This window comes from Magnetospirillum molischianum DSM 120 (assembly GCF_000294655.1).
Taxonomy (GTDB): Bacteria; Pseudomonadota; Alphaproteobacteria; order Rhodospirillales; family Magnetospirillaceae; genus Phaeospirillum; species Phaeospirillum molischianum.
On the sequence record NZ_CAHP01000053.1, the window covers coordinates 1 to 101,234 of the forward strand.

A 101,234-nucleotide genomic window follows, 5' to 3' on the forward strand; every position below is an offset into this window, starting at 1 on the left:
CTGTGGCGCGACGAGGGATCAGTATTGCGTTGGCGTGCCGGACGTNTGGGCTCAGCGAGACGTGCTATCGCTATAGCCCGAGGCTCTCCGACGAGAACGAGCAGATCGCCGACCTTTTGATCGGGCTGACCCAGGCCAGAAAGACCTGGGGGTTCGGCCTCTGCTTCCTGTATCTGCGCAATATCCAGGGGCATGACTGGAACCACAAACGGGTCTATCGGATTTATCGCGCGTTGGAACTGAACCTGCGCATCAAGCCCCGGAAGCGGCTCAAACGCGACAAGCCCGACGAACTGGTGGTACCAGACGCCCCCAACCAGGTCTGGTCGATGGATTTCATGGCGGATCGTCTGGAGGATGGCAGGGCTTTCCGGCTTCTCAACGTGCTGGATGATTTCAATCGGGAGGGGCTCGGCATTGAAGTCGATTTTTCGCTGCCCGCAGAACGGGTTGTCCGGATGCTGAACCAAATTATCGAATGGCGCGGCAAGCCAGCGACAATTCGGGTCGACAACGGTCCCGAATATATCAGCGGCACGCTGATGAAATGGGCCGAGACGCGCGGCATCGGCCTCCAACACATCCAGCCCGGCAAGCCGCAGCAGAACGCCTATGTCGAGCGTTACAACCGGACGGTCCGGCATGAATGGCTGGGCCAGTTCCTCTTCGAAACCATCGCGGAGGTGCAGGATCAAGCGACAGAATGGCTCTGGACCTACAACAACGACCGCCCCAATATGGGCATCGGCGGCATCACACCCGCCCAGAAACTGAAATTGGCCGCCTGAGTTCTATGTCCAACCCCCGCTAAAAATGGGGGGATTACCAATATAATATGGCGGTTAGGAAAAAAATCGATAAAGAATTTAAGGACGATTCCGATAGGCTAAAGCTTATTTTTAATAAAGACTATACATAGTAATCAATTGCTATGAATATTTATGATTTATTCAATTAGAAATGGCGGATATACTTGATTATTATGAAGCATCTCTCAATGAACGGCGTCTATTTAATACCATTAATATCCCATCTTTTCGTTTCTCCTGAGAAAATTAGAAGGGGTTATGCATTATAGGAGGCTATCCCCCATCCCCCCTATATCCCCCTCTGTTCGTTGCCCTCACAATTCCGTGGCGGTTAGCTCAGCGGGAGAGCTGTGGCGATGCCGAAAGGCAGAGAGCACTACGTTCACACCGTTCACATTGACGGGGAGAATTAGTGTGAATAGGATGATTTTTTGTTGGTGAAAGCAGGCCCTAAAAAGGCGAAAACCCCAAGGTTTCCCTCAGGGTTTTCATGGTGGGCGGTACTGGGATTGAACCAGTGACCCCTACGATGTCAACGTAGTGCTCTCCCGCTGAGCTAACCGCCCGATCCGAAGAATTCCACTCTGATGAGCTTCGCTCTTCATTTTAACTTCTTACCTTACCCTTCGCTTGTTTGCAAGCTTTTTTATTTTGCTTAAGCTTCAGGGTTACTTTTACTTCTTTCTTCATCCCGTCGCCGGGGCCGCTTTCTTACGCTACCTTCCTTCCCGACGCAACAGAAATTTTACTGTACGAAAAGGAAGTTTGCGATCCCGTTGGAAACGGCCCCCAACCGTGGCCGGGGGAGGATCTTTTAGCGTCGTTCCTATCGCTTTGCAAGCGCTTCTGTAGCCTATCTTCGTCACGCGAACCGATGGAAAGCAAACAGGAGGTATGACAGGCGGCCCGTGACCTGATAAACAAGATGGACGAGGCCATGGATACCATCACGATCCCTTTCGTCGCCAGCGACGACGATGTTCTTAGGGTTCTGGCGCCAGAGCGCCAGACCGTGCCGTTGATCTTCTCCTCCCCGCATTCCGGGCGAGGCTATCCCGACGCATTCATAGCTGAGTCCCGGCTTGATCCGCGTGCGTTGCGTCGATCCGAGGATAGCTTCATTGATGAACTGTATGAAGGCGTTGTCGCGCACGGCGCACCTCTGTTGTGCGCTCTGTTTCCTCGGGCCTATTGCGACGTCAACCGCGAATCATGCGAGCTTGACCCCGCGATGTTCACCGGGGCATTGCCCCTTAACGCCAACACCCGTAGCCCCCGCGTCCTGGCTGGGCTTGGGACGATTCCGCGTGTGGTCGCCAGTGGGTCGGAGATTTACGCGCGAAAAATTCCGGTAGCCGAGGCCGAACGCAGAATCGCCGAATGTTATCACCCGTATCACCGCCGTCTTAAGCATTTAGTGGACACAACGAGGACGGCATTCGGTTGGTCCTTGCTAATCGATTGCCACTCGATGCCATCAATAGGAGGGCCGATGGATCGGGATTCCGGCCTGTCGCGAGTCGACGTCGTGCTGGGAGATTGCTACGGCGATTCTTGCGCCGCGCGTTTCACTCATGCTGCCGAGGAGGCATTTCAGGCTCTGGGGTATCGGGTCGTCCGCAATACTCCTTATGCGGGGGGCTATGTTACCCGTGCTTACGGTCGGCCCCGCCAAGCCAGCCACGCTCTTCAGATTGAACTGAACCGAGCGCTGTATATGAACGAGGCCGAGCATCAGCACGGTCCTGAATTCGAACAGGTCCGCGCTGATATCGACCGTGTGGTCGAGGCGCTGGCCACTCTTGCTGCCGAAGGAACGCCGTCATGAGCCCGCCCTCTTCTCCGTTGCCGGTGACGATTCGCGATGCCACCGAAGAAGATATGGCGTCCATTCAGTCAATCTACTCTTTTTACGTTACCAGGACCGCCGCTTCGTTTGAAGAGGTTGTTCCCGATGTAGAAGAAATGAAAAATCGCCGACGGTTCGTGTTGTCGCGTGGTTTGCCTTATCTGGTCGCCGAGGAACATGGAGAGGTGTTGGGCTATACGTATGCTGGTCCATTCCGTCCGCGCTCGGCCTATCGTTTTACCGTCGAAGATTCGATCTATGTTGCTCCGTTCGTAGTGCGGCGTGGGATCGGTGGAACCCTGTTGTCGGCCCTGATCGATCGCTGCACCGCGCTGGGATATCGCCAGATGATTGCAGTGATCGGCGATTCCGCCAATCAAGGGTCAATCGCGGTTCATCGGTCGCGTGGATTTGGGCAAGAGGGAGTGCTGCGCGGCGTCGGGCTGAAATTCGGCCGCTGGGTCGATGCGGTGATCATGCATCGTGTTCTGGACGGTGACGACCGGCCTTTGCCGGACGGCAGCATCGCGCCACCGCTTCCTTCGTCGTGCTTCCACGATGACGGGATACTATAGCCGTCTCGCGGAAAAAGAGGGGAAGGGTTAAGCGGTTGCTGCTGCGGGCATCGTGAAGGTGAAGGTTGACCCGGTTCCATATTCGGATTCGACCACGATGGTCCCCCCCATCCGTTCGACACTTTTCTTGCAGATTGCGAGTCCAATGCCGGTTCCGCCGCCGAAATCCTCGCGGCCATGGAGACGCTGGAACATCCTGAAGATCCGTTCGAATTGATTTTCGGGGATGCCGATGCCGTTGTCGCTGACAGAAACGGCAACCAGATCGCCTTCGGTTCGGCACGAGATTGAAATCTCTGGCGTGCGGTCGGCCGGGCAATATTTGATCGCGTTGGCGATGAGGTTTTGCAGAACCCGAAGGCAATCGTCCTCGTCGGTTTCAGCGATCAAATCGGAGCCAGACGTAGCTATGGTGGTTTTTCTTTCCTCTATTGCCACCTTGAGGTTCGAGAGCGCCTTGTCAATAGCTCGACTGATTTCGAACCGTTTTGAACGTCGCGACACTCGGCCAATCCGCGAGTAATCCAGCAGATCCAGAATGAGATTGTCCATCCGGCGTGCCCCGTCAACGGCGAACGCCATGTAATCCTTGGTTTCCTGGTCGATTTCTGTCCCGATCCGACGCTGGATCATTCCAAGATAAGATGTGACCATTCGCAGAGGTTCGCGCAGGTCGTGGCTGGCGACATAAGCGAATTGTTCTAGTTCGGCATTGATCGCCAATAGTCGGCGTTCGGTTTCCTTGCGGTCGCTGATATCGCTGAACACCGCGACATGGTTGCAAAGGCTGCCATCGCTATCGACAACGTGGCTGATCGTCAGCCAAACCGGAAACGCCTTGCCGCCTTTACGTCGATTCCAGACCTCGCCGCGCCAGACACCGGATGAACTCAGTTCGTTCCACATGTCACGGTAGAACGCCGAATCGTGGCGGCTAGAGACAAACACGCGCGGCGTGCGGCCGATCACATCCTCGGCTGTATAGCCGGTTGTTTCGGTGAAGGCGCGATTGACCGAGACGATGCGCTCTTGCGCATCGGTGATAACAATACCTTCGCCGCTATTCTCGAACACGCTGGCAGCCAAACGCAGGTTTTCCTCGATCTTTTTGCGTTCGGTAATGTTCAGGTGGCTAACGACTGCGCCGCCGATCCCGCCCTCGACCGGGGCGACGTTCATCAGAAACCAGCGGAATTCACGAGGAGAGTGACAGGGATATTCCCAACTGAAAGACCGCGTTTCACCGCGTAGAACCGCTTCCACTCCCCGTGCGACTTCGCCGCCTTCGGTGCCGGAGGGGCAGGCCTTAAGGTAATTATTTCCAACTCCGGTCAGGTCGGGGCGCCCGCCATTCTCGGCGGCAAAGCGTGCCCAGGCAGCGTTGATGAGTTGGATCGTCCCGTTGGAATCGATAACAGCCACCTGATGCGGCAGAGAGTTGATATAGACCTGAAGTCGCTTCTCGGCGGCAGTAAGTCGGGTGACATCGACAAAAGTCAGCACGGCTCCGGCCAGAGCGGAGCGTCCGGTGCGATAGGGGCGAATCCGGACCATCATCATCAATCCGCCGGAACACGGAGCTTCGTGTTCGACCGCAGGCCCTCCCGCCAGGACGGAACGGAGATCGTCGTCGAAGGTGGGATAGTCGAGATTCAGCCTCAGATCGAAGATTCGCTTGCCGATATCGGCTTCGCTCATCGCAATCGACAGGGTGGCGATCGGGGTGAACCGACGGATGCGTCCGGTCAGGTCAAGGAAGATGGTGCCGATGTCGGTTGCTGCGATCAGGTTATCGAGATCGTCGTTGAGGCGGGTCAATTCCTCGACCTTTGCTGTCAATTCTTCATTGACAGCGTGAAGTTCTTCATTGACCGCGTGCAACTCTTCGTTGAGAGATTGCAGTCCTTCGTTGGTAATCGACAGGTCTTCACTCGGGGTGGGCATTGCTGTCTTCCCCCTCCTTGATCCCGGAACAGAAAAAATCCCGTCCTTCTTCCGTACATTACTCGTTCGCACGGAAGGTTCAAGAGGGGTGGCGCAACGCAGGTTCTATTGAATTCTCGTGAGAATTCAAGTCGCCATCAAAAGAAGAGGGGTTGGGATGGCCCAACCCCTCGGACGTGTGTGTGTTCTAACGCAGGCTTTCGCAGAAGCGCTTGATCCGCTCGCATGCCTTGGTCAAAGCTTCGGTCGAAGTGGCGTAGGAAATGCGGAAATGCGGCTCAAGACCAAAAGCCGACCCCGGAACCACAGCGACGCCTTCGCTCTCCAGCAATTCGGAGACGAACTCGCCGTCATTGCCGATCACCTTACCCGACGGAGCGGTCTTGCCGATCGCCCCGGCACAGGACGGGTAGACGTAAAACGCACCTTCCGGGGTACGGCAGGTGATGCCGGGACATTCGTTGAGCAGCTTGACCACCAGATCGCGCCGCGCTTTGAAGATCTCGGCGTTCTTCGGGATGAAGTCCTGAGGGCCGTTCAGGGCTTCTACCGCAGCCGCCTGACTGATCGAAGCGGTGTGACTGACCGACTGGGACTGGATCATGTTGATCGCCTTGATCAGCGGCAGCGGGCCAGCAGCATAGCCGACGCGCCAGCCGGTCATGGCATAAGCCTTCGAGACACCGTTCATCGTCAGGATGCGGTCTTTAAGCTTCGGTTCGACCTGGGCCGGAGTCGTGAATTTGAACCCGTCATAGATCAGGTGTTCATACATGTCGTCCGACATGATCCAGACATGGGGGTGTCTCAGCAGAACATCGGTCAACGCCTTCAGCTCCGCCTGGGAATAGGCGGCACCGGTCGGATTGGAAGGCGAATTCAGGACGAGCCACTTGGTCTTCGGCGTGATCGCCTTTTCCAGGTCGGCAGGCTGAAGCTTGAAGCCGTGCGCTTCCGCACAAGAGACAAACACCGGGACACCGCCGAACATCAGCGTGATGTCGGGATAGCTGACCCAATAAGGGGCAGGGATGATCACTTCATCACCGGGATTGATGGTGGCCATGAAGGCGTTGAAAATCACACCCTTGCCGCCGACGCCTACGGTGATCTGGTCCGGGCTGTAGTCGAGCCCGTTCTCGCGCTTGAACTTCGCGGCGATCGCCTGGCGCAGGTCGAGAGTCCCTGCCGGAGGAGTATATTTGGTTTTTCCGGCAGCCATTGCGGCGGCTGCGGCAGCCTTGATGTGCTCAGGAGTGTCGAAATCGGGTTCGCCCGCTCCCAGGCCGATGACGTCACGGCCGGTGGCCTTCAACTCGGCGGCCTTCTGGGTGACCGCAATGGTCGGAGACGGCTTGATGGCGGACAGCCGGTCAGCGATGAACGACATGGACATAGCCTCGGATATTTGGGGGAAACGCGGGGTGCGAAAGTACGCTCCTAATCGATGGCAGGCAAGCGCAAGCATGCCTGTTGATCGCGTGGCGCAAAGTACATTCGGTCGAACTCCCCCCTCACTCCGCGATGGGCGAAATGAGGGGGGACGTAACGGTCTTAGAAAGCGAGAGCCTTGGCCTGAACCACCTGCGGCAGGGCGCGGACCTTTTCGAGAAGGCTGGCGTCCATCGGCTGATCGACCTGGGTGAGCAGAATCGCATCGCCACCCGGTGCGGCGCGGCCGAGATGGAACGTGGCGATATTGACCCCGTTCTGACCGAGCAGCGACCCCAGAGCGCCGATGAAACCCGGCTTGTCCTGGTTGGTGACATAGAGCATGTAGGGGCCGAGTTCCGCCTCGATCGAGATCCCTTTGATCTCGACAAGCCGGGGCTTGTCGCCGCCGAACAGGGTTCCGGCGACCGAACGCTCGCGCTGATCGGTGGTGACAGTGACGCGGATCAAGGTGTGATAGTCGCCGACGCTATCGGTCTTGACCGTCGATACCTTGATATTGCGATCCTTGGCCACGACGGGAGCGTTGACCATGTTGACCGTCTCGTTCATCGGCTTCAGCAGGCCTTCAAGAACGATCGCAGTCAGCGGCTTGGTGTTAAGGGTGGCGACGTGGCCGATATATTCGATCTTGACGTCGCGGATACCGGTCTCGGTCAACTGCCCGGCGAAGCTGCCCAACTGGTTGGCCAGCGTCATGTAGGGACGCAGCTTCGGAGCGTCTTCCGCCGAGACCGAGGGGATGTTGAGGGCGTTGGTAACCGCGCCGGTCAGCAGATAATCGGCCATCTGTTCGGCGACCTGGAGGGCGACGTTCTCCTGCGCTTCCGAGGTCGAAGCCCCGAGATGCGGAGTGCAGACCACCTTATCGTTGCTGAACAGCAGGTTTTCCTTGGCCGGTTCGACCTTGAAAACGTCAAGGGCAGCACCGGCGACCTGACCAGCCTCAATTGCCGCCTTCAGGTCTTCCTCGACGATCAGGCCGCCACGGGCACAGTTGATGATCCGAACGCCCTTTTTCATCTTCGCGATCGCTTTGGCGTCGATGATGTTGCGGGTGGCTTCGGTCAGGGGCGTGTGCAGGGTGATGAAGTCGGCGCGCGGGAACAGTTCGTCCAGCTCGACCTTTTCGACGTTCAGTTCCTTGGCCCGCTCGGTTGACAGGAACGGATCATAGGCGATCACGCGCATCCGCAGCCCCTGGGCGCGGTCGGCGACGATTGCGCCGATATTACCGCAACCGACGATGCCCAGCACCTTGCCGGTCAGCTCGACGCCCATGAACTTCGACTTTTCCCACTTACCCGCATGGGTGCTGGCGTTCGCCTGGGGAATTTCGCGGGCCAGCGAGAACATCATCGCGATGGCATGTTCGGCGGTGGTGATCGAGTTGCCGAACGGGGTGTTCATTACCACGATGCCGCGCGCGGTGGCGGCGGGAACATCAACATTATCGACGCCGATACCGGCCCGACCCACGACCTTCAAGTTGGTGGCGGCGGCGAGGATCTCGGCAGTGACCTTGGTATTGGAGCGAATGGCGAGGCCGTCATACTGGCCGATCACAGCCTTCAACTCGTCGGGCGACAGGCTGGTGTTGACGTCTACCTCAATGCCGCGATCCTTGAAAATCTGAATGGCGGCAGGGCTCAGCTTGTCGCTGATCAGAACTTTGGGCATGGATGTTCCCCCGATGGAAGGCGGACGCCGCTCCTATTGAAGCGGCGTCCGTGACTGTCTTTGATCTCTTAGGCGACCTTGGGTTCGAACTCGGCCTTGACCTGGGCGAAAGCCCAATCGAGCCAGGGCAGCAACGCCTTGATGTCGGCAGTCTCGACCGTCGCGCCCCCCCAGACGCGCAGACCGGACGGAGCGTCGCGATAGGCGCCGATATCGTAGGCGACCCCTTCCTTATCCAGGATGGAGACGATCTTCTTGGCCGCTGCCGCCTGATCTTCGGCCGAAAGTTTGGCGAAGAACGGAGCCTTGATCGAGATACAGATCGAGGTGCAGGACCGGACCGTGGGATCGGTAGCCAAATTGGCGGCCCAATCCGAGGTGTCGAGCCACGCCTGCAATGCCGCCAGATTGGCTTCGGAGCGGGTGATCAGAGCCTTGAGACCGCCGATCGATTCAGCCCATTTCAGGGCGTCGATCTGGTCTTCGACCGCGATCATCGAGGGCGTGTTGATGGTTTCGCCCTTGAAGATGCCTTCGTTCAGCTTGCCGCCCGAAGTCATGCGGAAGATCTTGGGCAACGGCCACGCCGGCTTATAGGTCACCAGACGTTCGACGGCGCGCGGCGACAGCACCAGCATGCCGTGTGCGCCTTCGCCACCCAGCACCTTCTGCCACGACCAAGTAACGACGTCGAGCTTGTCCCAGGGCATGTCCATTGCGAACACCGCGCTGGTGGCGTCACAGATGGTCAGGCCGGCACGGTCTGACTTGATCCAGTCGCCGTTGGGAACCCGAGCGCCAGCGGTGGTGCCGTTCCAGGTGAACACCACATCACGGTCGAAATCGACCTGAGACAGGTCGGGCAGTTCGCCATAACCAGCCCGCATCACGCGGGTATCGGCCAGCTTGAGCTGCTTGGTGATGTCGGTGATCCAGCCTTCGCCGAAGCTTTCCCAGGCCAGGGCGTCAACGCCACGGGCACCCAGCATGGACCACAGCACCATCTCGACCGCGCCGGTATCCGAAGCGGGCACGATGCCGATGCGGTAATCGGCAGGAATGCCGAGAACGTCGCGGGTGCGATTAATCACCTCTTCAAGCCGCGCCTTGCCGATTTTGGCTCGGTGGGAGCGGCCGAATGGGGTGCCCGCCAATGCCTCGACCGTCCAACCGGGACGCTTGGCACAGGGGCCGGACGAAAAATTAGGATTGTTCGGCCGGACGTCCGGCCGCGGAAAAACGGTCATAGGATGTAACCCTCCCTCGCAGAAGGGACGCGGCCCGGTGGGGGGCCGTGGCCCGCGCGAAGTTTATGTGGGTCTGGGGAAGGCCGTCAATGTCACATTTTTGTCCCATCCCAAGAGGGACGATTCACGTTCCAACCGATCCGGGTGTCAGATCAGGAACAGGCTATCCAGCGCCCGGAACAGGTCGTCGCCGAAACTGGCGCCTTTGAACAGAACGGGGACACGCTTTGGTAGATGCTTTAGCGAATCGTCGTCGGGGTCCAGACTGGTGATCACTGCCAACGGAATGTTGCGGGTCGAGGGCATTGCCGACAGCCCTACCGCGAGGTCGATCCCTTCCAGCGCAGGCATCATCGCCGAAATGATCACCAGATCGGGCTTGGTTTGCACAACGACCGGAAAAGCCTGGAGCGAATCCGGGACAATCGAGACCCGATAGCCGCATTGCTGTAATTCGCGCTCAACATATCGGGTCTGGGTGCCGTGCGGCATCACCAGCAGAACCTCGACCGCACGGATTTCGATATCGGCGAGGTTGAATCCCAGCTTGGGGGGGAGAGCCCGGACCAGGGTGGCTGGATCGCCCTGGTCGGCTCCGGTCCGGCCTTCCGCCAGTTTCAGCATCAGGTCGAAATAGCCTTCTAGATCGCTCCACAGCCGGGGCGGGGTTACCGCAGGAGCGTTGGCCAGATATTCCTCTAGCCGATGGGCTACGGCAGACAGGCGGTGCATCGCGAAATTGGCGGCTTGGCCGCGAAAGGTGACTGCGGCGCGACGGCATTCATTAATGACCGCAGCCAGATCGGCCCGACCGTGGCGGGCTGCATCAAGGGCGACATCAAGTTCGTGCAGGGTTTCTGCCACTTCATCGACGAACTCGCGCCGAAGTTGCTCGACAATTTCCGTCGTTCCGCCAACCGTTTCCGCCATGCCCTTGCGCGCCTCGTTTCCGATGAGATCGAGATCGGTCGGCAGTGTAGTCGCCGTCGGTGACCGTGACCATTGCTTTCGTGCGTCGTCTGCCTTGGGGGTGGGGCAGACCGTTTTTGCCGATGTTGCGCGACGCTCACGCTTCAGCGAAACTGCGCCTAGATTTGGACCATGTGAAGTCCATTCCTGATGGGATGGCTTTTAAAGGTGGATCGGCAATTGCCTTTGGACCAGCCCATCGCGCGCATCGTCCATACGGAGATTCTGAACTGCGCGCCCGAAACGTCTGTGCACGATGCGGCTAGGCGAATGTCGGTGGCCCGATGCAGTTCGATTCTGGTCGTCGAGGCCGGTAGGCCCGTCGGGATATGGACGGAACGGGATTCTCTTTCGGTCGATTTGTCCGACCCGACAGCGCTCACCCGACCGATTTCGGCGGTGATGAGTGCGCCGATCAAGACCATTCATCAGCATGCCACAGTCGGCGATGCTGGAATTCTGTTCCGGCTCGAAGGTGTCCGCCATCTGGTGGTGATCGACGATTCTGGCCGTGCCATCGGAATCGTCAGTCAGACCGATGTCATCATGCGCCATGGTGTCGAACATTTCCTGCTGCTGCGCAGTGTCGGTTCGGCGCTGCGGCGGCCGATGCTGGTGTTGCCCGCGCAGTTGAGCCCGGCCGATGCCGCAGCCCGCCTGAACGAAGCGCATATCGATTATGCGATCGTCGAGGGCGGTGTGGCTGGGCTGGGGATCATCACCGAGCGTGATATCGTTCGCCTGATTGGCGGAACGGTAGAGTTTCCGGCGAGTATCGATGCACTTGCCAGCCGCCCCCTTGTCACTATCAATCGTGACGATACTCTTCTGGCTGCCCGGACCTTGCTGGAAGCGCGCGGCATTCGCCACGTCGGCGTCACGTCGGCGGATGGGCAATTGACGGGTGTTCTATCGTTTTCCGACATTCTGACGATTCTGCAATACGAATACGTTCATCGGCTGCATGAGGCGCTGATCGAGCGTGACGAGTCGTTGTCGCGTGCCCGCCACGACCTGGGTATCGCCCGCAAGGTGATCGACGCCTCGCAGGACGGGGTGATGATCGTCAACGCCTCGTTTCTGGTCGAGTTCGTCAATCCTGCCTTCACCCATCTGACTGGCTATGCTCCCGAAGAGATCATTGGCCACAACCCCAGGATGCTGAGGTCGGGGCGGCAGGACGAGGCATTTTATCGAGATCTTTACGATTCTCTGGCCCGTTTCGATCACTGGCAAGGCGAGATCTGGAACCGGCGCAAGAATGGCGAGGTTTTTCCCGAGTGGCTAACGATTAACGTCATCCGCGACGAAGACGGTGATGTTTCGCAATATGCCGCGATCTTCAGCGATATCAGCGAACGCAAGCGTACCGAAGAGCGGATCAAAAATCTGGCTTACTTCGATGTTCTGACCGGCTTGCCCAACCGCAGGTTGTTCACCGACCGGCTTCAACTTGCTCAGGCCAATGCCAGTCGTCACGGCCATTTTCTGGCCGTGATGTTTCTTGATCTCGATCTGTTCAAACGGATCAACGATTCTCTGGGGCACGGGGTCGGCGATCAGGTTCTGATCGAGACGGCGGGTCGCCTTAGTCGCTGCCTGCGCGAGGGAGACTCGGTGGCGCGGTTGGGAGGTGACGAATTCACCATCCTGTTGCCGCAGATCGAACAGATCGAGATTGCGGCCCGTCTCGCCGATCGGTTGCTGGCTCAGGTCAAGCATCCGATCGTCATTGACGATCATGAATTGTACATTACCGCCTCGATCGGCATTGCCGTATTTCCCGATAACGGACCTGGGGTCGAGGCTCTGATCAAGAACGCCGACACGGCGATGTATCGGGCCAAGGATCTCGGTCGTAACTGCTTCCAGCTTTATTCTCCGGCGATGAACGCCCGGTCGTTTGAGCGGCTTAGTATGGAAGCGGCGTTGCGTCACGCGCTGGTTCGTAACGAGTTTCGACTGGCCTATCAGGTCAAGGTCGATCTGATCAGCGGTCGGATGTCTGGGGTCGAGGCGCTGATTCGCTGGCACCATCGTGAGATGGGGCCGATCCCGCCCGCCGACTTCATCCCCTTGGCCGAGAATATGGGGGTGATTTCCGACATCGGCGAATGGGTGCTGCGCGAAGCCTGCCGTCAATGCCGTCACTGGCTTGACCTCGGTTTGCCGCCGGTGCGGATCGCCGTCAATGTTTCCGCTCTGCAATTCCACGAGACCGATATTCCCGATGTGGTCGGGCGCGCGCTGCGCGATACCGGACTCCCGCCGCAGTTCCTTGAGCTGGAATTGACGGAATCTGTCCTGATGCAACGTGTCGATGAGGTTGCCGTTGTATTGCGCGATCTCCGGACCATGGGGGTGCGGATTTCGATCGACGATTTCGGGACCGGCTATTCAAGCCTCAGCTATCTGAAGAAGATGCCGATCGACGCGCTGAAGATTGATCGCTCGTTCGTTAACGATATTTTTGGCGAGAACGGCAGCGTGGCCGAAGAGGGGGCTTCGATCGTTTCAACCATCATCAATCTCGCCCATAATCTGCGGTTAAAGGCGATCGCGGAAGGGGTCGAGACCGTCGCCCAGGCCGATTTCCTGCGCGCTCGTGGCTGTGATGAGGTTCAGGGCTTTCTCATCAGCCGTCCGGTCTCCGGCGAGGATCTGATCAGTCTGTTCGACCGCAATCTTCTTCCCGCCGGAGCCGAGATGTGACGTTTCAGGCCGATTTGCGTTCGGTGGGAAGTAACGATGCCGCCAAAGCCGCCACCAGCGCCGCCGCCGCCAGGATCCAAAACACCAGATCGAAGCTTCCAGTGCTGCCTCTGATTAGCGACACCATGGGAACTCCCAGTCCCGACACGCCGAACCCCAAGACGAATTTCAGGCCGAGTGTGGTGCCGCGCCATCCCGGTGGGCTATAGCGTGACAGCAAAAGGTTTTCGGCCGGGATCGCTCCCATATTAAAGACGACCGCCAGGGTTGCAACCACCAGCAGCCCCAGCCCAGAGGCATAGGCCAGCCCGATCAGCATCGGAATCTGAAGCAGCGCCGCTGCGACATAGATCCGCCGGGGCGACAGGCGATCGGCAAGATGACCGGCCAGAATCTGGGTCAGCCCGGCCAACAGATAGACCACGGTCACGCCGCCTGCCGCTGCCAGAATTCCCGTTTCTCCTAACCGCTCTTCGAACAGTTTGGGCAGGATGGGCTGGGTTGCCTGATAGATTAGTCCGGCGCACAGCATCGTCACCGACAGGACCAATCCCGCCCGCACCGTATCGCCGCGATTGGCTGGCGGTTCTGGTTTGCGGTCGATCTTGGCCTCGACCACCAGCCCGCGGGCCAGAAAGACCAAAAAGATGACCCCTGTCGCGGTGACGACCAGTCCGGGGATGATAAAGGCTGCGCGCCAGCCCCACAGCGCGATTAGAAAACCGGCGGCGAGACCGGCCAGGGCAGGACCGACACCGCCGAACACGCCGTTGATACCAATCGCTTTGCCCTTATCGATTGCGTTGCTTAACAGCCACGAGATGCCGACCGGGTGATAGATCGAACCGAACAGCCCGACAAAGCCCAGGGCTACCGCCAGACTGAACGGTCCCGGAGCCAGTCCTGCCGCTATGGCCGAGCTGCCCAAGCCGAGAAAGAACACCGCCATCATCCCCACGGTACTCCAGCGGTCGCCGAGCCATCCGGCCAGCGGAGCCAACACGCCATAGAGTAGTTTCCCCGCGATGATGAGGGTCAGAACCTCTTCATACGACATCCCGAATTCACCCGGCAGCACGAGGGCGACGATGAAGAAAATCGGTTCGAAGATATGGGAATAGGCATGGCCGGCACATGAAAAGGACAAGGACGCCTGCGCCGAGGCGGGCGAAACCATGGGGGGTGGCGCTGACGCCATGATTGGAAAACCTCCGGTGTGAAGTGGGGCACTGTGCACGCCCACCCCCTCCGGCGCAACTTGACTAACGATCTGATCATTCTTGATGCGCGTTCCTATGAGGTTAACGGGCGCAACCTCCTGTTGTTACTGGTCGGCATGGTAAGTCAATGTATTGGATTGATGGTGATAAACAGGCGGTTGATCTTGCATCCCTGCCGAGTTTGACCCAAAGTATCGCCCAGTCCTCCCTGCCATTGCCTTGCGGCCATTCTCCGATGTCCATGTCGAGTGTCGTCATTATCAGCCTTGCTGCGGCCGTGATCTTGGTTATCGGTGGTAGTCTGGTTATGTATATGGCCAGCTTGGTCAAGACGGCCTACGAGCTGAAGGTGCAGATCGGAGCCGATATCGACTCTCGTCTGAGCAAAATAAGCGAGGATCTCGATAAGAAAAGTCGCTGGATCAAGCGCGATCTGATTGAGGAAATCGAGAAAATCAAGGTTGCGCTGGAAACTGAAAATACCCGCAAATTCGAGGCTCTGGCTGTCCCTTTGACTAATTCGGTTGAAGGTTTTGACGCTCAGGCCCGGCGCGATCGGATCGAGTGGACAGCCGCGATCGAACGCAACCGTATCCTCATCGCTCAACTCGACAGCCAGATCGAAGACGTGCGCAACGACCTTAAGACGGCACTATCGGCACCGCCTCAGCCCATGAGCTTGGATCTGTCAACGGAATCCGCCGATATCGCATCTCCTCCTCTTACTTCCGCGCCTGTCCCACCGGTGCCTCCCGATCCGCAAACGATGAGCCAGTTTCTTCCCGATCTTGGACGGAAGAGATAGGGGCCCGTCTGTTCCCGGATTGCCGCGGCGTCTCAAAGAGGTGAAAAACATTTCCATGGCTCATCAGCATCTCGGTGAATTCGGCGATTTCTCCCTGTTTGTGCTGGTGACCAGCCCACCATGGTACGAGAATTGCTACTTTGTGACGCACCGGCCCAGTGGTGCCCTGGCTATCGTCGATCCCGGCGGTGATGCCCCCCGGTTGATCGAAGCGGTGGCGGAGATCGGTCTTACACCAACCGTGATTCTGCTGACCCACGGTCACCCGGATCATATCGGGGCTGCGTCTGAGTTGGAGGCCGAGTTCAACATCTCGACCCGCGCTCATGCCGAGGATATCCCGGTGATTGCCGCAGCCAGCGATCTTAACCGGGCCTTCACCGGCCAGCCCCAGGTTGGCCCCGGTCGGCTGGAGACCTTTACTGGCGAGCCGATCGAACGACTGGGAGGGGCGGAGGTTCGAGTGATCCATACCCCAGGCCACAGTCCGGGCGGGGTCTGTTACGATTTCGGGCCGTTTGTTTTAACTGGCGACACCTTGTTTCGGGGCGGAGTCGGACGAACTGACCTGCCCGGTGGCAGCGAGCGCCTGTTGTGGGACTCGATCGACCGCCTGCTGGGGATGGTCGCCGACGATGCGACGCTGTTCAGTGGCCACGGTCCGGCTTGGACAGTCGCCGAGGCGCGGCGGTGGTGGGCGATGGCCGGATGAGGGGCGGGGAGGGGGTTCCCCGCCTCCTTCTGATCGCTTAGAGTCCGCCCATACACAGATATTTGGTTTCGAGAAACTCCTCGATTCCGTATTTTGATCCTTCGCGGCCCAGGCCAGATTCCTTCATTCCACCGAACGGGGCGACTTCGGTCGAGATGCTGCCGTCATTGATCCCGACGATGCCGTATTCCAAAGCCCGCGAGACTCGCCAGACCCGTCCGATATCGCGGGAGTAGAAATAGGCAGCGAGGCCAAATTCGGTGTCGTTGGCCATTCTGACCGCTTCTTCCTCGGTCGAGAAGCGGAATAGGGGCGCAACCGGGCCGAAGATTTCTTCCCGCGCCGGCAGCATATCCTGGGTCACACCGGTAAGAATCGTCGGTTCGAAGAATGTGCCGCCCAGGCTGTGGCGATGACCACCCAGCGCCACCCGTGCTCCCTTGGCAACCGAATCCGCGATATGGCGTTCGACCTTGGTGATTGCCTCTTCGTTGATCAACGGCCCCTGCTGGCTGGTGGTGGTAAGGCCGGGGCCAACAGTCAGCTTTGCTGCCGCTTCGGTCAGCTTCGTGGCGAAGGCATCGTAAATGCCGTCTTGGATCAGCAGTCGGTTGGCGCAGACGCAGGTCTGTCCGGCATTGCGGAATTTAGACGCCATCGCCCCGGCTACCGCTTGATCGAGGTCGGCATCGTCAAAGACGATGAACGGCGCATTGCCGCCCAGTTCCAGGCTGAGTTTTTTTACAGTTCCGGCGCAGTTCCGCATCAGAAGTTTGCCGATCTCGGTCGAACCGGTGAAGCTCAGGGCTCTGACCACCGGACTGGAGGTCATTTCATTTCCGACCGCTGCGGGATCTCCAGCGGTGACGACGTTGAAGACGCCCGCCGGAAAACCCGCCCGCTCAGCCAGCACAGCCAATGCCAATGCCGATAGGGGCGTATCCTCGGCGGGTTTGATTACGATGGTGCAGCCTGCCGCCAATGCAGGGGCACATTTGCGCGTAATCATCGCACTGGGGAAATTCCACGGCGTGATCGCCGCCGCGACGCCCACCGCTTCCTTGGTGACGATGATCCGTTTGCCGTGGGCATGTTCGGGGATCACGTCGCCGTAAATCCGTTTTGCCTCTTCGGCAAACCATTCGACGAAGGTGGCTCCATAGCCGACTTCCCCGCGTGCCTCGGCCAGTGGCTTGCCCTGTTCGGCAGTCAGCAACAGCGCCAGATCGTCCTGAGCCGCCATCATAAGCTCATACCAGCGTCGCAGGACTTGCGACCGCTCCTTGGCGGTTCTGTCGCGCCAAGCGGGCAGGGCGCGCTCGGCGGCGGCAATGGCGTGGCGGGTTTCTGTCGCTCCCATCGCCGGGACGGTGGCAAGGTGGCTGCCATCGGCGGGGTTGGTGACGGCGAAGGTCGCGCCAGATTCGGCATCGCACCAAGTTCCGTCAATATAGCCCTGGGTCCGCAGCAGGGCCGGATCGGCAAGAGAAAGCATGGCTTTATCCAGGATCGTTTGGGGGAAACGTCAGGGTATACCTGTCGGACCTACCCTGCTATGAATTGCTCTCTTTGCCGCCCCGATTCTCTATCGAGATCGAGAAGACGGAAGGTTGTGTTTTCAAGTTCGGCCAGAGCTGTGATCTTATCCTGCACGTCGTTGAGGACGGTGCTCTCCAGACCCGGAGTGTCGAGCGCCCCCATTGCCACCAGAGTGGTGCGTACTTCGCTGTAGGCCGCCTCCAATCGCCGCGCCAGCCCCAGTCGATAAATTCCAGACGACAACGTGTCGGTCGCCTGACGATCGATGTAGGCCAGTCGCGCCGCGATCTTCTTAAGATGAAGTCGAACCCAGCGTCCTCGCACTTCGGTCAGCAGAGCGTCGAAATGATTCCTGAATTTCGAGTCCGAGGAATGATTGATCTCGGCGATGGCCAATGAAATCAGATTGCTGAGGCGCGAGGTGGCATCCTCCAACTCCTCAGTCAACAGATCGGTCACGGCGGGCGGTAAGTCGGGTACGGTAAGGTGGTGGCGAAACTGTTCCATATCCTCCGCCACGGCACGGGCGGAGAGAAGGATGTGGATCGCTCTGCTTTCGACCTGTTCCGACGACCGCATTCAACTCGCCCCTTTTGTCCCCGGAGGGGACTATCATAAGCCAGCCCTATCCCTGGGTACAGCCGAACTGAACGTCAATGCTAAGGTTGACTGTGGGAGGGGTGTCTCGCAGAGTCAAAAAACGAGGCTTTGGAACGGTGCGACGATGGCTGACGATTCCGGTAACAATGCGAGTCGAGAACGCGAGGCTGAAGCCCTGTCATTGCTCGACCGATTGTTCGATCGCTACGAGTCCGAGGACGCGGCGGCGCAAGATACTGCTCTCACCGCCGCGCAATCGCTGTGTCATGCCGTTTGGGGCGGTTATACCGCTGGCTTCGAGGCGTTGGCTCACAAGATCGAGACCGATTCGCCCGGCACAGTTGAATCCGCTCTGCGATCATTGCGTTTGCGCGAGGAAGCGACCGATCCCGGCTGTTTGATTCGTGCCGCACGGCACCGTCGCGAGAAGCTAGAAAAGCGTGAGGCGGATCGAGCGGCGGTCATCGCCCGCTATGGCGACGAGGCCACGGCGCGGACTGCGACCTCTTCCGAAGCAAGGCTGATCGCGGCGGGGCGGTCTCTGGCCGATCCTGGTGACGAAGACGATCCCCAGGCACCTCTGTCCGGCTGGAATTTGCCATGGCACGAACCACCTGAATCGTTGCGCACCCTGGTCGCTACGGCGCTTCCTCCTCCATCAAATATTGTCGCGGCCCGCGACGAATGCCTTCAGTGGGAACAGAGGAAACGTGATCTCGATCTGATTGGGACCGGTCCGGGACCGGCCGGCCTCCCGACCGCCTGCGCCGCCCGGCATTGGTTGGTCGAGCGGATGTGGCGCTGTGATCTTTCGGCGACAGGCCCGGCCGATCTGATCGCCCGCCTTGAATATTGGGTCGAACGTGGAGGCGACGACGGCAGCGGCTATCGGACTTTGCTCGACGATCTGACCAGTCTGGCGGGGGCGATGCTACGGAGCTCCGAAGGCGGAAGCCATGCCCGTATCCTGCGTCTCAAGGCAGAGAATCCCGATTGGTCGCTGGCCCGAATAGGCCAGGAACTCGGAATCAGCCGACAAGCCGTCCACAAGCATCTGAAGCGCGGTTAAAACCGCCCAGATTCTGGTGTCGTGACGTAATCGAGCAGGCGGCCCAGAAACGATTCGCAGTGGGCAAGTTGCTCCAGGCTGACAAACTCGTCGGCTTTGTGGGCCTGCTCGATATTGCCGGGACCGCAGACGACTGCCGGAATGCCGCTTTTCTGGAACAGACCCGCCTCGGTTGTATAGGCGAGGAAAGCGGTATCGATACCACCCGCCAGCGACAGCGCCAATCGCACCGCCGGGTCGGCTGGGTCCATATCGAGGCCAGCTGTTGTGTTGTTCTCGTTGAGGATGATCCCGGCATGGTCCGACACGGCCAGCATCTCGGGAATCAGTTCCTGTGCCCAACTCCGGATTTCCGCCATTAGCAGTTCTGGATCATGGCGGGGGAGGTTGCGAATCTCGAATTCGAAACAGCATTCTCCGGGAACGATATTAAGAGCTGTGCCCCCCTTGATCACCCCAGTGTGAACGGTGGTGTAAGGCGGGTGGTAGCCGACCTCGAACGGCCCCGTCTCGCGCAGACGGCGTTGCATCGCCCGAAGCCGTGCCACGATTTCGGCGGCAATCTCGACCGCATTGACGCCCTGGTGATTGAGGGCGGAATGGCATTCGTGGCCAAGAACCTGGCAGCGAACGCTCTTTTTGCCCTTGTGCCCGTTAACCAGGGTCATTTCGGTCGGTTCGCCGACGATGCAGAGGCGGGGTTGTACTTCCAGTTCTGCGAGATCGTCGAGCATGCGCCGAACGCCGATACAACCAATCTCTTCGTCGTAGGACAAGGCGAAATGAACCGGCATCGCCAGCGGTCGGGCGGCAAAATCGGGAGCAAAGGCGAGAGCTGCGGCCAGGAAGCCCTTCATATCGGCGGTGCCCCGGCCGTACAGGCGTCCGTCGCGGCGATCAAGCCGGAACGGATCGCTGCTCCAGTCCTGTCCATCGACCGGCACGACATCGCTGTGCCCTGACAGAACGATGCCGGGGCGGTCGTCTGGCCCCAGCGTGGCGAAAAGATTGGCTTTGGTCCTGCTGTCATTCCAGGTCAGTCGAGTCTTGGCTCCCACCCCGGACAGTAACTCCGCCGCCATGTTGATCAGGGCGAGATTGCTGTTGCGGCTGGTTGTGTCGAACGCGACAAGCTGTTCCAGCAGCTCAACGATATCGGAACGGGGAGCCGGGGGAAGGACGGTCAAGGCAGATCTTTCGCAGGTAGGACGGAATCACAGCTTCATCATAGAGCCGCCGCCGCTTCTCGCCTATAGTTCTGCCGATGGGTAAGGCTTATTCTGAAGGGGCAGGGAGCATCCATTCATCGGCAGACGCTTTCCACCGGGGGGAAATGGAATTGAGACACGAGAGTTCCTTTATCGCCGCTACAGGGGCATTCGCATTTGAAGATTTGCCCCGCTATCTTGGTGATTTCAAGCGATGAGTCCCCAACCCGATCCCGCAGCGAACAGGCCGGGCACGTCCACCTCTTCCTCTGGATTGGTCGCGCGCCTGCGCGCCAACTTCCTTGCCGGGTTGTTGGTGGCGGCACCGATTTCTCTCACTGTCTATATCGTCTGGGCGGTCATCAGCTTTATCGATACCCAGGTTTCGTCGCTGTTCCCCTCGTCATGGGGATCGATATCACATTATCTTCCCGGTTTCGGTGTACTTCTGGCGCTAATCGGTCTGACCGTGGTCGGTGCTCTGACCGCCAACATCGCTGGGAGGCTGGTGTTGGCCATTTCCGAGGCTCTGCTCGGACGGATGCCGGTGATACGCAGCATTTATTCGGCGATAAAGCAGGTGGTTCATACCGTTCTTGCGCAAAAAGCCGAGGCTTTCCGTGAAGTGGTCTTGCTCGAATACCCTCGTCCCGGTCTGTGGACGTTGGCCTTTATCACTGGAACGACCAGCGGCGAGGTCCGGGATTGCTTCGAGGAGGAGATGGTCAACGTCTTCGTTCCCACGACGCCCAATCCGACCTCTGGCTTTCTGTTGTTCGTGCCGCGCCGTTCGGTGCGGGTTCTTTCGATGAGTGTCGAAGATGCTCTCAAGATGGTCGTCTCAACCGGCATTTTGACCCCCGAAGACGATAAGACTGTCGGATAGAACCACACCTCACCACCGCCACCGCAATTGACGGCGGCGGTGGTGGCGCTTAGACAGGGACGGCCCGTCAACCCCCGAACCGGGATTGCCATGAACCGTATCCTTGCCCTTGTCATCGTCGCCATGCTGGCTGGCCTTCAGGTCGCCGGCTGGTGGTGGTTCAATCGTCCGGTTCCGGTCGAACTTTCGTTCGCCGAACCGTTCCCTTCGGTTTCGTTCGCGCCGTTCCGGCGTGGCCAAAGCCCCTTGACCCAGGATTATCCGCCGCCGGAGCAGGTTGCTGAAGACCTGCGCAGTCTTGCCGGAGTAACTCGGGGTGTCCGCACCTATACCAGCCTCGAAGGGATGGAGGTGGTGCCGAAATTGGCCGAGGAACTGGGGATGGAGGTGATCCATTCCGCTTGGTTGGGTGAGAAACCAAGCGTCAACCGCCGCGAGGTTGAAGCGCTGATCGCTGCTGCCAACACGTATCCCAATAGTATCAAGCGGGTGATCGTTGGCAACGAGGTTCTGCTGCGCCAAGATCTTCCAGTCGATGAGCTGATTTCTCACATACGCACTGTTAAGTCACGGGTGTCGCAGCCGGTTTCTTATGCAGACGTTTGGGCGTTCTGGCTGAAATACCCTCAGGTCGCGAAAGAAGTCGATTTCATCACTATCCACATCCTGCCCTATTGGGAAGATGAGCCGATTGGGGTTGAGGGGAGTGCCAAGCATATCGTCGATATCTATCGCCGAATGGCCGAAGCTTTTCCGGGCAAACCGATCCTGATTGGAGAGGCGGGATGGCCAACTCGTGGCCGTTCGCGTGGACCGGCGGTCGCCAACATGGAGAACGGTGCCCGTTTCATTCGCACTCTAGCCCAGGTGTCGAAAGAAAACGGCTTTGATTACAACGTCGTTGAGGCGTTTGATCAGCCGTGGAAAGCTCGGATGGAAGGCACTGTCGGCGCCAATTGGGGCGTGGTCGATTCCAACCGACGGGTCAAGTTTGCAATGTCCGGTCCGGTCGAGCCTAGCCCATTCTGGCCGCGTCATGCCGCCGGAGCTGCTGCGCTTGGGACTGTGATCGGGTTGGCATTTCTGCTGCGCGGCTCTTCCCGCTATCGTTTCGGTGCGGGTCTGGCTGTTGCGATTTTGGCCCAAGTTCTGGCTGGGCTGGTGGTGTGGCAGGGCGTCAATGCCCAGGCGATCGCTTTCGATCTGACCGACGAGGTGTGGGCCTGGGTTCGGACGGGTCTCCAGGCAGTCTTAGGCTTCCTGCTGGTTCGTGCCGCCGCGTTGAGCTTTGTCGAGGGAGCCGCTCCCGTCGCCGACCGTTGGGCCGAGCGTCTGGTGCCGTTCTATGCCATCGCGGCGATCATCGCCTCGACACTTTTGCTGATCCATGGCCGCTACCGCGACATCCCCAACCTAGAGTTCCTGGTGCCGTGCCTGGGAGTCACCGCCTATGGTCTGGCTCGGATGCTGGTGTTGCGCCTTGACTGGCGCAATGCGTTCGCTGTCGGACGTCTGTTCGGAGGGACCAGTGACGGCGGGTTCGGACCTGCACGGGCGATGACGATCGGGTTGGGGCTTGCTGCGTTGGCCTCTCTGCTGTCCGAGGCCGTGGCGCTGGCGCGGGGCGATGATTTCGTCGTTTCGCATCCGACCTTTGCCGATCAGATTCCCCTGTTGTTGCGGGGGATGTGGATTAACCAGGAGATGGTGACCTGGGCGGCGATGGTGCTGCTGATGGCTCTCCCGTACTTGGCGGATTGGCGTCTGAGCCGTAAGTAGAGCGTGAGGATCGATTTTTTCCTGTCGCCCTGGGTCGATATCGCGCCGGGGCGACAGGTTATTCACGGACGATTAATTAAAAAACAAGGGGTTGAAGCGATACTTCAACCCCTTGTTTTCAGTCTTTGGATCAACTGTGGTCGGCCAATCGCTGGAAGCCGTGCTCCAGATCGTCGATCAGGTCTTCCACTGCTTCCAAGCCAGCGTGGAAGCGCAAGGAGGGGCCGGTCGGCCGCCATTGCGTGGCGGTGCGGTGGATCGAATGGCCGCCGGTTGGGATCACCAAACTTTCGAATCCGCCCCAGGAAAAACCAAGTTTGAAATGATGGTAACCGTCGAGCATGGCATCGACAGCAGCCTTGCTTGCCGGTTTAAGAATCAGCCCGAACAGTCCGCAGGCTCCACGGAAATCACGCTTCCAGATCGCATGGCCGGGATCAGATTCCAGCGCCGGGTAAAGCACCCGTTCGACTTCCGGGCGCTTTTCCAGCCAGCGGGTCAGGGTTAAAGCCGAGGCTTCGTGCTGTGCCAGACGTACTGGTAGGGTGCGCAGACCTCGCAGGCCGAGATACATCTCCTCGGTGCCGGGGCTGTGGCCGAAAGCGGCGACCGAACTCTTGACCTTCAGCCATAGCGCTTCGCTGGCGGTGGTGATGGTGCCAAGCATCGCGTCGGCATGCCCGACGATGTATTTGGTCGCCGCTTGGATCGAAATGTCGGCTCCCTTCTCGAACGGTTGGAAATTCAGAACGCCCCAGGTGTTGTCGATCATCACGATCGCGCCGCCTTCATGGGCGGCGGTGGCGATAGCGGGGATGTCCTGGACTTCAAAGGTCAGTGAGCCGGGACTTTCGGTGAACACCACCCGTGTGTTCGGGCGCATCAATTGGGCAATATCGCTGCCGATCAGAGGATCGTAGTAGGTGGTTTCGATCCCCAATCCGGCCAGGATTTCGTCGCAGAACTTCCGGGTGGGGGCATAGGCGGAATCCGTCATCAGCAGATGGTCGCCGGATTTCAGAAAAGCCATGAGTGCCCCGGAGATCGCTGCCAACCCGGACGAGGTGGCAACGGTGCGGACTCCGCCTTCCAGTTCCGCCACGGCTTCTTCAAGCGCGAAGGTGGTGGGAGTGCCAAAGCGGCCGTAGCGGACGCCTTCGAAGAGCGACCGGCCACCGGATTCCATTGCCGCGACCGAGGGCAGCAGGATTGTCGAGGCGCGGAAGACCGGAACGTTGACAGCGCCGTGATAGCGTTCGGGATTACGCCCAGCGTGGAGGAGACGAGTTTCTTTTTTCATCAGGACCGGCATGTGGGGGTAGGGGGGCACACATCGTGCCCCGCCCCCGCCTGGGAGCCAAGCGGATTTCGCCACGTTTAACGTCCAGGGGTGCCTTTTATTCCGGTTGGAGAAGAGGGGGCGAGACCCTGGGCGGCCAAGCGATCGTAAGGCAGGGCGTATAAAAGTAAGTGTGCCAGCGCGGGCTGGTCGCGGATTTTGGCCTGACCCAGCCAGATCGAAATTCGCTCTAAGCCCCTTAATTTCATGACGAAAGTTAATTTAAGCATTTCTGGTGAAATATTGCCGAATAAAAAGCCCCCGGATTTCCGGGGGCTTTTCTTGACAGCGATGTCAGGGCTGCCTACTTGGCGATGATGACTTCCGACGATTTGATGATCGCCTGGACGTCGTCACCGATTTTGAGGGCAAGATCGTCAACGGCTTCGTTCGAAATCACCGAGGTCACAGTCTGACCGCTGACATCAACCTTTACTTTCGCGACGATCTGCCCCTTGACGATCTCAATGACTTTACCGTTGAGGGCATTGCGAGCGCTGAGCTTCATGAACGTTCTCCATAAATGAACCAAACGATAATTACGATGTCGGATGCTAGCAAAAAAAATATGAGAGTCAACCGTGACATTAATAATAAAGGAAAGCAACCTCCGTTAGGAAGTCTTTCTACATATCGAATTTACGATTAATCCCGTAACGTCTGTATTTTCGTCATAGTGTCGGCGGTAATAGCGATTAAATTATGCGCAGAACATGGGGTCTCTTATATCCTGGACTTGTAAAGTCCTTTGCGGACATGTGCGTCTGGATTGAGAATGAAAGAAATCGAAAATGCTGATTCCCTGAATGGTTTTGCCCTCTTGCCGGGCGATGCTATGGTCCGTTCAGAACGGCACCCGAACTGAAAAGGATGCGGACATGAAGAATGAATCGCTCTGGCTGCTCGCCCTCCTTGTCGTCATTTTGCTGTTTGCTTCGCTGGAAGTGCAGCAATCCAACTCTACCAACACCCCGCAAGCGCTTGGAACATCTAGCAAATAGTTATATTTTCTTCTCATCGTCTCGATGCGCGCAGCTGAAGTTCAATAGATAAGGAGCACCGATGTCCCTTTCGGCGATCCGTAATTTTCTGCGTCTTGAAGTTGCTGGTGGTTTCTTTTTGGTTGCATCCGCTACGGTAGCTCTGATTCTGGCCAATTCCCCGGCACAATCGGGATATCAAGCACTGCTGCACCTGCCACTCGGCGTTCAGTTTAGTGGAATCAATCTGTCAAAGAGCGCTCTGCATTGGATCAATGACGGGCTGATGGCGGTGTTCTTCCTGCTGGTCGGGCTGGAGATCAAGCGCGAGGCAATCCAGGGCGAACTGTCCAGTCTGCGCCGCGCGGCCCTCCCCATTCTCGCCGCGCTAGGGGGGATGGCGGTTCCGGCGTTGGTCTATCTTGGGTTCACGTGGGGTGATCCGGTGATGATGCGGGGGTGGGCGATCTCGTCAGCTACCGACATTGCCTTTGCCGTTGGCGTACTGGCTCTGGCCGGACGACGAGCGCCGCCCTCGCTGCGAATCTTTCTGCTCGCCCTCGCGATCATCGATGACCTGGGGGCGATCGTTATCATCGCCCTGTTCTATACCGACCAGATTTCTCTGATGTTTCTTGCCCTCGCTCTCGCCACTCTGATCGGATTGGTGGCGATGAACCAAGCCGGTGTAACCCGCCTTGCGCCTTATCTGGGGCTGGGACTTCTGTTGTGGTTCTTCGTGCTGGAATCCGGAATTCACGCCACACTGGCAGGTGTCGCGCTGGGGCTGACAATTCCGTTGCGCCAACCCGCCGCCTCGATCAAAGCGCCACCGCTGTTGCGACTCGAGCACGGACTGCATCCTTGGGTAACCTTCGCCATCCTACCGCTGTTTGCCTTCGCCAATGCAGGTGTGCCGCTGACCGATGCCGATGCGGCGGTCCTGTCCCATCCGGTAACGCTGGGGGTTGCGTTGGGCCTGTTCCTCGGCAAACAGGCCGGGATCATGCTGGCGATCGGTCTTGGACTTGCCCTGAAAATCGGCACTCTTCCGGCCGGGGCCAACTTGCGTCAGCTTTACGCGATGGCCATCCTGACCGGGATTGGTTTTACCATGAGCCTGTTCATCGGCACCCTGGCTTTCGAAGATGTTGCCTACGACGTTCCAGTCCGCCTTGGTGTGCTGGGCGGATCGCTGTTATCGGCTGCGGTGGGCTTCACACTGCTCATGGCGGGGAGCAAGCGGCGCGAATAATCCGGGGCTTGCCTCAAATGAGACAGATCGGTATCATTTCAATCACTCTGGAGATTGAGCGAGGATAGTATGAGTCAACCGATTCTGTTCCAGCCATTGACCCTGCGTGGGCTGACCCTGCCCAACCGCATTGGCGTTGCCCCGATGTGTCAGTACAGCGCCCATGACGGGCAAGCGCAGGACTGGCACTTTCAGCATTATGGCGCGCTGGCGGCTTCGGGACCGGGAATGGTGACGATCGAAGCCACAGGAATCGTCCCAGAGGGCAGGATTTCTGCGTACTGCCTGGGCCTGTACGACGATGCCAGCGAAGCGGCGCTGACCCGATTGGTGTCGTCGTTGAAAGCCCTTAGTAGCGGCGCGGTTGCGCTACAGCTTGCCCATGCCGGGCGCAAGGCTGCCGCAGCGCGGTCGTGGGAGGGGGGCGGCCCGGCCTCGGACGGTTGGCCAACCTTGTCCGCTTCGGATTTGCCTTTCGGTCCAGATTGGCCTGCGCCCAAGGCGGCAACGCCCGGCGATCTGGACGGGGTAAAGCAGGGCTTCGTCGAAGCGGCTCGGCGCGCGTTGCGTGCCGGATTTGATGCGATCGAGCTGCATTCGGCTCATGGCTATCTGCTGCACCAGTTTCTTTCTCCGCTGACCAACCGGCGCACAGATTGTTACGGTGGATCGCTCGATAACCGGATGCGCTTTCCGCTCGAAGTGGTGGCTGCGTTGCGTAAGGCCTGGCCTGCGGATAAGCCGCTTGGTATCCGCATCAGCGCTACCGACTGGGTTGAAGGTGGGTGGGATATCGATGAGGCGGTGATCTATGCCCAGGCATTCCGAGACGCTGGAGTCGATTACGTCTGCGTCTCGACTGGCGGGTTGGCCCCCCATGCCAAGGTTCCGGTCGGGCCGGGATACCAGCTTCCCTTCGCTCGTCGCATCCGGGCCGAGACCGACCTTGTCACCCGCGCCGTTGGACTGATTGCCACCGGTACCGATGCCGAGGCGGCATTGCAGGCTGGCGATGCCGACCTGATCGCAATCGGACGCGGCTTCCTCGATGACCCACGGTGGGCATGGCATGCCGCAGAGACTTTGGGAGTCGAGATCCCCACGCCACCACAATATGCGGCCGCTCGGCCTCGTGTGTGGCCGGGAGCGGCACTGACCCGTCCCGGGAAGACGCCAAAATAAAGAATGAAAGCGTGCGATCACTCGATCTTTTGAGTGAGATCTTTCGATAGAGGGGCGTCTGAGTGGGTGTGCGTCGTAAACAGCGCCATCCCCGTCACCAGAGAGCGCCATCGGTGACGGGGACCACCAGCGCATTGGCTGCGCGGTGCGGCTTATTTGCGCGGACAGACAAATGGCCTTGGGAGGAACTCCGAAAATTCGGACTTCAATTCGACCAAGTTGAATAAGTGCAAACGGGGGAGGGTGATGACCCGGAAAATATAAAATCCGTGTTGCCATCAAATGGTGGGCGGTGACGGGTTCGAACCGCCGACCCTCTCGGTGTAAACGAGATGCTCTTCCAACTGAGCTAACCGCCCAAAAGCCGGTCCTAAAGGACCGGTAAAAACAACAATAACGGGGGCTTTACTGGATCGCGTCCTTCAGACCCTTGCCAGCCTTAAACTTCGGCAACTTGGAAGCCGGAATAGAAATTTTCTCGCCGGTACGGGGGTTCCGCCCCTCCGACGCCGCACGGTCAGTCACCGCGAAAGTGCCGAAGCCAACCAGCCGGACTTCATCGCCTTCCTTCAAAGCGTTCGAGATCGCCTGAAAAACGGCATCGACGGCGGTGGCCGCTTCGGTCTTGGACAGGCCGGTCGATTCGGCCACGGCCGCCACCAGATCGTTCTTGTTCGACAAGATTGCCCCCATAAATTTACAGAAAAAACAGCCATTCCGGCCGCCCTACGGACAGGATCACGCAGTGTATTCAGGCTCTTTGAGAGCGTCAACCGGCAAAGCGGCATGACGCACTTCAAACGATTCGACCAGCCTCCCGCCGAACAGACTTGACGGGAGGCTGGTCATTCGTTCAATGGGTCAGGACACCCCCCACGGCGGCGGTATCGCCCTCTGCCGCGACTTTCGCAGGTGTCGCCCCTTCGGTCTCGTCCCACTCGATCGCCGCCGGCATCCGCACCAGAGCATGTTTCAGCACTTCGTCGGCGGTGGCGACGGGCAGAATAGTCAGACCCTTTTTGACATTGTCGGGAATCTCGGCGAGATCCTTCTCATTGTCCTTGGGGATCAAGACAGTCTTGATCCCGCCACGAAGTGCCGCCAGCAGCTTCTCCTTGAGGCCGCCGATAGGCAAAACACGACCGCGCAGGGTGATTTCGCCGGTCATCGCAACATCGCGGCGTACCGCAATACCAGTCAGGACCGAGACGATCGCAGTGCACATCGCGACACCAGCCGAAGGCCCATCCTTGGGGGTGGCGCCTTCGGGAACGTGGACGTGGATGTCGCGCTTCTCGAACGCGGTCGGCTTGATGCCCAGGCTGACCGAGCGCGAGCGGACGTAGGAGCGGGCGGCCTGCACCGATTCCTGCATTACGTCGCCCAATTTTCCGGTGTGAGCAAAGGTCCCCTTGCCCGGCATGCTGACGGCTTCGATCGTCAGCAATTCGCCGCCGACTTCGGTCCAAGCCAATCCGGTGACGACGCCGACCAGATCGGTGTCTTCGACCTCGCCAAAATGATAGCGGCGGATACCGGCATATTTTTCAAGATTACGGGGTGTGACGTTAACCTTGTCCTTGCCCTTCGAGACGATCTCTTTGACCGCCTTTCGGGCAAGATTAGCCAACTCACGCTCCATGTTGCGCACGCCAGCTTCACGCGTGTAATAGCGCACGATGTGGCGCAGCGATTCATCGCTGATCGACCATTCGCCCGGCCGCAGACCAGCGGCCTTAACAACCTTTCCAAGCAAATGCCTCTTAGCGATCTCAACCTTTTCGTCCTCGGTATAGCCCGAGAGGCGGATGATTTCCATTCGGTCGAGCAGAGGCTGCGGCATCCGCATCGTGTTGGCGGTAGTGACGAACATCACGTCGGAGAGGTCATAATCGACCTCAAGGTAATGGTCGTTGAAGCTGGCATTCTGCTCGGGGTCGAGAACTTCAAGCAGGGCAGAGGCGGGATCTCCGCGCCAATCCGCGCCCAGCTTGTCGATTTCGTCAAGCAGGAACAGCGGGTTGGACGACTTGGCCTTCTTCATCCCTTGAATGATTTTACCCGGCATCGAACCGATATAGGTGCGACGATGGCCACGAACCTCGGCTTCGTCACGCACACCGCCCAGGCTCATACGCACAAAATTGCGGCCGGTGGCATGGGCGATCGACTTGCCCAGCGAGGTTTTGCCGACGCCGGGCGGGCCAACGAGGCACAGGATCGGGCCTCTGACTTTATCGGTGCGGATCTGCACCGAGAGATATTCGAGAATACGTTCCTTGACCTTTTCAAGGCCGTAATGGTCGGCATTCAGAACCTTCTCGGCCAGCGCAACGTCTTTCTTGACCTTGCTGCGCTTCTTCCACGGAATCGTCAGCATCCAGTCGAGATAGTTACGGACGACGGTGGCCTCGGCCGACATCGGACTCATTGACTTCAGCTTTTTCAACTCGGCCAGCGCCTTTTCGCGCGCCTCGGTCGTCAGCTTCGTCTTAGCAATCCGCTCTTCGATTTCGGCGATTTCATCTTTGCCGTCTTCGGTCTCACCCAGCTCCTTCTGGATCGCCTTCATCTGCTCGTTCAGATAGTACTCGCGCTGAGTTTTCTCCATCTGGCGTTTGACGCGGTTACGGATCTTCTTTTCCACCTGAAGGACGCCGATTTCGCCCTCCATGTAGGAATAGACCCGCTCCAGACGCTCGGAGACAACTTCGATTTCAAGCAATTCCTGCTTGTCGGCGATTTTGAGGGCGAGATGCGAGGCGACAGTATCGGCCAGCTTTGCCGCGTCTTCGATCTGGTTGATCGAGACCAGAACCTCGGGGGGGATTTTCTTGTTGAGTTTGATGTACTGCTCGAACTGTGCGACCACCGAGCGCGACAGCGCTTCCAGTTCTTGCTGGTTTCCGGTTCTCTCAACGATCGATTCGGCATGAGCCTGGAAGAAGGATTCGTTTTCAGTGAACCCGGTGATCTGGGCGCGACGACCGCCTTCGACCAGAACTTTGACGGTTCCATCGGGCAATTTGAGCAATTGCAGAACCGTCGAAACGGTTCCAACAGCATAGATGTCGTCGGTGGTGGGATCGTCCTGGGCGGCGTTCTTTTGTGCCACCAGTAAGATCTGCTTGTCCTCGCGCATCACGTCTTCCAGTGCGCGGACCGATTTGTCGCGGCCGACGAACAGGGGGACGATCATGTGCGGAAAGACGACGATGTCCCGGAGCGGAAGAACCGGGAAGATGTCGTCATGGGGGGCTTCGACCATTCTGCCTCGTAAGGTCTGCGGCTCCGTACATCGGGGAGCCGACGGGGGCGATGTGACTACCTATGACAAAAGATTGTGATGAGAGCGACTCTCGTCAAGGGGTGGTGGACATCGGCGTCGCGATACTTACCGCGACGGGAAGGGACGATTTCGTCCCTTCCGCCACCGGATTGGCTCTTTTAAGCGGAGGTGCCGATATCCTCGCGCCGTTCGGAATAGATGTAGAGGGGGTGAGCGCGACCCTCGACGACTTCCTTGTTGACCACCACTTCATCGACAGCCTCAAGGCCGGGCAGATCGAACATGGTATCGAGCAGAATGCTTTCCATGATCGAGCGCAGCCCGCGCGCGCCAGTCTTGCGCTGAATTGCCTTTTCCGAGATCGAGCGCAACGCATCCTCGTTGAAGGACAGACGAACGTCCTCCATCTCGAACAGGCGCTGATATTGTTTGACCAAGGCGTTCTTCGGCTTGGACAGAATTTCGATCAGGGCGCTGACGTCGAGATCCTCGAGTGTTGCCAGAACCGGGAGACGGCCGACGAATTCGGGAATCAGACCGAATTTCAGCAAGTCCTCGGGTTCGACCTCGCGTAGGATTTCGCCCGTGCGGCGCTCATCCGGGCCGCGCACCTCGGCACCAAAGCCAATCGAAGTGCCCTTGCCCCGGCTACCAATGATCTTTTCCAACCCGGCGAAAGCACCGCCGCAGATGAACAAGATGTTGGTGGTATCGACCTGAAGGAATTCCTGCTGGGGATGCTTTCGTCCGCCCTGGGGCGGAACCGAAGCAACCGTTCCTTCCATGATCTTCAACAGCGCCTGCTGTACGCCTTCGCCCGAGACGTCGCGGGTAATCGACGGATTGTCGGACTTGCGGCTGATCTTATCAACCTCGTCGATATAGACGATGCCGCGCTGGGCGCGTTCGACATTATACTCGGCCGCCTGCAACAGCTTGAGGATGATGTTTTCAACATCCTCGCCGACGTAGCCGGCCTCTGTCAGGGTGGTGGCGTCGGCCATCGTGAATGGCACGTCGAGGATACGGGCCAAGGTCTGAGCCAACAACGTCTTGCCGCAACCGGTCGGGCCGATCAGCAGGATGTTGGACTTGGCAAGCTCGACCTCGTTGCTTTTGGCCCCGTGCTGCAATCGCTTGTAGTGATTATGGACGGCGACGGACAACACCTTTTTGGCGTGGTCCTGGCCGATGACATAGTCATCAAGGACGGCACGAATATCCTTCGGCGTCGGCACACCGTCGCTGGAGCGGACAAGATGGGTCTTGTGCTCTTCGCGGATGATGTCCATGCACAACTCGACGCATTCGTCGCAGATGAACACGGTGGGCCCGGCGATCAGCTTTCTCACTTCATGCTGGCTCTTGCCGCAGAAGGAGCAATAAAGAGTGCTTTTTGATTCGCCGCTGGTGGACTTGGTCATCGAAGCTCCATTGGGTCTACCCCCCGCATCCGCGTAACGTATGTTAGCCGCAGCCGACCCGACCAGACAATGACAATATCTGACTTTCCCCCAATAGGTGGGGAGGGCGGGCCGCCGCGGCCGCGAGAGGGGAGGGGTGGGATCAGGTGGAGGCGCCGTCTCCCTCGGGTAAAGAGCGCTTATTTACGACATCGTCGATCAAGCCAAACTCACGGGCTTCATCGGCAGTCATGAATTTGTCGCGCTCCATTACCCGCTCGATCACCTCCAAAGGCTGGCCAGTGTGGTCTACATAGATATTGTTGAGACGAGCGCGAAGCGCAAGGATCTCACGGGCCTGAATTTCAATATCGGTCGCCTGTCCCTGGGCGCCGCCAGAAGGCTGGTGGACCATGATCCGGGAATTGGGTAGAGAAAGGCGCTTGCCCTTTGCTCCCGCCGTCAGCAGCAGCGACCCCATTGATGCAGCCTGACCAATACAGACGGTAGATACCGCCGGGCGGATGTACTGCATGGTGTCGTAGATCGCCAAGCCAGAGGTAACGACCCCACCCGGCGAGTTGATGTAGAAAGCGATATCCTTGGTCGGATTTTCCGATTCCAGGAACAGGAATTGCGCGCAGATCAGGCAAGCGACTTCGTCATGAACCTGGCCGGTCAGGAAAACAATGCGTTCCTTCAGCAGGCGAGAATAGATGTCGTAGGAACGCTCGCCGCGATTGGTCTGTTCGACCACCATGGGCACCAGCGTATTCATGTAGAGGTCGATAGGGTCTCTCTCGCGCATGGTCCATCCTTCTGCGGTTCGCTCTCTGGCCGGAAACGGTCCAACCTGAGCGGTCTTGAGCGGAATGCGGTCGAGTCGACGGTGCCGACCCGACCGCAAGCCATATTATTCCGCCGACTTCTTGCGCGGTGCACGCTTTTTCGGCTTGGGGCTTTCTTCTTCATCGCCGGATTCGGACGAAGTGGCCTCGTCGGTCGCGGTTCCCTCGGCCTCGGCATGCTCGCGGCGCAAATCTTCCGCCGCGACTTCGCGATCGGTGACCGATGCCTTCTCAAGGATGAAGTCGACGACTTTTTCCTCGTAGACGGGCGCACGCAACGATTCAATCGCGTCCTTGTTCTTCTGGTAGTACTGAAGAACAAGGTGCTCCTGACCCGGATAGGCGCGGGCTTCGTTGAGGATGGCGCGGTTGATGTCGTCCTGGCTCACGGTGACGGCATTGACCCGGCCAACTTCGGCCAGCAGCAGGCCCAGACGAACGCGGCGTTCGGACAGGGTGCGATATTCGGCCTTCAGTTCGTCGTCGGACTTGCCTTCGTCGGCCGGATCGACCTGACCGGCCTTGCGGCCTTCCTCAAGCTGCTTCCAGATCGCCTCGAACTCCGATTCGACCATCGAGACGGGAACCGGGAAATCGTGGCTGGCGGCAAGGGCGTCGAGCAGGGCGCGCTTTACCTTCAGGCGTGAGGCGGTGGTGAGATCGCGGCCAACTTCGGCGCGGATCGCCTCCTTCAGGGCGTCGAGGCTTTCCATCCCGACGGCCTTGGCCAGTTCGTCATCGATCTCGGCGGGCTTGCTCGCCTGAACTTCGTGCACGGTGATGTCGAAGGTGGCGGGCTGTCCCGACAACGATTCGTTGCCGTAACCTTCGGGGAAAGTGACGTCGATGACCTTGGTGTCGCCGGCGGACAGGCCGATCAACTGGTCTTCGAAGCCGGGGATAAAGGTATTGGAGCCAAGCTTCAGCGAATAACGCTCGGCCGCGCCACCGGGGAAGGGTTCGCCGTTCAGCTTGCCGAGGAAGTCGATAACAACGACATCGCCAGCGGCGGCGGCGCGTTCGACGGCTTCGGTCGTGCCGTTGCGCTCGGCGACACCGGCCAGGACCGTGTCGATCTCGGCATCGGCGATGATCGCCTTGTCACGCACGAGGCTGATGGTGGCAAAGTCCACCAGGGTGATTTCCGGCATTACCTCGATGGCGAGGTCGAATTCAAGGTCGGTGCCCTCGGCGAACGAGGTGATCTCGACCTTGGGCTGGGCGGCCGGACGCAAGCCACTGCTCTCGACCGCCTTGCCGATGGCGTCGTTGACGGCAGCTTCCAGAATCTCGCCCAACACCGAAGAAGAATACTTCTTACGGACAATCGCCAGCGGAACCTTGCCCGGACGGAAACCGGGGAGGCTGATGGTGCCGGCCAACTGGGTCAGCTTGTCCTGCATCCGTTGATCGAGGTGGGAGGCGGGAACAACGACCTTGAAATCACGTCTTAGGCCGTCGGAATTGATCTCGGTTACCTGCATCAGTCTATCGCCAATCGAGTCGAGTGGGTTGCATCCGGTGGCCCCGGCGCGGATCACGGGTCGCGACTGCCCGTCCGGCGAGCGCCCGTCGCGGAGCTCTTCAGGGGCACGCTGGTGCGGGCGAAGGGACTTGAACCCCCATGGCTTGCGCCGCTGGAACCTAAATCCAGTGTGTCTACCAGTTCCACCACGCCCGCATACGTTTAAAACAACCACCGCGCACGCACGATTCTTCACACACGCGCGCAGGGTCACCCCGTCGGGAAACAGTGTCTATACCATGTTCGTTCGCATGGAAACAGGGAAAAGCCGGAGGGACTCTCCCGCAGTGTCGTCCGGTGTGGGTTCGGTGAATCGGACTTGACTTTCTGGGTGCGGGTGAACTACCCTATGTAGCGTAAAAGCCGTGTTGATCATCTACATATAGGATGACAGCACGGCTTTCGACTGTACCCGACCGTTGTGGGTCCGTGATCGCCGGGGTTATTCCTCCCCCCTTCCGCCCTGTTCTGCCTAAGGAATCCGCTTATGTCCGGGTCCACGTTTCCCGTTGTGTCGCCACGTTCTGTCGTCAAGCGCAACGGCCTTGATGTGCCGTTCGATCTCGAAAAGATCCGTTCCGCGATCGAACGCGCCGGCAAGGCGACCGCCGAGTTCGATCCGAGCGAAGCATATCTTCTGACCATCCAGGTGGCGAAGGTGGTCGAGCATCGTTTTGCCGATCAGTCACCGCATATCGAGCAGCTTCAGGATGTGGTCGAGCAGGTGCTGATCTCGGCCAATCATTTCGCGACGGCGCGCGCCTATATCGTTTACCGCGAGCAGCGGGCGCGTCTGCGCAAGGATAGGAAAACGGTCGTCGATGTCGAATCTTCGATCAATGAGTATCTCGATCGCGCCGACTGGAGAGTCAACGCCAACGCCAATCAAGGCTATTCGCTGGGTGGGCTGATTCTTAACGTCTCGGGCAAGGTGGTGGCCAATTACTGGTTGTCCCACGTCTATCCGCCCGAAATTGGCACCGCCCACCGCGAAGGCGATATCCATATCCACGATCTTGATATGCTGGCGGGCTATTGTGCTGGCTGGTCGCTGCGCACCTTGCTGACCGAGGGGCTTAATGGCGTTCCGGGCAAGGTCGAGGCCGGCCCACCCAAGCATATGTCAAGCGCGGTTGGCCAGATCGTCAACTTTCTCGGCACGCTTCAGAACGAATGGGCCGGTGCTCAGGCGTTCAGCTCTTTCGACACCTATATGGCCGCTTTTATCCGAGCCGATTCGCTGTCTTATGCCGATGTGCGCCAGTGCATCCAGGAATTGGTCTATAATCTTAATGTTCCCTCGCGTTGGGGGACTCAGACTCCGTTCACCAACCTGACTTTCGATTGGACCTGTCCCGAGGATCTGAAGGACCAGAGTCCAGTGATTGGTGACCAGGAGATGCCGTTTACCTATGGCGATCTCCAGGTTGAGATGGACATGATCAATCGCGCCTATATGGAGGTCATGACCAAGGGCGATGCTCTGGGTCGGGTGTTTACGTTCCCGATCCCGACTTACAACATCACCCCCGACTTTCCGTGGGAATCCGAGAATGCGGGCCGTCTGTTCGAGATGACCGCGAAATACGGATTGCCGTATTTCCAGAACTTCCTCAATTCCGAGCTGAAGCCGCACATGATCCGTTCGATGTGCTGCCGCCTCCAGCTCGATCTGACCGAACTTCTGAAGCGCGGCAACGGCCTGTTCGGCAGTGCCGAGCAGACCGGTTCAGTCGGCGTGGTGACGATCAATTGCGCCCGTCTGGGCTTTACCCATCGTGGCGACGAAGAGGGGCTGTTCGCCCGCCTCGATACGCTGTTGGACATTGCCCGCAACAGCCTGGAGATCAAGCGCAAGGTGATTCAGCGTCACATGGATGACGGCCTGTTCCCCTATACGCGGCGTTATCTCGGCACGCTTCGCAACCATTTCTCGACGATTGGCGTCAACGGTATCAACGAGTTGATCCGCAACTTTACCGCCGATCACGAGGATATTTCGACACCCTGGGGTCATGCCTTCGCGGTGCGTTTCCTCGATCACGTTCGCGCCCGGATCGTGGCGATCCAGGAAGAGACCGGCCACCTTTATAATCTGGAGGCGACTCCGGCCGAAGGCACCACTTACCGTTTCGCCCGTGAGGATCGGAAGCGCTATCCAGATATTCTCCAGGCCGGAACGCCGGATCAGCCCTATTACACCAATTCGAGCCAGCTTCCGGTCGGCTTCACCGACGATCCGTTCGAGGCGCTGGAGCGTCAGGATGAATTGCAGCGCAAATATACCGGCGGCACCGTCCTGCACCTTTATATGGGTGAACGGATTTCTTCGGCCGAGGCGTGCAAGAAGCTGGTTCGCCGTGCGCTGGAGAACTTCCGTCTCCCCTATGTCACCGTTACCCCGACGTTCTCGATCTGCCCCAAGCACGGCTATATCGCCGGCGAGCACAAATTCTGCCCGAAATGCGATGCAGAGCTGATCGCTCGCAAGCGTTCGTGCGCCTCTGTCTCCTGACCCGAAAGGAATTGTTCGTGAACCACATTCCGTCTACCACCACCCGCGATTCTAATTTGGAATTGCTCGACGACGAGCGCCAGCCCTGCGAAATCTGGACTCGGGTGATGGGCTATCACCGTCCGCTCGCCTCGTTCAACAAGGGGAAGAAAGGCGAGTTCGCCGACCGCCTCTATTTCTCTGAAGCGCAGTGCGCTCTTGACTGATCTCCGCCTCGGCGGGCTGGCCCGGCTGTCCACATGCGACTGGCCGGGCGAGCTGGTGGCGACCCTGTTCTGTCAGGGTTGCCCCTGGCGCTGTCCCTATTGCCACAATACGCACCTCTTATCCGCGACCGCTCCAGCGGCGCTGACCTGGAACGAGGCGGTTGCGTTTCTCGAAAGTCGGCGCGGTTTGCTTGACGGCGTTGTCTTCTCGGGGGGCGAGCCGACTCTCCAGACTGTGCTGCCCGACGCGATTGCTACCGTGCGGTCGATGGGCTTTAAGATCGGCCTGCATACTGCGGGACCGTTTCCCGACCGATTGGAGCGGGTCTTATCTTTGGTGGATTGGGTTGGCTTTGATGTGAAGGCGCCGTTCGAGGATTACGATTGCCTGACCGGAGTGACAGGCAGCGGTGATAAGGCGAGAGACAGTCTGATCCGCCTGCTGGCTGCTGGAACGCAGCGCGATATCCGCATCACTGCCGATCCCGCCTGGGCTGATGCCGGGGCGTTGGAGAGAATCGGTCATGATTTGGCAGCCCTGGGGGCCGAGCCGCCTCGGGTCCAGGCCTACCGTCCCAATACGTAAAACCAAGCTGCATTGAGTCAAAATCATAGCGGCTTGGTTAGGTGTCGTTGGCATTCATTTGGTCCAGATGAATGCGCTGACGAGACAGAGAATGGACAAGAATGCCCTTGGGGTTTGGTCATAACGGGTGGCGATCCGCCTGAAGTTCTTGATCTTCAGGAAGAATCGCTCGACGAGATTGCGCTCGCAATAGAGTGCGTAGTCGCAGGAAACCTGGGGCGATGTCTTCCTCGGAGGGATGACCGGGACGGCGTTCTGGGCGCGGATGGTGTCGCGGAATGCCCCAGAATCGTAGCCCTTGTCGCCGAGGACGTGTTCTGCCGGAACGTCGGTGATGAGTGCCTCGGCCTGGGTGTAGTCGCTCGTCTGTCCTGGCGTCAGGATGAAGCGTAGCGGATTGCCCAGGGCATCGACGATGGCGTGAATCTTGGTGGTCAGCCCGCCGCGCGAACGCCCGATCGCACGAGCTTCAGCCCCCCTTTTTTACCCGCCGCATGTTGGTGCGCCCGGACGATGGTCGAGTCGATCATGACGTATTCGAAGTCGGGATCGTCCGCCATCATGGCAAAAAGCCTATCCCACACGCCATCCTTGGACGCGGTGCTATGGCTGGCCCGAACGGGTTCGCCCTGGCGTGATCTGCCGGAGTTCTCTGGGCACATATCGAGATGACCGGCTAGCGGATGGCGGTCAACCTGACCCGCACCAACAAGACCTACAAACCCCGCTCGATGACATCGGAACGGCTCTGGCGACCGAGCGAAGTGTTGCGCACGGTTTCCGCTACCTGAAAACCAGGGCGGAGCAGCCGGTAGGGATCGGAGAAACCCTGTCTTCTGGCATGGAGAGGGAAACCCGTATCTGACCGTCTCGTCCCTAGTTCGGGACGGTCGGCACACGATTCGGCACACACTACGACGGTTCGGTCCCGGTTGCATTGGGGCCAAACGTCGAAATAGCAAATGAAAAGAAGTAATTGGCGGAGGGGGTGGGATTCGAACCCACGGTGAGGTTGCCCCCACACCGGTTTTCGAGACCGGCCCATTCGACCGCTCTGGCACCCCTCCGCAGGAGCTTGTTCCCCCGGTCGATGGGGAGGCGCGGAAAGTAGCGCAACTCCCGCACTCTGGCAAATGTTTTTTTCCTTCCCGGACGATTGGGAAAGGAAAATCAGATCCCACGCAAAGCGGCAATGTTTCCGGCGTAATCGGGAGTTTTGAATACCGCCGAACCGGCGACAAAGGCAGTTGCTCCAGCCTTGATCAGACGCGGTGCGATCTCGGCGGTGACGCCACCGTCAACTTCGAGTTCGATCGGTCGGTCACCGATCATCTTACGGATACGGGCGACCTTCTCTACTTGCGATTCGATAAAGCTCTGGCCGCCAAAGCCAGGATTGACGCTCATCACCAGGATCAGATCGAGGCGATCAAGCAGGTATTCCAGCACGTTTTCTGGAGTGGCCGGGTTGAGTGACAGTCCGGCCTTCTTACCAAGCGAACGAATCAGCTGGAGCGAGCGGTCGATATGCAGATCGGCTTCGGCATGGACGGTGATGTAATCGGCTCCGGCCTTGGCGTAATCCTCAATGAATGGCTGGGCCGGGTTGATCATAAGGTGGACGTCGAACGGTCTGGCGGTATGGGGGCGTAGGGCCTTGATCACCGCAGGGCCGATAGTCAGGTTGGGGACAAAGTGCCCATCCATCACGTCGATATGAATCCAGTCGCCGCCAGCGTTGTCGATAGCGCGGACTTCCTCGCCCAGGCGGGCAAAATCGGCGGAGAGGATGCTGGGAGCGATCTTGACGGTCATGAGGGGTACAGGTCCAAGCGGGAGGAGTAAANAACCGCCCCATCGCGGCTTTTTAGGCTGGATGGGGCGGAGATCGGCGGGGCGGGATCAGGCGATCTTGGGGGCCAGCTCACCCGAGGCATAGCGGGTGGTCATTTCCTCCAGCCCGATCACTTTGATCTTGCTGGCGTTGCCGGCGGATCCAAAGGCTTCGTAACGGGCTTTGCAGATCCCGCTCATGCTTTTGATCGTCTGTTTGAAATAATCGCGCGGATCGAACTTCTTCGGCTCGTCATTGAAGAACTTGCGGATCGCTCCGGTCGAGGCCATCCGCAGATCGGTGTCGATATTGACCTTGCGGACACCGTGCTTGATTGCTTCGACGATCTCTTCGACGGGAACGCCATAGGTCTCGCCCAGGTCGCCGCCATTGTCGTTAATGATTTTCAGCCAGTCCTGCGGTACCGAGCTGGAGCCGTGCATCACCAGATGAGTGTTGGGGATGCGGGCGTGGATTTCCTTGACCCGGCTGATCGCCAGAACGTCGCCCGTCGGCGGACGGGTGAACTTATAGGCACCGTGGCTGGTGCCGATCGCGATCGCCAACGCATCGACCTGGGTCTGCTTGACGAATTCGGCGGCTTCATTGGGATCGGTCAGCAATTGCGAGTGGTCGAGCTTACCGGTCGCGCCGACGCCGTCTTCCTCACCGGCGGTGCCGGTTTCGAGCGAACCAAGACATCCCAACTCACCTTCGACTGAAACGCCACAGGCATGAGCGATATCGACAACCTGACGGGTGACGCGGACGTTATAGTCCCAATCGGAAGGAGTCTTGCCGTCTTCCTTCAGGCTGCCATCCATCATCACCGACGAGAATCCAGATTGGATCGCTCGGACGTTGATCGACGGCGAGGTGCCGTGATCCTGATGCATGCAGACCGGAATCTGCGGATAGGCTTCGGTCGCGGCAAGGATCAGGTGGCGCAAGAATGCCTCGCCCGCGTACTTTCGGGCACCAGCCGATGCCTGGAGGATGACCGGGCTGTCGGTGGCTGCGGCCGCCTCCATGATCGCCTTGACCTGCTCCATGTTGTTGACGTTGAAGGCGGGGATGCCATAGCCGTGCTCGGCGGCGTGGTCGAGCAACTGGCGCAGCGAAACGAGCGACATAACAGTCTCCTTCCTAACGTTTTTGTGGTCGCGCTGGCGGGTTACAGACGGGCCTGCGCGGCCTCGGCGACCGCGTGAGCGGTGATGCCGAAATGGTTATAAAGTTTGTCGGCGGGGGCCGAGGCGCCAAAGCCGGTCATGCCGATCACCGCGCCGTTATCGCCGACCCAGCGCTCCCAGCCAAAGGTGCCGAGTGCTTCGACGGCGATGCGGACGGTTCCTTCCCCCAGTACTGCCGAACGATACTCCTTCGTCTGGCGCTCGAACAGTTCCCAACAGGGCAGCGAGACCACAGCCGTGCCGATCCCCCGGCTTTCCAGCAGATCCTTGGCTTCGAGCGCAAGCGACACTTCGGAGCCGGTGGCGATGAGTGTGACCTGACGGGAATCCAGATCGGATTCAGCCAGAATATAGCCGCCGCGGGCGGTCAGATTATCGTCGGAATGAATGGTGCGCAGAGTCGGCAAGTTCTGACGCGACAGAGCCAGAACGCTGGGGCCGGTTTCGTTGTCGAGCGCCGCTTCATAAGCTTCGATCGTCTCGACCGGATCGCACGGGCGGAACACCAGAACGTTGGGAGTGGCGCGCAGAGCCGTTACGGTCTCGATCGGCTGATGGGTGGGGCCGTCCTCGCCCAGCCCAATCGAATCGTGGGTCAGGACATAAATCACCCGGCGGTTCATCATCGCGCTCATCCGCAGCGCCGGCCACAGGTAATTAGCGAAAATCAGGAAGGTGCCGCCATAGGGGATGAAGCCGCCATGCAGCGACAGGCCGTTCATGATTGCCGCCATGCCGTGTTCACGCACACCGTAATGGATGTAGCGGCCGGAGAAATCGGTCGGGGTGATCGAGCGAGTGACCTTGGTGTGGGTCAGGTTGGAATGGGTGAGGTCGGCCGAGCCGCCGATCAGTTCGGGGATCACCGGGGTGAGGGCTTCCAGCGCTTCCTGGCTTGACTTGCGGGTGGCCCATTTCGGCTGTTCCGCCGTCACCTTGCGCTTGAAGTCCAGCACGGTCTGGTGCCAGTTCTCGGGCAGACGGCCCGCCACCGTGCGTTCGAACTCGGCACGTTCAGGGTATGCGGCCAGACGCGCTTCCCAGGCGGTACGCTCGGCTGCGCCACGGATACCGGCAGCCCGCCAGGAATCGAGGATGGGCGCGGGAATCTCGAACGGTGCGTGCGGCCAGCCCAGCTTGGCCCGTGCGCCAGCAATTTCTTCAGCTCCCAGCGGTGCACCGTGGACTTTCTCGGTGCCGCCCTTGGTGGGAGCGCCAAAACCGATCACGGTCCGGCAGGCAATCAGGCTGGGGCGGTTGGTGGCCTTGGCCGCCTCAATCGCGGCGGCGATCGCCTCGGGATCGTGACCATCGACGCGGGCGACATCCCAATTGGCGGCGGTGAAACGACCCAACTGGTCTTCCGAGGTTGATAGGGAGGTGTCGCCGTCGATGCAGATATGATTGTCGTCCCACAGCAGGATCAGCTTCGACAGCTGCCAGTGTCCGGCAAGCGAGATCGCCTCCTGGCTGATCCCTTCCATCAGACAGCCGTCGCCAGCGATGACATAGGTGTAGTGGTTGACGATGCCGTCGCCGTGACGCGCCGCCATCATCTTTTCCGCCAGCGCCATGCCAACGGCATTGGCCAGCCCCTGACCCAGCGGGCCGGTGGTGGTTTCGGCGATCGCGACATGGCCGAATTCGGGGTGGCCGGCCGTGCGGGCTCCGAACTGGCGGAAATTGCGGATCTGTTCGATGTCGAGATCTTCGTAGCCAGTCAGGTAGCCCAACGCGTACAGCAGCATCGAGCCGTGACCGGCGGAGAGGATGAAGCGGTCGCGGTCGGCCCAGCGGGGAGCCTTCGCATCGAACTTAAGGAAGCGAGTGAACAGCACGGTCGCCACGTCGGCCATGCCCATGGGCATGCCGGGATGGCCGGACTTAGCCGCCTCGACGGCATCCATGGACAGGAAGCGGATGGCGTTGGCCATGTCGGCTGGGGAAGTCATCGTGCGGTCCTTATCGGCAGGGGGGTGGGGGGCAAAAAAGTAGCGGGCAGGTCAGCTGCGTTTATGCCAACTGGTCAGCATCTGGCGATGTCCGGCCGGTCCGCCGATCATCAGGGTATGGGTCAGTTCTTGGTCGCCCCGGCGCTCTACGCCGTCGAGGAGCAATCCGGTGGTGATGCCGGTGGCGCAGAAAGCGACTTTATCCGAGCGCACCAGTTCCTCCAGCCGATACCAGCGCGTCAGGTCCATTTCGGTTGCTTCGACCGCTTGTTGCTCTGTGGCCAGTTGGGGATCGACCCGTGCCATGAAATCGCCGCCCATGGCGCGGATCGCGATCGCCGACAGCATGCCTTCGGGCACGCCGCCGGTGCCCATCAGGGCGTCGATGCCCGATCCTGGCGTCACGGCCATCAGCGCCCCGGCAACATCTCCCGCTGGATACAGCGCAACACGGGCTCCTGCCTCGTGAATAGCTTCGACCAGCGCCTTGTTGCGTGGCTTTTCAATCACATAAATGGTGAGGTCGAGGATAGGCTTGCCCAGAGCGCGTGACAACTGACGCAGTCGTTCGGAGATCGGAGCGGCGGGATCGACCCGGCCCCGCGCGGCGGGAGGAACCGCCAGCTTCTCGACATAGCGGACGGGATGAAGGTCGAGCAGGCTGCCATGTGGAGCCAGTCCGACCACCGCCATCGCGTTGGTCATGCCCTTGGCGAGATAGCTGGTGCCTTCCAGCGGATCGACCACCAGATCCCATTTCGGGGCTTGCTCGGAGTTACCGAAACGCTGCCCGTGATAGAGAGAGGAAATCTCATCGCGGGGGCCTTCGCCGATTTGCAGAATCGCGTCGAGAGGCAGTTGTTCCAGCCTGGCGGCCATCGCTCCGACCGCCGCATCGTCGGCTAAAGCCCGGTCGCCGCGGCCGATCCAGTCATAGGCGGCGCGGGCGGCCGATTCGGTGGCCCGACGTAGGTCGTAAGGGCTGATAGGGTGGCTATCGGCACGCGCATCGCGAGGGTCATGCATTCGCCGTCGTCCTCTCCGCCATCTCCCCAAAATTTGGGGTGATATTTTTTTCGCCGAGTGTGGGGGGACGGGTCAAGTGAAGGAACACCCGTTTGGAGCCACCGGAAAAAACTTGTGGACAGGGTGATCCCACCCTGACGAGTGGGTCCGTCCCCCGGCGGTCTTCTAGGTGAACGCCTTAAAAGCGATTAAGGTAAAGGTATCGGTGACACCGGGCAGGGTCTGGATATTTTCGACCACGAACTGCCCAAGATCGACGCCATCCTCAAGATAGCACTTCAACATCAGATCGTATTGACCCGAAATCGAATGGACTTCGGACACGGCCTCGATCTCGACGGCGTGGTCGGCAACTTGATAGGCCTGACCCGGCAGGCACTTCAGCATGACAAAAATGGTCTGCATCGGGGCTATCCTCCGGTTTGGCGGCAAGGAAATAAGGACGGCAGAAAAATCTGCCGGGCTTACTCCTCGACGTCAGCCTCCAAATCTCCCTCGTCCTCGGCTTCGTCCGCCAACTCACGGGCAGACAGCTTGGACGGCAACGGTACCGGGATCAGGATGAAATCCGGCGGATGATCGCCAAATCCAACCACGTCGTCGGCATGCAACATTTCGCCGATGCCAAGCTCGTCGATCCGGCCCCGGCGGCGACCGCGATCATCGCGACCACGACCGCGTTCTTCACGGAACCGCGAGCGGGATTCGGGGGCAGGGCGGATGTCACGAACCGACATCTCGTCACGCGGAGAAACAACGGCGGCGGGGCGGGCCTGCGGCGGCTCGATCGCGGCGGGGCGGGCTGGTTGCGGATCTCGGGGGGCAGCAGCCGCGACCGGAGCGGCCGCTGCACTTTCGCCGCGCGCGGGCCGACTGCGTTCACTGCGTCCGGTGGGCTTCACGGCACCACGTCCACCACGACCCTTGCGGGCAGTCATGTCCAACTCCAGGGCGGGCACCCCCTCGACGGAGATGCGGGGGATGGTATTCCCGATCAACTTTTCGATCGCGACGACGGCCTTACCGTCGTCGGGGATTGCGATGGTAAACGCGCGACCTGCCATTCCAGCGCGTCCCGTGCGTCCGATACGGTGGACGTAATCCTCGGCATGGATCGGAACATCGAAATTAAAGACGTGGCTGACCGCCGAGACGTCGATACCGCGTGCGGCGACATCGGAGCAGACCATCAGCCGGATCTCGCCCTTCTTGAAGCTTTCAAGCGTGTCGCCGCGGGCCGACTGCGCCATGTCGCCATGCAACTGACAGACATCGAAATCGTGCTTTTTCAGCGAACGATAAAGGATATCGACATCGCGCTTGCGATTACAAAAGATGAAGGCGTTTTTGACGTTCTCGGTCCGGATCAGATGGCGGAGCGTCTCGCGCTTGTCGATTTCCTCGACCACGGCAAGATGCTGCTCGACCGTTGCGGCGGTCGATGTGCCGGGAGAAACGGTAATTTCCTTGGGGTTCATCAGGAACGCGTCGGCCAACCGACGAATTTCCGGCCCCAGTGTTGCCGAGAAAAACAGGGTCTGACGGATTTTCGGCAGCAGACCGACGATCCGTTCGACATCGGGGATGAAGCCCATGTCGAGCATCCGGTCGGCTTCGTCGATCACGAGAACCTTGACGTCGTTGAGCAGGATGCGCCCGCGCTCGAACATATCAAGGAGGCGCCCCGGCGTGGCGATCAGCACATCGACGCCACGATCCAGCAAGGCGGACTGGTCGCTCATCGACTCGCCGCCGATGATCAGTGCTTTGGTCAGTCGGTGATATTTGCCGTAATTATCGAAGTTCTCCGCGGCCTGGGCTGCCAACTCGCGGGTGGGGGCCAGGATCAGCGAGCGCGGCATACGCGCTTTGGCGCGACCCGCCGCGAGAATCTCAATCATCGGCAACGTGAAGGAGGCCGTTTTGCCGGTGCCGGTCTGAGCACAGCCCAGCACATCCCTTCCCATCAAGACAACAGGGATCGCCTGCGCTTGAATGGGCGTTGGGCTGGTGTAGCCAACCTCAGCCAGCGCTTTGAGAAGCTCGGGGCCGAGGCCCAGATCCTCGAAAGTCATCGAGGGGTTTTCCGGGCCGTCCGAGCGGCCATGTTCGATAGGGGATGTCATACGCGGCGGAATAATAGGGATTCTTTCGGCCAAGTCAACGTCGTAACTGCGAAAAGCCGTCGATGCGACAAGGATTGCGCCAAACCGATCCGGTCGATACCCTTTGTGCCCCACGAAAACCGGAAAAATAGGGGGGCACCATGTTAATCGATGCGGGCAGTTCCTGCCTTCTGATCGTTGATGTTCAGGACTCGTTGGTTCCGGTGATGTTCGACCCGCGCAGGGTCTATCGCGGCTGCGCTTTGCTGATGCGGGCGGCAGCGCGGCTGGGGCTGCCGGTGGTGATTACCGAGCAATATCCCAAAGGCTTGGGGCGGACCGCAGGTGAGTTGTTGGCGTTGGCTCCCGAGAATGCGGTGATGGAGAAGCTGCATTTTTCCTGTGCCCACGATCCGGCGATCCGAGCGAGAATCGACGGGCTGGGGCGTCCCCGAATCGTCCTGGCCGGGATCGAATCGCATATCTGCGTGTTGCAGTCTGCGCTGGGGTTTAAGGCTGCCGGATACGATCCTGTGGTGGTGGTCGATGCCTGTGCTTCGCGGACCGAGGCCAATTATCAGGCGGCGATGGCTCGGATGGCCGACAATGGAATCGAGATTGCCACGGTTGAAATGGTGATCTTCGAGTGGCTCCACCGTGCCGGAACGCCGGAATTCAAGGAATTGTCCGCATTGGTGAAATGATGCGGCCCCCCCTCGATCTGACCCTTTTGCCGGATCGCTCCACCCTCGCATCTCAGCCTCCAAGGATGGAATCATAAATTCAGCCACGACGCCAGTTTCCGGAAGGGTCCAATGCCGTATTGGGCATATTTCAATATCAGGCGTCACCGTCCCCAGTGGGGGGTGAATCTGGCGGAGAAAGAAAGTTATCCTCTCTGGGGGCGCGGACGCCAAAGTCTGAGGCGTTCCCTGATAAGTTTACCGCCCGATAGAGCCGTTATTACCGTGGCGGGTATAACAAGGGGCCACAGGCTAATGGTATAGCGAGAGATGCCAACGCCAACCAAGGCAGTCAATAAGAGTGACAAGTGGACGGCCAGCGCTGCGATTAAAGATGTCGCGAGCAGGGGGGATGAGTATCTGCCCCGTAAAGCCATTCCCAGTGCGATTATTGCGGCAAGGCCGGTCATAATCCCGATCGATAGGATCGTTGGCCGGAGGACGAGGGACGCACGACTTTCAGGTGCGTCGATGTCGAGCGTCGGCACCAATTCGGCAAATGGCAATGGACGATGTTGGATAACAAAGGTTCTAAAATCAGGTGCCAGCCATGGATGCGTTTGAGGATACAGAGCCCACATTGCTCGATAGTTCAGCCATACCAGCTTTCCATATGAAAGCGGTGCTGCGGATAGGCGCTCGATGGCAACGGATAGAGCTATCGCATTTATTTTCTGTTCCGATAAGTCGATCTCGGCGCGCACTGGGGCGATGCATGCATATTCCAGGCAGGTTTCATAGTTCTGCGAGAGCGGGGACAGAATATCCTGGTTTGGTGCTTGTTTCAGCAGGGTTCTAATCGGCTCGAACGTGTTTTCGGCGGCATTCAAAAATTGCTGACGAACAGGGTCGGTCTCTGATTCCCGTCTTGGAACATCGATCATAATGGACTTGGCTAACAGGTGACGGCCCATGAGGGATGTTGCTTGGTCGCCCTGAACCCATGAGGTGTAGGCACGTTCTCCACCGACCACGACGAGCATCGGCATCACCGCAGCCAGCAAAATGACGAACACGGGTGTCGCGGCAAGTTGTTTCCGTGCCATCAGAACCATCACCACCAAAACGGGGCATAAGGCGTAACCAGACGGTCGTATTGTTGCCGCTAGCCCAGCAAGAATTCCGGTGACAAAGGCCAGTCGCCATCCTGGGGAACGGAAAAATGCCATAACGGCAATTAAAAAGACTAACAGGCAGGTCATGAACAGTGATTCTGTCATGATACGACTGTGATGGTTATTAACTTCTGGATTAATAAGTAAGCCCACCATTATAGCGAGTGCCGGAAGGGGGTGACGGCTGATGGTGAGGCAGTAGAGGCTTATGGCAATAGTCGCTATGGCATAAAACAATGGTTGTATTATAACCATTATATCCGAACCCATTGCACGCAATAGCAAAGGGTATGTCGCAGTCCGAATTGGACTGAAGGCAAGATAGCTTGCGCTATCAGGCTCAAGAATGGGGGCATCTGGAAGGAAAATAATTTGTAAAAGGGCATAAGATATACCGGCTATTATTATGGCGAAAGCCGAGGTTCGTATTTTTTCTATCGCCATTTTATTTTCCTTTCGAGCACATACCCCATACCCTTAATTGGGCGGCTTTTTGGCCGAGGGGGTGTGCTTTCCGTTTAGAAATAGCTGTGATTTTATTTATTGAATTTTCGTGTGGGCGGAGTGTAGGTATCGCACTTATCTTAAGCGAGCCACTTGGATATGGTGTCGCTTTCTCCGTCGGCGGGTATATCAGTGCATTCTTTTCCTCAATCGCTCCGAATTGCTGTTCTTGTTCCGTGCTATAACGAAGAGGCAGCCATTGGCACCGTTGTTCGCGCCTTTCGCGAGTCACTGCCGACGGCGAGCGTCTACGTTTATGACAATAATTCCGACGATCGAACCATTGAGTTTGCCAAGGCCGCCGGCGCGGTTGTTCGTACAGAACCGCTTCAGGGAAAAGGGCACGTTGTTCGGCGGATGTTTGCTGATATCGAAGCCGATGTCTATGTGCTTGTCGATGGCGATGATACCTACCACGCCGCCAGTGCGCCGATCCTTGTTCAGCGTCTGCTTACCGATCGTGTGGACATGGTCAATGGTGCTCGGGTCACGGACATCAAGGCCGCCTATCGGCCCGGTCATCGATTTGGGAATGTGCTGCTGACATCGATTGTCTCTTCGATATTCGGCAATCGTATCAAGGACATGCTTTCCGGCTACCGGGTCTTCTCCCGACGTTTTGTGAAGTCGTTCCCAGCACTCTCCAGCGGGTTCGAAATCGAGACGGAACTGACCGTCCATGCACTTGAGTTGGAGATGCCGGTGGTCGAGGTCGAAACGCCTTATAAGGATCGTCCGGTCGGATCGGTCAGTAAGCTTCGGACCTTTCGCGACGGCCTGAGGATTCTGGCCACCATTCTTGTGCTGGTTAAGGAAGAGCGCCCGCTGTCGTTTTTCTCAGTGGGGTTCGCCATATTCGGTCTGGTATCGGTGGTTTTGATTGAACCCGTGCTGGTGACGTATCTGCAAACCGGTCTGGTGCCGCGTTTTCCCACTGCCATCTTGTCGATGGGAGTCATGTTGATGGGGTTCCTAAGCCTGACCTGCGGTGTGATCCTGGATACTGTAACCCGTACCAGGAAAGAGATGAGGCGCTTCCAATACCTCCAAATTCCCTTTGACCGGTCACCGTCCGCTTCTGATTGCTGAGGTCTTGAGCCAAAGCGCGATCCGGGAAGGGGGCCACAAGCTCAATCTGGCGCGCCGACGATGTGGTTGAGCACTGTTAGCGTCCGATCGGCTAACTGCGTTACGGAATAAGTTTCTCCGATCCGGGTGACAGCCGTGGGGCAGGGGGATTTGGGGGCATTCAAGATGGCTTGGGCCAGGGCCTCAACATCGCCGGGCTGCACCGTTTGCCCCAACGGCTCCAAGATTTCTCTGGCGTCTCCGACATCGGTGGCGACACAAGGAAGCCCGCAAGCCATGGCCTCGGCGAGGACGTTGGGGAAGCCTTCGCCATAGAGAGATGGCATCACGAACAGATCGAAGGCGTTGTAAACTGCGGCAACTGCATCATGGGCTCCGACCCAGATCACCGGTAAAGACAAATCGTTCGCCAGAAGCCGAAGCTGCTCGGTCAATGCGGCATCACCCTTGCCAACACAGACAAAGCGCAGACTTGGATCAATCGCCCGAGCTTGGGCCGCCGCACGCAAGAACACCTCGTGCCCTTTCATCGGATCGATCCGCGCCACCATTCCCACCAGCCGCGATTCCGGGGGGATACCCCATCCCTGGCGTAGGCTTTGCCCCAAGGCGCGATCGGCGTGGAAGCGGTCCGTATCGATACCGTTTGGAATCACATGACAGCGCTCGGCGGGAATGCCGCGAGCGGTGACGGCCCGCCGCCCGGCCTGGGAATTGCTGATGACGGCATCGGCCAAAGGCGACAGGCGCGCCTCCAGGTGATAGGCGGCGGCGGATAGCCGGTCATAGCGCCCCAGATCCATGTCCGAGGCGCGGACACCGAACACCAGTTTGACTCCGGGCAGGAAGCGAGACGCCAGGGCGGCGAGGCTGTTGCTGACAGGTAGGTAGCCATGCAGTACCTGCGGACGAAACCGGCGCGCGACCCGGATCAACCGAAACAGGAAGGCCGGGATGTCCCAGCGCCCGCTTTTTTTCAGGTCGAAAACGGTCACTCCGGCTTGATCCAGCTCGCGGCGCAAGGGGCCATCGCCATAAAATACCGCCACCGCGACGGTATGGCCGCGTCGGGTGAGTTCGCCAGCCAATACCGCCAATTGGCGCTCGGCCCCGCCATGGTCCAGCGAGCGGATCAGAAAGAGAATTCTCATGCCGTTATCAAAATCTGCCGAGGTCAATGATACTTCGCCTTCCAGGCCTGGAGCATCAGGATGTCCCACAGAAGATATTGCCAGTTACGGGTGCCAGACAAATGTTCGGCCCACATTGCGCGGATCGGGGCAGCATCCACCAGCCCGTGATTGCGCAATGAGGCTTCTGACAGCAAGTCTTCGGCCCATTCCCGCAGCGGTCCCCGCAGCCAGGCGTCGATTGGAACGCCAAAGCCCATCTTGGGGCGCTCGACCAGTTCTTTCGGCACATGACGGTAGAGAACTTGCCGCAACAGCCATTTCCCCTGTCCGTTCCGTCGCTTCATATGCCGGGGCAGCCTGAAGGCGAAATCGACGACGCGGTGATCGATCAGCGGAACCCGCGCTTCCAGGGCGACCGCCATGCTGGCGCGATCGACCTTGGTCAGAATGTCGTCGGGGAGGTAGGTCACGAGGTCGAGGAACTGCAATCGCTCAACGAAATCGGGGACGATTGTCTTTGCCTCGTCGGTCCAAAGAATGCCTTTGGGTTCGTGGCCTCCCACCACCACAGAGTCCGGGTCGGTCCAGTGGCTGACCAGACGGCGATAAAACGCCTCGCCGTCGTTCAGCAGCAGCACGTCGGCTCCCTTGTGCAACTTGTCGCCCATCTGACCGCGCCGGAATCGAGCCGGAGCCATGGAAAACAGACTGTCCCAATGGCGTGGCGGCACGGCCTTGAGCGCAGCCGCCCCCAGGCGGCGCAGGGGACGGGGAATGGCCTTTAGTTTGCTCCAGACGCTGTCGGCAAACTCGTAACGGTTATATCCGGCGAATAACTCGTCGCCCCCATCGCCCGACAAGGCCACGGTGACGTGTTTACGGGTCATCTCCGAGACCAGGAAAGTCGGTATCTGAGACGAATCGGCGAATGGCTCATCGTACCACTCGGGTAGTCTCGGAATGATGTCGAGCGCATGCTGGGGATCGACGTAAAGCTCGGTATGCTCGGTGCCCAGGTGAGTGGCGACGGCCTTGGCGTGCTGTGCCTCGTCGTATCCTTTCTCGTTGAATCCGATCGAGAAGGTTCGGACGGGCTGGCTGCTTTGTGCCTGCATCAGGGCAACCACGGTGGAGCTATCGATGCCGCCGGAAAGAAAGGCGCCCAACCGGACATCGGCGATCATGCGGCGTCCCACGGCATCCTTCAGCAGCGCCTCCAACTGGTCGGTCGCCTCGGCGTCCGACAGATCGGAACGGTTGCGAACCGCCTCTCCCACCACCTGCCGGGCATCCCAGAAGCGGGTGATATCCGGTTCGGCTCCATCCCGCACGGTCAGGATGCAGCCCGGCGACAGCTTGTGGACACCCTGATAGATCGAGAGGGGGCTGGGGACGTAATTGTGCCGCAAGAAGGCGGACACGGCATCACGATTGATCTCGGCGGTCCAGCCGGGATGAGCGATCAGGGCTTTTAACTCCGACCCGAACAGAAAGAGTCCGCCAAACTTGGCCCAATAGAGCGGTTTGATTCCCAGACGGTCACGGACCAGCGTCAGACAGCGGGTCTGCCGATCCCACAATGCGATCGCAAACATGCCGATCAGCGCTTTGACGGTGTGCTCGACGCCCCAGGCTGCGCAGGCTTCCACGATCACCTCGGTATCCGAATGACCGCGAAAGACGATGCCGCGCCCCTCTAATTTCTGCCTCATCTCCTGGTGATTATAGACCTCGCCGTTATAGGCGATCACAAAGCGTCCGCACGCAGACACCATAGGCTGATGCCCCGCCGGAGACAGATCGAGGATCGAGAGGCGGCGGTGCGACAGGGCCAGTCCAGCCGCGTCGTCGGTCCAGACACCCCAATCGTCGGGGCCGCGATGGCGGATGGCGTCGCCCATGGCGCGGGCGGTTTCTCCCAAGCCGTTCCCGGCAGCGCGGGGGGTGACGTCGCGAAAGCCGGCAATGCCGCACATGGGATCAGTCCTTCCTGCTTGGGCGCGCGACCGCTTCGTCGATCAACTGCGACCACTGGGCCATGATGGAATCGATGGAATAGGCTTCGGCCGTCTTGGCGGCTTCCTTGCCCAGGCGGTCGCGAAGAGCGGCATCGCCCATCAAGCGATCCAGTTCCTCCGCCAAGCGGTCAATGTCGTCAACCGGCACCAGCACGCCATTGACTCCGTCATCGATCAGTTCCGCCGGGCCGGTCGGGCAGTCGGTGGCGATAACGGGCAATCCAGCGTTCATGGCCTCCAACAATACGTTGGGGAACCCCTCGGAGCGGGACGTCAGGGCGAACAGTCCTGCGCCGTGGATCCATTCCCCCGGCTGCTGTGAGATGCCCGGCAAGCTGACCCGATTCGTCATCCCCAGATCGGCGACGAGGGGTGCCAGAGTCTTGCGTTCTGGACCATCGCCCCAGATGCAAAGTCGCCAACCGACATGGTGGGGCGCGACGCGTGCAAAGGCACGGATCAGCAGGTCAAATCCTTTCAGTGCGACCAGACGGCCTGCGGCGACAATAGTCGGGCCGTCATAAGTCGAGACGTGCGGGATATGGCTTACCACTGGATTGGGAATTACCCTGCCAAGTCGCAGGATCAGTTCAGGGAAACACTCCAATCCGCGCCGGGTCGGCATGACCAAAGCATACGCAGTGGGATATAATAGGCGCCGCAAGGCATTCCATAGCCGGGATATCGGCTGGTCGATGGGGTGGCCGCGCTCCGAAACGATGACCGGAAACCCGGTGCCCAGCGTGGCGGCAAGGGTAACCACGTTGGTTTGGTCGATGAAGGCGATTACAGCTTGCGGACGTGCCTGCTTTAGCGCCCGGCGCAACGTTCGTATCCGTCGCAGATTGTTTGCTATGCCGGACAGAAGTCCCGTGGAATGCTTGAGCAGATCCAGCGGCCGCTCCGTTACCCTGGCGTCCAGCCGTTGGTAGGGGCGGGTGTCTGAGCTGTCAAAACGAAAAAGGATGACCTGTCTGCCCTCGGCTGCCCAGTGATTAGCCATCGTGGTCAAGACACGCTCGGCTCCCCCCATCCCCAAGGATGGAATAACCAGGGCGATATGTTGGCATGAACCGGAGTGAGGCATGAGACTCGTTGCTGGTTCCTCGTCCGGCGTGCCGGTACGAAAAAGTCGATTGGCCGCCACCAGGAGGCGTCGGGACGGAAGGGACTTTAACCGAGCGTCTTCCCCAGTTCTACCCGAAAGGAAAGCTTCGCCAGAGGTGACTGGGTGGATGAAATCGATAGGCGCTTAAAGCTTCGGTGGCATTCATCCGCGATGTGGCTGTCTTTCTCGGGTGGATAGGCGGTGCATCGGTTCCCCGGTCGTTCCCAAGGTCTGACCTATTGCCTCCCAACCCGTTTTGGCGTTCCTATTGACGACGGACGCGCAGCCCTTTAGGCAGTGGGATTGAGCGCCGTTAGGCTGGCCTGATCTCCATGGGGCCACATGTGTCGGTGGATATATATCTTGTCTGGCCGTGTTGTTCCGTAAGCGGAATCGTGACCGAGGCTGTTGCCGAAAATCAAGGCATGAAAAATGCAAACGATGAAGAATAAGAGCGGTACGGTAGTTTTTGAGAATGATTAAAAATCTATCAGATTTTTTGGATTATTTCGGCAAAGGCTACGGCCGGTCAATAATCCTCATTATGATTGGGTGCATTTTTATTGCTATCCTTGAAACATTTGGAATTCTGCTGATTTTCCCGCTGATGGCGCTTGTCATCAACCCCGTCCAAGCGGTTGAGGGCGGTGTCCTGGGACGGATTTATGGGATCGCCGGAAAGCCGGACACCCAGTTTTTCTTGTTCATGGTCAGCTGCGCCGTCGGATCGGTCTATATCTTCAAGGCTCTTTTTCAGGTCTGGTTCACGAAATGGGAGCATAGTCTCATTTCGCGATGGAAAGTGACGATCTGTTATCGCCTTTTTTGCAAAATGCTTGAGGCGGATTATAGCTATCACGTCGATAGAAGTTCATCGACGATTATATCTATAATATATCCTCTTGTTTCTAATGTTATGAATAACTTCATGTATCAGTTCATCTGCCTTGCAACGCAGATGATCGTCGGTATCTTCCTTTGCGTGTTCATGGTTGTCACCCATCCTGTGATGACACTTGTGATCGCAATCTGTTTCTCGATCCTCTTTCATGTGCAACGAGTCGCGATCAGGAAGAGAATTATTAAGGTCGGGGAAGAGGTAAACGCGTTTACGATTGAAAATCTATTTTCTATTCAACAGGGCCTTGGTGCATATAAGGAAACTAAAATCAACCTGAAGGAGCGCTTCTTTCAGAATATGTTCCTGAAAGCGAACAAAAATCTGATGCGTTCCGAAGGGAAGCTCCTTTTTTATCAAGGGCTTCCTATTTCGACGAACGAGATGATCGTGATGTTGATGGTCATCGTTGCGTTTAACATGATCGTCGTTGCCGGGAATTCCGCAGCCTCCATAACGCAAGATCTGGCTGTCGTCGTTATGACGCTGTTCCGCCTGATTCCGGTCGTCAATCGCAGCATCACCTCCGTCAATTTCATAAACAGCTCGACCATTCCGTTGAAGACGCTGATCGCCGAAGCCGACGCCATCGGCTATCGCGATCCGATCAAGTCAGATCTGACGGAACCTCAGGCGTTGCCGCTGACCTCTTCTCTCCGGATGAAGCATCTGAGCTATTCCTACGCTCAGTCCGGTGAACCGGCGCTTCGCGATATCGATTTCGAGGTGAAAAAAGGCGAGTTCGTCGGGGTTATCGGCCCCTCTGGCGCGGGCAAGACCACCCTGATTGCTATCCTGTTGGGCTTTATCAAGCCGGATAGCGGGGAGATGACGATCGATGGTGTCCGAGTTGACGAGGCGCGCATTCGGGCCTTCCGTCACACTGTCGGCTACGTGGATCAGCAGCCATTCATATTTGATGCCTCGATCATGCAGAATGTTGCTTTTGGCGTTGCTGTCGAGGATATCGACCGTGATCGGGTCGAAGACGCCCTTCGTCAGGCCGAATTGTGGGATGTGGTCAGTTCTCTCGAAAAGGGGATCGAATCCTCCGTGGGGGAGAATGGGAAGCGCTTCTCCGGCGGTCAAAGGCAGCGTCTCGCCATTGCCCGAGCTCTGTACAAGCAGCCCTCTATTCTGATTCTTGACGAGGCCACGTCAGCGCTCGATATCGACACCGAGCAACGTTTCTCGCAGACAATTCAGAAGCTAAAGGGGTCGCTGACCATCATTGCCATTGCCCATCGGCTTTCTACCCTGCGCGATTGCGATCGCTTGATCATGATGGAGGCTGGGCGAATCGTTGACGACGGTGCCTTCGATCAATTGCTTGAGCGCAATGCCACATTCCGCCGGTTGGTCAGTGTTTCACAGGCCCAGCAGAACAGCGATGCGACGACACCTTGACCGCATGCTCGTCGAAGTTTTGTTTCTCTGGTGATTTTGTCTTGTGATGTATGCCAGCCTGATCGCCTCAATGATTGAAACGATTGAGAAAAAGAGGTTGCGTTGGACAAATGGGTGTTTGGGTATAGGGCAACGTTTGTCCCGCATCGTGCAGGTCTAAAATAATGTGCGGGCTAGCGGGATTTTCTCAAGTCAGCACCCCCCCGAAGGGTGGTGTCGGGGCTTTAAAGGTGATGGGGAGGCTTATCGCCCATCGTGGCCCTGACGGATCGGGATACTGGATGTCCCCGTCCGGCACGGTTGGTTTTGTCCATCGGCGTTTGTCGATTATCGATCTGACTCAGGCGGCATCCCAACCGATGGTCGCCGGGCCGTTGAGCATCGCCTACAATGGCGAAGTCTATAATCACACCGAATTGCGCGCAGCCTTAGCGGGCGGCTGGAATTTCCGGTCTCGTTCCGACACGGAATGCATTCTGGCGGCTTATGACCGTTATGGTGACAGCTGCCTTGATCATTTGCGCGGTATGTTCGCCTTCGCGCTGTGGGATGAACGCCGCCAGCGTCTGTTCTGCGCTCGTGATCGCTTTGGCATCAAGCCGTTTTATTACGCCTTGGTTGATGGCGTTTTGTACTTTGCGTCCGAAGCCAAGGCTTTGCTGCCTTTTCTTCCCGAAATCGACACCGATGCCTCGGCCTTGGCCGAGTATATGACGTTCCAATACACCATCGGCGACCAAACCCTTTTCAGGGGCGTCAAGCAATTGTTGCCCGGCCATGCGCTGGCGGTCGAAAATGGCGAGCTTAAGATCTGGCGCTATTGGGATGTCTGCTACGAAGTCGATTACGATCATAGCCCACGGTATTTTCGTAACCGATTGGAAGAGCTTCTGGCCGATTCGGTTTCCATGCATCTGCGCGCTGACGTGCCGGTAGGAGCCTATATTTCCGGGGGTGTCGATTCCAGCCTGATGGCGATCTTGGCTGCGAAGCAATCGCCGGAGAACAGGCTGGGCTTCAACGGTCGTTTCACCGATTTCCCAGGCTATGACGAAAGCCATTACGCCCATGCCGCGGCCGAGCGCGCTGGGATGGATTTGCATGTCGTTGACATTACGGCGGCCGACTTCCGCAATCATATTCGTGATGTCATCTACCATTTGGACTTTCCCGTGGCTGGTCCGGGTTCGTTCCCGCAGTTCATGGTCTCTAAGCTTGCCGCGAAGCATTTGAAAGTGGTGCTGGGAGGGCAGGGCGGCGACGAGATTTTCGGCGGCTATGCGCGGTATCTGCTGGCCTATTTAGAGCAGTGCATCAAGGCGGCGGTGGACGGTACCTATCGCAACGGCAATTACGTGGTGACCATCGAGTCGATTGTCCCCAACCTCGGTCTGTTGCGCGAATATAAGCCGCTGATGAAGGAATTTTGGCGCCATGGGCTGTTCGATGGCCTGGATGACCGCTATCTGCGCCTCGTCGATCGCTCGACCGATATGGCGGAAGAAGTTGATTGGTCCTGTCTCGAAAGAGAAAAAGTCGTCGATGACTTCAAGTCAATTTTTAACAGCCGGGCCAACGTTCGGAAAGAAGCCTATTTCGACAGTATGACGCACTTCGATTTCAAGTGTCTGCTCCCGGCTTTGTTGCATGTGGAAGACCGGATGAGCATGGCGCATGGTCTGGAGAGTCGGGTCCCCTTGCTTGATCATCCATTGGTAGAGTTTGCTGCGACAATTCCGGCCGACCTCAAATTCGAGGGCGGACAGATGAAGCATCTGCTCAAAACCGCCTATGCCGATGTGTTGCCATCGGAGATCGTGGGGCGTCGCGACAAGATGGGGTTTCCGGTTCCGCTCAAGGAATGGTTCGGCGGCGAACTGCGGGATTTCGTGGTTGACACCTTCCAGCATGTGCGGGAAAAGCATCGTCCATATATCAATGCTGACGCCGTCCTGAAGAATTTCGATCAGGCTGGGCGTTTCTCGCGCAAGACCTGGGGTCTGCTCAGTCTGGAGCTATGGCATCAGTCCTTCCATGACAAGGCGGATGCTTATCGCGCGCTTTTGGCCGATGACGGCCTTCACAATGACGAAAAGGTTCCCCTGGCATGAAAGTTTTTGTAACCGGTGGTTGCGGCCAGGTTGGTTCCCATGTGGCCGAATTGCTTCTGGCCCGTGGGGACACCGTGTTGGCCATCGACAATTTCGCCACGGGGCGACCCGAGCATCTACAAGCCCACCCGAACCTGACCTTCACCGAAGGTTCGATCGCCGATAAGCCGTTGATCGATCAACTGATTGGTGATTTCAAGCCGGACGTTCTGGTTCACACCGCAGCGTCTTATAAAGATCCTGACGATTGGTACAGCGATACGCTGACCAATGCCGTGGGCGGGGCGAACCTGATCCGGGCCGCCAAGGATAATAATGTCGGACGCTTCGTCTATTTCCAGACGGCTCTGTGCTATGGCGTCAAGCCGATGCAAAGTCCGATACGTTTGGATCATATCAAGAATCAAGCCAACAGTAGCTACGCTATCTCAAAGACAGTCACAGAAGACTACTTGACTATATCCGGTTTGGATTATGTGACGTTTCGTCTTGCTAATGTTGTTGGTCCTCGCAACGTTTCCGGTCCCCTTCCTATCTTCTTCCAGCGTCTTTCCGAGGGGAAGAAGTGCTTCGTCACGACCGCCCGCCGCGATTTCGTTTTCGTGGGTGATCTGGCCCGGACCGTGTTGTCCGCCGCGGATGGCAAGGGACATGGAGCCTATCACTTCTCCTCGGGCACCGACGTGGCGATCAAGGAACTGTATGACGCGGTGGTTGCCGCCATGCAGATCAATGATTATCCCGAGCCGGAGATTCGTCCGCTTGGCCCGGATGATGCTCCGTCGATCTTGCTGGACCCGTCGCGCACCTTTGCCGACTTTGGCGCGTTGGAGTTCACGCCTCTGGCCGAAACCGTCAAGCGCGCTGTCGAATATTATCGCGCGTTCGGAGTCCATGGCGGCTATACCCATCTGAAGCTCGACAAGAAATAGGGGGCAGGGCCGTGCGCATCCTGATCACCGGCGGAGCTGGCTGTCTGGGCTCGAACCTTATCGGGCATTTTATTCCGGCCGGGCATGACATCCTGGTGCTCGACAACTTTGCCACTGGTAAGCGGGAGGCCCTGCCTCCTGTGGTTGGCCTGAGTGTCGTTGAAGGCACTGTTGCCGATGCCGCTTTGGTCGATCGCTGCTTCGATGATTTCAAGCCGACTCATGTCATCCACAGTGCCGCGTCCTACAAGGACCCGGCCAACTGGCGCGAAGACGTGGCGACCAATGTCACGGGAACCATCCATGTGGCCGAGGCTGCCCGTCGTCATCAGGTCAAACGCCTGATCAATTTCCAGACCGCGTTGTGTTATGGCCGACCGGCACAGGTGCCGATCCCGGTCACCCATCCGACCGCGCCCTTCACGAGCTACGGTATCTCCAAGACGGCTGGCGAACAGTATTTGTATATGACCGATCTGCCGGTTGTTNCTCTGCGCCTTGCCAATGTCACAGGTCCGTGTCTGGCCATCGGCCCGATTCCAACTTTCTATAAAAGACTGAAAGCCGGGCAGAAGTGTTTCTGCTCCGACACGGTTCGCGATTTTCTGGACATGAGCGATTTCTTCGCCTTGATGGATCTCGTGCTGGCCGACAACGCTCCGACCGGAACCTTTAACGTCTCGACCGGCGAGGGGCACACCATCAAGGACATTTTCGATATTGTCGTGTCCCACCTGGGGCTGACCTTGGATGAACCGGTGCCTGTGGTGCCGCCGGGTGCCGACGATGTGCCCTCGGTGGTGTTGGACCCCAGCGCGACCACGACGGCGTTCGGATGGAAAGCTCGGATCGACTTTGACCAGACGATCCGCCGCATGCTGGCATGGTACGACGCCCATGGCGTTACCGATGTCTTCAGCCATCTGGCGGCACCGCCAGTGGCAAAGGTCTGACTGGACTGTCATGAGAACGCCCCCGCCCGCACTGGACGGGGGCGAAATTTTAATATTTAGGCAATAGGCGCGAACAGCGCGGCCGGGGGTATGTGAAGATGTCGTCGTTTTCTTTCAAGGACGCCAAGATTCTCGTAGTGGGTGGCGCTGGATTCGTGGGCAGCAACCTCGTTCTGAAGCTCTTGGAAAGCCAGCCGCGTGAAGTGCTGATTATCGACAATCTTCTGTCGTCAGACATCAGCAACGTACCCGATGCCCCTAATGTGCGTTTTGTCTTTGCGTCGATCACGGATGATGCCGTTCTGCGCGATTTGCCGGAAGATCTGGATTATTGCTTTCATTTGTCCTGCTATCACGGCAACCAATCCTCCATCCATGATCCGATGGCCGATCACGAGAACAACACCCTGACCAGCCTCAAGCTGTTCAACCGGCTGAAGGATATCAAGAGCTTAAAGAAGGTGGTTTACGCTGCCGCCGGTTGCGCCGTCGCAGAGAAAACATTCGATGCCGCCCATGCCACGACGGAAGAGGCGTCGGTGTCGCTGTACCATGACAGCCCCTATTCCATCTCCAAGCTAATCGGCGAATTGTACGGCAACTACTTCTGGATGCGGCACCAGTTGCCGATCGTGAAGGCTCGTTTCCAAAACGTCTATGGACCGCGCGAAATCCTGGGTGCGGGGCGCTGGCGGGGCACACCGCACACGGTGTGGCGCAACGTCACCCCGACCTTTATCTGGAAGGCTCTGAGCCATCAGGCCTTGCCGTTGGACAATGGCGGTAATGCCAGCCGCGATTTCATCTTCGTTCAGGACATGGCCCGTGGCCTCATGGCTTGCGCCCTTAACGGTGTCCCCGGTGAGATCTACAATCTGGCCTCCGGGGTTGAAACCACCATCCTGGAACTGGCCGAATTGATCAACGAACTGACCGGAAACCCGACACCGGTGGCGTTGCAGCCGGCTCGGGATTGGGACCGTTCGGGCAAGCGTTTCGGTTCGACCGAAAAGGCATCCCGCGACATCGGCTTCGAGGCCAAAGTGACCGTGCGCGAGGGGTTGAGCAAGACTATCGCCTGGACGTTGGAGAATCGTGCCACCATTGAACGCTGTATTGAGCAGCATTCCTATTTTATGGCACGCCTGTAAGAAGGACGGCCGCTATGGTTCAGAAAGTCCTTACCGTCGTCGGTGCGCGACCGCAATTCATCAAGGCAGCCGCCGTCAGCCGCGCCATCGCCGCTTGTCCGGGGCTGGTCGAAGTGATGGTCCATACCGGCCAGCATTTCGATCCGTCGATGTCAGATGTCTTTTTCAACGAACTGGGCATTCCGGCGGTAGGGCATAACCTGGATATCCATGGCGGCGGCCATGGTCAGATGACTGGCCGCATGTTGGAAGCCATCGAGCAGACGATTCTGGAGGAAAAGCCGGATTGGCTGCTTGTCTATGGCGATACCAATTCGACCTTGGCCGGTGCCCTGGCGGCAGCAAAGTTGCATATTCCCGTTGCTCATGTGGAAGCAGGGTTGCGATCCTTTAACCGGGCGATGCCCGAGGAAATCAATCGAGTGCTGACGGATCATGTCAGCCATTTGCTGTTCTGTCCGACCGGCTCGGCGGTCTCCAACCTTGCCCGCGAAGGTATCGCCACGGGGGTGCATCTGGTTGGCGACGTGATGTTCGATGCCACCATCGATGCGGTGCGCCGCGCCGGCGACAATCCGACGATTCTGGGTCGTCTTGGCCTGACGCGGGGTGCGTATGTCGTCGCGACCGTGCATCGCGCTGAAAATACCGATACCGAGGAAAGTCTGGAGGCGGTGCTGTCCGTCTTGAAAGACAAGGCGAGGTCGATGCCGGTGGTGCTGCCGCTGCATCCTCGTACTCGTCAGGTGGCCTCCCGCTTCGGCCTGGATTTCGATGCTTTGACCGTTATCGATCCGGTTGGTTATCTGGACATGGCGGCACTGTTGGGGCATTGCGCCGAGGTCATGACAGATTCAGGTGGATTGCAGAAAGAAGCCTATTTTCACCGCAAGCCCTGCACAACCCTTCGTGGTGAGACTGAGTGGGTGGAGACGATCACATGCGGCTGGAATCGATTGTGGAGGGGGCCGGACTATGCGCCGCGACGTGATATCGCCGAATATGGCGACGGGCATGCGGCTGAGAAGATTGTCGAGATCATGCTGGCTGCGGCAGGTGTGGCATGACTGATACGCTCCCCATTCTTGTGCTGATCCGCAGTTACACCGATCACTTGTCCTATTATGACGATTGGCAAGATGCCGTAACCCGACATCCTGGGTTCGATGTGACGGTGCGCAATATCGCGGCTGAGGATCAGTTGCCCACCATTGCGCGTGAGATCGAAGCGGCTCCGTTTATTCTGCTGCTGCATTCCACAAACGCCGATGGTTGCGCTCTGTTGCGCCGCCTCATGCCGGCTTTCCAGGCGCGCCGTGGACATTTGGCGGTATTCGTCGGCAACGAGGTCAATCTTCCGCTGGCTCCGATGGCTGAGAAGTTCGCGTTCCTGGCCGATGCGCGCGCCGACCTGATTCTGACTCAGTTCCTCCAGGAAACCGGCGAGTGGTATTACCAACCGTTGGAGGGGGCGACGGTCTGCTCGATTCCGCACGCGCTCAATCCTGTGGCCTACCAGCCGGGACCACCCCTGTCGGCTCGTCCGATTCAGATCGGTGTCCGCAGCTTTCGCTACGGCCCCTATATCGGGGATACCGAACGGGTGGATGTGCATCGCCTGTTCCAGCGTTTGGGTGAAGAGCAACGCCTCGTGACCGATATTCGCATCGGGGACGGCCGTTTCAATCGCAAAGACTGGGCGGCGTTTCTGGCGCGTTGCCGGGGAACGATCTCGACCGAAGCGGGGTCTGCTTGGTTGGACCGGGACGATGTTCTGATGCATGCCACTCAGGATCGGCTGAAAGCTCTGACCCAAGGTCAGATCGTCTTGAATCAGGATGGTCTCGCACGTCGAATGGCCCGCCTGCTGCTGCCGTCAGTGCTCAAGCGCGCCATTATCCGCGCATTGGGGGGGCGCTTGGTCGAGGATTATAACCTGGGCGACCACGCCGATGAGGCGACGATCCGAGCCATTCAAGCCGATCTGTTCACGGCCGACAGACGCGCTCCGTACCATACAAAGGGAATTTCATCCCGCCATTTCGACGCGATCGGTTCTGGTACGGTGCAGATCCTGGTGGAGGGGCGGTATAACGATATCTTGGTCCCTAATCAGCACTACATCGTCCTAAATCGTGATTTTTCTAATATAGAAGATGTTTTGGTGCGATTTAATGACATCTCCGCATGTCAGAGAATGGTTAATGATGTTAGGGAATATGCCCTTTCTAGTCACACACACTCTCATCGTATGGCAAGGTTAGAAGAGAGCTTACGTTCTATTTGAGTCTTCGTTCTAAATTTTATTTGGCTGAAAAAAGCGGTGATAAGCCGAATGGATCTGGAATGAGGGGGTATCGGCCTGACGATGAAACGCCGCCCAGGATGGTTTTGCGGCTGTGCCGCCTTCTGCTGACCATGGGGCAAGGGCGGATCGCGTGGGCGATGGCTCTCAATGTTGCCGCGGGACTCGTTGAAGGCGTGGGGGTGCTGGCTCTGCCCCCCTTGCTTCATGTGTTGGGGGTTGGTGCCGATGGGGCCGCGCCCAGCGACGGTCTTTTGCTTATGGCGGCGGCCGGTTATGTCGGATTGATCGTGGCGGCGACCTGGGTGGTCTGGGCGCGCAGTGTGGTGGTCCAGGATCTGAGCCTCGACTTTCTCGACCGTTTGCGCGGCGATCTCCACGCGGCGATTCTCGGTATGGAATGGGCTCATTTCCGGACTCTGCGCACGGCCGAGTTACAGCAAACGATCATCGGCGAGGTCGGACGCATCTCTTACGCAGTGACGCTGTTAGGCGGGCTGATCGGCGCGCTTCTAAGCATGCCCTTCGTGCTGGGCGCGTCGCTTGTGTTGTCTTGGCCGTTGACTATGGCTGCTCTACTGGTGGCTGGTCTTACCGCGCTGCTCACCCAACGTTTGGGGGGGCACGGATTCCGGCTTGGGCGGGAATTGGCGGCGGTCAGTCGCGTTGTCCAAGCTGATCTTGCCGACGATCTGGCAGGCTTGCGCATCGTCAAGAGCTTTGGCGCCGAAGCGATGCGGGCGTCGGGGATGGCGGCTCGTTTCGGTGCGGTGCGGCGCAACCAGATAGCTTATATGCGGATGCAGTCCAGTGAGCGGGCGATCTTGCACGTGGCCGCCGCCTTGGCTGCCGCCGCCACCCTCTATTTGGCGGTGGTGGTGCTGCAAGTGCCGCTGGCCGCCGCTTTGGTATTGATCCTTGCCTATGGCCGTCTGCTCCAGACAGCGCTCCGCGGTCTTGCCTATTGGCGCCAATTGGCTGCCGCAGTAGCCGCACTGGCTGTGTATCGCGAGACACTGGACATGTGCCGCGAGGCGGCCGAGCCTTTGCTGCCGTCTTCTACGGCAGCGCCGCCACTGCGCGATGCCATTCGTCTGCGCGGAGTGTCGCTGAGTTATTGCCGTGGCGACGAACGCCGCGTGGCGTTGGAGTGTATTCAGGCCGATGTACCCGCCAATCGGATTACCGCGTTGATCGGACCGTCGGGCAGTGGGAAATCGACTCTGGCCGATTTGCTCTCGGGGCTGACCACGCCCGATCACGGTGACATTCTGATCGACGGTACGCCTTTGGTATCGGGTTTACGCGGCGCATGGCGGCGACGGGTCTCGGTGGTGCCGCAAGATCCGTTTCTGTTCCACGATACCATTGCCGCCAACCTTCGCTTGGCGCAGCCAGACGCAGATGATCAAGCTTTGTGGAACGTTCTGGACGCCGCGGCGGCGGTCGATTTCGTTCGGGCGTTGCCGCAGGGGCTGAACACCGAGGTCGGCGATCGCGGCATTCGTCTGTCAGGCGGAGAGCGCCAGCGTATTGTGCTGGCGCGGGCTTTGCTGCGCCAGCCGGATTTGCTGATTCTTGACGAAGCGACGGCATCGCTCGATGGTGAAACCGAGGCGCTGGTGGCGCAGACTCTTGCCAGCTTGCGGGGCCATTGTACCGTCCTGGTGGTCGCGCATCGTCCCAGCACGGTCTGCGCCGCCGATCATGTGCTGTTGCTGGACGCGGGGCGGCTGGTCGCTGCTGGCTCGTGGGACGAGGTTCGTCGTCAAGCTGAACCACGTCTGATTTCGTTGGGGATGGTGGCCCCCAAATAATTTAGCTTGTCCCTCGTTGTGGATCGCCTTTGCTGGTGCGGAATACAAATTTATCCCTGAACCGCCGTTTTCGGGGGCAATGCCTCCCGATCCTTGGCCGACATCCAGGCCCAGGCCGTGGCGATGATGCTCTCGATGGCGCTGTGCGGGTAGGCTATCCCTAATCGGGATGCCCGTGATGCGTCGGCGATCAGAGCTGGAGGATCGCCGACCCGGCGCGGGCCGATGCGCAGAGGAACCGGGCGGCCAGTATTGATCGCGACCTGCGCCGCCAGTTCCCGCACGCTGTGACCCTGGCCGGTCCCCAGATTAAGGGTGCCGCCAGTACCGCCGCCGAGCAAAACCCGCAGGGCGACGACATGAGCCGAGGCAAGATCGCTGACATGCAGGAAGTCGCGCACACAGGTACCGTCGGCGGTGGGGTAGTCGTCGCCGTGTACATCGAGAAAGTGGCGGTGGCCCGCCGCGACCGCCAAGGCATTGGGAAGAAGGTGCGGCTCGGGATCGTGATCTTCGCCCAATTCTCCGGCCGGATCGGCTCCGGCGGCGTTGAAATAGCGTAGGGCGAAATAGCTAAGACCGAACGCACGGGAGAATTCTGCCTTCATCTGTTCCATCATCAGCTTGCTGGAGCCATAGGGGCTGATGGGGGCGGTTGGAGCATCCTCGGTCACCGGCAAACGGGCTGGCGTGCCATAGACGGCGCAACTGCTGGATGAGACCATGATGCCGATGCCGGTTTCGTGCATGGCCTGAAGCAAAGATAGCGTTCCCGTGACGTTATTATCGTAATAAAGGTCGGGACGGCTCATGGATTCTGCTGGATAGGCCATGGCGGCAAAATGCATGACGGCAATCGGACGGTACGCGGCGATCGTGTGGCGCAACAGAGCGCTGTCGCGTAAATCGCCCTGGATTAGCGGTCCCCAGCGTACCGCCTGCGCATGGCCACGGGACAGATTGTCGATGCAGACTGGCGCAAATCCTGCGCCGGACAACGCCTTGCAAGCATGACTGCCCACATATCCCGCTCCTCCGGTGACGAGTACGGTCGGGTTGCTCAAGGCGTACTCCTGAATAATGATTTTTATGAGTGTCTAATTCTGGTGACGAGGATTGCTTCCGTCAATGTTTGGTTGTGTATCATTGTGTGCGCATGGGGATAAGAGCCATAGCTAATTGGGTCTGATGCGTCGATCATCGCGATGAAAAGGTACAAGCTGCACCGATATCCCCTATGGTTTGGCGGCGATCGCCGCCATCCTGGAGCAGCACGGCCACGAAATCGTGACCTGGGTGTTCTGCCGGGCAACGCCGTCTGTACCGGCTGGCGGCAGAGCGTGGTTATTTCCAGCCGCACGAGATCGACGGTGCGGCTGAACGCAGTCGTGCGGTTCTGGATCTGCCCGGATTTTCCCGACGGCGTATCTACCTTGAGTACCTATTGTTTTATGTTCGGGTTTACCGTGGCGTTTGGCCGTGGAAAGATATCCTCATCCATACCGCATGGATGTTCATCAAGGGCTATCCAGCCATGCACTCGGTTATCAAGGAATTCATCGATGGCAACCGTTCCCTGAAGTCCTGTATCAGTCGTTATAAGACAATCCATGTTTCGGACGACTGACACATGAACCTATTGCGCAAAACATCGACCTTGTTGAAGCTGAACCGGATGATCGGCAGCATCCGACTGAAATTTTTGTATGTATTTTTGGCCGATGTGATGGGGTGGCGTTATTCGATTGTCCGTTTGGACCCAGTGATCGCCTGCAATCTTCGTTGTCGCATGTGCAGCCATTCCGATGCCGAGTGGCTGTCTAATCAAACGCGCGAACGATTCTCCCGCGAAGACCTGGAACGATTGGCGGCGCAGTTCTTTCATCAGGCTCTGCAAGTGCATGTGGGCTGCGGTGCCGAACCCACGATATACAAGGGATTTATCGAGATCGTTCGCCTCGCCAAGGCCCATGGCGTGCCGCATGTGACTCTGGTGACCAATGGTCAGGCATTGCGGGATGAGCAGGTGGTCCAACTGGTCGAAGCTGGATTGAACGAATTCGTGATTTCGTCCCATGGCGCTCGGGCGGAAACCTACGAGCGCATGATGGTCGGGGCCTCGTTCGAGCGCCACTTGGATTGCTTGCGTGCCGTTGCTGGGGTTTGTGCCGCCGGCGGTGCCGAACTGCGCATCAACTTCACCGTCTGTGCTGAGAATCTGGAAGATCTGGCCGTGGTGGCACAGCGTTATGCCTGCTTTGGCTTGTCCACGTTGCAGGTGCGGCCGATCACCCCGTTGGAGGCCGCCCAGCAACGCAACGCCTTGAGTCCCGAGCAGATCGTCCGTTATCGCCAATTGGTCGCGGAACTGCACACGCAATGCCGAAGCCACGGAATCCAATTGCTGGCGAATGTGGATGATCCCAGTCACGGCAGGGCCAATCCGGCGGCCTCGATTTATATCGTCGGTGCGCTCAGGCTGATTTCACCGACCATGGTGTGGCGACCCGGCTTTGATTTCCGTTGCCAGGACGTCGCGGAATTCAAGCGCAGTAGCGGCTTCCGGCGCGAATTGTTGGCCCATGTACTGCATCCGCGACGTTCCGCCAGCCCTTCGGCTCTGGCCTCATCGACGGTCTTCGACTGAAGCGGCGATCCATGCGACTAATGATTCATGATTATGTCGGGCATCCATTTCAGGCCCAATTGTCGCGTTGGCTGGCCCGGCAAGGTCATGACGTTCTGCATTGCCATTGCGCCGATTTCGAGACGCCGCATGGAGCCTTGGCACCCAGGCCCGACGATCCTTCGGGGCTGGTCTTTCGTGCCTTGGGATTGGGGCGGCCTTTGCCTAAATACAGCCCGGTTCGCCGCTGGCTACATGAACGACGTTATGCTGATCAGGTCGTGGCATGTCTCGCCGCGTTCGCTCCCGATGCGGTGATTTCCGCCAATACGCCGCCAGCTATTCAGTCCGCGCTGCTGCGGCGCACCCATCAGGGCGGTGCACGCTTTGTTAGCTGGCTACAAGACATTATCTCGCTGGCCGCAGATAAGGCTCTGCGTGAGCGTCTTCCGGTGATCGGAGGATTGGCGGCGGCGGTGGTGCGGCGGCAGGAATTCCAGACTCTGGCGGCCAGCGATGCCGTCGTTGCGATTACGGCCGATTTCGTGCCGCTTTGCATCGCGGGCGGGGTTAGGCCCGAACGTATCCAGGTCATTCCCAATTGGGCGCCTTTGGACGAAATGCCATCGATGCCGAGCAACAATTGCTGGCGCAGTCGTCACGGATTGGATGGCAAGACGGTGGTGCTTTATTCCGGCACCTTGGGGCTTAAGCACAATCCCGGTCTGCTGGCGGCTCTGGCTCGGGCGTGTCGCATGCGTTCCGATGTCGTGGTGGTGGTGGTCACGCAAGGATTGGGACGGCGCTGGCTGGAGGTAGCCAAGGCCGAACAGCGACTGGACAATCTGCTGTTGCTGGATTTCCAGCCCTATGAGGAGTTGCCGCTGATGCTGGCTGCGGCGGATGTGCTGGTGGCCATTCTGGAACCCTATGCGGGCGTGTTGTCGGTGCCATCCAAGGTGTTGACCTATCTGTGCGCTGGTCGGCCTATCCTGGGAGCCATGCCGCCGGAGAATCTGGCGGCGCGTACTATCGTCGAGGCCGGAGCCGGGATGGTGGTGGCTTCTACTGACGAAGACGCGTTCGCCGCCGCTGCTTTAGCGCTGCTGAACGATCCGGCCCGGTGCCAAATCATGGGACGAGCGGCGCGGGACTGGGCTGAGCACCATTTCGACATCGACGCTATCGGCCCTGGTTTCCTTGATGTCGTTTGTCATCATCGCTGAGTTGCCGATCCGTTCCGAATGGACAAATTTATTTATAGCGGTGGGCCAATTCGCTTTACCGTGCGCTTAAATTGATCGCCTTTCCTCCAGAGGAGAAGATGCAGGCCGACGCGACCGACCGCGCTGCTGATCATCCGGGCGCTAACCGCCGCCGGTAGCCGGATCAGCCGATCCGGCTTAACCGTTGCTCTTGACTTCGATGGGAAATACCTGAGAACAATTTCTTATTTGTTCCAGACGACCTCAGCGGTATTCAGTTCGTTCGAGTTGGTGCCGATGCCGATAACGAACTTTCCCGCCTCCCAGACAGGGAGTAGCCGGGAATCGCAGAATTCAATATCTCTCGTTGTAATACTGAAAGACACGGTTTTTTTCTCGCCCGCCCGCAGCCTGATTTTCTGGAATCCCTTCAGCATCCGGACTGGGCGCACGACGCTTGCCACGGGGTCGGTCACGTACATCTGCACGACCTCCGTGCCGTCGCGGCCTCCGGTATTGGTCACGGTGATCGAGACGGTCAAAACATCGTCGTCGCCAGTCAGAACCGTCTTGTCGGCTTCGACCGGGCCATAAGCGAAGCTGGTGTAGCTGAGGCCGAAGCCGAACGGGAACAAAGGGTCGGATGAGCCGTCCAGATAACAGCGGGTGGTGTACTTACCAGGGTCTTCCTTGGGATTGCCGGGGCGGCCGGTATTCGCATGATAATAGGACAGCGGCACTTGGCCGACGTGGCTGGGCCAGGTCGCCGAAAGCTTACCGCTCGGGTTGCGTTCGCCGAACAGAATGTCGGCAATGGCATTTCCCGCTTCCATGCCGCCGAACCACGAAACCAGAATGGCAGGGATGTGGTCCTTTTCCCAGGGGAGCGTCAATGGCCGCCCGTTCATGGTGACCAGCACGATCGGTTTCCCGGTCTTGCCCAGGGCCTTGAGCAAGGTGCGCTGATTGTCGGGAATCCCGATATCAAGCCGCGAGGCCGACTCTCCCGACATTTCCGCCGCCTCGCCCAGCACCGCAATCACGACGTCGGATGCGTTTGCTGCGCGGATGGCCTCGGCGATCATCTCGTCAGGTTCGCGCGGGTCGATGTCTACCTTGGGACCGGCGAAGTTGAGCAGTTCGACCATGCGGCGGTCTTCGACGATATTGGAGCCCTTGGCGTATATCATCTTAACTTCGGCGACGTTGCGGATACCTTCCAGAACCGAGACGGCGGTGCGGCTATCACCTTGGAAGCTCCAGGGGCCCAGGACGTTTTTCTTATCGTCCGCCAGCGGGCCAACCACGGCGACGGTGATCCCCGATTTTGGCAGCGGCAACAGGGCGTTTTCGTTCTTGAGGAGAACACAGGAATCCCCGGCGATCTCGCGGGCGGTGTGGCGGTAGTCCGGGGCCAGAATGCTGTGCACCGCCTTTTTCTCGTCGAACCGGGCGAACGGTGCGGCGAATAGGCCCAGCTTGTACTTCGCCTTCAGAACGGCTCGACAGGCGGAATCGATCTGCTGCTGGCTTATCCGGCCGGCAGCGAGCGCCTTCTCCAGCCTTGTGACGAAGCCATACCCCATCATGTCCATTTGTACTCCGGCCCTTAGCGCCCGTTCTGACATGGTTTGCAAAGGGTCGGCTTCGTCGATTTGTCCCTCTTCGTCGCCGATGCCGTGGGCGATCATTTCGGGGATACCATTGAAATCGGAAACCTTGAGGACTCCGCTCAAGACTTGTTCCAGACGCTCCCGGTCGGCATGGGATGGCACGCCGTTAAGCGCCGAGAATGACATCATCGCCGATCCCGTTCCGGCATCGATCGCTGCGAGGAACGGAGGCAGGTAGATGTCCTGGAACCGGGACGAACTCATGTCTGCATTGTTGTAGTCCCGTCCGCCTTCTGCCGCGCCATAGCCAGCGAAGTGCTTGACGCAGGCCATTACGCTGTCGGGACTGGACAGATCCTTGCCCTGAAGTCCCCGGATCATGGCGCGGGCGATCTGAGATCCCAGATGCGGATCTTCGCCCGAACCTTCGGCGATCCGGCCCCAGCGCGGGTCACGCCCAATATCGACCATCGGCGAGAAAACCCAGTTGATGCCGCTGGCCGAGGCTTCGCGGGCGGCGATGCGCGCAGCGGTCTCGATATGGTCCATATCCCAAGAACAGGACAGGCCCAGTGGAATCGGAAAGACCGTTTGGTGGCCGTGAATGACGTCGTAGGCGAGCAACAGAGGGATGCCCAGCCGTGATTCGTGAACGGCAATTTCCTGGATCGTGCGCAGTTGAGCGGGGCCGTTGATTCCGAAGCTGCAATCGATGAGGCCGCCAAGCAACCCACCGACATTACCCTTGCGGATTTCGTCCGCCCGGTTCTGGTCGATCGGAACATTCGAAGTCAATAGATTGAGCTGCCCGAGTTTTTCCTTAAGCGACATTTTCGACATGAGTTCATCGATGAAGTTCGTCATCGATGAACTATCCTGAACCGCACGTCTGTCTTTCATCGCTTTCAATCCCAAAACCTATGACTGAATATTCTGTCTCTATCTTAGCGCCGAGCCGGGCGGTAATTTCCAGACACAAGTGGCCAGCGATTTGGCCGGGAGATCGACCGGACAAGGCGCGGAACCGCGCACGGCGTCGGACAGAGTAAGACGGCGGGGGGTATCGTCGGTGTTGACGGCAATGACCACGATCCGTCCGTCCGGGGTCAGAAAGGCCGCGTTTGGAAGGGCTGTATCCCGATCCGATTCGACTCGCAATGATCCCGGCGGGATGAATTTTGCGGTATGAGCGATCAGGTAATAGGCGACGTTGCGCGTCACGGTCTGCCCATCGAGAGTCAAACCGCCCAGGCAATTTTTTTCGCCGCCCGGTGTGTGCGGACAACAAGTCGGATCGGACGCCAGATTCCATTCCAGAACGATTTCCGCCCAGTTGCGCAAGGCCCCGACCAACACCCGCTCGCTGTGCCACATCAAGGCACCCTCGAACGAATCGTGCGCACTGACCCATTGTTCGGTGAAGAGGCAGCTTTTGTCGGGATGGCGCTCGTGGACCTGTGTTAGGGCGGAGATATCTCCGGCATAAAGGTGAAAGGCTGTCCCACTGGTGTAGTGGTTGGCGGACGGATCTGCGAGAACCGCCAATGGATAGTCCGGCCGGTCGCAGTTGTGGTCGTGACAATAAATTGCCGTCTCCAGCCTGGCTTGGCGCAACGCTGGCCCCAGGAATTGGCCTATGAAGTCCGCCATCTGTTCCGCGCCCATCACCATGCTGGGCTCGTTTTTGTCATTACCCGGTTCGTTCTGCACGGTAACCGCCCGGATATTGATGCCCCGCGCGCGCATGGCGTCAAGGTATCGAACGAAATAGCGCGCATAGACGTCATGACATTCGGGTTTTAGTTCGCCGCCGATGAAGCTGTTGTTGGTCTTCATCCAGGGCGGTGCCGACCAGGGCGATGCCATGATGAACAGATCGGGATTGATCTTTACGATCTCCTGAACGACGGGGACTAAATCGGGGTCGCCAGCGAACAGATCGAACCGATCCAAGTTGGGATCGCGTGAGTCCGCTGGAAGATCGTCATAGGAAAAGGCGTAAGGGCTGAGGTCTGAAGCCCCGATTGTCAGACGCAGGCAGCTTGTCCCGATCCCTTCGGGCGAGAAGAGTTCCCGCAGCAAATTCTTCCTGAGGGCCGATTCAAGGCGTGAAAGCAAAAGGGCGCTACCGCCGGTCAGGGAAAAGCCAAAGCCTCGTATCCGCTGATAGGCCCGGCTGGTATCAATCTTGATCGGGGTTGTCGGAAGAGTAATGCTTCCGGTAACCGAGCTGTTACTTTCGTACAATAGAAACCGTCTGTCGCCTGAAGTGATCCAGGTGGTAAGCAGTTGGTCGGATGGCTGGGTTCTAGCGGTGAACGATTTTTCGATCGGCACTTTGATGACAATCTCGCAGAGTCATTCATGAATGATCAGATTATCCGATTTTGGTGGTCTAATATATTGGTTTTGCCGATGATTGCGACCGACTAGTCTCCTTCGCGCTGACGCTGGGGAATATCGCCGACATCTCCATGACTGTGCCGCTTCTGGGAACCGTCGCTCCGCCCAAGCGGCAGTTCGGCTTGCCTCCTTTGGCAAGCCGAACTGCGTGACAATCTCAGAAAGATACAACCATTATAGTTCATTGGGTTCGAAGCCCAAGGACGGGTACCCTCAGATACCCAAACAGGGACAAACAGGCATCACAGTGTAAGGAGAAATGGTTATGAGTTCCCCGGATCGGCACCTTGCCGAAGCGGTAATCGACGCGGTGCGGCGCACCATCGTTCATTATGGTCTTTGGTTTTCCCAGTCGGTCGAGCAATTCGGCATTGATCGTGCCCTGGAAATGGAACGCGAGGCTGGCGACAAAGCCACAGCGATCATTATCGATCGTCTCTGTACCACCCTGGGCATTGCGGTTGAGGATGGTTTACCGGCTCCACTGGTTCACCTCGATTCCGATGCAGCCCAGGCGCTTCTCCGAGCGATGGCCGTCAATTGGCTGGCCGTCGATGGCGTGTGGTTTCAGTCCGTTGAAAAGCGTGAGGGCCTTGCCCCCGCCAAAGTTGTCAACGATTCCTGCTGGTCCGTGTTCTCTCCCCTTGAAGCCACCCGCATCAAGACATTGGGCGGGCTGGAGGAAAATGGTGGCCTTCCCGCACTCGCCGAGGCCCTGCGCCACCGCCTCTATGCCAGCATCAACGAGCAAGAGATTGTCTTCGAAGATGATGGTGCGCTGGTGATGCGAATGCTGAAATGCCGAGTACAGACGGCCCGGCAGAGGAAGGGCCTCACGGATTATCCCTGCAAGTCGGGAGGCGTAGTGGAATATACCACCTTCGCTCACACTATCGATAAGCGCATCGTCTGCGACTGTATCGCCTGTCCTCCTGACCCCCATCCCGAAGAGTGGGTCTGTTCTTGGCGTTTCACTCTCTTGGAGTGAAATCAGCCGCGCATACCGGCTGGCCAATTCATTGCTTCGTTGGGCGAGTTGGCCAGTCATTCGTTGCAGGAACTTACCGTTAAGAGTCCGTTTGAAAATGTCAGGATTCGGTATTCAGGTCAGCATACGTCGATCCATTATTCCGAAATCCAGGATGGCCCCGTCAAGAAGTCACAGGTGTTCGCTGCTCTGAAAAACCGCAGGCTGCATCGTGCGGCAGTGGCAGCGTTGTTCACGGACGACAAGGTATTACCTCAGGAAGAACTCGACCGGTACCACCAGTTCGATGGTGTCGCCCTTGACCTCGGGGGGCGGGGAGGGAAGTGGCTGCGCCCGTTCCAGCAGGGCCAGACCTTCGTCGTCCAGTATGGTGGAGCCGCCACTTTGTTCCAGCCTGGATGAAACGATGACACCCTGGCGGTTCATCACAAAGCGGACGGTAACGACGCCTTCATGCCGCCGGGTCTGGGCGGAGCGGGGATAGCGCTTATGGCGCTCCAGATGGGCCAACAAAGTTCCCTGCCAGGATTTGCGGGCGTCGATTGCGGCTGCCGATGGCTTAGCTGGAACCGCTGGTGGGGTCGGGGTAACGACCGGCGGCGTCGGTTCAGAGGGGGGGGCTTCCGTTGGGACGGGTGGTGTTACCTGTTTGGGCAGCGCGACCTCGGCCTTGGGTGCCAACGGAGGCGGGCGTTTAATCGGTTCGACCACCTTGCGCTCGACCGGCTTCGGTGGCGGGGTCACCACTGGCTTGGGGGGGGCGGCGGGCGTGGGGGCAGGCAGTGGAGCCAGGTCGATTACCATTGGTGCAGACGGCGGCACAGGTGGGGGCGTTGTCTTCCATGAGACGGTGGTGGCGATCAGCAGGCTGGCATGCAGCATCAGAACCAGCCCGCCAGAAAATCCCCATAACCGGATGCCGTCATTGTCCAGGGACTCGGCCCGTGCCGTTCCCGTCATGACCGACCTTCCAATCCGACCAGGGCGATTTTCAAATAACCCGATCCACGCAGTGTATCCATCACCTCCATCAATGAGCCGTAATCAATGGTCTTGTCGGCACGCAGGAACACCCGCTTTTCCTTGTCGCCATTCGTGGCGGCATCCAGGGCGCGGGGCAGATCATCCTTCGGTATCGTGTCATTTCCAACGGCGAGGGTGCCATCGGCCTTGATCGTCAGGGTCAGCGGCTTGTCCGGCTTTGGGGCCGGTTCGGCGGTCGAACTCGGCAGGTCAACCTTGACGTCCACTGTCGCCAGCGGTGCCGCGACCATGAAGATAATCAGTAGAACCAGCATGACGTCGATGAAGGGAGTGACGTTGATCTCGTGCATTTCGCCGAGATCGTTGCCGGATTGGTGCTTTCCCGCCATTACTCCGCCGCCTCGCGCAAGGGGAGTGCCCGGCGATCCATATCCCGGCTGACCAACCGCAGCACTTCGGCCGCGGCGTCGCCTAGCAATGCCTTGTAGCCAGAGACCGAGCGCGCGAACGCGTTATAGATCACCACCGCAGGAATCGCCGCAACCAGCCCCAGCGCTGTGGCAAGCAATGCTTCGGCGATGCCGGGAGCCACGACGGCCAGATTTGTCGTCTGTGATTTGCTGATGCCGACGAAGCTGTTCATGATACCCCACACCGTGCCGAACAAGCCGACAAAGGGGGCAACCGATCCAATGGTCGCCAAGATTCCGGTGCCCATCGTCATGCGTCGTCCGGCTGCGGCCTCGACCCGTTCCAGCTTGGCAGCAACCCGCTCTTTCAGTCCTTCGCCGGGCATTCCTGCCGACAATTTAGCCTCGGCCATCGCGGCGCGAATCAGGAATGCTTCCGGCCCGGAACGGCCCTCGGCAAGACGAATTGCCTCGGACAGAGAACGTGTCCCGTCTAGTCCGTTCAGCAACGTGCGGACCCGTTGCCGCGCTCGGTAGAGTTCAATCGTCTTGGCCAGCCAGACTGTCCAGGTCGCGACCGAGGCCAGAGCCAGACCGATCATCACCGTCTGCACGACTGGGTCGGCGTGGGAGAACATCCCCCACGGCGACAAGTCGTGGGGAAGCGGGCCTGTGTCGGCGGGAGCAGGGGTCTGGGCTTGTGCCGTTCCGCCCGCCGTGATCAGGGCGAATCCGAGGCCAGCCAGGGCCAAAGGATGAAAGGTCGCAGCCTTTACCATGATGTCGATGCCTTGTTTCTAACGTTTGCGCCCCCTTTCCCGGCGGGGGTGATCGCAATTAATATTGCGAATGATAATGCGTTTCAATACGTCTTTTGGACGTTCCTCCGATTTTCCGATGCCGTCAACGTCGTTTCTGATCGGTCGTGCCATTCAAATCGCCGATGTCAGGGGGGGGGCGGTATGAGCTGAATCGAGGCAAAGTATCGGTGACGCGGGGTGGCCGATTCCTTTGACTGTCGCCCCCTTCTTATCTGTGGAAGGGAGCGTTGGTCATGGTCCCCGGTTCATCTTGATAGATCACGCGACGTTAATGATCTGGCTGGGCCATTGAGGCCCAGCGAACCCGTGCGAGCGAAGCTCTGGGGGGAGACACTGCCCAGTGCATGGGGCGGTGACCGGGAATTGATCAGCGGAACAAAGTATTTATCCACGCCGAAGGGCGAGGATGCCGAACAGGCAAATGACGCCGTAAAACGTGGTCGTGGACAATAATAGGACTTCGACGGTTATCTTTTCTCTGATTCGTAGAGACCGTCTCAGGCCGGTATTCCAACATTTTCGCAAGGTATCTCTCATTAGTTACCCTCCTCAATTCGGGGGATAGCCAAGATCAATAATCCAGTTCGGTAACGGGATAGTGATGATTTTGGTAACAGGCTGTAACGGTTGAGATCGCGCATTATCAACATAAGTTGAGGTTTATCGTCCTCCGATTAATTGATTTTATGATAATGTATTATTGTGAATTTATTTGTAGATATTTCTCAATCTTATTGATGTGCGGCTTATGCTGGATGAGAAGCGGGGCTGTGGCTCAACTTGTCTCATGCCAACCTGCTGATGAATTGACTGTGCCCCTCGCCGGGCGGGCGCATCCATACTGGAAGCTGAAATCCTGCGACCGCAAGTCATGACTTGCGGTCGTCGTCGGTATAAGTCCAGGTGCGATCGGTTTTATGCCGAACGGACACCCTTCAAGAATTTTTTAACCTCTCCATCCAATGTCGAGGTCTGATTCGTCAAATTGTGTGATGCTGTTAAAAATTGGTTAGCAGCCGTACCTGTTTCAGAAGCTGCATTGGTGACATCAACGATATTCCTCACGACATCTTCGGTACTGTGAGCCGCTTCCTGAACATTGCGGGCGATTTCACGGGTCGCGGCCGATTGTTCCTCGACGGCTGCGGCAATGGCGTCTGCGATATGATTGATCTCGTTGATCCGACTGACGATGCCGCCAATGGCTTTCACAGCCAGGGTTGTGGCGCTTTGGACCGAGCCGATTTGGTTGGAGATTTCCTCGGTTGCCCGTGCCGTCTGGTTGGCGAGGTGTTTGACCTCGTTGGCGACCACGGCGAACCCTTTTCCGGCTTCTCCCGCCCGTGCCGCTTCGATGGTGGCGTTAAGAGCCAGAAGATTGGTCTGGCTGGCGATGTCGGTGATCAAATTGACCACTTCGCCAATTTTGTTCGAATTTTCCGCTAACCCTCTGACAATGCTGTCGGTCGATTGTGCTTCTTCGGCAGCGGTTCGCGCCGTCTGGCTGGATTGGACCACCTGACGGCTGATCTCGCTGATCGAGACCGAAAGTTCCTCTGCCGCCGAAGCAACCGCCTGCACGTTGGACGATGCACGGCTGGTCGATTCTCCGACATGCGAAGCCTGGCGAGAGGTCTGTTCCGCATTCGTGTTCATTGCCGAAGCCGTGGATTCAAGCTGGCCGGTGGCGTTGCTTATCCCGTCCAGCATATTGGCGACAGCGTCCTCGAAGCTCCGGGTCAGGTTTTCGACTTGGCGGGTGCGCTTTTCTCTGGTGACGATCGCCGTTTTTTCACGCTCTTCCAGCCGACGACGATCAATGGCGTTGGTCTTAAACACTTCGACTGTCCGGGCCATGTCGCCGACTTCATCTTTTCGGTCGGAACCGTCAATCGTGGCGGAAAGATCTCCGTCAGCCAGACTCTTCATCGTCCGGCCCAGACGATCCAGTGGCATGACGATGGCGTTGCGGGAAATCCACAATCCAAAAAGAGTTCCAAGGATCAGTCCCGTCGTGATCCCGCCAAGGGTTATATAGATTGTTGTATGGGTCTCTTCGTGGAGATTTTTTGCTGTTCTTTTCGCATGTTCAATCAAGCTGTCGGTCTGATGAACCAATAAAGCGGATGCCTCTTCGAATGGCTGGTCACACTCTTTCTTTAATCGGAGTCCAGCCTTGACGATATCTTCCGGTGTCGTGACCGAGCCAGCATATTTTATGGGGGCGGTGCAGGCGCTGAAAGCGGCTTGTACCTTCAGGTCTACCGCATCGATCTCGGTGCGGTATTCGGGAACTTTCTGGCGGATGCTCGTGATCAGGGTGTTGACGGAATTTTGGCTGTCGATGACATCCGCCATCAACCGTGCGTTGCCGTCCTCGGTACTTTCCAATGCCAGTGAATAGGCGTTGCGGCCATACCTTGTGAAAATGCGATTTGTGCGAGCGATCAATGTCGCTGACGTATTCACTCGGTTGATCACATCGCTATAGGAATCGTCGATGATCTTCATCTCGAAAGCAGCAAAACTGCCCGCACCGATTACGATGACCGCCATGACGCCAATCACCAGAACGATCTTGGTGCCGATTTTAAGATCATCCATCCGCATATCACGCATCTCCAGGGTCTGGTGTCTATCAGCCCATGCCTATCGTTATGTACTGTGAGGTATAAGTTTTTAAATAGGCTGCGCGTGCGGGTAGGCTGAAAATTTAGTGGCGCGATGCCAGGAGATAACAAATAGACTATTTTGCGTAAATTTTATACACCTATAAGTTTGCATGCGAAAGCGTTTCCACGGCACAGGTCGAGGGGTAATCCCCCCTGGAAATAAGGGGATTAGGACGTAGAATTTTCTCGGTTTTGCGAACGAGGAGATTCGGATGAAGAAGAGTCGGTTCACGGACGCCCAGATCATGGGGATCCTGCGTGAGGCTCTCGGAAAAAAATGACCCGGCCATCCCAGCGCCGGGAGATGGCCGAGACAGCGGTGGCGCGACGAGGGATCAGTATTTCGTTGGCGTGCCGGACGTTCGGGCTCAGCGAGACGTGCTATCGCTACAGCCCGAGGCTCTCCGACGAGAAAGAGCAGATCGCCGACCTTCTGATTGGGCTCACCCAGGCCAGAAAGACCTGGGGGTTCGGCCTCTGCTTCCTGTATCTGCGCAATATCCAGGGTCATGGCTGGAACCACAAACGGGTCTATCGGATCTATCGCGCGTTGGAACTGAACCTGCGGATCAAACCCCGGAAGCGGCTCAAACGCGACAAGCCCGACGAACTGACGGTGCCAGACGCCCCCAACCAGGTCTGGTCGATGGACTTCATGGCAGATCGTCTGGAGGACGGCCGGGCTTTCCGGCTGCTCAACGTGCTCGACGACTTCAACCGGGAGGGACTCGGCATCGAAGTCGATTTCTCTCTGCCCGCCGAACGGGTCGTGCGGGTGCTGAACCAGATCATCGAATGGCGCGGCAAACCGGGCGCTATTCGGGTCGACAATGGTCCCGAATATATCAGCGGTACGCTGATGAAATGGGCCGAGACGCACGGCATCGGCCTCCAACACATCCCCAGCCCGGCAAGCCGCAGCAGAACGCCTATGTCGAGCGTTACAACCGGACGGTCCGGCATGAATGGCTGGGGCAAATCCTCTTTGAAACCATCGCGGAGGTGCAGGATCACGCGACAGAATGGCTCTGGACCTACAACAACGACCGCCCCAATATGGGCATCGGCGGCATCACACCCGCCCAGAAACTGAAATTGGCCGCATGAATTCTATGTCCAACCCCCGCTAAAAATGGGGGGATTACCCCTGCACGGCCAGCTTGCGCCGATGGTCATCAAACAGGGTGTCAACCCGCACGGCCTCGACCCGGACCAACTTCAGCGCCTGCTGATAGTCCCTGGTGCGGAGCGAGAAGGTTTCTTCCGTCTTGGGATAGGTGGCCGCGATATCAACAGGCACGGCGGCACGATGCCAGTAGACGGCACCACGACGATAAAGGCGGGTATGTCCGGTCATCTTCTCTATGCCCCACTGTAACAGTCGGTTGGAGCAACGAGAAGAAATTCGGATTATCTCCCAGGGACTTGGCGGTAAACCAAGGACTTAAGAGAAGATGGCGGAGGGGGCGGGATTCGAACCCGCGCTAAGGTTTGACACCCTAGGACGGTTTAGCAAACCGTTGGTTTCAGCCACTCACCCACCCCTCCGCAGAAGGTGGTTGCTAACCACCGTGGCTGGAGAGGTGTTTCTAGCGGAAACTCCTTCTACTCGTCAATACTTCGTTTTAAGAATTTTGCAGAACCATCGACGACGCACAGATTTGCTGTGGAAAAGTGAAGGTATGGCGATGCGAAGGGCCTCTGATCCCTCAATTTTTCGCCAATCCGGTCTGCCTTGGAGCAGGCTTCCCCATCCTTACCCTTATTCCTTTTGGCGAAGTTGCCGTTGGCGTGAGGGGGAAACGCTCTCCCCAGACCGGGCCGCGATGATCGTTCCTTGTTCTTTATCGGTCGTTCTATTGGTGACTGTACATCCACCAGCGACGTGTCCATGGTGCGGAGTAGCCGTAACCAGGGTTACGATACCAATCGGGCTCGGAAGTCGCTGATTTTTTGATCGAGTAGCGATGCTTGGCGTGCCAGGGTTTCCGACGCACTCGATATTTCGCTCGCCGACGCTCCGACCTTGTTGGTGGCCTCGCTAACCGAATTGGTGATGGTTAGAACGGATTCTGTATCGCGGGCAGCATGGTGGACGCTGGCGGCGATTTCGCGGGTAGCGGCTCCCTGTTCCTCGACTGCGGCGGCAATAGCGGCCGATATTCCATTGATCTCGCTGATTCGGGTCGTGATCGAGCGGATGGCTTCGACAGCCCCCGATGTTGCCGACTGAACGGATTGTACTTGAGAGATGATCGACTCCGTTGCCTTGGCGGTCTGGTTGGCCAGCGTCTTGACCTCACCGGCAACGACGGCGAATCCTTTGCCAGCTTCCCCCGCCCGCGCGGCCTCGATCGTCGCGTTCAAGGCCAGCAGGTTAGTCTGCGATGCGATGTCGGTGATAAGATTGATGATCTGAGAAATCTGTTCGACGGAATCGGCGAGAGAGCGAATTTGCTCGCCCGTCTTGCTTGCTTCGTCTACGGCAGAACTGGCAACACGGGTTGAGGTCGCTGCCTGAGAACCGATTTCACGGATAGATGCCGCCAGTTCCTCGGCCGCCGACGCCACAGTCTGGACGCTGGCGGTGGCCCGGTCGGAAGCCAGCGAAATCTGCCCGGTCTGCTCCGAGGTCGAACAGGATAGCGTTACCAGACCGTTTGCAGCCTCGTGCATGTCTTCGGCGGAGGTTGCGACCGCTTGAGCAACTCCCTTGATCTCCTCTTCGATTTGCATCGCAAGTTTATTGAGGATCTCTCGTTGAGTGGCTTCGGCTTTGCGTTGCTCCGCCGCAGCGCTAGCCTCCAGAGATTTCATCTGTCGCAGATTCTCGCTGAACCGGGTTACCGCCTTGGTTAATACGCCAACCTCATCACGGCGGTCGCTGGCGGCGAGGGTTACCTCGGCATCACCAGCCAATAAGCGGTTAATGGCATGGGTAACGTCCGTTAGTGGTGACACCATGTGGCGGCGGAACAAAATTGCGGCGATGACAATCACGGTGATGCCGGCCGCCCCGGTCATGATTAATATACCAGCATAGTCCTGGAATCTTGCCTTGACGTCATCCATATAAACCCCGGATAGAATGATCATATTCCAGGGGGTGAATGACTTTACATAGCTTAGTTTCTCTACCGATTCTTCATATCCTGGCTTGGGCCAGTAATAATTTACGTATCCGCTCTTTCCCGTTTGTTCGAAAAACTCTCGGTAAAAGTATCTCCCTTTTTTGTCTTGGATATTGGTTAGGTTCTTCCCTTCTAATTCTTTTTTTATGGGGTGCATCATCATGACGCCGCTAAGGTCGCTGACGAAGAAATATTCACCATCGCCGTAGCGTAGGTCGCGGATGGTATCGAGGGCAAATCGAACAGCGTCGTCGTGGGGTAGCTTTCCCTCTTTTTCCAACTCGGCATAATGCGTGAGTACGGAATGGGCGACATCGACCGAGCTTTGTACGGCGAATTGACGTTCTTTGAGGACGGCGGTGTTGAGGATTCCGAGACTAAGCCCCAGCAGTAAAACGACAGTCAATCCCGACATGCTGATGATTATGAACAGCTTGGATTGGAAAGATTGGTCGCCGATTCGCATTTAAAATCCCCCGAACGTCACCGAAAGGTTGTATTATGTTATGTTAGAAAATATTACCATCAAGCAAAAGAATCGATTTAGGCCCATACGAGCGAAGATTCTTATGCAGAGGGGAGTGCCCCGTCTCGCGTTGCCACGGTGAACGATGGTGGACGGGTCAATTCGTGGATGACGAAGGCGACATGTTCGGCGGCTTCGGGGTGGGGGCGAAAGCGGCGGAACTCGCCGGTGGCTGCCCATTGCCCGTCCAGAAGGTCGCGGCAGATTTCAGGTGAAACCTGGGCAATCTCGCTTTCGATATCGGATACCGCGATCACCGCTTTTGTGTCGATATCAACCACATCCCAGGAATAGCAGGGCGTGGTGTCGCCGCGCATGCCGTTGTCCCTGATAGTGAACAACCTGAACCTCACGGAGAGCGTCCTTGTGTGGGAAAGGGGATTTTCCGGCGGGGGCGGGCAGCCGATGCCGCCCCCACACCGGCGGCATCACGGCGTTAAAGTCGCAGCAGAGCGATCAGAGCCACAACTGCGATGAAGGTGGCAGTGCCATAGCACACCCGCTTCAGCCCCAAGCCGCCGCCCCACCCAAGGTCGTGGGCGGTGGCTTGGATGCGGTGGGCGGCATGCCAAGCGGGCAGGGCGACCAGGGTCAGGATGATCAGCTTACCCAGCCAGCCACTGGCGAGGGAGTGGATGTGATCGTAGGACAAATCCAGTACCCCAAGCGGCAACAGCACTCCCGTGGCGAGGATCAGCGCCGGGGTAACCAGTGCGGCAACCATGCCACCCGCGCCAAAGGGCATCCAGACGAAGGGTTCGTTCGATTTGGTCATGGCGTTTATCCCCCCAGCACGATCAGAACGGCCAGCGACAGTATTGCCCACAAGATGAAATGGCCGCGGATAATTGTGCAAGCCGGGATCGGTTCGCCCTTGATCAGGATCGGCGGCATCGCCTTGGGTGTCACGCCAAACCAGGTGACGGCGTGGAACGCAGCAAAGGCCAGGCAGATCAATTGCACCGTAACGCCCAGCGGGCTGGATAACGCATCCAGATAGCTCTGCCACGCCTCGCGCCCCTGGGACAGACGGATCAGCCCGTTCATCAGGATTGCCGAGTAGAGACCAACAAAGACGCTGGTGCTCTCGCGCAGGATGTAGAGGAACTGGCGGCGGTCGCGCAGCCACCAGTGGGGGTGAAGCGGACGGACGTAGGGGCGACGGGTCATGACGTGCCTCCCGGCAGCAAGCGCGCTTTCAACCAACGGAACGAAGCGGAAATCTTAGTTTGCTGGATCGCGGCGGCGGGATCGACATTCTTCGGGCAGACCTCGGAGCAGGCCCCGACGAACGTGCAATCCCACACGCCGTGATGGCTGTCGGTGATTTCCGAGCGCAGTTCCTCGCCTGAATCGCGGGAATCGCGGTTATAGCGGTGGGCGATCGCCAACGCCGCCGGTCCGGTGAAGCCTTCGTTCAGTGCGACCTGAGGACAGGCCGCGTAGCACAGCAGGCAGTTGATGCATTGAGTGAAGGGCCGGAATGCTGCCAACTGGGCTGGAGTCTGGAGATTTGTCCCTTCGCTCAAGGGCTTGTCGTGCTCGGTGACCAGATAGGGATAAAGGCTGGACAGCTTTTCGATGAAGCCATCCTGATCGACGATCAGATCGCGTTCGATCGGGAAATGATCAAGCGGTTCAACGGTTACCAGTTGTCCGCGATAGTCGCGGATGAAGCAGTGGCAGGCCAGCTTGGGCTGTCGGTTGACCATCATCCCACACGATCCGCAGACAGCCATGTGGCAGGAACCGCGATAGGCGAGGCTGGGGTCCAGCGCTTCCTTGATGTAGGCCAGCACGTCGAGAACGACCCATTCGTCCCGATAGGGAACGATGAAATCATCAAAGCGCGGTTCGGCATCCTTGTCCGGGTCGTAGCGCAACACCCGGATCGTGATGGTCTCGCTCATGACCCGCCTCCGCCATAGATGCGCTCGCCGGGCCGCGAGCGGGTGATCACCACGTTGCGCGCCCCGATCGCCGGGCGGTCGCCACCGGAATAGCTGGAGATGCTATGGGTCAGGAAAGCCTCGTCATCGCGTTTTGGATAGTCCAGCCGCTGGTGCGATCCGCGCGATTCGGTGCGGTTTAGCGCAGCCTCGGCCATCGTCTGAGCGACGTCGAGCATCGCGCCAAGCTCAAGCACCTGGACCAGATCGGTGTTGAAGACGTTGCTGCGGTCCTCCAGCCGAACTTGGTTGAAGCGGGTGCGCAGGTCCGCCAGCACGGCACAGCTTTGCCGCAACGATTCCTCGCTACGGAAAATACCGACACCGCTTTCCATTGTTTCGTTCATCGCCCTGCGCAAGGCTGGAGCGGATTCTGTGCCGTCGTTGAGGAACAACGCCCGGATTTTTGCCTGGGCCGCTTCGGCTTTTGCTTTGGTGGCGCGATCAGATCCTGGCGGCACGGTCTTGGCGAACGCGATCGCGCTGCGGCCAGCGCGGGCACCGAACACCAAAATTTCAGCCAGCGAGTTCGACCCCAACCGATTGGCACCGTTGATCGAGACGCAGGCGCATTCTCCGGCGGCGAACAGGCCGGGTAGCGGAGTTGCCGCATCGATGTCGGTGTCAATGCCGCCCATCGTGTAATGGACGACCGGCCGTACCGGAATCGGTGCGGTCACCGGGTCAACGCCGACATAACTGATTGCCAGTTCGCGCACCATCGGCAGGCGCTCGTCGATCTTCTTTTCACCGAGATGGCGAATGTCGAGATTTACCGCATCGCCGAATGGTGTCTTGACGGTGCGGCCCTTTTGCTGCTCGTGCCAGAAGGCTTGGCTCAGACGGTCACGCGGGCCAAGTTCCATCGCTTTGTTCCGGGGCCAGGGATCGGGCGGCCCCAGCCCGTAATCCTGGAGATAGCGATAGCCGTCGCTGTTCGTCAGCAATCCGCCTTCGCCGCGCGCGCCCTCGGTGATCAAGATTCCTGTGCCGGGCAGGCCTGTCGGGTGATACTGGACGAACTCCATGTCCTTCAACGGCACTCCGGCGCGATAGGCCATCGCCATGCCGTCGCCGGTTTTGATCGCGCCGTTGGTGGTGAAGGGGAAGACACGCCCGGCCCCGCCGGTAGCAAGGATTACGGCCTTAGCCCGGAACGCCACCAATTTTCCGCTGCGCAATTCGATGGCGACGAGTCCGATACAGCGTTTTTCTTCGATCAGCAATTCGGTCGAATAAAATTCGTCGAAACGGGTGATCGACGGATATTTTAGCGACGTTTGAAACAGGGTGTGCAGCATGTGGAAGCCGGTTTTGTCGGCGGCATACCACGTCCGTTCGGTCTTCATTCCACCAAACGGACGCACCGCAACCTGGCCATTGGCCTCGCGGCTCCACGGACAGCCCCAATGCTCCATCCGGGTCAGTTCCTCGGGCGCGGTCCGGACGAACAGGTCAACCGCGTCCTGATCACATAACCAGTCACCACCGCTAACGGTGTCATTGAAATGAAGGTCGAAGCTGTCGTTGGGCTTTGCCACTCCGGCGGCACCACCTTCGGCGGCCACGGTGTGGCTGCGCATGGGAAAGACCTTGGAGATCAGCGCGATCTTCAGAGACGGGTCCTGTTCCGCTACTTCGATCGCGGCCCGAAGACCCGCGCCTCCGGCGCCGACGATGGCGATGTCGGTGTCGATCACGTCCATGGACTGGTTCCCCCACAAGGCTTTAGCTAGTCGGTGTCGAACTTTTCAGACTTTGGCATGCCTGTTTCCCAACCGCAACTTTCATGCGGTCGGGGGAGGCAGGCCCTATGGCGTATCGGCCTTGCCCTTGGTCGGAGCCGAGGGATTTGCGCGTGGACGATGCTTCGGTCAAACTGGGGGAATGACCGAGACAGCTTCCCCCGTCGAGCCCCGTTCCGCCGGTAACGTGCCGGAATATACTGTCAGCGAGATTGCCGGCACCTTGCGCCGCACCGTCGAGGAGACTTTTGCCTTCGTTCGGGTGAGGGGCGAGATTTCCGGCTTTAAGCGCCATTCTTCCGGCCATCTCTATTTCGCCCTGAAAGATGCCGAGGCGGTGCTGGATGCGGTTTGCTGGCGCGGGCAGGCGGCGCGGCTGGGTTTGGTACCCGAGGATGGGATGGAGGTGATCGCGACCGGACGCCTCACGACCTATCCCGGCCGCTCGAAATACCAGATGGTGGTCGAGCGGATGGAACTGGCCGGGCAGGGGGCGCTGCTCAAGCTGCTGGAGGATCGCCGCAAGCGTCTGGCAGCGGAAGGACTGTTCGATCGTGACCGCAAATGCCCGATCCCGTTTCTGCCGCGCGTGATCGGGGTGGTGACCTCGCCGACCGGAGCGGTGATCCGCGATATCCTGCACCGTTTGGCCGAACGCTTTCCCCGTCGAGTGCTGCTGTGGCCTGTGGCGGTACAGGGCGAGGGCGCGGCGTCTCAGATCGCCGCCGCTATTCGTGGCTTCAACGCCTTGCCGGAGGATGGGGCGGTGCCGCGCCCCGACGTGCTGATTGTTGCCCGTGGTGGCGGCTCGCTTGAAGACCTGATGGCTTTCAATGAGGAAGAGGTGGTGCGTGCCGCCGCAGCCTCCACCATTCCCCTGATTTCTGCGGTCGGACACGAGACGGATACGACCCTGATCGACTTCGCCGCCAGCTTGCGCGCGCCCACGCCCACCGCTGCCGCTGAAAAGGCTGTGCCGGTGCGTGCCGAACTGGTGGCCGCAGTGGCCGAGCTCAACGGGCGGATGGTGGGAGCGACCCAGCGCAGGCTGGAGGACGCCCGGCAACGACTGGCCCAGACCTTCCGGGCATTGCCTCATCCCCGCCGCCTGATCGAGGACGGGACGATCCGCCTTGACGACCGCGCCGAGCGATTGCGCAATGCCCTGCCCAATTTGCTCGCCCGTCGCGCCGCCGACCTTGACCGCCTTGCCGCCCGGTTGCGTCATCCACGCGAGCGCTTGGCCGAGGAACGTCATCGTCTCGCCGTGCTGTCTACCCGGCTCGACCATGCATGGAAAAGCGTTCGGGTTGCCGAATTGGCCGGGCTGGAGAAAGGTGGTCTGCGTCTCGAACAGGGCGGCCGTCGACTCGACGAGGCGATGAAGCGGCTGCTTGCCGACCGCGCCCTCAAAGTCGAGACAGCCGGAAAGCTGCTCGACAGTTATTCCTATCGTAAGGTTCTGGAACGTGGCTATGCGATGGTTCGCGATGCCGAGGGCCAGCCGGTTCTGTCCGTTGCCGTAATTGCTGCTGGGGATGCTTTGTCGGTTGAATTCGCCGATGGTCGCATCGCTGTCATTGCCGGAGGGGAACCACCGCCTGCGCCGCCGCAATCTCCCCGTCCGCGTAAGAAAGGGGGCGGAGACAAGCGTCAAACCACGTTGTTTTAACCTAAAAGAAAGGGGTGGGCTCAGCCCACTCCCGCCAAGGGCACAGCCCTTGGATCCCGGTCGTTTCTCTCACGTAAGGTCTGTGGCCCGCATCGAGTCTGCTAAGCGGCGGATATGAGCGCGGGTGATTGCTTCGGCGGCGTCGCCATCACGACGGGCGAGCGCCTCGACCATTCCAACATGTTCGTCGGTTCGCTCGTCGAAATCACCTCCCTTGCGGTTGCGGCGTAGGCACATTGCGGTGATCCGGGTCCATAATTGTGCCACCAGTCCGGTCAAAGTGGCATTGCCGCCCAACTCGGTCAGGCGAGTGTGGAACACGTTGGCTTCGTTTGTATAAAGCTCGATCGATCCAGCCTGGATGAAGGCGCGTTGTCGTTCGATCGACAGGCGCAGTTCGACGATCTCCTCCGCTGTCGCCCGTTCAGCCGCCAGCCGGGCTGCGGCTCCTTCCAGCACCTCGCGGACCAGGAAGATCTCGCGAAGGCGGTTGATGTCGAAGCCAACGAAGAACACCCCCTGACGCGGCCGCACTTCGACCATTCCCTCAGCCTCCAGCCGGGCTATCGCAGCCCAGACCGGCGAGCGACTGACCCCTAATTGGCGCGACAGATCCTCGACGCTGATTTTATCGCCGGGAAGAAATCTCTCGCCGGTTAGCAAATCCTCACGGATTGCCAGATAGGCCTGTTCGGCCAGATTGGTGCGTTTCAGCGTCAACGTCTTCATCATACTCATTCCGAAAAGTGCGCGGAGAGGGCGCGTTCCCGATCCTGCCCGAGCTTGCCGTCTGGCGCAAACGGGTTTACCGTAACACGTAACATGAAACATTAAGGACAAGCGCAATGTCCCCCTCTCTCTCCCTGCCGCGTCTGACACCAGCCCAGGCGGTTGCCTGGGTGGCTTTGGCTGCCGGCCTGGCGATTCTGGTCATCCATCCGTTGCCCGGTGGCGAAAGTCAGGCTCTGGCGCTTGCTGTCGCCTGTATCGGCCTATGGGCTACTGGGGTGGTGCCGGAACCAGTAACGGCGGTGATCTTCTTTACCGCAGCGATGTTGTTGAAGGTGGCTCCCCCCCAGGTGGTGTTTGGTGGATTTGAATCGGCTGCGCTCTGGTTGGTGTTCGGTGGATTGGTGATGGGGGTCGCGGTCCGTTCCACAGGGCTGGGGGAGCGGATTGCCATCCGGCTCAGTCTTGCCTTTGGTTCAACCTATTGGGGTGTTATCGCCGGAACCACCTTGATCGGGGTTGCTCTGGGCTTTTTGCTGCCCTCGTCGATGGGGCGCGCCATCCTGCTGATGCCAATCGCGTTGGGTTTGGCTGCCCGCGCCGGATTTCAGCCCGGATCAAACGGTCATGTCGGGGTGGTTCTGGCCGCCGCCTTTGGTTGCCACGTGCCGACCTTTTCGGTCTTGCCTGCCAATTTGCCCAATTTGGTTCTGGTTGGTTCGGCCGAGACGTTGGGGTATGCCAGCCCCAGCTATGGGGAGTATCTCCTGCTTCATTTTCCGGTTCTCGGCCTGCTGAAAACGGCGATCATGGTGGTGCTGATCGTCCGGTTATGGCCTGACACTCCCCGCTCAGAAGCCACGGTGGAACGTGATGTTTCTCGTCCGATGAGTACGGCCGAGATCCGCCTGTCGGCTCTGTTGGCGCTAGCGTTGGCGTTGTGGGCTACCGACTTCCTCCACCACGTCAGCCCGGCCTGGGTCAGTATGGCGGCGGCGGTGCTGCTGTTGCTGCCGGGGATCGGGCTGGTCGATCGCAAGGCTTTCAGCGAGAAAGTTAATTACGGATCAATGATCTATGTTGCCGGGATCATGGGGCTGGGGGCGTTGGTGGGATCTTCGGGGCTGGGGGTTCGGTTGGCCGAGGCAATTCTAACCCTGCTGCCGTTGTCGCCCGGCCATGATGTCGGCAATTTTGCCAGTTTGGCGGCACTGTCAACCTTGTTGGGGCTGGCGACGACGTTGCCCGGCGTTCCGGCGGTGCTGACTCCGTTGACAGGGCGACTCGCCGAGGCGTCGGGATGGCCGGTCGAGGCGGTTCTGATGAGCCAGGTTCTGGGCTTTTCAAACCCGATTCTTCCCTATGAATCCGCGCCTCTAGTGGTGGCTATGCATCTGGGCGGCGAACGACTGAAACCCGCTCGTGATCTATGCCTTTTGTTAGCTCTGATTAGTGTGGTGGTCCTGCTGCCGCTCGATTTTCTCTGGTGGAAGCTGTTGGGCTGGCTGTAGTCACCGCCGCACGACCATGTTTTAATCTTGGTCATGACGGAGACAAAAAGCGTTCGAGTGGTGATCGAGGGCCGAGTCCAGGGTGTTTGGTTCCGGGGCTGGACAGTGGAGCAGGCTTCCGCTTGTGCCCTGTCCGGCTGGGTTCGCAACCGCTCCGATGGATCGGTTGAAGCCTTGTTTCATGGCTCGGCCGCAATGGTCGATGCTATGATTGCCGCTTGCCGAATAGGTCCTCCCGCTGCCCGCGTCTCCCACCTTTCGGTTGAGTCCGCCGAAGTTCCGGCTGGACCCGGCTTTCACTCGCGCCCCACGGTGTGACCATGAAACCAAATCGTCGCCAGTTCCTCGCTGGGTTTGCCGCCATGACCGTCGTCAGACCAACCGAAGCCGCACCTAGCCGCCAGTTCCCTAAAGACTTTTTCTGGGGCGCTTCCTCTGCGGCCTATCAAATAGAAGGCGCTACCGAGACCGATGGCCGTGGCCCTTCGATCTGGGATACGTTCACCGCCAATGGCCATATCATGGACGGAAGTTCGGCCCGGATCGCCTGTGACCATTACCATCGCTATGCCGAGGATGTCGCCCTGATGAAGCAAGCGGGTTTTTCCGCTTATCGCTTCTCGCTGGGATGGCCCCGGATCGTTCCTGCGGGAACTGGTGCTGTCAATCCCAAGGGTCTGGAATTCTATGATCGTTTAGTTGATAAAATTCTAAAGGCAGGGATTCGGCCTATGGCCTGTCTCTATCATTGGGATCTGCCCCAGCCGCTGGAGGACATGGGGGGGTGGCAAAGCCGCGAGATCGTCGGCCCCTTCGCCGATTATGCCAGGATCGCCGTTGCCCGGTTGGGGGATCGGGTTAAGGATTGGTACCCCCTGAACGAGCCGAATGTGGTGGCGGTCAGTGGTTACGGCACTGCCGACCACGCCCCNGGCTTACGTGCTGGCGATCTCGGTATCCTTAAGGTTCTTCATCATCAGAATTTGGCCCAAGGAGCAGCATTCCGGGCGATCCGGGCTGAACGTCCGAATGTCCGTGTCGGCACTATCTGTAACCTGCAACCCTCTCGCCCCGAGAACGACGAACCGCTGAACCGCGCCGCCGCAATTCGCTGGGATGCGGTGTGGAACCGGGTGGCGCTGGACGGGGTGCTGCGCGGGGCAATTCCCGATGTTCTGGCCGAAAAGATGGCTCCGATCGTTAAGCCCGGCGATTTAGAGACGATCCGCTTTCCAATCGATTCGCTGGGGATCAATTATTATTCCCGCATGACGATGCGGCACGAGCCAGGCCGCCCGTTCGATGTCGGTTGGGGAGATGCCCATTGCAATCGTTGGACCGGGATGGCTCTGCCGGTTCAGCCCGATGGGCTGTATGATCTGCTGCTTGAATTAAAGACTCTGTACGGCAATCCAGAGGTGTTTGTCGCCGAGAACGGCGCGGCCTATGACGATGTTGTGTCGCCCGACGGGCAGGTTCACGACCCGGAGCGCGTCGCTTTTCTGAAGGACCATGTTGCCGAGGTCGCCCGTGCCTTGAAGGATGGCTGCAACGTCAAAGGCTATCTGGTGTGGTCGCTGCTCGACAATTTCGAATGGGCTTTTGGTTTGTCAAAGCGGTTCGGAATCGTTCGGGTCGATTTTGACACCCTGAAGCGGACGCCGAAGGACAGCTATCGCTGGTTCGCGGAGGTGATCCGCACCGGCCGGGTAGGGTAGAACAGCATAGAGGGAGGGGGGCTTTTTGCCTCACCCCATTCGAGAAGGCACGCCATGAACCCAGCCTCAGAGGGAGATGCTCTCTCTGGACGAGCCCGCAAAACACAGAGGCTTGGATTTTTATGTCGGACTCTTCCCCCCGATTCACATCGGGGGGAAGGCGTTCCGCTTAATAAGCGCGTTCGATGCAGAAATCGATGACGTCGAGCATCGCCTGACGAGCCGGACAGTCGGGGAAGATCGACAAAGCGCTACGAGCTTCCTCGCCATACTGGCGGGCATGCTGAATGGTGGCTGTAACGCTACCGTGCTTTGCGAGCAGGGCGGTGGCGCGTTCGAGATCGCCGTCCTCCTGTTCCAGCTTTTCCAGACAGCGGCGCCAGAACGCCTTTTCTTCTTCGTCACCGGCGTGGAACGCATGAATGACGGGCAGGGTGATCTTGCCTTCGCGGAAATCGTCACCGACGGTCTTGCCCAGTTCAGCCTCACGGGCGGAATAATCAAGAGCGTCATCAATCAGCTGGAAGGCGATGCCGAGGCTGAGGCCATAAGCCGCCAGAGCGTCCTCTTCCACCTTCGGCCGGTCTGCGACCACCGCGCCGATGCGGCAGGCGGCGGCGAACAGAGCCGCGGTCTTGGAGCAGATCACCTGAAGGTAGGATTCAACGGTGGTTTCGGTGTCGTTGGCGGTGATCAATTGGAGCACCTCGCCTTCGGCGATTACCGCCGAGGCGCGCGACAGGATCGCCAGAACCGCTAGCGAACCGTCCTCCACCATCAATTCGAACGAACGGGAGAACAGGAAGTCGCCAACCAGCACACTGGGCTGGTTACCGAACAGGGCATTGGCCGAGGCCCGGCCACGGCGCAACTCCGATTCGTCAACGACGTCGTCATGGAGCAGAGTCGCAGTGTGCAAAAGCTCGATTACCGCCGCCAGTTTGACGTGGCGGTCGCCCTCATAGCCAACCAGTTTGGCCGAGGCCAGGGTCAGCACCGGGCGCAGGCGTTTACCGCCAGCCGCGATGATGTGCCCGGCCAACTGTGGAATCAGGGCGATCGGGCTGTGCATGTGATCAACGATGGTGCGGTTGACCTGTTCAAGGTCGTCCTTTACCAAGGTTATCAGTCCGTCCAGGCTTTTGGCCACGCGGTCGCCATTTACGTCGAGAGAGCCCTCAATCGCCACGGTACCCAAACTCCTCCCACACCGATCCCTGCCGGATCGCGGGACGAACATAGTGTTGCGGCGGAAAGTCGGTCAAGCTTACATCGCAGAGCGTTAAGGGTTTTTTGGAGGGAGAATGCCGGGCGACGACGTTGGGATCGTTACAGAGGACCGTCTAATCGGCGGAAGGGTGCGGATTTGTCAGCCTTCGAAAGGCTATCGCGCCGCCATTGATCCAGTGTTTCTTGCTGCCGCAGTGACGGCGAACGCGGGCGAGACGGTGCTTGATCTCGGCTGCGGCGTCGGGGCGGCGGGGCTGTGTCTGCTGGCACGGCAGCCGCTGGCGCGGGTCACGGGCCTTGAACTGCAAGCCGGGATGGCCGCCCTGGCCCGGCGTAACGCCCTTGCCAATGGTCACGTCGCCGACAACTTTCGAATCGTCGAGGGGTCGGCTCTGTCCCCACCGCCCGAGGTCGCCGCCGGTGGCTTCGGTCATGTGATGACCAATCCCCCATTCCAGCCGCCTGGACGCGGCACCGCCCCGCCCGAAGGCTCGAAAGCGCTGGCCCATGTCGAATCCGCCGGAGATTTGTCCGCCTGGATCAAGGCGGCGGTCCGGCTGCTGGCACCAAAGGGGCGGCTGTGGGTGATCCATCGCGCCGACCGGCTGGGCGAGTTGCTGGCGGCCTTCTCCGGGCGGGGATTGGGGGAGGTGAGGGTGCTGCCGCTGTGGCCAAAGCCTGGACGTCCATCCGGTCGGGTGATCGTCGCGGCACGCAAGGGATCGCGGACGCCCTTCGCCTTGCTGCCGGGGCTGGTGTTGCATCGCGACGACGGTACCTTTACCCCCGCAGCCGAAGCGGTTCTGCGCGATGCCGCCTCTATCGATTGGGGTGGATAGTCAAAGGCCCTTCTTGCCCCGTTGCTCCGACGGCGGGTTGGAGCTAATGTCCTCTTCCTCAGTTTTCAACACGTCACCTGGATGTCTGCCATGTTCAAAGGATCTCTCACCGCCCTCATCACTCCATTCCGCCAGGGGCGGGTGGATGAGAAGGCGTTTCAGGATCTGGTCGCCTGGCAGATCGAAGAAGGCACCCACGCTCTGGTTCCCTGCGGCACCACCGGCGAATCGCCGACCTTGTCGCACGCCGAGCACCACCGGGTGGTCGAGTTGTGCCTTGAAGTCGCCCGCGGTCGGGTTCCGGTGATCGCCGGAGCCGGTTCTAATTCGACCGAAGAGGCGATCGATCTGACCCGTCATGCCCGTAATGCCGGTGCGGATGCCGTCTTGGTGGTCGCGCCCTATTACAACAAGCCCAGCCAGGAAGGGTTGTTTCGCCACTTCGAGGCAATTGCTCAGGCGGTCGATATTCCGATCGTCGTCTACAACATTCCCGGCCGCTCGGTGGTCAACATCTCGGTCGAGACCTTCGTCCGGCTGGCGGAAATCCCCAACATCGTTGGGATCAAGGACGCCACCGCCGATCTTGCCCGGCCGTTGCAGATTCGCGCCGCGCTCGGTGACCGGCTGTGCCAGTTGTCCGGCGAGGACGCCACCGCGACCGCTTTTAATGCTCAGGGCGGCGTCGGCTGTATCTCGGTGACCTCAAACATTGTTCCCGGTCTGTGTGCCCAGATGCAGAACGCATGGGCCGAGGGCGACTTGGCGACCTGTTTCGAGATCCGCGACCGCCTGATGCCGCTGCACGATGCCATGTTCTGCGAAGGCAATCCGGTGCCGGTCAAGTATGCCTTCAATCTGCTCGGTCGGGGCGAGCCGGATGTCCGTTTGCCGCTGGTGCCGGCGTCTGCCGCCGCACGGGCCAAGGTCGAGGCGGCGATGCGCTCCCTCGGCCTGATCTGAGGCAACGATGTCGCTTCCCGGTCATATCGCCGCCCAGAACCGCCGCGCCCGGCACGATTACTTCATCGTCTCGGAGGTCGAGGCGGGAATCATGCTGGTCGGCACCGAAATCAAGTCGCTACGGGTCGGCAAAGGCAACGTCAACGAAGCCTATGCCGGGCCGATGCATGACGAGTTGTATCTGTTCAACGCCTATATCCCCGAATACCAATCGAAGATGCCGTTCCCGCATGAAACGAGACGGCCGCGCAAGCTGTTACTGCATAAGCGGGAAATGGCCAAATTGATGGGGGCGATCACCAAGGACGGAATGACCCTGGTGCCGCTTGACATCCATTTCGGTCCGCGTGGTCTGGCTAAGGTCCAGCTCGGTCTGGCCAAGGGCAAGAAGCTGCACGACAAGCGGGAAGCGATTAAGGAGCGCGATTGGAACCGCGATAAGGCACGGCTGATGCGCGAGAAGGGGAAGGAATAGGGGGGATCAAGTCCCCCCTCTTTAATTTATCCGTTCAGGCGATTTGCTGAAACGTGTTTGACTGACAATCGAGCCGCCACAGGGTTCCTTTTTCCACATCGAACCACCAGCCGTGCAGAGTGAGCCTTTTCTGCTCGACCCGTTCGCGAATCCACGGGAAAGTCATCAGATTGGCGAGCGAGACCGCAACCGTTTCCTTTTCACACATCTCTCTGGCGTAATCGATGGTCTTGCCAGCGCTGTGAGCCAGGGCAAGACAGCGGTCGCGGGCGGTACGGGCAATATCCATCCAGGGGCGGACGAAGTTGGTGCCATCGGCAGCACTCTGTTCGATCAGAGCGCGGACACCGCCGCAACCCGCATGGCCCAGTACCACGGCATGCTCGACCTCAAGTCGGCGGATAGCGAACTCGATCGCCGCCGAGGTTCCGTGATAGGTGCCTGTAGTTTCGAATGGTGGGACCAGATTAGCGACGTTGCGGATCACGAACATCTCGCCCGGCTGAGTCCCGAAGAGCAGGCCGGGATCGACCCGGGAATCTGAACAGCCAATCAACAATGCTTTTGGCTTTTGTCCGCTTTGAGCCAAAGTTTCGAACAGAGTCTTGTTCTCTTCGAAATAGGTGGCGCGGAAATGTTGAAATCCCTCGATTAAACGCTCCATTGCGACATCCCTGCTGCAAATAGGGGTGAATGACTTAGCACATCGCGTTGGCGGCGAACATCCCTGGCAGCTTATGTGCAGTGCGATGTCGTCACGATGGAACCGCATGCCAGCTAAGACGCACTTAAAGAGGGAGGATGTCTGTTTTTTCTGTCAGGATGCGCCAGAGCGGTGTCCTGTTATCGATTTTACGCATCAATCATCGTCGTCTTCGCCATTAAGATCGACCGGGCGGGTAAAGCAGGTGATCCGGCCACAGCCGCATTCCAGTTCATCCCATCCGGCGATGTCGAGGGTCAGCTCGGCTAAGGCTCCGGTGGGGTACTTTCGCGCCATCCGGTCCAACGCCACCGGCTCGCCTTGTCTGTTGCTCAGGAAATCGGCCAGCCGCTCCAGTCCTGGGTTGTGTCCGACCAGGATCACCGACTCCAGCGGTGGATCAAGCTTCTGGAGCCGTTGGAACAGGTCGCTTTGACCGGCGGCGTACAGGCCGGGTTCATAGCTGGCGGGAACTGTCGGCATGATCCGGGCCAGCGCTTCCCATGTCTCTCGGGTGCGTCGTGCGGTCGAAACCAGTGCCAGTTTGGGAGTAAGGCCATAACGTTCGACAAAAGCGGCGAGGCGGACCGCCGCTTCATGGCCTCGACGGCTTAATGGCCGGTCGAAATCCGCCAGAACAGGATCGTCCCAGCTCGATTTGGCGTGTCGGAGCAGGAAGAGTTTTCGCATGGTCCCCTCAGCCTCGGCCATGACATGATTGGCAAGAGCATATATAACAGATCGCGGGGAGACCATCCCCACTCGATCGGAGAAACAGTGGTGATATTTCCGCAGTCAGTCGATCTCCCCCCAATCGGCATCGACTCGAAGGACCGCTTCATCAACCGCGAGCTTTCCTGGCTGGCTTTTAACGCCAGGGTTATTGATGAAGCCTTTAATCGTCATCATCCCCTGCTAGAGCGATTGCGTTTCCTCTCGATCTCTGCTGGTAATCTCGATGAATTCTATATGGTGCGCGTTGCAGGACTGAAAGGTCAGGTCGATGCTGGTGTCATCAATCCCAGCCAGGATGGTTTGACTCCGGCGCAGCAATTGGCTGCGATCAATCTTGAGGCGACCAAGCTGCTTGAGGCTCAGAAGAACGGCTGGCACGCGCTGAAGGCCGAACTGCGCGAGGCCGGGTTGGCGGTGATCGCCCGATCCGAACTGTCGGAGAGTGACGAGGTCTGGCTGGAACGCCGGTTCATGGATCATGTCTTTCCGGTATTGACGCCGTTGGCGATCGATCCGGCCCATCCATTTCCGTTTCTGCCCAATGGCGGTTTCGCCCTGGTGCTGCATTTGTGCAAGCTTGACGACGGTGAAGTGCTGCGTGCCTTGCTGCCTTTGCCCAGCCAGATCGAGCGCTTTATCCGTTTGCCTGGCGAGACCATCCGCGTTTTGCCGATCGAGGATGTCGTCCTACTGTTCCTCGATCACATTTTTCCAGGGTTCAGCATGGAATCGTGGGGCCTGTTCCGGGTCATCCGCGATTCCGAGATGGAAATCGACGAAGAGGCCGAGGATCTGGTCCGGGTGTTCGAATCCGCGCTGAAACGGCGTCGGCGCGGCAACGTGATCCGTTTGTCGTTCAATGTCGGTATTCCCGACGACTTGCGTCGTCTGGTGATCGCTGAAATGAATGTCGATGAGACCGACGTATTCGAGATCGATGGATTGCTGGGACTGGTCGATACCAGCAAGCTGATCGTTGATGAACGGCCTGATCTGCTGTTTCCCCCCTATAACGCTCGTTTTCCAGAACGGGTGCGTGATTTTGGCGGCGATTGCTTTGCCGCGATCCGCAAAAAGGACATCGTGGTCCACCATCCGTTCGAAAGCTTCGACGTGGTGGTTCAGTTCATCCGCCAGGCGGCGCGCGATCCCCAGGTCGTCGCGATCAAGCAGACGTTATATCGCACCAGCGCCGATAGTCCGATCGTCAAGGCGCTGGTGGAGGCGGCCGAGGCGGGCAAGTCGGTAACCTGCATGGTCGAATTGAAGGCCCGATTCGACGAAGAGGCGAATATCCGCTGGGCCCGTGACCTTGAGCGCGCTGGGGCTCAGGTCGTGTTCGGCTTCATGGAATTGAAGACTCACGCTAAAATATCACTTGTGGTGCGGCGGGAAGGTCCCAATCTGGTCTCCTACGTCCATTTCGGCACCGGCAATTACCATCCGATCACCGCGAAGATTTATACCGATCTATCGTTCTTCACCTGCAATCCGGCGCTGTGTCGTGACGCCTCCCGTACCTTCAACTTCATGACCGGCTATGCGAAGCCGGAAAAATTGGAACGACTGGTGATCGCACCGCTGCATCTGCGCCAGACTCTGCTTGACCTGATCGAGGCGGAAATTGCTCATGCCGGGGCCGGTCGTCCCGCGACGATTTGGGCTAAGATGAATTCCCTGGTCGATCCCCAGTTGATCGATGCGCTCTACCGCGCCTCGCAGGCCGGAGTGAAGATCGAACTGGTGATTCGCGGCATCTGCTGTTTGCGCCCTGGCATTCCGGGCCTGTCGGAGACGATCCGGGTCAAGAGTATCGTCGGCCGTTTTCTGGAGCATGCCCGCATCGTTTGTTTCGGCAACGGTCACCGTATGCCGTCGCGTCAGGCCAAAGTGTTTATCTCGTCCGCAGATTGGATGCCACGCAACATGGACTGGCGGGTGGAGACCTTTGTTCCGATCGAGAATCCGACCGTTCATGCTCAGATTTTGGAACAGATCATGATGGCCAATCTCAAGGATCAAGCCCAATCGTGGATATTGCAGTCCGACGGCGCGTTCGAACGCGTTCGGGCTGGGGTAGGCGCATTCAACGCCCATACCTATTTCATGACCTATCCATCGCTGTCCGGGCGGGGCAGCGCGGTCGAGCGAGGGCGAAAGCTGAAGCTACAGGCCGGACACTAAGGAGAGTGCCGTGAAAGTCTGGCATCGCGTGGAACCGATTGGTATTATTGATATTGGTTCGAACTCCATCCGTTTGTGCGTGTACGACATTGCCCACCGGGTTCCCGTGCCGCTGTTCAATGAGAAGGGCGTTTGCGCTCTGGGGCGAGGGTTGGGAAGTTCCGGCCGTCTTAATCCCGAAGGTGTCCTGGCCGCCAGAGCAGTGGTCGGGCGATTTGTCGCTCTTTGCCGGGCGATGGAGGTCGAACGGCTCGACATCCTGGCAACGGCGGCAGTTCGCGATGCCGAGGACGGCGGTGATTTCGTTGCGGATCTGGAACAACGCCACGGCGTCCGTATCAAGGTTTTGTCAGGCGGACAGGAAGCGAAGATGGCCGCTTCGGGCGTACTGTGCGGCTCGCCCGACGCCGATGGGATTGTCGCCGATCTTGGTGGCGGTTCGTTGGAACTGGTAACGGTGCAGGGCGGCAAGTCCGGTCGCCACGTTACCATGCCGCTGGGTTTGCTCCGGCTATCCGAAGCGTCGGGCGAAGATCGCGGTCGCGCTGGCGAGATCGTCGAAAGCAGATTGTCGGGGATCTCTTGGCTGGAGGAGGGGCGGGGGCGCAACCTTTATGCCGTCGGCGGGGCATGGCGTGCCCTGGCCCGGATATGCATTGCTCAGACCCACCATCCCCTGACTGTCCTTGATAATTTTTCGCTTGATGCGAAAGAGGCGCTGTCTTTGCTTGATCTGGTCTCGGCGCAAAGTCGTAAGTCGTTGGATAAGGTGCCCGGCCTGTCGCGGAAGCGCCTCCCCGGATTGCCGCTTGCCGCCCTGATCCTCGAACGGGTGACGCGTGCGATTGAACCGTCGCGGTTGGTCTTCTCGATTTATGGCATGCGTGAGGGGCAGTTCTTCCGTCGTTTGCCCGAGCGTATGCGCGCCGAAGATCCACTGCTATCGGTGTGCCGTCGAATGGCGGCGAATAATTCCCGTTTTCCCGAACATGGTGACGAAGTGCTGGCCTGGATGGCCCCTCTCTTTCCGAACGAAACCGCACACGCTGCCCGCCTGCGCCATGCCGCCTGCATCGTCTCCGACATTTTCTGGAACGAACACCCCGATTATCGTGCGGAACAGGCCTTTCTACGTATCCTCCGACTCCCCTTCATGGGGGTCGCTCACGATGATCGCGCCGCGATCGCCTTTACCATTTATTGTCGCTATCAGGGAGCCGAAGACTCTCCCGCGGTCGCTCGCGCGATACAATTGCTCGACGAGGACTCGCTTCGCCGCTGCCGTGCCGTTGGTCAAGCGCTGCGGTTGGCCCATACCCTTTCCGGCGGTGCGCCCAACCTGTTGCGGCAAACCCGCCTCGTCGCCGAGCAACGCTACCTCGTGCTTGAAATGCCTTCCGAAAACCCCGCCTTCGTTCTTGACCTCGACCGTGCTTTCGACCGTCTGGCTCGGTCGTTGGGGTGCGAGGCTCTGTTGGCTCGTCGCATATCGTGACTGCGATCTTCGTCGATGGAGACGCCTGTCCGGTCAAGGCGGAAACGTTCCGTGTCGCCGAGCGCTATGAACTGGTGGTCACAGTCGTCGGAAACTCCTGGCTGCGCTTGCCCGATCACCCTCTGTTCAAAATGATCGTCGTTCCCGAAGGTCCAGACGTTGCCGATAAACGCATCGTAGATCTGATCGAGCGCGGCGATATCTGCGTCACCAACGATATTCCGTTGGCTGCACGTTGCTTGGAAAAAGGCGCTCTTGCGATCCGCCCCGATGGACGGGCCTTTACCGAATCCTCAATCGGCGACGTTCTCGCCACCCGCGATCTGATGA

84 protein-coding genes, 5 tRNA genes and 2 pseudogenes are annotated in these 101,234 nt (G+C 58.8%); 40 read left to right on the forward strand and 51 right to left on the reverse strand.

Annotation, left to right across the window (positions count from 1 at the left end; genetic code table 11):
* A partial coding sequence (locus PHAMO_RS16325) for an IS3 family transposase (RefSeq protein WP_040567700.1) occupies window positions 1-788 on the forward strand: 788 nt, incomplete at its 5' end.
* 512 nt (window positions 789-1,300) lie between these two features.
* Here PHAMO_RS16325 and PHAMO_RS16330 read toward each other — a convergent pair.
* A tRNA-Val gene (locus PHAMO_RS16330) sits at window positions 1,301-1,375 on the reverse strand.
* Between the two features lie 371 nt (window positions 1,376-1,746).
* Here PHAMO_RS16330 and PHAMO_RS16335 point away from each other — a divergent pair.
* Window positions 1,747-2,637, forward strand: coding sequence for an N-formylglutamate amidohydrolase (locus tag PHAMO_RS16335; protein ID WP_002730970.1), 891 nt, complete (start codon window positions 1,747-1,749; stop codon window positions 2,635-2,637).
* Entirely contained in the window at window positions 2,634-3,233 is a 600-nt protein-coding gene (locus PHAMO_RS16340; RefSeq protein WP_002730971.1) for a GNAT family N-acetyltransferase, read from the forward strand. Before PHAMO_RS16335 ends, PHAMO_RS16340 begins: the two co-directional genes overlap by 4 nt.
* Window positions 3,234-3,260: 27 nt before the next feature.
* Here the strand turns inward: PHAMO_RS16340 and PHAMO_RS18730 are convergent, their stop codons facing one another.
* The 5 genes from PHAMO_RS18730 to PHAMO_RS16365 form a co-directional block, all read right to left on the reverse strand.
* Window positions 3,261-5,177 carry a PAS domain S-box protein gene (locus PHAMO_RS18730; protein ID WP_002730972.1) on the reverse strand — a complete coding sequence of 639 codons (1,917 nt, stop codon included), beginning with the start codon at window positions 5,175-5,177 and terminating at the stop codon, window positions 3,261-3,263.
* Window positions 5,178-5,364: 187 nt separating this feature from the next.
* Window positions 5,365-6,567, reverse strand: a complete 1,203-nt coding sequence (locus PHAMO_RS16350) for a pyridoxal phosphate-dependent aminotransferase (RefSeq protein WP_002730975.1) — start codon at window positions 6,565-6,567, stop codon at window positions 5,365-5,367.
* Between the two features lie 164 nt (window positions 6,568-6,731).
* On the reverse strand, window positions 6,732-8,309 hold the full coding sequence (gene serA / locus PHAMO_RS16355; protein WP_002730977.1) for a phosphoglycerate dehydrogenase: 1,578 nt from the start codon (window positions 8,307-8,309) through the stop codon (window positions 6,732-6,734).
* Window positions 8,310-8,377: 68 nt separating this feature from the next.
* Window positions 8,378-9,556 (reverse strand): phosphoserine transaminase, encoded by a 1,179-nt coding sequence (locus PHAMO_RS16360; RefSeq protein ID WP_002730978.1) that lies wholly within the window; start codon window positions 9,554-9,556, stop codon window positions 8,378-8,380.
* 147 nt (window positions 9,557-9,703) lie between these two features.
* Window positions 9,704-10,486, reverse strand: a complete 783-nt coding sequence (locus tag PHAMO_RS16365; protein WP_002730980.1) for an Hpt domain-containing protein — start codon at window positions 10,484-10,486, stop codon at window positions 9,704-9,706.
* Between the two features lie 189 nt (window positions 10,487-10,675).
* On the opposite strand from PHAMO_RS16365, the gene PHAMO_RS16370 reads away from it, so the two are divergent.
* Window positions 10,676-13,237 carry an EAL domain-containing protein gene (locus PHAMO_RS16370; protein ID WP_002730983.1) on the forward strand — a complete coding sequence of 854 codons (2,562 nt, stop codon included), beginning with the start codon at window positions 10,676-10,678 and terminating at the stop codon, window positions 13,235-13,237.
* Between the two features lie 4 nt (window positions 13,238-13,241).
* Here the strand turns inward: PHAMO_RS16370 and PHAMO_RS16375 are convergent, their stop codons facing one another.
* On the reverse strand, window positions 13,242-14,435 hold the full coding sequence (locus tag PHAMO_RS16375) for an MFS transporter (protein ID WP_002730984.1): 1,194 nt from the start codon (window positions 14,433-14,435) through the stop codon (window positions 13,242-13,244).
* 257 nt (window positions 14,436-14,692) lie between these two features.
* On the opposite strand from PHAMO_RS16375, the gene PHAMO_RS16380 reads away from it, so the two are divergent.
* Both PHAMO_RS16380 and PHAMO_RS16385 read left to right on the forward strand, forming a co-directional pair.
* Complete coding sequence (locus tag PHAMO_RS16380) at window positions 14,693-15,262, forward strand: hypothetical protein (RefSeq protein WP_235720870.1); 570 nt, start codon at window positions 14,693-14,695, stop codon at window positions 15,260-15,262.
* Between the two features lie 40 nt (window positions 15,263-15,302).
* Window positions 15,303-15,974, forward strand: a complete 672-nt coding sequence (locus tag PHAMO_RS16385) for an MBL fold metallo-hydrolase (RefSeq protein ID WP_235720871.1) — start codon at window positions 15,303-15,305, stop codon at window positions 15,972-15,974.
* A 37-nt stretch (window positions 15,975-16,011) separates the two neighbouring features.
* Here the strand turns inward: PHAMO_RS16385 and PHAMO_RS16390 are convergent, their stop codons facing one another.
* Both PHAMO_RS16390 and PHAMO_RS16395 read right to left on the reverse strand, forming a co-directional pair.
* Window positions 16,012-17,469, reverse strand: coding sequence for an NAD-dependent succinate-semialdehyde dehydrogenase (locus PHAMO_RS16390; protein ID WP_002730988.1), 1,458 nt, complete (start codon window positions 17,467-17,469; stop codon window positions 16,012-16,014).
* A gap of 50 nt (window positions 17,470-17,519) precedes the next feature.
* The gene (locus PHAMO_RS16395; RefSeq protein WP_002730990.1) at window positions 17,520-18,092 is read right to left on the reverse strand and encodes a hypothetical protein; all 573 of its coding nucleotides are present in this window, start codon (window positions 18,090-18,092) and stop codon (window positions 17,520-17,522) included.
* 145 nt (window positions 18,093-18,237) lie between these two features.
* Here PHAMO_RS16395 and PHAMO_RS16400 point away from each other — a divergent pair, with 145 nt between their 5' ends.
* On the forward strand, window positions 18,238-19,182 hold the full coding sequence (locus tag PHAMO_RS16400; RefSeq protein ID WP_040567703.1) for a helix-turn-helix domain-containing protein: 945 nt from the start codon (window positions 18,238-18,240) through the stop codon (window positions 19,180-19,182).
* Here PHAMO_RS16400 and argE read toward each other — a convergent pair.
* On the reverse strand, window positions 19,179-20,369 hold the full coding sequence (gene argE / locus PHAMO_RS16405) for an acetylornithine deacetylase (RefSeq protein ID WP_002730993.1): 1,191 nt from the start codon (window positions 20,367-20,369) through the stop codon (window positions 19,179-19,181). The genes PHAMO_RS16400 and argE overlap by 4 nt on opposite strands.
* A gap of 235 nt (window positions 20,370-20,604) precedes the next feature.
* Here argE and PHAMO_RS16410 point away from each other — a divergent pair, with 235 nt between their 5' ends.
* Both PHAMO_RS16410 and PHAMO_RS16415 read left to right on the forward strand, forming a co-directional pair.
* On the forward strand, window positions 20,605-21,276 hold the full coding sequence (locus PHAMO_RS16410; RefSeq protein ID WP_002730994.1) for a DUF502 domain-containing protein: 672 nt from the start codon (window positions 20,605-20,607) through the stop codon (window positions 21,274-21,276).
* Window positions 21,277-21,366: 90 nt separating this feature from the next.
* Window positions 21,367-23,055 carry a glycoside hydrolase family 17 protein gene (locus PHAMO_RS16415; RefSeq protein WP_002730996.1) on the forward strand — a complete coding sequence of 563 codons (1,689 nt, stop codon included), beginning with the start codon at window positions 21,367-21,369 and terminating at the stop codon, window positions 23,053-23,055.
* Window positions 23,056-23,185: 130 nt separating this feature from the next.
* Here PHAMO_RS16415 and metC read toward each other — a convergent pair whose 3' ends face one another.
* Entirely contained in the window at window positions 23,186-24,355 is a 1,170-nt protein-coding gene (gene metC, locus PHAMO_RS16420; RefSeq protein ID WP_040567742.1) for a cystathionine beta-lyase, read from the reverse strand.
* A gap of 343 nt (window positions 24,356-24,698) precedes the next feature.
* Complete coding sequence (locus PHAMO_RS16425) at window positions 24,699-24,902, reverse strand: TOBE domain-containing protein (RefSeq protein WP_002731001.1); 204 nt, start codon at window positions 24,900-24,902, stop codon at window positions 24,699-24,701.
* A gap of 370 nt (window positions 24,903-25,272) precedes the next feature.
* Between PHAMO_RS16425 and PHAMO_RS20250 the strand changes: the two genes are divergently transcribed.
* The 3 genes from PHAMO_RS20250 (at window position 25,273) to PHAMO_RS16435 (ending at window position 27,811) form a co-directional block, all read left to right on the forward strand.
* On the forward strand, window positions 25,273-25,395 hold the full coding sequence (locus PHAMO_RS20250) for a hypothetical protein (protein ID WP_002731003.1): 123 nt from the start codon (window positions 25,273-25,275) through the stop codon (window positions 25,393-25,395).
* A 61-nt stretch (window positions 25,396-25,456) separates the two neighbouring features.
* The gene (nhaA, locus tag PHAMO_RS16430) at window positions 25,457-26,629 is read left to right on the forward strand and encodes a Na+/H+ antiporter NhaA (protein ID WP_002731004.1); all 1,173 of its coding nucleotides are present in this window, start codon (window positions 25,457-25,459) and stop codon (window positions 26,627-26,629) included.
* 69 nt (window positions 26,630-26,698) lie between these two features.
* Complete coding sequence (locus tag PHAMO_RS16435; RefSeq protein ID WP_002731006.1) at window positions 26,699-27,811, forward strand: NADH:flavin oxidoreductase/NADH oxidase; 1,113 nt, start codon at window positions 26,699-26,701, stop codon at window positions 27,809-27,811.
* A gap of 283 nt (window positions 27,812-28,094) precedes the next feature.
* On the opposite strand, the gene PHAMO_RS16440 is transcribed toward PHAMO_RS16435, so the two are convergent.
* The 7 genes from PHAMO_RS16440 to PHAMO_RS16470 all read right to left on the reverse strand — a co-directional run bounded on the left by PHAMO_RS16440 (window position 28,095) and on the right by PHAMO_RS16470 (window position 35,032).
* A tRNA-Val gene (locus tag PHAMO_RS16440) sits at window positions 28,095-28,170 on the reverse strand.
* A 46-nt stretch (window positions 28,171-28,216) separates the two neighbouring features.
* Entirely contained in the window at window positions 28,217-28,504 is a 288-nt protein-coding gene (locus tag PHAMO_RS16445) for an HU family DNA-binding protein (RefSeq protein WP_002731007.1), read from the reverse strand.
* 160 nt (window positions 28,505-28,664) lie between these two features.
* Complete coding sequence (gene lon, locus PHAMO_RS16450; RefSeq protein WP_002731008.1) at window positions 28,665-31,079, reverse strand: endopeptidase La; 2,415 nt, start codon at window positions 31,077-31,079, stop codon at window positions 28,665-28,667.
* A gap of 179 nt (window positions 31,080-31,258) precedes the next feature.
* A complete protein-coding gene (clpX, locus tag PHAMO_RS16455; protein ID WP_002731009.1) occupies window positions 31,259-32,524 on the reverse strand; it encodes an ATP-dependent Clp protease ATP-binding subunit ClpX in 1,266 nt (421 codons plus the stop codon).
* A gap of 142 nt (window positions 32,525-32,666) precedes the next feature.
* Window positions 32,667-33,311, reverse strand: a complete 645-nt coding sequence (gene clpP, locus PHAMO_RS16460; protein ID WP_002731010.1) for an ATP-dependent Clp endopeptidase proteolytic subunit ClpP — start codon at window positions 33,309-33,311, stop codon at window positions 32,667-32,669.
* A 105-nt stretch (window positions 33,312-33,416) separates the two neighbouring features.
* Window positions 33,417-34,835 carry a trigger factor gene (gene tig / locus PHAMO_RS16465; RefSeq protein ID WP_040567743.1) on the reverse strand — a complete coding sequence of 473 codons (1,419 nt, stop codon included), beginning with the start codon at window positions 34,833-34,835 and terminating at the stop codon, window positions 33,417-33,419.
* A gap of 112 nt (window positions 34,836-34,947) precedes the next feature.
* Window positions 34,948-35,032 (reverse strand) — tRNA-Leu (locus PHAMO_RS16470).
* 331 nt (window positions 35,033-35,363) lie between these two features.
* Between PHAMO_RS16470 and PHAMO_RS16475 the strand changes: the two genes are divergently transcribed.
* The 3 genes from PHAMO_RS16475 to PHAMO_RS16485 are packed head-to-tail and all read left to right on the forward strand — an operon-like array spanning window position 35,364 to window position 38,183.
* Entirely contained in the window at window positions 35,364-37,391 is a 2,028-nt protein-coding gene (locus PHAMO_RS16475) for a ribonucleoside triphosphate reductase (protein WP_002731012.1), read from the forward strand.
* Window positions 37,392-37,408: 17 nt separating this feature from the next.
* Entirely contained in the window at window positions 37,409-37,597 is a 189-nt protein-coding gene (gene nrdD / locus PHAMO_RS20255; RefSeq protein ID WP_040567708.1) for an anaerobic ribonucleoside-triphosphate reductase, read from the forward strand.
* Complete coding sequence (locus tag PHAMO_RS16485; RefSeq protein WP_002731015.1) at window positions 37,590-38,183, forward strand: anaerobic ribonucleoside-triphosphate reductase activating protein; 594 nt, start codon at window positions 37,590-37,592, stop codon at window positions 38,181-38,183. The genes nrdD and PHAMO_RS16485 overlap by 8 nt, the downstream gene beginning before the upstream one ends.
* Window positions 38,184-38,237: 54 nt before the next feature.
* On the opposite strand, the gene PHAMO_RS20435 is transcribed toward PHAMO_RS16485, so the two are convergent.
* Window positions 38,238-38,642 (reverse strand): IS5 family transposase, encoded by a 405-nt coding sequence (locus PHAMO_RS20435; RefSeq protein ID WP_081504549.1) that lies wholly within the window; start codon window positions 38,640-38,642, stop codon window positions 38,238-38,240.
* Window positions 38,618-38,746: a transporter gene (locus tag PHAMO_RS20260; RefSeq protein WP_162136970.1), complete on the reverse strand. Its 129-nt coding sequence runs from the start codon at window positions 38,744-38,746 to the stop codon at window positions 38,618-38,620. Before PHAMO_RS20260 ends, PHAMO_RS20435 begins: the two co-directional genes overlap by 25 nt.
* On the opposite strand from PHAMO_RS20260, the pseudogene PHAMO_RS20150 reads away from it, so the two are divergent.
* Window positions 38,735-38,840, forward strand: a pseudogene (locus PHAMO_RS20150) (IS5/IS1182 family transposase); the annotation flags it as partial. The gene PHAMO_RS20260 and the pseudogene PHAMO_RS20150 sit on opposite strands and share 12 nt — an antisense overlap.
* A gap of 320 nt (window positions 38,841-39,160) precedes the next feature.
* Here the strand turns inward: PHAMO_RS20150 and PHAMO_RS16500 are convergent.
* The 7 genes from PHAMO_RS16500 to PHAMO_RS16530 form a co-directional block, all read right to left on the reverse strand.
* A tRNA-Ser gene (locus PHAMO_RS16500) sits at window positions 39,161-39,250 on the reverse strand.
* A gap of 103 nt (window positions 39,251-39,353) precedes the next feature.
* Window positions 39,354-39,998, reverse strand: coding sequence for a ribulose-phosphate 3-epimerase (rpe, locus tag PHAMO_RS16505; protein ID WP_002731018.1), 645 nt, complete (start codon window positions 39,996-39,998; stop codon window positions 39,354-39,356).
* Between the two features lie 87 nt (window positions 39,999-40,085).
* Complete coding sequence (gene fba, locus PHAMO_RS16510; protein WP_002731020.1) at window positions 40,086-41,150, reverse strand: class II fructose-bisphosphate aldolase; 1,065 nt, start codon at window positions 41,148-41,150, stop codon at window positions 40,086-40,088.
* 41 nt (window positions 41,151-41,191) lie between these two features.
* On the reverse strand, window positions 41,192-43,162 hold the full coding sequence (gene tkt / locus PHAMO_RS16515; RefSeq protein WP_002731021.1) for a transketolase: 1,971 nt from the start codon (window positions 43,160-43,162) through the stop codon (window positions 41,192-41,194).
* A 51-nt stretch (window positions 43,163-43,213) separates the two neighbouring features.
* Window positions 43,214-44,188: a class II fructose-bisphosphatase gene (gene glpX, locus PHAMO_RS16520; protein ID WP_002731022.1), complete on the reverse strand. Its 975-nt coding sequence runs from the start codon at window positions 44,186-44,188 to the stop codon at window positions 43,214-43,216.
* Window positions 44,189-44,353: 165 nt separating this feature from the next.
* Window positions 44,354-44,593 (reverse strand): Lrp/AsnC ligand binding domain-containing protein, encoded by a 240-nt coding sequence (locus PHAMO_RS16525; protein ID WP_002731023.1) that lies wholly within the window; start codon window positions 44,591-44,593, stop codon window positions 44,354-44,356.
* A gap of 59 nt (window positions 44,594-44,652) precedes the next feature.
* On the reverse strand, window positions 44,653-46,263 hold the full coding sequence (locus PHAMO_RS16530; protein ID WP_002731024.1) for a DEAD/DEAH box helicase: 1,611 nt from the start codon (window positions 46,261-46,263) through the stop codon (window positions 44,653-44,655).
* A 191-nt stretch (window positions 46,264-46,454) separates the two neighbouring features.
* On the opposite strand from PHAMO_RS16530, the gene PHAMO_RS16535 reads away from it, so the two are divergent.
* Window positions 46,455-46,997: a hydrolase gene (locus PHAMO_RS16535; protein ID WP_002731025.1), complete on the forward strand. Its 543-nt coding sequence runs from the start codon at window positions 46,455-46,457 to the stop codon at window positions 46,995-46,997.
* Window positions 46,998-47,182: 185 nt separating this feature from the next.
* Here the strand turns inward: PHAMO_RS16535 and PHAMO_RS16540 are convergent, their stop codons facing one another.
* Window positions 47,183-48,595, reverse strand: a complete 1,413-nt coding sequence (locus PHAMO_RS16540) for a hypothetical protein (protein ID WP_002731027.1) — start codon at window positions 48,593-48,595, stop codon at window positions 47,183-47,185.
* Window positions 48,596-48,754: 159 nt separating this feature from the next.
* On the opposite strand from PHAMO_RS16540, the gene PHAMO_RS16545 reads away from it, so the two are divergent.
* Window positions 48,755-49,744 (forward strand): glycosyltransferase family 2 protein, encoded by a 990-nt coding sequence (locus tag PHAMO_RS16545; protein ID WP_002731029.1) that lies wholly within the window; start codon window positions 48,755-48,757, stop codon window positions 49,742-49,744.
* Between the two features lie 41 nt (window positions 49,745-49,785).
* Here the strand turns inward: PHAMO_RS16545 and PHAMO_RS16550 are convergent, their stop codons facing one another.
* From PHAMO_RS16550 to PHAMO_RS16560, 3 genes are read right to left on the reverse strand one after another with little or no spacing between them, the layout of a single operon-like run.
* A complete protein-coding gene (locus PHAMO_RS16550) occupies window positions 49,786-50,895 on the reverse strand; it encodes a glycosyltransferase (protein ID WP_155801857.1) in 1,110 nt (369 codons plus the stop codon).
* Between the two features lie 23 nt (window positions 50,896-50,918).
* Window positions 50,919-52,853, reverse strand: coding sequence for an asparagine synthase (glutamine-hydrolyzing) (gene asnB / locus PHAMO_RS16555; RefSeq protein WP_002731031.1), 1,935 nt, complete (start codon window positions 52,851-52,853; stop codon window positions 50,919-50,921).
* A 4-nt stretch (window positions 52,854-52,857) separates the two neighbouring features.
* The gene (locus tag PHAMO_RS16560) at window positions 52,858-53,982 is read right to left on the reverse strand and encodes a glycosyltransferase family 4 protein (protein ID WP_040567716.1); all 1,125 of its coding nucleotides are present in this window, start codon (window positions 53,980-53,982) and stop codon (window positions 52,858-52,860) included.
* Between the two features lie 496 nt (window positions 53,983-54,478).
* Here PHAMO_RS16560 and PHAMO_RS16565 point away from each other — a divergent pair, with 496 nt between their 5' ends.
* From PHAMO_RS16565 to PHAMO_RS16600, 8 genes are all read left to right on the forward strand, one after another.
* The gene (locus tag PHAMO_RS16565) at window positions 54,479-56,308 is read left to right on the forward strand and encodes an ABC transporter ATP-binding protein (protein WP_002731034.1); all 1,830 of its coding nucleotides are present in this window, start codon (window positions 54,479-54,481) and stop codon (window positions 56,306-56,308) included.
* Between the two features lie 164 nt (window positions 56,309-56,472).
* Complete coding sequence (gene asnB, locus PHAMO_RS16570; RefSeq protein WP_002731036.1) at window positions 56,473-58,419, forward strand: asparagine synthase (glutamine-hydrolyzing); 1,947 nt, start codon at window positions 56,473-56,475, stop codon at window positions 58,417-58,419.
* Window positions 58,416-59,351, forward strand: a complete 936-nt coding sequence (locus tag PHAMO_RS16575; RefSeq protein ID WP_002731037.1) for an NAD-dependent epimerase/dehydratase family protein — start codon at window positions 58,416-58,418, stop codon at window positions 59,349-59,351. The genes asnB (PHAMO_RS16570) and PHAMO_RS16575 overlap by 4 nt, the downstream gene beginning before the upstream one ends.
* A gap of 11 nt (window positions 59,352-59,362) precedes the next feature.
* Window positions 59,363-60,304 (forward strand): NAD-dependent epimerase/dehydratase family protein, encoded by a 942-nt coding sequence (locus PHAMO_RS16580; protein ID WP_002731039.1) that lies wholly within the window; start codon window positions 59,363-59,365, stop codon window positions 60,302-60,304.
* A 98-nt stretch (window positions 60,305-60,402) separates the two neighbouring features.
* Complete coding sequence (locus PHAMO_RS16585) at window positions 60,403-61,455, forward strand: NAD-dependent epimerase/dehydratase family protein (protein WP_002731040.1); 1,053 nt, start codon at window positions 60,403-60,405, stop codon at window positions 61,453-61,455.
* A gap of 14 nt (window positions 61,456-61,469) precedes the next feature.
* Complete coding sequence (gene wecB / locus PHAMO_RS16590; RefSeq protein WP_002731041.1) at window positions 61,470-62,522, forward strand: non-hydrolyzing UDP-N-acetylglucosamine 2-epimerase; 1,053 nt, start codon at window positions 61,470-61,472, stop codon at window positions 62,520-62,522.
* A gap of 20 nt (window positions 62,523-62,542) precedes the next feature.
* Window positions 62,543-63,742, forward strand: a complete 1,200-nt coding sequence (locus tag PHAMO_RS16595) for a CgeB family protein (RefSeq protein ID WP_155801858.1) — start codon at window positions 62,543-62,545, stop codon at window positions 63,740-63,742.
* Between the two features lie 59 nt (window positions 63,743-63,801).
* Window positions 63,802-65,577: an ABC transporter ATP-binding protein gene (locus PHAMO_RS16600; RefSeq protein ID WP_002731044.1), complete on the forward strand. Its 1,776-nt coding sequence runs from the start codon at window positions 63,802-63,804 to the stop codon at window positions 65,575-65,577.
* 50 nt (window positions 65,578-65,627) lie between these two features.
* On the opposite strand, the gene galE is transcribed toward PHAMO_RS16600, so the two are convergent.
* A complete protein-coding gene (gene galE / locus PHAMO_RS16605; protein WP_002731045.1) occupies window positions 65,628-66,641 on the reverse strand; it encodes a UDP-glucose 4-epimerase GalE in 1,014 nt (337 codons plus the stop codon).
* Window positions 66,642-67,207: 566 nt separating this feature from the next.
* Between galE and PHAMO_RS18735 the strand changes: the two genes are divergently transcribed.
* Both PHAMO_RS18735 and PHAMO_RS16620 read left to right on the forward strand, forming a co-directional pair.
* The gene (locus tag PHAMO_RS18735) at window positions 67,208-68,224 is read left to right on the forward strand and encodes a radical SAM protein (protein WP_002731047.1); all 1,017 of its coding nucleotides are present in this window, start codon (window positions 67,208-67,210) and stop codon (window positions 68,222-68,224) included.
* A 20-nt stretch (window positions 68,225-68,244) separates the two neighbouring features.
* Window positions 68,245-69,429, forward strand: a complete 1,185-nt coding sequence (locus PHAMO_RS16620; RefSeq protein ID WP_051002468.1) for a glycosyltransferase family 4 protein — start codon at window positions 68,245-68,247, stop codon at window positions 69,427-69,429.
* Window positions 69,430-69,653: 224 nt separating this feature from the next.
* Here the strand turns inward: PHAMO_RS16620 and bglX are convergent, their stop codons facing one another.
* Window positions 69,654-71,921, reverse strand: a complete 2,268-nt coding sequence (gene bglX / locus PHAMO_RS16625; RefSeq protein ID WP_155801859.1) for a beta-glucosidase BglX — start codon at window positions 71,919-71,921, stop codon at window positions 69,654-69,656.
* Between the two features lie 39 nt (window positions 71,922-71,960).
* On the reverse strand, window positions 71,961-73,268 hold the full coding sequence (locus PHAMO_RS16630; RefSeq protein ID WP_202801584.1) for a glycoside hydrolase family 30 protein: 1,308 nt from the start codon (window positions 73,266-73,268) through the stop codon (window positions 71,961-71,963).
* A 421-nt stretch (window positions 73,269-73,689) separates the two neighbouring features.
* Between PHAMO_RS16630 and PHAMO_RS16635 the strand changes: the two genes are divergently transcribed.
* Window positions 73,690-74,412 carry a DUF6125 family protein gene (locus PHAMO_RS16635; protein ID WP_002731051.1) on the forward strand — a complete coding sequence of 241 codons (723 nt, stop codon included), beginning with the start codon at window positions 73,690-73,692 and terminating at the stop codon, window positions 74,410-74,412.
* Between the two features lie 249 nt (window positions 74,413-74,661).
* Here PHAMO_RS16635 and PHAMO_RS16640 read toward each other — a convergent pair whose 3' ends face one another.
* The 4 genes from PHAMO_RS16640 to PHAMO_RS16655 form a co-directional block, all read right to left on the reverse strand.
* Window positions 74,662-75,372, reverse strand: coding sequence for an energy transducer TonB family protein (locus tag PHAMO_RS16640; protein ID WP_002731052.1), 711 nt, complete (start codon window positions 75,370-75,372; stop codon window positions 74,662-74,664).
* The gene (gene exbD / locus PHAMO_RS16645; protein ID WP_002731054.1) at window positions 75,369-75,785 is read right to left on the reverse strand and encodes a TonB system transport protein ExbD; all 417 of its coding nucleotides are present in this window, start codon (window positions 75,783-75,785) and stop codon (window positions 75,369-75,371) included. The genes PHAMO_RS16640 and exbD overlap by 4 nt, the downstream gene beginning before the upstream one ends.
* Window positions 75,785-76,585: a tonB-system energizer ExbB gene (gene exbB / locus PHAMO_RS16650; RefSeq protein WP_002731056.1), complete on the reverse strand. Its 801-nt coding sequence runs from the start codon at window positions 76,583-76,585 to the stop codon at window positions 75,785-75,787. The genes exbD and exbB overlap by 1 nt, the downstream gene beginning before the upstream one ends.
* 957 nt (window positions 76,586-77,542) lie before the next feature.
* The gene (locus tag PHAMO_RS16655; protein WP_081504546.1) at window positions 77,543-79,246 is read right to left on the reverse strand and encodes a methyl-accepting chemotaxis protein; all 1,704 of its coding nucleotides are present in this window, start codon (window positions 79,244-79,246) and stop codon (window positions 77,543-77,545) included.
* A gap of 307 nt (window positions 79,247-79,553) precedes the next feature.
* Here PHAMO_RS16655 and PHAMO_RS16660 point away from each other — a divergent pair.
* A pseudogene (locus PHAMO_RS16660) lies at window positions 79,554-80,406 on the forward strand (IS3 family transposase); the annotation flags it as partial.
* 34 nt (window positions 80,407-80,440) lie between these two features.
* Here PHAMO_RS16660 and PHAMO_RS16665 read toward each other — a convergent pair.
* From PHAMO_RS16665 to frdA, 8 genes are all read right to left on the reverse strand, one after another.
* Entirely contained in the window at window positions 80,441-80,656 is a 216-nt protein-coding gene (locus PHAMO_RS16665) for a DUF6538 domain-containing protein (RefSeq protein WP_002731062.1), read from the reverse strand.
* 98 nt (window positions 80,657-80,754) lie between these two features.
* A tRNA-Ser gene (locus tag PHAMO_RS16670) sits at window positions 80,755-80,847 on the reverse strand.
* A gap of 369 nt (window positions 80,848-81,216) precedes the next feature.
* On the reverse strand, window positions 81,217-82,896 hold the full coding sequence (locus tag PHAMO_RS16675) for a methyl-accepting chemotaxis protein (protein ID WP_040567724.1): 1,680 nt from the start codon (window positions 82,894-82,896) through the stop codon (window positions 81,217-81,219).
* 101 nt (window positions 82,897-82,997) lie between these two features.
* Window positions 82,998-83,273 carry a hypothetical protein gene (locus tag PHAMO_RS16680; protein WP_040567726.1) on the reverse strand — a complete coding sequence of 92 codons (276 nt, stop codon included), beginning with the start codon at window positions 83,271-83,273 and terminating at the stop codon, window positions 82,998-83,000.
* A gap of 119 nt (window positions 83,274-83,392) precedes the next feature.
* Window positions 83,393-83,731, reverse strand: coding sequence for a fumarate reductase subunit FrdD (gene frdD, locus PHAMO_RS16685; RefSeq protein WP_002731069.1), 339 nt, complete (start codon window positions 83,729-83,731; stop codon window positions 83,393-83,395).
* 5 nt (window positions 83,732-83,736) lie between these two features.
* Complete coding sequence (locus PHAMO_RS16690) at window positions 83,737-84,126, reverse strand: fumarate reductase subunit C (RefSeq protein ID WP_002731073.1); 390 nt, start codon at window positions 84,124-84,126, stop codon at window positions 83,737-83,739.
* Window positions 84,123-84,866, reverse strand: coding sequence for a succinate dehydrogenase/fumarate reductase iron-sulfur subunit (locus tag PHAMO_RS16695; protein ID WP_002731074.1), 744 nt, complete (start codon window positions 84,864-84,866; stop codon window positions 84,123-84,125). The genes PHAMO_RS16690 and PHAMO_RS16695 overlap by 4 nt, the downstream gene beginning before the upstream one ends.
* Window positions 84,863-86,611: a fumarate reductase (quinol) flavoprotein subunit gene (gene frdA / locus PHAMO_RS16700; RefSeq protein WP_002731075.1), complete on the reverse strand. Its 1,749-nt coding sequence runs from the start codon at window positions 86,609-86,611 to the stop codon at window positions 84,863-84,865. The genes PHAMO_RS16695 and frdA overlap by 4 nt, the downstream gene beginning before the upstream one ends.
* A gap of 181 nt (window positions 86,612-86,792) precedes the next feature.
* Here frdA and xseA point away from each other — a divergent pair, with 181 nt between their 5' ends.
* Window positions 86,793-88,322: an exodeoxyribonuclease VII large subunit gene (gene xseA, locus PHAMO_RS16705; protein WP_081504547.1), complete on the forward strand. Its 1,530-nt coding sequence runs from the start codon at window positions 86,793-86,795 to the stop codon at window positions 88,320-88,322.
* Between the two features lie 69 nt (window positions 88,323-88,391).
* Here xseA and PHAMO_RS16710 read toward each other — a convergent pair whose 3' ends face one another.
* The gene (locus PHAMO_RS16710; protein WP_235720873.1) at window positions 88,392-89,054 is read right to left on the reverse strand and encodes a GntR family transcriptional regulator; all 663 of its coding nucleotides are present in this window, start codon (window positions 89,052-89,054) and stop codon (window positions 88,392-88,394) included.
* A gap of 113 nt (window positions 89,055-89,167) precedes the next feature.
* Here PHAMO_RS16710 and PHAMO_RS16715 point away from each other — a divergent pair, with 113 nt between their 5' ends.
* Genes PHAMO_RS16715 through PHAMO_RS16725 form a run of 3 tightly spaced genes read left to right on the forward strand, consistent with a single transcriptional unit; the run spans window position 89,168 to window position 92,280 of the window.
* Window positions 89,168-90,562, forward strand: coding sequence for an SLC13 family permease (locus PHAMO_RS16715; RefSeq protein WP_002731078.1), 1,395 nt, complete (start codon window positions 89,168-89,170; stop codon window positions 90,560-90,562).
* A gap of 33 nt (window positions 90,563-90,595) precedes the next feature.
* Complete coding sequence (locus tag PHAMO_RS16720; RefSeq protein ID WP_040567728.1) at window positions 90,596-90,880, forward strand: acylphosphatase; 285 nt, start codon at window positions 90,596-90,598, stop codon at window positions 90,878-90,880.
* A 44-nt stretch (window positions 90,881-90,924) separates the two neighbouring features.
* Window positions 90,925-92,280, forward strand: a complete 1,356-nt coding sequence (locus tag PHAMO_RS16725) for a GH1 family beta-glucosidase (RefSeq protein ID WP_002731080.1) — start codon at window positions 90,925-90,927, stop codon at window positions 92,278-92,280.
* Between the two features lie 169 nt (window positions 92,281-92,449).
* Here the strand turns inward: PHAMO_RS16725 and PHAMO_RS16730 are convergent, their stop codons facing one another.
* Window positions 92,450-93,469: a polyprenyl synthetase family protein gene (locus tag PHAMO_RS16730; RefSeq protein WP_002731081.1), complete on the reverse strand. Its 1,020-nt coding sequence runs from the start codon at window positions 93,467-93,469 to the stop codon at window positions 92,450-92,452.
* A 115-nt stretch (window positions 93,470-93,584) separates the two neighbouring features.
* Here PHAMO_RS16730 and PHAMO_RS16735 point away from each other — a divergent pair, with 115 nt between their 5' ends.
* The 3 genes from PHAMO_RS16735 to smpB all read left to right on the forward strand — a co-directional run bounded on the left by PHAMO_RS16735 (window position 93,585) and on the right by smpB (window position 95,787).
* Complete coding sequence (locus PHAMO_RS16735; protein ID WP_002731082.1) at window positions 93,585-94,349, forward strand: tRNA1(Val) (adenine(37)-N6)-methyltransferase; 765 nt, start codon at window positions 93,585-93,587, stop codon at window positions 94,347-94,349.
* 90 nt (window positions 94,350-94,439) lie between these two features.
* Window positions 94,440-95,312 (forward strand): 4-hydroxy-tetrahydrodipicolinate synthase, encoded by an 873-nt coding sequence (dapA, locus tag PHAMO_RS16740; RefSeq protein WP_002731083.1) that lies wholly within the window; start codon window positions 94,440-94,442, stop codon window positions 95,310-95,312.
* A gap of 7 nt (window positions 95,313-95,319) precedes the next feature.
* The gene (gene smpB / locus PHAMO_RS16745) at window positions 95,320-95,787 is read left to right on the forward strand and encodes an SsrA-binding protein SmpB (protein WP_002731085.1); all 468 of its coding nucleotides are present in this window, start codon (window positions 95,320-95,322) and stop codon (window positions 95,785-95,787) included.
* Window positions 95,788-95,821: 34 nt separating this feature from the next.
* Here the strand turns inward: smpB and PHAMO_RS16750 are convergent, their stop codons facing one another.
* Both PHAMO_RS16750 and PHAMO_RS16755 read right to left on the reverse strand, forming a co-directional pair.
* Window positions 95,822-96,451, reverse strand: a complete 630-nt coding sequence (locus tag PHAMO_RS16750; RefSeq protein ID WP_002731086.1) for a carbonic anhydrase — start codon at window positions 96,449-96,451, stop codon at window positions 95,822-95,824.
* Window positions 96,452-96,646: 195 nt separating this feature from the next.
* Window positions 96,647-97,180 carry a SixA phosphatase family protein gene (locus PHAMO_RS16755; protein ID WP_235720875.1) on the reverse strand — a complete coding sequence of 178 codons (534 nt, stop codon included), beginning with the start codon at window positions 97,178-97,180 and terminating at the stop codon, window positions 96,647-96,649.
* Between the two features lie 87 nt (window positions 97,181-97,267).
* Here PHAMO_RS16755 and PHAMO_RS16760 point away from each other — a divergent pair, with 87 nt between their 5' ends.
* From PHAMO_RS16760 to PHAMO_RS16770, 3 genes are all read left to right on the forward strand, one after another.
* Window positions 97,268-99,409, forward strand: coding sequence for an RNA degradosome polyphosphate kinase (locus PHAMO_RS16760; protein ID WP_002731088.1), 2,142 nt, complete (start codon window positions 97,268-97,270; stop codon window positions 99,407-99,409).
* A 10-nt stretch (window positions 99,410-99,419) separates the two neighbouring features.
* Window positions 99,420-100,904 (forward strand): Ppx/GppA family phosphatase, encoded by a 1,485-nt coding sequence (locus PHAMO_RS16765; protein ID WP_002731096.1) that lies wholly within the window; start codon window positions 99,420-99,422, stop codon window positions 100,902-100,904.
* A partial coding sequence (locus tag PHAMO_RS16770) for a YaiI/YqxD family protein (protein WP_040567733.1) occupies window positions 100,901-101,234 on the forward strand: 334 nt, incomplete at its 3' end. The genes PHAMO_RS16765 and PHAMO_RS16770, both read left to right, overlap by 4 nt.

Bases quoted from the DNA above. Each gene is read 5' to 3' on its own strand.
- PHAMO_RS16335 (WP_002730970.1), top strand. From the start codon at position 1,747: ATGGATACCATCACGATCCCTTTCGTCGCCAGCGACGACGATGTTCTT.
- PHAMO_RS16340 (WP_002730971.1), top strand. From the start codon at position 2,634: ATGAGCCCGCCCTCTTCTCCGTTGCCGGTGACGATTCGCGATGCCACC.
- PHAMO_RS18730 (WP_002730972.1), bottom strand. From the start codon at position 5,177: ATGCCCACCCCGAGTGAAGACCTGTCGATTACCAACGAAGGACTGCAA.
- PHAMO_RS16350 (WP_002730975.1), bottom strand. From the start codon at position 6,567: ATGTCGTTCATCGCTGACCGGCTGTCCGCCATCAAGCCGTCTCCGACC.
- serA (WP_002730977.1), bottom strand. From the start codon at position 8,309: ATGCCCAAAGTTCTGATCAGCGACAAGCTGAGCCCTGCCGCCATTCAG.
- PHAMO_RS16360 (WP_002730978.1), bottom strand. From the start codon at position 9,556: ATGACCGTTTTTCCGCGGCCGGACGTCCGGCCGAACAATCCTAATTTT.
- PHAMO_RS16365 (WP_002730980.1), bottom strand. From the start codon at position 10,486: ATGGCGGAAACGGTTGGCGGAACGACGGAAATTGTCGAGCAACTTCGG.
- PHAMO_RS16370 (WP_002730983.1), top strand. From the start codon at position 10,676: ATGGGATGGCTTTTAAAGGTGGATCGGCAATTGCCTTTGGACCAGCCC.
- PHAMO_RS16375 (WP_002730984.1), bottom strand. From the start codon at position 14,435: ATGGCGTCAGCGCCACCCCCCATGGTTTCGCCCGCCTCGGCGCAGGCG.
- PHAMO_RS16380 (WP_235720870.1), top strand. From the start codon at position 14,693: ATGTCCATGTCGAGTGTCGTCATTATCAGCCTTGCTGCGGCCGTGATC.
- PHAMO_RS16390 (WP_002730988.1), bottom strand. From the start codon at position 17,469: ATGCTTTCTCTTGCCGATCCGGCCCTGCTGCGGACCCAGGGCTATATT.
- PHAMO_RS16395 (WP_002730990.1), bottom strand. From the start codon at position 18,092: ATGCGGTCGTCGGAACAGGTCGAAAGCAGAGCGATCCACATCCTTCTC.
- PHAMO_RS16400 (WP_040567703.1), top strand. From the start codon at position 18,238: ATGGCTGACGATTCCGGTAACAATGCGAGTCGAGAACGCGAGGCTGAA.
- PHAMO_RS16410 (WP_002730994.1), top strand. From the start codon at position 20,605: ATGAGTCCCCAACCCGATCCCGCAGCGAACAGGCCGGGCACGTCCACC.
- PHAMO_RS16415 (WP_002730996.1), top strand. From the start codon at position 21,367: ATGAACCGTATCCTTGCCCTTGTCATCGTCGCCATGCTGGCTGGCCTT.
- metC (WP_040567742.1), bottom strand. From the start codon at position 24,355: ATGAAAAAAGAAACTCGTCTCCTCCACGCTGGGCGTAATCCCGAACGC.
- PHAMO_RS16425 (WP_002731001.1), bottom strand. From the start codon at position 24,902: ATGAAGCTCAGCGCTCGCAATGCCCTCAACGGTAAAGTCATTGAGATC.
- PHAMO_RS20250 (WP_002731003.1), top strand. From the start codon at position 25,273: ATGAAGAATGAATCGCTCTGGCTGCTCGCCCTCCTTGTCGTCATTTTG.
- nhaA (WP_002731004.1), top strand. From the start codon at position 25,457: ATGTCCCTTTCGGCGATCCGTAATTTTCTGCGTCTTGAAGTTGCTGGT.
- PHAMO_RS16435 (WP_002731006.1), top strand. From the start codon at position 26,699: ATGAGTCAACCGATTCTGTTCCAGCCATTGACCCTGCGTGGGCTGACC.
- PHAMO_RS16445 (WP_002731007.1), bottom strand. From the start codon at position 28,504: ATGGGGGCAATCTTGTCGAACAAGAACGATCTGGTGGCGGCCGTGGCC.
- lon (WP_002731008.1), bottom strand. From the start codon at position 31,079: ATGGTCGAAGCCCCCCATGACGACATCTTCCCGGTTCTTCCGCTCCGG.
- clpX (WP_002731009.1), bottom strand. From the start codon at position 32,524: ATGACCAAGTCCACCAGCGGCGAATCAAAAAGCACTCTTTATTGCTCC.
- clpP (WP_002731010.1), bottom strand. From the start codon at position 33,311: ATGCGCGAGAGAGACCCTATCGACCTCTACATGAATACGCTGGTGCCC.
- tig (WP_040567743.1), bottom strand. From the start codon at position 34,835: ATGCAGGTAACCGAGATCAATTCCGACGGCCTAAGACGTGATTTCAAG.
- PHAMO_RS16475 (WP_002731012.1), top strand. From the start codon at position 35,364: ATGTCCGGGTCCACGTTTCCCGTTGTGTCGCCACGTTCTGTCGTCAAG.
- PHAMO_RS20260 (WP_162136970.1), bottom strand. From the start codon at position 38,746: ATGATGGCGGACGATCCCGACTTCGAATACGTCATGATCGACTCGACC.
- rpe (WP_002731018.1), bottom strand. From the start codon at position 39,998: ATGACCGTCAAGATCGCTCCCAGCATCCTCTCCGCCGATTTTGCCCGC.
- fba (WP_002731020.1), bottom strand. From the start codon at position 41,150: ATGTCGCTCGTTTCGCTGCGCCAGTTGCTCGACCACGCCGCCGAGCAC.
- tkt (WP_002731021.1), bottom strand. From the start codon at position 43,162: ATGACTTCCCCAGCCGACATGGCCAACGCCATCCGCTTCCTGTCCATG.
- glpX (WP_002731022.1), bottom strand. From the start codon at position 44,188: ATGCATGACCCTCGCGATGCGCGTGCCGATAGCCACCCTATCAGCCCT.
- PHAMO_RS16525 (WP_002731023.1), bottom strand. From the start codon at position 44,593: ATGCAGACCATTTTTGTCATGCTGAAGTGCCTGCCGGGTCAGGCCTAT.
- PHAMO_RS16530 (WP_002731024.1), bottom strand. From the start codon at position 46,263: ATGACTTTCGAGGATCTGGGCCTCGGCCCCGAGCTTCTCAAAGCGCTG.
- PHAMO_RS16535 (WP_002731025.1), top strand. From the start codon at position 46,455: ATGTTAATCGATGCGGGCAGTTCCTGCCTTCTGATCGTTGATGTTCAG.
- PHAMO_RS16540 (WP_002731027.1), bottom strand. From the start codon at position 48,595: ATGGCGATAGAAAAAATACGAACCTCGGCTTTCGCCATAATAATAGCC.
- PHAMO_RS16545 (WP_002731029.1), top strand. From the start codon at position 48,755: ATGGTGTCGCTTTCTCCGTCGGCGGGTATATCAGTGCATTCTTTTCCT.
- PHAMO_RS16550 (WP_155801857.1), bottom strand. From the start codon at position 50,895: ATGAGAATTCTCTTTCTGATCCGCTCGCTGGACCATGGCGGGGCCGAG.
- asnB (WP_002731031.1), bottom strand. From the start codon at position 52,853: ATGTGCGGCATTGCCGGCTTTCGCGACGTCACCCCCCGCGCTGCCGGG.
- PHAMO_RS16560 (WP_040567716.1), bottom strand. From the start codon at position 53,982: ATGCCTCACTCCGGTTCATGCCAACATATCGCCCTGGTTATTCCATCC.
- PHAMO_RS16565 (WP_002731034.1), top strand. From the start codon at position 54,479: ATGATTAAAAATCTATCAGATTTTTTGGATTATTTCGGCAAAGGCTAC.
- asnB (WP_002731036.1), top strand. From the start codon at position 56,473: ATGTGCGGGCTAGCGGGATTTTCTCAAGTCAGCACCCCCCCGAAGGGT.
- PHAMO_RS16575 (WP_002731037.1), top strand. From the start codon at position 58,416: ATGAAAGTTTTTGTAACCGGTGGTTGCGGCCAGGTTGGTTCCCATGTG.
- PHAMO_RS16585 (WP_002731040.1), top strand. From the start codon at position 60,403: ATGTCGTCGTTTTCTTTCAAGGACGCCAAGATTCTCGTAGTGGGTGGC.
- wecB (WP_002731041.1), top strand. From the start codon at position 61,470: ATGGTTCAGAAAGTCCTTACCGTCGTCGGTGCGCGACCGCAATTCATC.
- PHAMO_RS16600 (WP_002731044.1), top strand. From the start codon at position 63,802: ATGAGGGGGTATCGGCCTGACGATGAAACGCCGCCCAGGATGGTTTTG.
- PHAMO_RS18735 (WP_002731047.1), top strand. From the start codon at position 67,208: ATGAACCTATTGCGCAAAACATCGACCTTGTTGAAGCTGAACCGGATG.
- PHAMO_RS16620 (WP_051002468.1), top strand. From the start codon at position 68,245: ATGATTCATGATTATGTCGGGCATCCATTTCAGGCCCAATTGTCGCGT.
- bglX (WP_155801859.1), bottom strand. From the start codon at position 71,921: ATGAAAGACAGACGTGCGGTTCAGGATAGTTCATCGATGACGAACTTC.
- PHAMO_RS16635 (WP_002731051.1), top strand. From the start codon at position 73,690: ATGAGTTCCCCGGATCGGCACCTTGCCGAAGCGGTAATCGACGCGGTG.
- PHAMO_RS16640 (WP_002731052.1), bottom strand. From the start codon at position 75,372: ATGACGGGAACGGCACGGGCCGAGTCCCTGGACAATGACGGCATCCGG.
- exbD (WP_002731054.1), bottom strand. From the start codon at position 75,785: ATGGCGGGAAAGCACCAATCCGGCAACGATCTCGGCGAAATGCACGAG.
- exbB (WP_002731056.1), bottom strand. From the start codon at position 76,585: ATGGTAAAGGCTGCGACCTTTCATCCTTTGGCCCTGGCTGGCCTCGGA.
- PHAMO_RS16655 (WP_081504546.1), bottom strand. From the start codon at position 79,246: ATGCGTGATATGCGGATGGATGATCTTAAAATCGGCACCAAGATCGTT.
- PHAMO_RS16665 (WP_002731062.1), bottom strand. From the start codon at position 80,656: ATGACCGGACATACCCGCCTTTATCGTCGTGGTGCCGTCTACTGGCAT.
- PHAMO_RS16675 (WP_040567724.1), bottom strand. From the start codon at position 82,896: ATGCGAATCGGCGACCAATCTTTCCAATCCAAGCTGTTCATAATCATC.
- PHAMO_RS16680 (WP_040567726.1), bottom strand. From the start codon at position 83,273: ATGCGCGGCGACACCACGCCCTGCTATTCCTGGGATGTGGTTGATATC.
- frdD (WP_002731069.1), bottom strand. From the start codon at position 83,731: ATGACCAAATCGAACGAACCCTTCGTCTGGATGCCCTTTGGCGCGGGT.
- PHAMO_RS16690 (WP_002731073.1), bottom strand. From the start codon at position 84,126: ATGACCCGTCGCCCCTACGTCCGTCCGCTTCACCCCCACTGGTGGCTG.
- PHAMO_RS16695 (WP_002731074.1), bottom strand. From the start codon at position 84,866: ATGAGCGAGACCATCACGATCCGGGTGTTGCGCTACGACCCGGACAAG.
- frdA (WP_002731075.1), bottom strand. From the start codon at position 86,611: ATGGACGTGATCGACACCGACATCGCCATCGTCGGCGCCGGAGGCGCG.
- xseA (WP_081504547.1), top strand. From the start codon at position 86,793: ATGACCGAGACAGCTTCCCCCGTCGAGCCCCGTTCCGCCGGTAACGTG.
- PHAMO_RS16710 (WP_235720873.1), bottom strand. From the start codon at position 89,054: ATGATGAAGACGTTGACGCTGAAACGCACCAATCTGGCCGAACAGGCC.
- PHAMO_RS16715 (WP_002731078.1), top strand. From the start codon at position 89,168: ATGTCCCCCTCTCTCTCCCTGCCGCGTCTGACACCAGCCCAGGCGGTT.
- PHAMO_RS16720 (WP_040567728.1), top strand. From the start codon at position 90,596: ATGACGGAGACAAAAAGCGTTCGAGTGGTGATCGAGGGCCGAGTCCAG.
- PHAMO_RS16735 (WP_002731082.1), top strand. From the start codon at position 93,585: ATGCCGGGCGACGACGTTGGGATCGTTACAGAGGACCGTCTAATCGGC.
- dapA (WP_002731083.1), top strand. From the start codon at position 94,440: ATGTTCAAAGGATCTCTCACCGCCCTCATCACTCCATTCCGCCAGGGG.
- smpB (WP_002731085.1), top strand. From the start codon at position 95,320: ATGTCGCTTCCCGGTCATATCGCCGCCCAGAACCGCCGCGCCCGGCAC.
- PHAMO_RS16750 (WP_002731086.1), bottom strand. From the start codon at position 96,451: ATGGAGCGTTTAATCGAGGGATTTCAACATTTCCGCGCCACCTATTTC.
- PHAMO_RS16755 (WP_235720875.1), bottom strand. From the start codon at position 97,180: ATGCGAAAACTCTTCCTGCTCCGACACGCCAAATCGAGCTGGGACGAT.